General features: G+C 64.8%; 123 protein-coding genes, 4 tRNA genes, 1 pseudogene and 2 riboswitches (1 of these 130 cut by a window edge). Of the genes and pseudogenes, 75 read left to right on the top strand and 53 right to left on the bottom strand.

The genetic code is table 11. From position 1 onward, the window contains the following. From CH275_RS19585 to CH275_RS19575, 3 genes are all read left to right on the top strand, one after another. Positions 1-236, top strand: partial view of a rhomboid-like protein gene (locus CH275_RS19585; RefSeq protein ID WP_094679949.1) — the 3' end only. The gene continues 436 nt to the left of window position 1, outside the view; only the last 236 of its 672 coding nucleotides appear in the window; the start codon falls outside the window, past its left edge; it ends in the stop codon at positions 234-236. A gap of 112 nt (positions 237-348) precedes the next feature. Then, positions 349-1,245 carry a septation protein SepH gene (gene sepH, locus CH275_RS19580; RefSeq protein WP_094679948.1) on the top strand — a complete coding sequence of 299 codons (897 nt, stop codon included), beginning with the start codon at positions 349-351 and terminating at the stop codon, positions 1,243-1,245. A 93-nt stretch (positions 1,246-1,338) separates the two neighbouring features. Next, complete coding sequence (locus CH275_RS19575; protein WP_256991154.1) at positions 1,339-2,100, top strand: DUF6928 family protein; 762 nt, start codon at positions 1,339-1,341, stop codon at positions 2,098-2,100. A 5-nt stretch (positions 2,101-2,105) separates the two neighbouring features. Here CH275_RS19575 and CH275_RS19570 read toward each other — a convergent pair whose 3' ends face one another. Together CH275_RS19570 and CH275_RS19565 are read right to left on the bottom strand one after the other, a co-directional pair. Continuing rightward, the gene (locus tag CH275_RS19570; RefSeq protein WP_179276236.1) at positions 2,106-2,375 is read right to left on the bottom strand and encodes a DUF2537 domain-containing protein; all 270 of its coding nucleotides are present in this window, start codon (positions 2,373-2,375) and stop codon (positions 2,106-2,108) included. Next, positions 2,372-3,175: a TrmH family RNA methyltransferase gene (locus tag CH275_RS19565; RefSeq protein ID WP_094679946.1), complete on the bottom strand. Its 804-nt coding sequence runs from the start codon at positions 3,173-3,175 to the stop codon at positions 2,372-2,374. Before CH275_RS19565 ends, CH275_RS19570 begins: the two co-directional genes overlap by 4 nt. Before the next feature lie 75 nt (positions 3,176-3,250). On the opposite strand from CH275_RS19565, the gene CH275_RS19560 reads away from it, so the two are divergent. Further along, on the top strand, positions 3,251-4,450 hold the full coding sequence (locus tag CH275_RS19560; protein ID WP_094679945.1) for a GNAT family N-acetyltransferase: 1,200 nt from the start codon (positions 3,251-3,253) through the stop codon (positions 4,448-4,450). On the opposite strand, the gene CH275_RS19555 is transcribed toward CH275_RS19560, so the two are convergent. From CH275_RS19555 to CH275_RS30105, 5 genes are read right to left on the bottom strand one after another with little or no spacing between them, the layout of a single operon-like run. Beyond that, positions 4,447-5,760 carry an MFS transporter gene (locus CH275_RS19555; RefSeq protein WP_179276235.1) on the bottom strand — a complete coding sequence of 438 codons (1,314 nt, stop codon included), beginning with the start codon at positions 5,758-5,760 and terminating at the stop codon, positions 4,447-4,449. The two genes, CH275_RS19560 and CH275_RS19555, sit on opposite strands and share 4 nt — an antisense overlap. Before the next feature lie 44 nt (positions 5,761-5,804). Next, positions 5,805-6,452, bottom strand: coding sequence for a response regulator transcription factor (locus CH275_RS19550; protein ID WP_094679943.1), 648 nt, complete (start codon positions 6,450-6,452; stop codon positions 5,805-5,807). 21 nt (positions 6,453-6,473) lie between these two features. Continuing rightward, positions 6,474-7,592 (bottom strand): sensor histidine kinase, encoded by a 1,119-nt coding sequence (locus tag CH275_RS19545; RefSeq protein WP_094679942.1) that lies wholly within the window; start codon positions 7,590-7,592, stop codon positions 6,474-6,476. After that, complete coding sequence (locus CH275_RS30110; protein WP_256991123.1) at positions 7,589-7,828, bottom strand: hypothetical protein; 240 nt, start codon at positions 7,826-7,828, stop codon at positions 7,589-7,591. Before CH275_RS30110 ends, CH275_RS19545 begins: the two co-directional genes overlap by 4 nt. Beyond that, complete coding sequence (locus tag CH275_RS30105) at positions 7,819-8,148, bottom strand: hypothetical protein (protein ID WP_256991122.1); 330 nt, start codon at positions 8,146-8,148, stop codon at positions 7,819-7,821. Before CH275_RS30105 ends, CH275_RS30110 begins: the two co-directional genes overlap by 10 nt. Positions 8,149-8,389: 241 nt before the next feature. On the opposite strand from CH275_RS30105, the gene CH275_RS19535 reads away from it, so the two are divergent. Genes CH275_RS19535 through CH275_RS19515 form a run of 5 tightly spaced genes read left to right on the top strand, consistent with a single transcriptional unit; the run spans position 8,390 to position 12,090 of the window. Continuing rightward, positions 8,390-8,617 (top strand): hypothetical protein, encoded by a 228-nt coding sequence (locus CH275_RS19535; protein WP_179276234.1) that lies wholly within the window; start codon positions 8,390-8,392, stop codon positions 8,615-8,617. Then, complete coding sequence (locus CH275_RS19530; protein WP_094679941.1) at positions 8,614-9,549, top strand: ABC transporter ATP-binding protein; 936 nt, start codon at positions 8,614-8,616, stop codon at positions 9,547-9,549. The genes CH275_RS19535 and CH275_RS19530 overlap by 4 nt, the downstream gene beginning before the upstream one ends. Further along, positions 9,546-10,319 carry an ABC transporter permease gene (locus CH275_RS19525; RefSeq protein ID WP_094679940.1) on the top strand — a complete coding sequence of 258 codons (774 nt, stop codon included), beginning with the start codon at positions 9,546-9,548 and terminating at the stop codon, positions 10,317-10,319. Before CH275_RS19530 ends, CH275_RS19525 begins: the two co-directional genes overlap by 4 nt. Before the next feature lie 38 nt (positions 10,320-10,357). After that, on the top strand, positions 10,358-11,488 hold the full coding sequence (locus tag CH275_RS19520) for a sensor histidine kinase (protein WP_094679939.1): 1,131 nt from the start codon (positions 10,358-10,360) through the stop codon (positions 11,486-11,488). Further along, entirely contained in the window at positions 11,485-12,090 is a 606-nt protein-coding gene (locus CH275_RS19515; protein WP_094679938.1) for a response regulator transcription factor, read from the top strand. The genes CH275_RS19520 and CH275_RS19515 overlap by 4 nt, the downstream gene beginning before the upstream one ends. 4 nt (positions 12,091-12,094) lie before the next feature. On the opposite strand, the gene CH275_RS19510 is transcribed toward CH275_RS19515, so the two are convergent. The 3 genes from CH275_RS19510 to CH275_RS19500 are packed head-to-tail and all read right to left on the bottom strand — an operon-like array spanning position 12,095 to position 15,356. After that, positions 12,095-13,366: an MFS transporter gene (locus tag CH275_RS19510; RefSeq protein ID WP_094679937.1), complete on the bottom strand. Its 1,272-nt coding sequence runs from the start codon at positions 13,364-13,366 to the stop codon at positions 12,095-12,097. 57 nt (positions 13,367-13,423) lie between these two features. Next, positions 13,424-13,852 carry a MarR family winged helix-turn-helix transcriptional regulator gene (locus CH275_RS19505; protein WP_094680280.1) on the bottom strand — a complete coding sequence of 143 codons (429 nt, stop codon included), beginning with the start codon at positions 13,850-13,852 and terminating at the stop codon, positions 13,424-13,426. A 52-nt stretch (positions 13,853-13,904) separates the two neighbouring features. Beyond that, positions 13,905-15,356, bottom strand: coding sequence for an NCS2 family permease (locus CH275_RS19500; protein WP_094679936.1), 1,452 nt, complete (start codon positions 15,354-15,356; stop codon positions 13,905-13,907). Positions 15,357-15,415: 59 nt separating this feature from the next. Between CH275_RS19500 and CH275_RS19495 the strand changes: the two genes are divergently transcribed. Continuing rightward, complete coding sequence (locus CH275_RS19495; protein WP_094679935.1) at positions 15,416-15,655, top strand: DUF2530 domain-containing protein; 240 nt, start codon at positions 15,416-15,418, stop codon at positions 15,653-15,655. Between the two features lie 140 nt (positions 15,656-15,795). Then, positions 15,796-15,939, top strand: coding sequence for a hypothetical protein (locus CH275_RS29600; protein ID WP_155289340.1), 144 nt, complete (start codon positions 15,796-15,798; stop codon positions 15,937-15,939). On the opposite strand, the gene CH275_RS19490 is transcribed toward CH275_RS29600, so the two are convergent. The 3 genes from CH275_RS19490 to CH275_RS19480 are packed head-to-tail and all read right to left on the bottom strand — an operon-like array spanning position 15,908 to position 20,173. After that, positions 15,908-16,459 (bottom strand): phosphatase PAP2 family protein, encoded by a 552-nt coding sequence (locus CH275_RS19490; RefSeq protein ID WP_179276233.1) that lies wholly within the window; start codon positions 16,457-16,459, stop codon positions 15,908-15,910. The two genes, CH275_RS29600 and CH275_RS19490, sit on opposite strands and share 32 nt — an antisense overlap. Beyond that, positions 16,449-19,178 (bottom strand): sacsin N-terminal ATP-binding-like domain-containing protein, encoded by a 2,730-nt coding sequence (locus tag CH275_RS19485; protein WP_094679934.1) that lies wholly within the window; start codon positions 19,176-19,178, stop codon positions 16,449-16,451. The genes CH275_RS19490 and CH275_RS19485 overlap by 11 nt, the downstream gene beginning before the upstream one ends. After that, positions 19,175-20,173 (bottom strand): DUF3027 domain-containing protein, encoded by a 999-nt coding sequence (locus tag CH275_RS19480; RefSeq protein ID WP_094679933.1) that lies wholly within the window; start codon positions 20,171-20,173, stop codon positions 19,175-19,177. The genes CH275_RS19485 and CH275_RS19480 overlap by 4 nt, the downstream gene beginning before the upstream one ends. A gap of 59 nt (positions 20,174-20,232) precedes the next feature. Here CH275_RS19480 and CH275_RS19475 point away from each other — a divergent pair, with 59 nt between their 5' ends. From CH275_RS19475 to CH275_RS19465, 3 genes are read left to right on the top strand one after another with little or no spacing between them, the layout of a single operon-like run. After that, complete coding sequence (locus tag CH275_RS19475) at positions 20,233-21,081, top strand: glutaminyl-peptide cyclotransferase (RefSeq protein ID WP_373453726.1); 849 nt, start codon at positions 20,233-20,235, stop codon at positions 21,079-21,081. 4 nt (positions 21,082-21,085) lie between these two features. Next, on the top strand, positions 21,086-22,894 hold the full coding sequence (locus CH275_RS19470) for an MFS transporter (RefSeq protein ID WP_256991121.1): 1,809 nt from the start codon (positions 21,086-21,088) through the stop codon (positions 22,892-22,894). Next, positions 22,891-23,403, top strand: coding sequence for a DUF2771 family protein (locus CH275_RS19465; RefSeq protein ID WP_094679931.1), 513 nt, complete (start codon positions 22,891-22,893; stop codon positions 23,401-23,403). Before CH275_RS19470 ends, CH275_RS19465 begins: the two co-directional genes overlap by 4 nt. A 12-nt stretch (positions 23,404-23,415) precedes the next feature. Here CH275_RS19465 and CH275_RS19460 read toward each other — a convergent pair whose 3' ends face one another. Then, positions 23,416-23,832, bottom strand: a complete 417-nt coding sequence (locus CH275_RS19460) for a cold-shock protein (protein ID WP_179276274.1) — start codon at positions 23,830-23,832, stop codon at positions 23,416-23,418. A 188-nt stretch (positions 23,833-24,020) separates the two neighbouring features. Between CH275_RS19460 and CH275_RS19455 the strand changes: the two genes are divergently transcribed. The 3 genes from CH275_RS19455 (at position 24,021) to CH275_RS19445 (ending at position 25,715) form a co-directional block, all read left to right on the top strand. Then, positions 24,021-24,239 (top strand): hypothetical protein, encoded by a 219-nt coding sequence (locus tag CH275_RS19455; protein WP_373453725.1) that lies wholly within the window; start codon positions 24,021-24,023, stop codon positions 24,237-24,239. 3 nt (positions 24,240-24,242) lie between these two features. Beyond that, positions 24,243-24,617, top strand: coding sequence for a YccF domain-containing protein (locus CH275_RS19450; RefSeq protein ID WP_094679928.1), 375 nt, complete (start codon positions 24,243-24,245; stop codon positions 24,615-24,617). 277 nt (positions 24,618-24,894) lie between these two features. Further along, positions 24,895-25,095: riboswitch (cyclic di-AMP (ydaO/yuaA leader) on the top strand. An 8-nt stretch (positions 25,096-25,103) separates the two neighbouring features. Beyond that, on the top strand, positions 25,104-25,715 hold the full coding sequence (locus tag CH275_RS19445) for a transglycosylase family protein (RefSeq protein ID WP_094679927.1): 612 nt from the start codon (positions 25,104-25,106) through the stop codon (positions 25,713-25,715). Between the two features lie 79 nt (positions 25,716-25,794). Here CH275_RS19445 and CH275_RS19440 read toward each other — a convergent pair whose 3' ends face one another. Beyond that, positions 25,795-25,983, bottom strand: a complete 189-nt coding sequence (locus CH275_RS19440; protein ID WP_008719333.1) for a hypothetical protein — start codon at positions 25,981-25,983, stop codon at positions 25,795-25,797. A gap of 61 nt (positions 25,984-26,044) precedes the next feature. On the opposite strand from CH275_RS19440, the gene CH275_RS19435 reads away from it, so the two are divergent. The 3 genes from CH275_RS19435 to CH275_RS19425 all read left to right on the top strand — a co-directional run bounded on the left by CH275_RS19435 (position 26,045) and on the right by CH275_RS19425 (position 30,810). Then, on the top strand, positions 26,045-28,336 hold the full coding sequence (locus CH275_RS19435; protein WP_094679926.1) for a helicase-associated domain-containing protein: 2,292 nt from the start codon (positions 26,045-26,047) through the stop codon (positions 28,334-28,336). Positions 28,337-28,425: 89 nt separating this feature from the next. Continuing rightward, complete coding sequence (locus CH275_RS19430) at positions 28,426-30,081, top strand: DNA repair helicase XPB (protein WP_094680277.1); 1,656 nt, start codon at positions 28,426-28,428, stop codon at positions 30,079-30,081. A gap of 39 nt (positions 30,082-30,120) precedes the next feature. Continuing rightward, a complete protein-coding gene (locus CH275_RS19425; RefSeq protein WP_094679925.1) occupies positions 30,121-30,810 on the top strand; it encodes a DUF3239 domain-containing protein in 690 nt (229 codons plus the stop codon). Here CH275_RS19425 and CH275_RS19420 read toward each other — a convergent pair. Further along, on the bottom strand, positions 30,791-31,777 hold the full coding sequence (locus CH275_RS19420; RefSeq protein WP_094679924.1) for an LLM class F420-dependent oxidoreductase: 987 nt from the start codon (positions 31,775-31,777) through the stop codon (positions 30,791-30,793). The two genes, CH275_RS19425 and CH275_RS19420, sit on opposite strands and share 20 nt — an antisense overlap. Positions 31,778-31,839: 62 nt before the next feature. Between CH275_RS19420 and CH275_RS19415 the strand changes: the two genes are divergently transcribed. Both CH275_RS19415 and CH275_RS19410 read left to right on the top strand, forming a co-directional pair. Then, the gene (locus CH275_RS19415) at positions 31,840-33,012 is read left to right on the top strand and encodes a pyridoxal phosphate-dependent aminotransferase (protein ID WP_094680276.1); all 1,173 of its coding nucleotides are present in this window, start codon (positions 31,840-31,842) and stop codon (positions 33,010-33,012) included. Continuing rightward, the gene (locus CH275_RS19410) at positions 33,009-34,034 is read left to right on the top strand and encodes an AraC family transcriptional regulator (RefSeq protein ID WP_094679923.1); all 1,026 of its coding nucleotides are present in this window, start codon (positions 33,009-33,011) and stop codon (positions 34,032-34,034) included. Before CH275_RS19415 ends, CH275_RS19410 begins: the two co-directional genes overlap by 4 nt. Here the strand turns inward: CH275_RS19410 and CH275_RS19405 are convergent. Continuing rightward, positions 34,027-34,452: a VOC family protein gene (locus tag CH275_RS19405; RefSeq protein ID WP_094680275.1), complete on the bottom strand. Its 426-nt coding sequence runs from the start codon at positions 34,450-34,452 to the stop codon at positions 34,027-34,029. The two genes, CH275_RS19410 and CH275_RS19405, sit on opposite strands and share 8 nt — an antisense overlap. A 58-nt stretch (positions 34,453-34,510) precedes the next feature. Here CH275_RS19405 and CH275_RS19400 point away from each other — a divergent pair, with 58 nt between their 5' ends. Continuing rightward, positions 34,511-35,131 (top strand): alpha-ketoglutarate-dependent dioxygenase AlkB, encoded by a 621-nt coding sequence (locus CH275_RS19400; protein WP_094679922.1) that lies wholly within the window; start codon positions 34,511-34,513, stop codon positions 35,129-35,131. Here the strand turns inward: CH275_RS19400 and CH275_RS19395 are convergent. Next, entirely contained in the window at positions 35,128-36,219 is a 1,092-nt protein-coding gene (locus tag CH275_RS19395; protein ID WP_094680274.1) for a 3-deoxy-7-phosphoheptulonate synthase, read from the bottom strand. The two genes, CH275_RS19400 and CH275_RS19395, sit on opposite strands and share 4 nt — an antisense overlap. 249 nt (positions 36,220-36,468) lie before the next feature. Beyond that, a riboswitch (cobalamin riboswitch) is annotated at positions 36,469-36,667 on the top strand. Positions 36,668-36,797: 130 nt separating this feature from the next. On the opposite strand from CH275_RS19395, the gene metE reads away from it, so the two are divergent. From metE to CH275_RS19365, 6 genes are all read left to right on the top strand, one after another. Then, positions 36,798-39,053 carry a 5-methyltetrahydropteroyltriglutamate--homocysteine S-methyltransferase gene (gene metE / locus CH275_RS19390; RefSeq protein WP_094679921.1) on the top strand — a complete coding sequence of 752 codons (2,256 nt, stop codon included), beginning with the start codon at positions 36,798-36,800 and terminating at the stop codon, positions 39,051-39,053. Positions 39,054-39,161: 108 nt separating this feature from the next. Beyond that, positions 39,162-40,208 carry an ABC transporter substrate-binding protein gene (locus tag CH275_RS19385; protein WP_094679920.1) on the top strand — a complete coding sequence of 349 codons (1,047 nt, stop codon included), beginning with the start codon at positions 39,162-39,164 and terminating at the stop codon, positions 40,206-40,208. 99 nt (positions 40,209-40,307) lie between these two features. Further along, positions 40,308-40,766 carry a MarR family winged helix-turn-helix transcriptional regulator gene (locus tag CH275_RS19380; protein WP_094679919.1) on the top strand — a complete coding sequence of 153 codons (459 nt, stop codon included), beginning with the start codon at positions 40,308-40,310 and terminating at the stop codon, positions 40,764-40,766. Further along, on the top strand, positions 40,763-41,188 hold the full coding sequence (locus CH275_RS19375; RefSeq protein WP_094679918.1) for an organic hydroperoxide resistance protein: 426 nt from the start codon (positions 40,763-40,765) through the stop codon (positions 41,186-41,188). The genes CH275_RS19380 and CH275_RS19375 overlap by 4 nt, the downstream gene beginning before the upstream one ends. A gap of 11 nt (positions 41,189-41,199) precedes the next feature. After that, on the top strand, positions 41,200-42,195 hold the full coding sequence (locus tag CH275_RS19370) for an NADP-dependent oxidoreductase (protein ID WP_094679917.1): 996 nt from the start codon (positions 41,200-41,202) through the stop codon (positions 42,193-42,195). 88 nt (positions 42,196-42,283) lie between these two features. Further along, positions 42,284-43,201, top strand: coding sequence for a pseudouridine synthase (locus tag CH275_RS19365; RefSeq protein WP_094679916.1), 918 nt, complete (start codon positions 42,284-42,286; stop codon positions 43,199-43,201). Here CH275_RS19365 and CH275_RS19360 read toward each other — a convergent pair. After that, positions 43,128-44,246 carry a hypothetical protein gene (locus CH275_RS19360; RefSeq protein WP_256991120.1) on the bottom strand — a complete coding sequence of 373 codons (1,119 nt, stop codon included), beginning with the start codon at positions 44,244-44,246 and terminating at the stop codon, positions 43,128-43,130. The two genes, CH275_RS19365 and CH275_RS19360, sit on opposite strands and share 74 nt — an antisense overlap. Before the next feature lie 110 nt (positions 44,247-44,356). On the opposite strand from CH275_RS19360, the gene CH275_RS19355 reads away from it, so the two are divergent. Continuing rightward, a complete protein-coding gene (locus CH275_RS19355; RefSeq protein ID WP_094679915.1) occupies positions 44,357-44,941 on the top strand; it encodes a helix-turn-helix domain-containing protein in 585 nt (194 codons plus the stop codon). A gap of 90 nt (positions 44,942-45,031) precedes the next feature. Further along, positions 45,032-45,331 (top strand): ANTAR domain-containing protein, encoded by a 300-nt coding sequence (locus CH275_RS19350; RefSeq protein ID WP_143546832.1) that lies wholly within the window; start codon positions 45,032-45,034, stop codon positions 45,329-45,331. 15 nt (positions 45,332-45,346) lie between these two features. Here the strand turns inward: CH275_RS19350 and CH275_RS19345 are convergent, their stop codons facing one another. The 6 genes from CH275_RS19345 to CH275_RS19320 all read right to left on the bottom strand — a co-directional run bounded on the left by CH275_RS19345 (position 45,347) and on the right by CH275_RS19320 (position 47,579). Next, positions 45,347-45,649, bottom strand: coding sequence for a hypothetical protein (locus tag CH275_RS19345; protein ID WP_094679913.1), 303 nt, complete (start codon positions 45,647-45,649; stop codon positions 45,347-45,349). A gap of 84 nt (positions 45,650-45,733) precedes the next feature. Then, the gene (locus CH275_RS19340; protein WP_256991119.1) at positions 45,734-46,345 is read right to left on the bottom strand and encodes a DUF6584 family protein; all 612 of its coding nucleotides are present in this window, start codon (positions 46,343-46,345) and stop codon (positions 45,734-45,736) included. An 82-nt stretch (positions 46,346-46,427) separates the two neighbouring features. Continuing rightward, positions 46,428-46,504, bottom strand: a tRNA-Phe gene (locus CH275_RS19335). 56 nt (positions 46,505-46,560) lie between these two features. Next, positions 46,561-46,634 (bottom strand) — tRNA-Asp (locus tag CH275_RS19330). Positions 46,635-46,758: 124 nt separating this feature from the next. Then, positions 46,759-46,831 (bottom strand) — tRNA-Glu (locus CH275_RS19325). A 79-nt stretch (positions 46,832-46,910) separates the two neighbouring features. Further along, on the bottom strand, positions 46,911-47,579 hold the full coding sequence (locus tag CH275_RS19320; RefSeq protein ID WP_094679912.1) for a TetR/AcrR family transcriptional regulator: 669 nt from the start codon (positions 47,577-47,579) through the stop codon (positions 46,911-46,913). Between the two features lie 675 nt (positions 47,580-48,254). Between CH275_RS19320 and CH275_RS19315 the strand changes: the two genes are divergently transcribed. Together CH275_RS19315 and CH275_RS19310 are read left to right on the top strand one after the other, a co-directional pair. Next, positions 48,255-49,508 (top strand): lipase family protein, encoded by a 1,254-nt coding sequence (locus tag CH275_RS19315; protein ID WP_094679911.1) that lies wholly within the window; start codon positions 48,255-48,257, stop codon positions 49,506-49,508. Positions 49,509-49,577: 69 nt separating this feature from the next. Beyond that, positions 49,578-49,650 (top strand) — tRNA-Lys (locus tag CH275_RS19310). Positions 49,651-49,687: 37 nt separating this feature from the next. Here CH275_RS19310 and CH275_RS19305 read toward each other — a convergent pair. Further along, positions 49,688-49,849 (bottom strand): annotated as a pseudogene (locus CH275_RS19305) (helix-turn-helix domain-containing protein); the annotation flags it as partial. Positions 49,850-50,026: 177 nt separating this feature from the next. Here CH275_RS19305 and CH275_RS19300 point away from each other — a divergent pair. The 10 genes from CH275_RS19300 to CH275_RS19265 all read left to right on the top strand — a co-directional run bounded on the left by CH275_RS19300 (position 50,027) and on the right by CH275_RS19265 (position 53,240). Further along, entirely contained in the window at positions 50,027-50,224 is a 198-nt protein-coding gene (locus tag CH275_RS19300) for a helix-turn-helix transcriptional regulator (RefSeq protein ID WP_094679910.1), read from the top strand. Next, positions 50,221-50,391, top strand: coding sequence for a hypothetical protein (locus CH275_RS29595; protein ID WP_179276232.1), 171 nt, complete (start codon positions 50,221-50,223; stop codon positions 50,389-50,391). The genes CH275_RS19300 and CH275_RS29595 overlap by 4 nt, the downstream gene beginning before the upstream one ends. Next, positions 50,388-50,570, top strand: coding sequence for a hypothetical protein (locus tag CH275_RS19295; protein ID WP_094679909.1), 183 nt, complete (start codon positions 50,388-50,390; stop codon positions 50,568-50,570). Before CH275_RS29595 ends, CH275_RS19295 begins: the two co-directional genes overlap by 4 nt. Continuing rightward, positions 50,567-50,776 carry a hypothetical protein gene (locus CH275_RS19290; protein WP_094679908.1) on the top strand — a complete coding sequence of 70 codons (210 nt, stop codon included), beginning with the start codon at positions 50,567-50,569 and terminating at the stop codon, positions 50,774-50,776. Before CH275_RS19295 ends, CH275_RS19290 begins: the two co-directional genes overlap by 4 nt. Positions 50,777-51,432: 656 nt before the next feature. Then, on the top strand, positions 51,433-51,669 hold the full coding sequence (locus tag CH275_RS29260; protein ID WP_143546831.1) for a hypothetical protein: 237 nt from the start codon (positions 51,433-51,435) through the stop codon (positions 51,667-51,669). Positions 51,670-51,673: 4 nt separating this feature from the next. Next, positions 51,674-52,024, top strand: coding sequence for a hypothetical protein (locus CH275_RS19280; RefSeq protein WP_143546830.1), 351 nt, complete (start codon positions 51,674-51,676; stop codon positions 52,022-52,024). Continuing rightward, positions 52,021-52,563, top strand: a complete 543-nt coding sequence (locus CH275_RS19275; protein ID WP_143546829.1) for a hypothetical protein — start codon at positions 52,021-52,023, stop codon at positions 52,561-52,563. The genes CH275_RS19280 and CH275_RS19275 overlap by 4 nt, the downstream gene beginning before the upstream one ends. Further along, entirely contained in the window at positions 52,563-52,736 is a 174-nt protein-coding gene (locus tag CH275_RS29590; protein WP_179276231.1) for a hypothetical protein, read from the top strand. The genes CH275_RS19275 and CH275_RS29590 overlap by 1 nt, the downstream gene beginning before the upstream one ends. Continuing rightward, complete coding sequence (locus CH275_RS30430; protein WP_094679904.1) at positions 52,733-52,990, top strand: WhiB family transcriptional regulator; 258 nt, start codon at positions 52,733-52,735, stop codon at positions 52,988-52,990. The genes CH275_RS29590 and CH275_RS30430 overlap by 4 nt, the downstream gene beginning before the upstream one ends. After that, positions 52,977-53,240 carry an HNH endonuclease gene (locus CH275_RS19265; protein WP_094679903.1) on the top strand — a complete coding sequence of 88 codons (264 nt, stop codon included), beginning with the start codon at positions 52,977-52,979 and terminating at the stop codon, positions 53,238-53,240. The genes CH275_RS30430 and CH275_RS19265 overlap by 14 nt, the downstream gene beginning before the upstream one ends. A gap of 1 nt (position 53,241) precedes the next feature. Here CH275_RS19265 and CH275_RS19260 read toward each other — a convergent pair whose 3' ends face one another. Continuing rightward, a complete protein-coding gene (locus CH275_RS19260) occupies positions 53,242-53,481 on the bottom strand; it encodes a hypothetical protein (protein ID WP_094679902.1) in 240 nt (79 codons plus the stop codon). A 231-nt stretch (positions 53,482-53,712) separates the two neighbouring features. Between CH275_RS19260 and CH275_RS19255 the strand changes: the two genes are divergently transcribed. The 18 genes from CH275_RS19255 (at position 53,713) to CH275_RS19180 (ending at position 68,488) form a co-directional block, all read left to right on the top strand. Next, on the top strand, positions 53,713-54,030 hold the full coding sequence (locus CH275_RS19255; RefSeq protein ID WP_143546828.1) for a hypothetical protein: 318 nt from the start codon (positions 53,713-53,715) through the stop codon (positions 54,028-54,030). Then, positions 54,030-55,547 carry a terminase large subunit domain-containing protein gene (locus CH275_RS19250; RefSeq protein WP_094679900.1) on the top strand — a complete coding sequence of 506 codons (1,518 nt, stop codon included), beginning with the start codon at positions 54,030-54,032 and terminating at the stop codon, positions 55,545-55,547. The genes CH275_RS19255 and CH275_RS19250 overlap by 1 nt, the downstream gene beginning before the upstream one ends. Positions 55,548-55,580: 33 nt before the next feature. Then, entirely contained in the window at positions 55,581-56,789 is a 1,209-nt protein-coding gene (locus CH275_RS19245; RefSeq protein WP_094679899.1) for a phage portal protein, read from the top strand. Further along, positions 56,786-57,181 carry a hypothetical protein gene (locus CH275_RS29585; protein ID WP_179276229.1) on the top strand — a complete coding sequence of 132 codons (396 nt, stop codon included), beginning with the start codon at positions 56,786-56,788 and terminating at the stop codon, positions 57,179-57,181. The genes CH275_RS19245 and CH275_RS29585 overlap by 4 nt, the downstream gene beginning before the upstream one ends. After that, a complete protein-coding gene (locus CH275_RS19240) occupies positions 57,178-58,872 on the top strand; it encodes an HK97 family phage prohead protease (protein ID WP_179276228.1) in 1,695 nt (564 codons plus the stop codon). Before CH275_RS29585 ends, CH275_RS19240 begins: the two co-directional genes overlap by 4 nt. Positions 58,873-58,875: 3 nt before the next feature. Then, the gene (locus CH275_RS19235; RefSeq protein WP_143546827.1) at positions 58,876-59,214 is read left to right on the top strand and encodes a hypothetical protein; all 339 of its coding nucleotides are present in this window, start codon (positions 58,876-58,878) and stop codon (positions 59,212-59,214) included. 29 nt (positions 59,215-59,243) lie between these two features. After that, on the top strand, positions 59,244-59,606 hold the full coding sequence (locus tag CH275_RS19230; RefSeq protein ID WP_143546826.1) for a hypothetical protein: 363 nt from the start codon (positions 59,244-59,246) through the stop codon (positions 59,604-59,606). Between the two features lie 5 nt (positions 59,607-59,611). Then, a complete protein-coding gene (locus CH275_RS19225; RefSeq protein WP_094679895.1) occupies positions 59,612-60,025 on the top strand; it encodes a hypothetical protein in 414 nt (137 codons plus the stop codon). Positions 60,026-60,028: 3 nt separating this feature from the next. Next, complete coding sequence (locus tag CH275_RS19220) at positions 60,029-60,430, top strand: hypothetical protein (RefSeq protein ID WP_094679894.1); 402 nt, start codon at positions 60,029-60,031, stop codon at positions 60,428-60,430. Continuing rightward, positions 60,427-60,720 (top strand): hypothetical protein, encoded by a 294-nt coding sequence (locus CH275_RS19215; RefSeq protein ID WP_094679893.1) that lies wholly within the window; start codon positions 60,427-60,429, stop codon positions 60,718-60,720. Before CH275_RS19220 ends, CH275_RS19215 begins: the two co-directional genes overlap by 4 nt. A gap of 136 nt (positions 60,721-60,856) precedes the next feature. Further along, positions 60,857-61,594 (top strand): peptidoglycan-binding protein, encoded by a 738-nt coding sequence (locus CH275_RS19210; protein WP_094679892.1) that lies wholly within the window; start codon positions 60,857-60,859, stop codon positions 61,592-61,594. Then, complete coding sequence (locus tag CH275_RS30100; protein ID WP_256988322.1) at positions 61,591-61,719, top strand: hypothetical protein; 129 nt, start codon at positions 61,591-61,593, stop codon at positions 61,717-61,719. The genes CH275_RS19210 and CH275_RS30100 overlap by 4 nt, the downstream gene beginning before the upstream one ends. Continuing rightward, entirely contained in the window at positions 61,716-62,090 is a 375-nt protein-coding gene (locus tag CH275_RS19205) for a hypothetical protein (protein WP_032377459.1), read from the top strand. The genes CH275_RS30100 and CH275_RS19205 overlap by 4 nt, the downstream gene beginning before the upstream one ends. Continuing rightward, the gene (locus CH275_RS19200) at positions 62,090-62,500 is read left to right on the top strand and encodes a hypothetical protein (RefSeq protein WP_052070319.1); all 411 of its coding nucleotides are present in this window, start codon (positions 62,090-62,092) and stop codon (positions 62,498-62,500) included. Before CH275_RS19205 ends, CH275_RS19200 begins: the two co-directional genes overlap by 1 nt. Continuing rightward, complete coding sequence (locus tag CH275_RS19195; RefSeq protein WP_032377460.1) at positions 62,500-62,769, top strand: hypothetical protein; 270 nt, start codon at positions 62,500-62,502, stop codon at positions 62,767-62,769. Before CH275_RS19200 ends, CH275_RS19195 begins: the two co-directional genes overlap by 1 nt. Next, entirely contained in the window at positions 62,762-65,533 is a 2,772-nt protein-coding gene (locus CH275_RS19190) for a hypothetical protein (RefSeq protein WP_094679891.1), read from the top strand. The genes CH275_RS19195 and CH275_RS19190 overlap by 8 nt, the downstream gene beginning before the upstream one ends. Beyond that, positions 65,526-67,628 (top strand): hypothetical protein, encoded by a 2,103-nt coding sequence (locus CH275_RS19185; protein ID WP_094679890.1) that lies wholly within the window; start codon positions 65,526-65,528, stop codon positions 67,626-67,628. Before CH275_RS19190 ends, CH275_RS19185 begins: the two co-directional genes overlap by 8 nt. After that, complete coding sequence (locus CH275_RS19180; RefSeq protein ID WP_094679889.1) at positions 67,628-68,488, top strand: hypothetical protein; 861 nt, start codon at positions 67,628-67,630, stop codon at positions 68,486-68,488. The genes CH275_RS19185 and CH275_RS19180 overlap by 1 nt, the downstream gene beginning before the upstream one ends. A gap of 1 nt (position 68,489) precedes the next feature. Here the strand turns inward: CH275_RS19180 and CH275_RS19175 are convergent, their stop codons facing one another. From CH275_RS19175 to CH275_RS19170, 3 genes are read right to left on the bottom strand one after another with little or no spacing between them, the layout of a single operon-like run. Beyond that, complete coding sequence (locus CH275_RS19175) at positions 68,490-68,705, bottom strand: hypothetical protein (RefSeq protein WP_143546825.1); 216 nt, start codon at positions 68,703-68,705, stop codon at positions 68,490-68,492. A 27-nt stretch (positions 68,706-68,732) separates the two neighbouring features. Further along, a complete protein-coding gene (locus CH275_RS29580; protein ID WP_179276227.1) occupies positions 68,733-68,885 on the bottom strand; it encodes a hypothetical protein in 153 nt (50 codons plus the stop codon). Positions 68,886-68,906: 21 nt separating this feature from the next. Further along, positions 68,907-69,746 carry a tyrosine-type recombinase/integrase gene (locus CH275_RS19170; RefSeq protein WP_256991118.1) on the bottom strand — a complete coding sequence of 280 codons (840 nt, stop codon included), beginning with the start codon at positions 69,744-69,746 and terminating at the stop codon, positions 68,907-68,909. Positions 69,747-70,238: 492 nt separating this feature from the next. Here CH275_RS19170 and CH275_RS19165 point away from each other — a divergent pair, with 492 nt between their 5' ends. From CH275_RS19165 to phoU, 4 genes are all read left to right on the top strand, one after another. Next, positions 70,239-71,195 carry an acyl-ACP desaturase gene (locus CH275_RS19165; protein WP_094679887.1) on the top strand — a complete coding sequence of 319 codons (957 nt, stop codon included), beginning with the start codon at positions 70,239-70,241 and terminating at the stop codon, positions 71,193-71,195. Between the two features lie 115 nt (positions 71,196-71,310). Further along, entirely contained in the window at positions 71,311-72,450 is a 1,140-nt protein-coding gene (dusB, locus tag CH275_RS19160; RefSeq protein WP_094679886.1) for a tRNA dihydrouridine synthase DusB, read from the top strand. 107 nt (positions 72,451-72,557) lie between these two features. Continuing rightward, positions 72,558-74,495, top strand: a complete 1,938-nt coding sequence (locus tag CH275_RS19155) for an LCP family protein (RefSeq protein ID WP_094679885.1) — start codon at positions 72,558-72,560, stop codon at positions 74,493-74,495. A gap of 66 nt (positions 74,496-74,561) precedes the next feature. Continuing rightward, positions 74,562-75,236 (top strand): phosphate signaling complex protein PhoU, encoded by a 675-nt coding sequence (phoU, locus tag CH275_RS19150; RefSeq protein WP_094679884.1) that lies wholly within the window; start codon positions 74,562-74,564, stop codon positions 75,234-75,236. A gap of 170 nt (positions 75,237-75,406) precedes the next feature. On the opposite strand, the gene pstB is transcribed toward phoU, so the two are convergent. The 6 genes from pstB to CH275_RS19120 all read right to left on the bottom strand — a co-directional run bounded on the left by pstB (position 75,407) and on the right by CH275_RS19120 (position 81,224). After that, positions 75,407-76,183 (bottom strand): phosphate ABC transporter ATP-binding protein PstB, encoded by a 777-nt coding sequence (gene pstB / locus CH275_RS19145; protein ID WP_094679883.1) that lies wholly within the window; start codon positions 76,181-76,183, stop codon positions 75,407-75,409. A gap of 35 nt (positions 76,184-76,218) precedes the next feature. Next, entirely contained in the window at positions 76,219-77,127 is a 909-nt protein-coding gene (pstA, locus tag CH275_RS19140) for a phosphate ABC transporter permease PstA (protein WP_094679882.1), read from the bottom strand. 3 nt (positions 77,128-77,130) lie between these two features. Next, on the bottom strand, positions 77,131-78,168 hold the full coding sequence (pstC, locus tag CH275_RS19135) for a phosphate ABC transporter permease subunit PstC (protein ID WP_094679881.1): 1,038 nt from the start codon (positions 78,166-78,168) through the stop codon (positions 77,131-77,133). A gap of 87 nt (positions 78,169-78,255) precedes the next feature. Then, on the bottom strand, positions 78,256-79,356 hold the full coding sequence (gene pstS / locus CH275_RS19130; protein ID WP_094679880.1) for a phosphate ABC transporter substrate-binding protein PstS: 1,101 nt from the start codon (positions 79,354-79,356) through the stop codon (positions 78,256-78,258). A gap of 200 nt (positions 79,357-79,556) precedes the next feature. Further along, positions 79,557-80,462: a mycothiol synthase gene (gene mshD / locus CH275_RS19125; protein ID WP_094679879.1), complete on the bottom strand. Its 906-nt coding sequence runs from the start codon at positions 80,460-80,462 to the stop codon at positions 79,557-79,559. Next, on the bottom strand, positions 80,463-81,224 hold the full coding sequence (locus CH275_RS19120) for a winged helix-turn-helix transcriptional regulator (RefSeq protein WP_094679878.1): 762 nt from the start codon (positions 81,222-81,224) through the stop codon (positions 80,463-80,465). A 130-nt stretch (positions 81,225-81,354) separates the two neighbouring features. On the opposite strand from CH275_RS19120, the gene CH275_RS19115 reads away from it, so the two are divergent. The 5 genes from CH275_RS19115 to CH275_RS19095 all read left to right on the top strand — a co-directional run bounded on the left by CH275_RS19115 (position 81,355) and on the right by CH275_RS19095 (position 84,462). Then, positions 81,355-82,134: an LmeA family phospholipid-binding protein gene (locus CH275_RS19115; protein ID WP_094680271.1), complete on the top strand. Its 780-nt coding sequence runs from the start codon at positions 81,355-81,357 to the stop codon at positions 82,132-82,134. Then, positions 82,131-82,550, top strand: coding sequence for a thioredoxin family protein (locus CH275_RS19110; RefSeq protein ID WP_094679877.1), 420 nt, complete (start codon positions 82,131-82,133; stop codon positions 82,548-82,550). The genes CH275_RS19115 and CH275_RS19110 overlap by 4 nt, the downstream gene beginning before the upstream one ends. A gap of 253 nt (positions 82,551-82,803) precedes the next feature. Next, entirely contained in the window at positions 82,804-83,280 is a 477-nt protein-coding gene (locus CH275_RS19105; RefSeq protein ID WP_094679876.1) for a DUF4395 domain-containing protein, read from the top strand. A gap of 38 nt (positions 83,281-83,318) precedes the next feature. Further along, positions 83,319-84,155 carry a sulfurtransferase gene (locus tag CH275_RS19100; protein WP_094679875.1) on the top strand — a complete coding sequence of 279 codons (837 nt, stop codon included), beginning with the start codon at positions 83,319-83,321 and terminating at the stop codon, positions 84,153-84,155. Between the two features lies 1 nt (position 84,156). Then, positions 84,157-84,462, top strand: coding sequence for a DUF1416 domain-containing protein (locus CH275_RS19095; RefSeq protein ID WP_094679874.1), 306 nt, complete (start codon positions 84,157-84,159; stop codon positions 84,460-84,462). An 82-nt stretch (positions 84,463-84,544) separates the two neighbouring features. Here the strand turns inward: CH275_RS19095 and CH275_RS19090 are convergent, their stop codons facing one another. Next, positions 84,545-86,062: a cutinase family protein gene (locus CH275_RS19090; protein WP_094679873.1), complete on the bottom strand. Its 1,518-nt coding sequence runs from the start codon at positions 86,060-86,062 to the stop codon at positions 84,545-84,547. A gap of 398 nt (positions 86,063-86,460) precedes the next feature. On the opposite strand from CH275_RS19090, the gene CH275_RS19085 reads away from it, so the two are divergent. Further along, positions 86,461-87,117 (top strand): FABP family protein, encoded by a 657-nt coding sequence (locus CH275_RS19085; protein ID WP_094680270.1) that lies wholly within the window; start codon positions 86,461-86,463, stop codon positions 87,115-87,117. Between the two features lie 180 nt (positions 87,118-87,297). Here the strand turns inward: CH275_RS19085 and CH275_RS19080 are convergent, their stop codons facing one another. The 6 genes from CH275_RS19080 to CH275_RS19055 form a co-directional block, all read right to left on the bottom strand. Continuing rightward, positions 87,298-88,902: an ATP-binding cassette domain-containing protein gene (locus CH275_RS19080; protein WP_094679872.1), complete on the bottom strand. Its 1,605-nt coding sequence runs from the start codon at positions 88,900-88,902 to the stop codon at positions 87,298-87,300. Continuing rightward, positions 88,895-90,592, bottom strand: coding sequence for a thiol reductant ABC exporter subunit CydD (gene cydD / locus CH275_RS19075; protein ID WP_094679871.1), 1,698 nt, complete (start codon positions 90,590-90,592; stop codon positions 88,895-88,897). The genes CH275_RS19080 and cydD overlap by 8 nt, the downstream gene beginning before the upstream one ends. Continuing rightward, a complete protein-coding gene (gene cydB, locus CH275_RS19070) occupies positions 90,589-91,626 on the bottom strand; it encodes a cytochrome d ubiquinol oxidase subunit II (RefSeq protein WP_094679870.1) in 1,038 nt (345 codons plus the stop codon). Before cydB ends, cydD begins: the two co-directional genes overlap by 4 nt. Before the next feature lie 9 nt (positions 91,627-91,635). Then, positions 91,636-93,120 (bottom strand): cytochrome ubiquinol oxidase subunit I, encoded by a 1,485-nt coding sequence (locus tag CH275_RS19065; RefSeq protein ID WP_094680269.1) that lies wholly within the window; start codon positions 93,118-93,120, stop codon positions 91,636-91,638. A 131-nt stretch (positions 93,121-93,251) separates the two neighbouring features. Next, complete coding sequence (locus CH275_RS19060; protein WP_094679869.1) at positions 93,252-94,118, bottom strand: aminodeoxychorismate lyase; 867 nt, start codon at positions 94,116-94,118, stop codon at positions 93,252-93,254. Between the two features lie 22 nt (positions 94,119-94,140). After that, positions 94,141-95,439, bottom strand: a complete 1,299-nt coding sequence (locus CH275_RS19055; protein WP_094679868.1) for a dicarboxylate/amino acid:cation symporter — start codon at positions 95,437-95,439, stop codon at positions 94,141-94,143. A 93-nt stretch (positions 95,440-95,532) separates the two neighbouring features. Here CH275_RS19055 and ygfZ point away from each other — a divergent pair, with 93 nt between their 5' ends. The 3 genes from ygfZ (at position 95,533) to CH275_RS19040 (ending at position 97,754) form a co-directional block, all read left to right on the top strand. Continuing rightward, on the top strand, positions 95,533-96,654 hold the full coding sequence (gene ygfZ / locus CH275_RS19050; RefSeq protein WP_094680268.1) for a CAF17-like 4Fe-4S cluster assembly/insertion protein YgfZ: 1,122 nt from the start codon (positions 95,533-95,535) through the stop codon (positions 96,652-96,654). Next, positions 96,651-97,286 carry an MOSC domain-containing protein gene (locus CH275_RS19045; protein ID WP_094679867.1) on the top strand — a complete coding sequence of 212 codons (636 nt, stop codon included), beginning with the start codon at positions 96,651-96,653 and terminating at the stop codon, positions 97,284-97,286. Before ygfZ ends, CH275_RS19045 begins: the two co-directional genes overlap by 4 nt. A gap of 273 nt (positions 97,287-97,559) precedes the next feature. After that, the gene (locus CH275_RS19040) at positions 97,560-97,754 is read left to right on the top strand and encodes a DUF3073 domain-containing protein (RefSeq protein ID WP_008719426.1); all 195 of its coding nucleotides are present in this window, start codon (positions 97,560-97,562) and stop codon (positions 97,752-97,754) included. Between the two features lie 88 nt (positions 97,755-97,842). Here CH275_RS19040 and purM read toward each other — a convergent pair whose 3' ends face one another. From purM to purL, 10 genes are all read right to left on the bottom strand, one after another. Then, entirely contained in the window at positions 97,843-98,943 is a 1,101-nt protein-coding gene (purM, locus tag CH275_RS19035) for a phosphoribosylformylglycinamidine cyclo-ligase (RefSeq protein WP_032376541.1), read from the bottom strand. A gap of 86 nt (positions 98,944-99,029) precedes the next feature. Then, the gene (locus CH275_RS30285) at positions 99,030-100,667 is read right to left on the bottom strand and encodes an ABC transporter ATP-binding protein (RefSeq protein ID WP_094679866.1); all 1,638 of its coding nucleotides are present in this window, start codon (positions 100,665-100,667) and stop codon (positions 99,030-99,032) included. After that, on the bottom strand, positions 100,664-101,539 hold the full coding sequence (locus CH275_RS19025; protein WP_256991117.1) for an ABC transporter permease: 876 nt from the start codon (positions 101,537-101,539) through the stop codon (positions 100,664-100,666). The genes CH275_RS30285 and CH275_RS19025 overlap by 4 nt, the downstream gene beginning before the upstream one ends. A 91-nt stretch (positions 101,540-101,630) precedes the next feature. Next, a complete protein-coding gene (locus tag CH275_RS19020) occupies positions 101,631-102,617 on the bottom strand; it encodes an ABC transporter permease (protein ID WP_179276273.1) in 987 nt (328 codons plus the stop codon). Positions 102,618-102,726: 109 nt separating this feature from the next. Next, the gene (locus tag CH275_RS19015) at positions 102,727-104,370 is read right to left on the bottom strand and encodes an ABC transporter substrate-binding protein (protein WP_373453729.1); all 1,644 of its coding nucleotides are present in this window, start codon (positions 104,368-104,370) and stop codon (positions 102,727-102,729) included. A gap of 141 nt (positions 104,371-104,511) precedes the next feature. Continuing rightward, entirely contained in the window at positions 104,512-106,074 is a 1,563-nt protein-coding gene (gene purF, locus CH275_RS19010; RefSeq protein WP_032406013.1) for an amidophosphoribosyltransferase, read from the bottom strand. 127 nt (positions 106,075-106,201) lie between these two features. After that, a complete protein-coding gene (locus CH275_RS19005) occupies positions 106,202-106,588 on the bottom strand; it encodes a sterol carrier family protein (protein WP_094679863.1) in 387 nt (128 codons plus the stop codon). A 2-nt stretch (positions 106,589-106,590) separates the two neighbouring features. After that, complete coding sequence (locus CH275_RS19000) at positions 106,591-107,181, bottom strand: CPBP family intramembrane glutamic endopeptidase (RefSeq protein WP_094679862.1); 591 nt, start codon at positions 107,179-107,181, stop codon at positions 106,591-106,593. A gap of 14 nt (positions 107,182-107,195) precedes the next feature. Further along, on the bottom strand, positions 107,196-108,923 hold the full coding sequence (locus CH275_RS18995; RefSeq protein WP_373453728.1) for an alpha/beta hydrolase: 1,728 nt from the start codon (positions 108,921-108,923) through the stop codon (positions 107,196-107,198). 101 nt (positions 108,924-109,024) lie between these two features. Then, complete coding sequence (gene purL / locus CH275_RS18990) at positions 109,025-111,316, bottom strand: phosphoribosylformylglycinamidine synthase subunit PurL (RefSeq protein ID WP_094679860.1); 2,292 nt, start codon at positions 111,314-111,316, stop codon at positions 109,025-109,027. Positions 111,317-111,429: 113 nt separating this feature from the next. Between purL and CH275_RS18985 the strand changes: the two genes are divergently transcribed. Then, the coding region (locus tag CH275_RS18985) for a nucleoside phosphorylase (RefSeq protein ID WP_256991116.1) at positions 111,430-111,985 on the top strand (556 nt) is incomplete at its 3' end.

Genomic DNA, 111,985 nt, shown 5'->3' with positions numbered 1-111,985 from the left:
GGTACCTGCCGATGCCGTGGCGTGTGGGGTGGGCCGCGCTGTGGATCGGCGTGGTCGCCGTGAGCGGAATCTCGGACCCGTCGTTCTCCGCCGTCGGGCACGCAATCGCCCTGAGTATCGGCTTCGGACTGGGCGCGGTGTATCTACACAGGGACGTACCGACACTGTCTCGCAAGGCAATTGACGCGACTTCGGGCGATCGGGTGCAGCCGAGCCCGCAGCTGTCTACTCTCTGAGACAGAAACGATCGTCGGCGGAAGCGATGCGTGTCGAACACCCACCGAGCACACCCGGTGAACTAGGGTCGAATTCGACGGTATCGCGAGCCGGCGCGATGAGGAGGTCACAGTGCGAGACTTACGTGTGGTGGGTCTCGAGGCCGACGGAAAGTTCGTCGTGTGCGCAGATCCCAAGACCGGCGACAGATTCCGGCTTCCGGCCGACGACAAGCTCCGCGCGGCCTCACGCGGCGACATCGCTCGACTAGGACAGATTGAGATCGAAATGGACAGCTTGCTTCGGCCGAAGGAAATTCAGGCTCGAATTCGCAGCGGAGCGACCATCGAACAGGTCGCCGCCGACTCGGGGATGGCCGTCAGCCGCGTCGAGGTGTTCGCTCACCCCGTTCTGCTCGAGCGCTCCCAGGCGGCGTCGATGGCTCAGGCAGGTCATCCGCTACGCCACGACGGCCCGGCCGTGCAGACCCTGCTCGACATCGTCACCCTTGCCTTCCGCGCACGCGGCCACAACCTCGACGACGCGGCATGGGATGCCTGGCGCGACGAGGACAACAAGTGGGTCGCGCAGCTGAAGTGGCAGGCAGGTCGCACCACCAACAAGGCGCACTGGCAGTTCCTGCCCGACGGGCACGGCGGCACCATCGCTCCGCTCGACGACACCGCCCACGAGCTGATCGATCCCGACTTCGGCCGTCAGCTGCGCGGACTCGCCCCGGTGCGCGCCCTCGCGCCCGCAACGACCGACGACGAGACCTCGCAGCAGAGCTTCGACGAGTACTACGGAACCACCGCCGACAGCGAACGGGACGCCGAGACCATCGAGGTCGAGATGGACGACGCGCCGACCGCCGACATCGAGCAGCCGCACGAGCCGGTCGCCCGGGAGCCGAAGCCCGCACCCAAGGCAGCACCCGGTCACACCAATGGCAAGGACAAGCGCGGAAAGCCTGCCATGCCGTCATGGGAAGACGTCCTGCTCGGCGTCCGGAGCAGCGGCCACAACTGATCTCTTCGATGGCCGATTTGCCGCTCGGTGACAGATTGCAGACGCTCACACCGTAGGCTTTCGACGGAGCTTACGGAGAGAGAGGTGCCGGTAGTGGGGGCCAAAGCATCAACGATCTGGTACGTGGACGCACCCGATCCGATTTCTGTACTCCGAGAGGCAACCACCTCGGATTGGAATGCTGCGACGGCACTCGTAGGCCGGTTGTACCCCCACTTGACAGCGGTGCCTCTCGGCCAAGGCCCGATATCGACCTCGGCCGGTGTGGACGACAACCACGTCTTCGTCGGTTGCTACTCCGGCGTCACCGTGGTCTGCGGATCCAATCTTTCGGTACCCACGCCGTCGACACTTCCCGAATCCTTCACTCGCCCTCTGGCTTCCGAGCACACCTACCTCGTCGCATCGGATCCGCAGCACGCATGGGGCGCGTTCGCCTACTGGGAGCGCGGCGAATTCCGCCGATCGTTCAGCGCGACGCCGGTCTACATCTACGAGGACGCTGGTCTACCGCTGGTGTGGGAGCGGTCGTTCTGGGCCGGTGAGCATCCACTGGTCTATCCCCCCGGGGTGATGCCCGATCCGCAGTCGCTCCCGTTCCATCCGCAGGAATTCGCCGAAGCCGCCAACGCGGAATGGCTCGGATTCCGCTACACCGGTGCCCCGCACCCCGGTGAATTCGATCCGGCCACACTGCCGGTCTGCGGATTCACGATGTACGTTCCGGGTCAGGAGCCACCACCACCGAACCAGCAGGGCCGAGGCTCGAACGGTCGGGGCCCACAGGAACCGATGCCCGGTGCCCCGGACGAGCAGGCACAGCGACCGAAGAAGCGTTGGTTCTCGCGCAGGTAGGCCCGTCAGAACGCCGACGCCGCCAGCGCCACGAAGCTCAGGATGGAACCGACACCGGCCCCGTACACGGCCCAGCGCCACACCGGTATCGCGAGCCACCGCATGACCGTCGGTGCTGCACCTGCCACGACGACCATATTGAGACCGAGTGCGAGCAAGGGATGAACTCTGGCCAGTTCCAGACCGAATGCCGTCAACGCCACCGCCGTCAGTGCCGTCGAGATCAAGGTGATCGGAATTCCGGTCCAGCGAACACCTGGGTCGCGATCGGTCACGTCAGACGCACCCGTTCGTAAAAGCCCATTGCCGCAGCTGTCGCGACGTTGAGTGAATCGGTGCCCGGTGCCATCGGGATGCGCGCGCGAATGTCGGTGGCGCGCATCGCATGTTCGGTCAACCCCGGCCCCTCCGCGCCCAACAACAGTGCGACCTTGTCCCCCGTCATCGCCGAGGCCAGCGATACGGCCTCCGGATTGGGGGTCAGAGAGATCAGCTGAAAACCGTGCGCACGAACACGATCGAGGCCACGGGGCCACTCGGGCACCTTCGCGAAGGGCACGCGGAGCACATGTCCCATCGACACCCGTACCGACCGCCGGTACAGCGGATCCGCGCACGCGGCACCGAACAACACGGCATCGACGCCGAGGCCGGCCGCATTCCGGAACATCGACCCGAGATTCTCGTGGTCGTTGACGCCCTCGAGAATCGCCACCGTTTTCGCGCCGTCCAGCACCTCGTCCAGATCGAGGGCAGGCGGCCTGTTCGCCGCCGCCAACACTCCACGATTGAGATGGAAGCCGACGACCTCGGCCATCACCTCGGCCGACGTCCGATAGAACGGGACATCCGATTCTGCGAGATCGTCGCGCAACGCGTCGAGCCGTCGATCCACGCCGAGCAGGCTGATCATCGGAAAACGTGAGGTCAACAGGCGCTGCGCAACCAGCACCCCCTCGGCGATCACCAATCCCTTGCCCTCGGGCAGATCGGGTCGCCTGTCCGAGGAGTTGAGGTCGCGAAAATCGTCCAGCCGGGGGTCGAGAGGATCGTCGACATCGATTACATGAACCACCCGCTCATCTTGTCACCCGGCCTTTCCGGCGGTCCGTCGGCGAAGGCCTACATCTGTATGGAAAAGTAAAGAGCGATGACTACCGACGAATCGATCACCATCCGCACCGCCTCCGACCACGACTGGGATGCCGTCGCGCTACTCGACGCCCACGCGTTCGGCGAGCACCAGAACGCCGAGGATCTTGCCGAGACGCAGATCCTCACCAAGTCCGAGCACGTGTACCTGGCATGGGACGGGCAGACCCCGGTGGGTGTCGCCATGCACTTCCCGATGTCGGTGACCGTTCCGGGCGGCGCGCAGGTCGAGGCCTCCGGAGTTTCCTGGGTGTCCGTCGCACCGACGCATCGCCGACGCGGCATCCTGCGATCGATGTTCACCCAGCAGCACCGCGCTCTGAACGACGCGGGTGCTCCGCTGTCTTTGCTGACAGCCAGCGAAGCGACGATCTACGGACGCTTCGGGTACGGGCCGGTGACCGAGGAGATCAGCGTCTCGATCGACCGTCGGTTCGCGCAGTTCCGCAAGGACGCTCCCCCGGCGACGGGTGTGCGGCTGATCGAATCGGCCGAGGCCACCGAGCTGCTCCCGGACATCTACCACCGGTGGCAGCAGCAGACCGCCGGTGCCCAGCCCAAGCCGCCGATCCGCTGGGAGCGCTTCTTCGCCGATCGCGAGAACCGACGCGACGGACTGACCGCACTGTTCTTCATCGTCCATGCCGACGGATACGTCGCCTACCGCCGCGGACGCAATCCCAGCCGGGTGGTGGTGCAGGAATTCATCGCCGTGACCGACGACGCGTACGCCGCACTGTGGCAGATCCTGGTCGGGGTCGACCTGGTCGACACCATCGAGGTCCGGCAGGCACGGGACGAAGCACTGCCGTTCCTGCTGACCAACAACCGGCTACCGAAGGTCACGGCTCACCACGACGCTCTGTGGGCCCGCATCATGCACGTCGAGGCAGCGCTCGAGGCGCGCACGTACGCTCTCGACACGTCGCTGATCATCGCCGTCCGAGATCCGTTCCTCGACGCGGGCGGTACCTACTCGTTCACCGTGGCCGATGGCAAAGCGACCTGCACCCGGGTGGAATCCGAACCGGACATCGAACTCGACATCGATGTGCTCGCCAGCATCTACTTCGGCACGCACCGGGCTCGATTGTTCGCCGCGGCCAATCGCCTCACCGCCCGCAACGAGGAATCTCTGCATGCACTGGATCTGACGTTCGGAACAGCGCGCCCGGCCGTCATGGGTTGGGGTTTCTAGACCGGCCCATTCGGCTTGTCGAGCGCAGTCGCCGCGCCGCCCTTCATCCTGAGGGCGGCGTACAGCGTCACCGCGAGCAACACCGTCAGGTAGCCGATGAATTCGACACTGTCGTGACCGCTCGTGGCGTGGTAGATCAACGGTGCCGTGCCCCCGAAGAGCGAGTTCGCCACGGCGTAGCCGAAGCCGACGCCCAGAGCCCGGATGTGCGCCGGGAACACTTCGGCCTTGGCGATGCCGTTCACGGACAGGTAACACGTGAGCACGAAGAATGCGCTCACCAGGATGACGAAGACCGCGGGCGCGGACGTCACCCGGGTGGTCGCCGCCACCAACGCCCCGGTAGCAAGTATCCCCAGCGCCCCGAATACGACGAGCAGAGGCTTTCTGCCGATGCGGTCGCTCAGTGCACCGCCGACCGGCTGCAGCACCATGAGCATCACGAAAGCAGCGAGCACGAGGCCGGTCGCGATGAGCTCTCCCCTGGCCCCGTCCGCGGCGAAGAATGTCTCGCGAACGATCGAGGGGACCGTGACGGTGTAGGTGTAGAACGCGGCACTCCCTCCGGCGGTCAGCAGGAACACCCAGACAAGCGGACGCCAGTGATCGTGAAACAGCGCTCTCATCGTGGCGTCCCGGTCCGCCTGTGACGCCTTCGGTTCTCGCGGGGCACGATCGAGTCCGCGCGCCCACCACAGAGACGCCAGGCCGGCCGCGCCTCCCGCGGCGAACGCGAGGCGAAAGCCCCACTCGGAGATTGCCGCACGGTCGGTGCTCGCGAGGAGCACGAGCAGACATGTCTGCGCGAGCACGAGGCCGCCGACGATCGTCGCGGCCTGGAACGAGGCGAAGAATCCACGATGACCTCGCGTGCCCGACTCGGAGAGCAGTACCGTCGCCGCCGCATATTCGCCACCGGTTGCGATGCCCTGCACGATGCTCACGACCGCGAGGATGACCGCTGCCCAGGCACCGATCGTGTGGACCGTCGGAGTGACCGCCAGGGCAACCGATCCGGCCGACATGAGCGTGACTGCCGCGACGAGCGCGAATTGTCGGCCTCGCACGTCCGCGATCCTGCCGAACAGCCACGAGCCGAGCGGACGTACGACGAAGGTCAATGCGAAAAGTCCGTAGACGTACACCAGTGAATTCGTCGACGACGGATCGAAGAACTCGGTCCGGAAGTACGGCGCGAACGTCGCGTAGAGATACAGGTTGAACCACTGCACGAGATTCGGCACCGAACCCGCCAGTATGACGCGGATCTGCGTACGACGGTCGGAGCTCGCCGACTCGGTGCGATTCACGAGCTGAAAGTACCCGAACACGCCCCTTCACGCAGGTGAGACGCCTATCCCGCCAGACCGTGAGTGAATGCGAAGTGCACGGCCTGCGCCCGGTCACGTAGTTGCGCCTTGGCGAACAGATGATTGATATGAGTCTTGACCGTCGCCTCGCTGACGAACATCTGCCCAGCGATCTCCCGATTCGAAAGGCCCGCGGCGATCGCGCGCAGGACGTCCACCTCGCGTGGCGTCAGCCTGGCCGGGATCTGCTGCGCGCGAGGCACTTCGATTGCTCCCAGCAATCGCGCCTGCACCTCCGGGTTCAGCACCGCTTGCCCGGCTGCGGCCGCTCGCAATGCCGCCGCGATCTCGACCCGTCCGGCGTCCTTGGTGAGATATCCGCGTGCGCCTGCGCCAAGCGCATCGAGTATCGAGCGTTCGTCCGAGAAGGTCGTCAACACCACCACGGGCAAATCGGGAAAGCGCCCCTTCAAGATTCGCGTCGCTTCGATTCCGTCGGTCCCCGGCATCCGCAGATCCATCAGCACCACGTCGAGGTGATCGTCGCTCATCGCCGCGGTCACCTCGGTGACCGCGCTCGCTCCGTCGGCAGCGGTCGCAACCACGGTGATGTCCTCGATCAGGTCCAACATCGTGGCCAGCGCCTCGCGCACCGACGCCTGATCGTCGGCGATCACTATCCGAATGCTCATGCTCTCGATTCCATATCTGGTTCAGCGTGGTTGATGCAGAGGTACTTCGGCACGCACGACCCAGCCTGGCCCGTCGGGACCGACAGTGACCGACCCGCCCACCAGGGCCGCGCGTTCGCGCATACCGACAAGGCCCATTCCGGTGCTCTCGATCGGTTCGGGTGGCGACAGGGCGGGGCCGTTGGCCACGGAGAGTTCGACCGATCCGGCATCGAACCGAAGCACCACCTCGACAGCAGCCCCGGGCGCGTGGTTGCGGGCGTTGGTCATCGCCTCCTGCGCGCACCGGACCAGGAACTGCGACTGCGAGGTATCGAGATTCAGCGCCGTGCCCTCGACTTCGAAGCTCGCGTCCTCGCCCACGAGAGCGGCCAAGGTCGGCACGAGGGGCAGCGCATCCTGGCGCAAAGTCTGCACAGCACGGCGTGTTTCGGTGAGTCCCTCCCGAACGAGGCTCTGCGCCTTGCCCACTGCCGCTCTGGCCTCCTCGGCGCGGCCGGCGTCGAGCAACGCGTCGGCGACTTCGAGTTGCATGTTGACCCCGGACAGCGAGTGCGCGAGAACGTCGTGAATGTCGCGGGCGATGCGGGCTCGCTCGGCCAGGGCATGCTCGCGAAGTTCCGCCTCGGTGGCGCGACGCGCATTACGCAGTGCATCCAGCCGACTGCGCCGTGAATACCCGATCAGCACCGGCCAACCTGCGAACAACCCTGCAGCCCAGGGCCATCCGTCGACACCATTGTGCTCGGCGATCCACAGTGCGGTTGCGCACGCCACGCTGAGCGAGATCGCGAACGGGAACGACACCGACGGCTTGAAGCGCCACCCTGCATGTCCCGCAATCAGAAACGGGAACAGCGTTGCCGCTGTGGTGCCCCCGAGGGGCAGCATCGCTGCAGACGCGAACAGTGCGACACCCGCACCGACCAGAGACGAACGCGGACCGACGAACCGTCGCGGAAGCGCCGAGGCCAGCAGCACGGCGCTGTTGACGACGAGCAGCGCAAGCAGAAGCGGGTTGCTCAGGTCCGAAGTGGCGAAGGCCGCCGCGATCACGACGGCCGCGACATACGGCCGGCTCGACAGCCTGAGGCTGTCGAGCGTGGGCAACCGTACGTCGGGGTTGGGTGCCGATGTCACCGAATCTTCGACCCTCCGCCGCGAACCCGATTGTGCATGTCGGACAGCGTAGGCGAGATCGTGTGATGACCGGACTTGTCGGCGCGCCAGACGATGGTGGCGTCGGTGTGCATGGCGCGGTAGAGAACGGCAACCGATTCGGCGAGGAATCCGATGCCCACGGCCAGCATCGTGGCCTGACCGGCGACGGATGCGGCCGTCGGATCGATAGCGCTCTCCACCGGAATCAGCAGCACGCGGACGGCGATGGCGGCGATCCACAGCCCGATCGACGCGACCGAGTACCGCATCCAGGCCGTCCCGTCCCGTCCCGCTCGGAGATCCTGACGGTGTAGCCGCGGATCACGCCGAAGCCGACACCGACGATGCAGCCGAGGAGAAGGAACCCGATGGCCGTGGCCGACAGGGCCGTCGAGTTCAGTGATGCCAACCCGACGAGGGCCAGAATCGTCGGCAGCACCAGCATGCGCCGGGCTTCCATGAGCTGGCCGGTCATGCGCCGCACCAGCAGATATCCGACCAGAAGGACTACGAGAGCGATCGTTGCAATGTTCATGGCAGTAACGCTACGAATCTCGAGGGGATGGCGAATCGACCCACGGGTGGAGATCGGGTGGAAACGGAGGAGCGGAGCCTGCGGAGTGACTTTCGGGGCAGGAGCGGAGCCTGCGGAGTAACCGTAAGGCACAGAGCGGCATGACCCATGACTTTTGTCATGGCCGGACCGTGACGGTGTCACTTCAGGTGATGATGCGCTGCACTGTTTTCGGCGGTTCGGGCGCAGCAGACTCGTAGTCATGAAGCAACCAGACGAAGGAAACCTGTTCACTGATCTCATGGAGCTCGGACCGGCTCCGACGATGGCGCGTGAGATCGTCGTCATCGTCATCAGTCTCGCGATCATCGCCGTGTTGTTCGCGATCGTCGGCACGTCCCTTCCGGCGTTCGTCGCACTCGGCGTCATCGTCGCCTTCATGGGTGTCCGGTTCGTCATCGGACTGCGGCACTGGCAGAAGCGATCATGAGCATCATCGATGTCGACGGTATGACTCGCCGCTACGGTTCGGGCAAGAACGCGTACGAGGCCGTCAAAACTCTCGACCTGCACGTCGCCGAGGGCGAGTTGTTCGGATTGTTGGGCACCAACGGTGCAGGTAAGACGTCCACTCTCGAAGTGATTCAGGGCCTTTCGCGCCCCAGCGAGGGCACGGTGCGGATCCTGGGAATGGATCCGGTGTCCGATCGCCGCAAGGTCCGGCCGTCTCTGGGAATCATGTTGCAGAAGGGCGGCCTGCCTCAGGATCTGACCACCGCCGAGAGTCTGCAGATGTGGGCAGGCACCTGCAGCAATCCCTTGCCGGTGGCGGAGGTGCTCGGTCGCGTCGATCTGGCCGATCGCTCCGATACCCGGGTCAAATTCCTCTCCGGGGGCGAACAGCGCAGGTTGGACCTCGCGTGCGCGATCATCAGTCGTCCGCGCATCCTGTTCCTGGACGAACCGACCACCGGTCTCGATCCCGAAAGTCGGCGCAACACATGGCGTTTGATTCAGGAGCTGAAGAACTCCGGCGTGACGATCATGCTGACGACCCACTACCTGGACGAGGCCGAGTCTCTCTGCGACCGGTTGGCGATCATGCACCGCGGCAGAGTCGTTCGCAGCGGAACGGTGGACGAGGTGGTCGCCGACCACCCCGCGAAGATCGAACTGAAGGCCCCCGGTACGGCACTGCCGCCATTGCCCGGTACGTCGATCGACGTCTCGGGAGACACCGTCTCCATCCAGACGTCCTCGGTGCAGGAGACCTTGACCGACCTGCTGCTGTGGGCTCGAGACAACGGGGTGACCCTGCACGGCCTGGACGCCAGAGCGGCATCGCTCGAGACCGTATTCCTTTCCATCGCAGATGAATTCGACAATTCCGCCATAGCGAACACCGAGGTGATGAGCGCATGAGCACGATGACCGCCCTGTCGCGAGCAGAATTCACGCTGCTCGGACGCAACCGAGTACTGCTGTTCAACGCGACCGTCATACCTCTCGTGCTGCCGATCGCCCTGCTGATCATCGGCATCCGGAGCGACGACGGATTGACCGACACCGTCGTCGGAGGGGCGCTCGAGATCTTCGCCCTGTTCCTGCTGGTGTTCATGGTCTACTACAACATGCTCTCGGTCTACGCCACGCGTCGAGACGAGTTGGTGCTCAAGCGACTTCGCACCGGAGAGAGCTCGGACGTTCAGATACTGCTCGGCCCGGCGATACCATCGCTGATCCTCACCGTCGCACTCGGTCTGATCGTAGGAGCCGTGGTGGTGGCCTTCGGTGGACCGGTTCCCACCAACGTCCTGCTCGTCGCTGTCGCTCTTCTCGGCGGCGCTGCACTGTTCGCCGCACTGGCACTGATCACGTCTGCCTTCACCCGCAATGCGGAAGCAGCTCAGATCACCAGTCTTCCGGTCATCCTGATCGCCATGATCGGCTCGTCGCTGCTTCGCGGTGTACTCCCGGATTCTTTCAGCAGGGTCGTCGAACCGACCCCGATGGCCGCGGTCTCGGACCTACTGAATCTGGGCTGGTTCGGCACCACCACTCCAGGAGACGCGTCGATAGGGTTCGCCTCCACCTTCGCCGAAGCCGGAATGCCGCTGGTGGTGATGCTCGCCTGGATCGTCGGCAGCCTGCTGATCGCCCGCACGCACTTCCGCTGGGAACCCCGGTCCTAGATCGCACCTTTCGTCGACCGTCTGCAAGGCTGGAGATCATGAAGCTGCACGAATACCTCAATCCACTGCACGGCTGGAACGACAGCAGTGCAGTGGACAAGGTACGCGTCTACACCCGTCAGTCGTTTCTGCTGATCGTCGTCGGTGTTGCCGTCGCAGCGATGCTGACGTCGCTGCAGTTCGACGACTATCTGTCGATTGCAGCGATGGCTGTCTGTGCCGCAGCCACCTTCGTGGTCGTGCAGCGCACCCCCGCGCTCGGCGGCGAGTCGACGGCCGACCCACGAATCCCGTTGGCGATCATGGCCGTCGGCGCTGTGGTGCTGGTTGCCGGAGGAACCACGAGCAACGCACTGTGGGCCGCAGTGCTCATCACCACGGCGGTCTCGACCTTGATTCCGTTGCGGTGGTGCCTCGCGACGGCCGTGGCCGCCGCTGGGCTCGCGGCGGCTCTGGGAAGCCCGGCGGTGGAAACTCTGGTGCTCGGTCTCTTCATCGCATTCATGTCCTTCACCGTGCAACTGTCGGCGTGGCTGCTGCGCATCGTCACCGAACTCGACGCCACCCGCGACGCCGCCGCCGCGCTCTCGGTTGCCGAGGAGCGTCTGCGGTTCTCGCGAGATCTGCACGACGTCGTCGGCCGCGCGCTGTCCGCCATCGCAGTCAAGAGCGAACTCGCGGCGACACTGGCGCGTAGAGGTGACGATCGAGCTGCCACCCAGATGGACGAGGTTCGCGTTCTGGCCCAGGAATCCATGGCCGACGCGAGAAAACTGGTACGCGGCTATCGATCGGTCGATGTGGCCTCGGAACTCGACGGAGCTCGATCACTACTGTCCGCCGCGGGCATCTCCACCGAACTGGTCGGCGAAACCTCGGTCCTGTCCGAGCGCGCGGCCGAGGCCGCTGCCTGGGTGGTTCGTGAGGGAGTGACGAACATACTGCGTCACTCTGCAGCCACCTACTGTCGAATCGAACTGACCGATACCGGCATTCGACTGACCAACGACCGCCCCGGCGCGTCCACGGGCCGCAACGACGGCACGGGCCTGAGCGGACTGCGAGAACGGTTGGTCGCCGTCGGAGGCACCCTGGACACCGAGCGGACCACCGACGAATTCACCCTGACCGCCGCGCTACCGACCGAGAAGCTTAGGACTACACCATGATCCGGGTTCTACTGGCCGACGACGAGAACCTGATTCGGTCGGCGCTGGCGACCATGCTCGATCTCGAAGAGGACATCGAGATCGTCGGCCAAGCCGAATCCGGCGAGCAGGCGTTGACCGTGGCGGCCGAATTATCGCCCGATGTGGCGGTGTTGGACTTGCAGATGGGCGGTATCGACGGCATCGAGACGGCCCAGAAGATCGCCGAGACTCTGCCGACGTGCGCGTCGATCATCGTCACCAGCCACGGTCGACCGGGTTACCTGAAGAAGGCACTGGAGGCCGGAGTGCGCGGGTTCCTGCCGAAGACCACCTCGGCCGCCACCCTGGCCGAGGTGGTGCGCACCGTGCACGGCGGCGGGCGCTACGTCGACCCGACGCTCGCCGCGGAAGCCATCGGGGCCGGGGATTCGCCGCTGACACCGCGTGAGGCAGACGTGCTCGAGTTCGCCGCGGACGGCGCGTCGATCGCGGAGATCGCACAGCGCGCCCATCTGTCGCCGGGCACCACTCGCAACTACCTGTCTGCCGCCGCTGCGAAGCTCGGCGCGGCGAATCGGCACGAGGCCTGCGCGCTGGCCCGACGCCACGGGTGGATCTGAACGCTCACACCTTGGCGGTCGCGGCCACCGTGTCGAGGGTGGGCAGGCGATGACCGTCGGCGGGCGGCACCACGGTGATCCGCAAGTTGTTGTGCCGCAGCAGATACACGGCCGCGAACAGCCCCGTGGCCAGTGAGATGACGCCGCCGAACACGAGCGGTGCGCGTGGATCGAGGACGTCGGCGAGCCAACCGAGCACCGGACTGCCCAGCGGAGTTCCGCCCAGGAAGCACAACATGTAGATGCCCATCACGCGTCCGCGCATGTCGGACGGTACCGACATCTGCAGAATGTTCATCGCCGACGTCGTGAACGTCAGCGTCAGTGCGCCGGCGGGCACCAAAAGGACTGCCACCAGAACGTAATTGGGCATCAACCCCACGAGTAGCTCGAACACCCCGAACGCGATGACTGCACCGATGAAGAGCCGCAATCGCGGGGCCGTGGCGCGACGGGCCGCCAGGGTCGCTCCCGCCAACGTGCCGACCGCGAGGGTGGTCGAGAGCAATCCGTATGCGTCGGCACCGCTGCCGAACGTGTTGCGCGCCAACACCGACAGGCTCAGGGGGAAGTTGAGACCGAACGTCGAGACCATGAATACCGTCGCCAGCAGCACGCGCAGGTCTCCCCGCCCCCAGACGTACCGAAAGCCCTCCCGCACCTGCCCTTTGGCCCTCGGTGCCGGTTCGACACGGAAGAGCTGACCGACGTTCATCGCCACCAGGGCACCGAACACCGCCGCGAACGACACCGCGTTGATCAGGAACACCCAGCCGGTACCGACGAGAGTGATGAGCACTCCGGACACGGCAGGCCCGACGATCCGCGCCATATTGAACGTCATCGAGTTCAACGCGATCGCGTTGGAGAGAGTCTCCTTGCCGACCATCTCGATGGTGAAGGATTGACGCACCGGCGCATCGATGGCGGACGAGCAGCCGAGGATGAAGGCGATGACGTAGACGTGCCACAGCTCGACCATGTTGCCGACGTCGAGCACGCCGAGAACCAGACCGCAGACTGCGGCGAACACCTGGGTGATCATGAGGAGCTTGCGCTTGTCGTACCGGTCTGCCAGTACTCCACCCCAGACCGAGAGAAACAGCGTCGGCCCGAATTGCAGGGCCATGACGATGCCGACGGCGAGGCCGTTGCCGCCGGACAGCGTCAGCACGAGCCAGTCCTGGGCAACCCGCTGCATCCACGTTCCGACCAGCGAGACGATCTGCCCCGACGCCCACAATCGATAGTTGCGAGTCTTCAGAGCAGCGAACATCGACGAACCGGACGTAGAGGAAGCAGGGGCCACCATTCAGATAATAAACCTAGGTAACTACTCGGAGTCGCTCACCAGGGCACCGATGATGTTCACCGCGTCACGCAGAATGTCGAGCTGCTCGGCCGTGAGCCCCGCGAGCTGCGCGGTCATCCACGCCTCACGCGCACTCGCCTCGTCGGCGATCAGCTCCTGACCGGCAGGTGAGAGCGACACGATCACCTGGCGGCCATCGGTGGGGTGCGGCGTGCGCACCACGAGGCCGAGTTCGGCCAACGACGCGATCACCCGCGTCATCGACGGCGGCTGCACCCTCTCCCGCGCAGCCAACGCACCGGGCGTCATATCACCCTCCCGACTCAGGGTGGCCAGAGCCGACAGTTGCGTCAGTGATACTTGCGAGTCCACTCGCCTACCCCGAAGGTGACGAGTCAACCTCACCACCGCAAGCGACAGATCGCTTGCCAATTCCCGATTGTCTTTCACTATGTTTCCCGACGTCACAGCGCAGAGAATACGCCTTGGTACCGACCGCGCGTCATGTAACCGCCTCTGTGATGGGTCCGACCGCGAAATATGCAACAAACAGCAGTGCAACTATCCACAACAGCGGATGTACCGTCTTTGCCCGCCCGGATCCGACCGCGAGCACGACCCAGGTGATGAAACCGACGCCGATCCCGTTCGCGATGGAGTACGTGAACGGCATCACCACGATGGTCAAGAAGGCGGGCAGCGCGTAGTCGAAGCGCTTGAAGTCGATGTCGAGTACCTGCCCGATCATCAGCGCACCCACCACGACCAGCGCCGGAGCAGCCGCTTCGATCGGGACGACGGCCGTGAGCGGCGTGAAGAACATGGCCAGCAGGAACAGCAGTCCGGTGACCACGTTGGCCAGTCCGGTGCGGGCACCCTCGGCGATTCCGGACGCCGATTCCACGAACACCGTGTTCGACGACGCCGACGCACCGCCACCGACGATCGCTCCGGCACCCTCGACCACCAGAGCCTTACCGATGTTCGGAAGCTTCCCGTCCTTGTCCAGATTCGCTTCCTTGCCCAAGCCGGTCATCGTGCCCATCGCGTCGAAGAAATTCGCGAGCACGAGCGTGAACACCAGCAGACTCGCAGCCAACACACCGATGCGAGTGAACGCTCCCAGGAGATCGACATTGCCGACCAGCGACAGATCGGGAGACTGCACCAGCTGGCTCGGCAACTGCGGCACCGACAGATTCCAGCCCTTGGGGTCGACGCCGTTGGAGGGCCCCACGTCGGTCACGGCCTCGACGATCGCCGCGAAGATCGTCGTGACGACGATGCCGATCAACAGTCCGCCGCGGACCTTGCGCACCACCAACACACCCATCAGCAGCAGCCCGAACACGAAGATCACCGTCGGCCACGACGCGATCGACCCGTCGATACCGAGCCCGACGGGAACCGTCGTACCTGCGGCGTCGGGGACACGGCGCACGAAACCGGAATCGACCAGCCCGATGAACGCGATGAACGCGCCGATACCGGCGGCGATCGCTGCTTTCAGCTCCGCCGGGATCGCGTTGAAGACCGCCGTGCGGAACCCGGTGACGGCCAGCAGCACGATGATGATGCCATCGATGACCACCAGCCCCATCGCCTCGGGCCACGTCACCTGCGGCGCGATGGTCACGGCGAGCAACGTGTTGATGCCGAGGCCCGCCGCGATACCGAAGGGGTAGTTCGCGATGATGCCGAATGCGATGCTCATGAACCCGGCCACCAGCGCTGTCACGGCGGCAACCTGGGCCACCGGCAGGATGTTGCCGAGCACGTCGGTCTTGGCCGCTGCGTCGTCGGCGGAGAAGCTGCCGAGAATCAGGGGATTCAGCACGACGATGTAGGCCATGGCCACGAAGGTGACCACGCCACCTCGAACCTCGGATCCGACCGTCGAGCCGCGTTCGGTGATCTTGAAGTAGTTGTCGAGTAGCCGCGACGACAATTGCATGAGCGAACGATAAAGCACACCGCGAGACTTGGAGAAATATGGTGGCGTAGCGTGATTTCGTGGCCGACCTCCCCCAGATTCCACGCAGCCTCACCGATCCGGTGCCGGTGTTGGCGATAGGCATACTCGGCTGGATCGTCGCGCTGGTGGTGTTCACGGCCACCGGAGACCGCACCGACGACGCACTGGCGACGTGTTGGTCCGGTATCGCCGTGGGTGCCGTAGGGTTCGGAATCTTCCTGTTGCAGAGAGCGGCGTCACGTCGCGGGAGCAAAACAGCCCAACGCGGCCTCGATTGAGATCAGGATCACGTTAGCTCGATCACCGCAACGCCCTGACGTGGGCAAACTAACCCCTCAGCCGGTTGAGTAACACAAAGTTAACGTGGACCATGGGTTATGTCAGTTCAGATAACCTCCAGATCCACGAAAGCCAGGCCATGAAGCTCGTCTCTCAGTACCGCAACCGTCGCAACCACGTCCGCTCGCTCCGCGCTCTCTACGCACGCGCCAACGCTGTCTCCAGCCCGGCCATGCGCGACGAGCTGCTCGTCATCGCCCAGCGCTCGGATTTCTCGCGCTGATCAGCGCGACGGCATAGATCCACCCCAGCCCCCACAGGGCACCGAACAACCAGCCGGCCAGCACGTCCGTGGTCCAATGCGCACCCAGGTAGATCCGAGAGAATCCGATCAGCAGGGACGCGACCACAGGTAGAACGAGCAGAGCCGGCCGATGCAGCCACGGAGCCGGCGATCGCATCATCACCGCGATCGCCACCGTGGCAAGCAGCATCGACATCATCGCGTGGCCCGACGGAAACGAATGGCTCGCAATATCCACCAGCCGCTCAGGAATCGGTGGACGCTCCCGTGCAAACGCGAATTTGAGCGCATTCATCAGACCCCAGCCGGTGAGCATCGAACCCGCGACGACAACGGCATCCGATCTGCGTCCGACGCGAAGCACCGCAACGACGACCACCGCGGACAACAGAAACATCGACACCGTGTTGCCCAGTGTGGTGATGATCCAGAACACCGTTGTCAGCCAGTCGATCCGGTGCTCGACCATCCAGTCGAGCACTGTGGCATCAAAGCCCACGAGGTCGCTCCCAACTCTCCGTGCAGTGGACGATTCCGTCGGTGGTCACCCACCACGGGACTGTTCGCTCGCCGCTCATGTCACCGGACAGCCGCACCACCAGCTCGCGATGGACCACCACTCCGCCCTGCGGAAGTGGCAATCCCATTACCGCACAAGCCAATACGGCTCCGGGTTCACGATCCCAGGAGCTGACACGTCCGATTCCGAGCACTTCTCCGCCGATCGCCTCCGACGCCTGCCCGATGTCGAGAACATCCGCCAGAGCCGCTGCGGTAGCCATGTCCGACAGAACTGCAACCTCCGGCGATACGACGCTCGCCAGCCACGGAGCGTCGATCACCAGCGCTTCCGACGCGCCCACGACCGCACCGCCGAGGGTGCGTACGCGATCCGGTGGGTCGATGTCGCCGACGTCGATGCGCCCGCAGGCGACCGCCGTGGCGATCAGGGTGTGGGTACGTGCAATCACTGCGGGACTCGGATGTCTCCGCGGATCGGACAGAGCCTGCAGCAGCACGCGAGCCGTCTCGACGCTCTCGCACTCCGACGCAGCGAGCAACGCAGCCAGCTCGTCGGCGCGTGGGTGATCCAGCGGATCGAGCAACCCGGCGAACGTCTCGTCGGACGGCGCGCGGAACGCACTGAGGGGCACCCTGTGTATTCGCGCATGACGCCTGAGCCACCATGCGGTGTAGCCGCTGCGATCGGTCAGTGCCGCACGAGTACTCGGATCGTCGAGCAGCACGGTGAGGGCATCGGGCCAGGCATCCGATCGAACGAGGTCCAGATCTCGCACAGCGAGCAGAGTCTCCGGTTCCGCCGACAGGCTCGACCACCACTGCGCCTCGTCGTCGAGGTCGTGATCCGGCCCGGTCGGCAGCTCGTCGCGTACCACCGAGAAGCCCCACCCGACGCCCACCGCACGCAGCGCCCGCTCACCGAACCTCGTCACCATCGCAGGCGCGAGTAGGCCGAACGGTGAATCCTGCACCAGCAGATCCGCCAACGGCGCTCCAGGAAGCAACAATTCGTCGGCACTGCGCAGCTCGCTGTGCTCGTCTTCGAGTGGGAGCCCGCCGATCCAGCCCGGTAGTTCACCCGCCTCCGTGGCCAGCGCGAGAACGGCACTCACCAGGGTCTCGACGTCGTCACGGTCGTCCCAGTCGAGATCGTCGAGCGCCGCCTCCAGGGCCGGGTCCGTCAGCAATTCGGACGCGGTTGCCTCACGGGCACCGAGCCGCGTCAGCAATGGACTCACCGCGTCCGGATGCACCAGACGCACCCATGTCACCGCCGCCGATGCATCGGAGCCGATCACCGTCGTCCGTGGACCGGTGACCGTGCGGCCGTCCGCGAGCGGAACAGGCAGGGCAGCAAGCTCTTCCGCAGCGACACCGTCGACGACGAGGGGCATCAACGCGTCGAACAGTCGACGCCACCAACTCGGCTCGCGATCGAGCCCACCGAGCATCTCCGCCAACCTCGCCAATCCGATCCGGTGCACGCCCACCGCAGAGAGCGCCGACGCATGACGAGCACCGGACAGCGCCGGATCGACCAGATCGGGCACCACATCGATCAGCACCGAGACCAGTTCCTCGGAGGCGTCCGCGACGACGTTCGCTCGTTCGGGCACGAGATCGCGTCCAACAGCACCGGGAAGCCATGGTGCACTGGACAATCGACGGAAGATGAGCTCTCGCAATTGCCCATCGACCTCGCTGCGCGCGAATCCGACCTCGGGCACGAACGCTGCCCGCGACCCTGCAGGTAACGAGGCAACGAAGTCCGCATAGCCGTGCGCCACTGCGTCGAACGAGGCCCCCGGCAGCACGCGTCGCCGATCGGGCTGCATCGGAACATCGGCAATCACCCACGCGGGCAACGACAACAGCTCGTCCGATCGAGTGGGAGCCCGCAGCACATCGGGCGACGCGGGAACAGGCACACCGTCGACGACCGGGGCGAGCCATCGCGCAGCAGGAGTGGTGAGCTGCCGCCACGTTCGCGATCCGATTGCGATCTCGGCGCTGGAATCGTCGAGTTCCGTTCTGATGCACTCGATCACGGTGCCATCGATATCGATCGAGTTCAGCGCGTCGAGTTCGAGTAGCAGGTCGGCGGCCTCGTCGACGAGAGCTGACACGAAGGACTTCGCGTCGACATCGGGTCGTGGCGTCAACACGATCTCGGTATCGAAGCCCTCAGCGGGCGGTACGCTCACCGGCCACGCCAACCTCAGCACCGGCACACCCGTGTCCGGCACCACCAGGCCCCGTTCGCGTAGTGCCTCGCGCGTGCGCTGCGCGCTGAACTCGACGCCACCGTCGACCGACCGCACCTCGATCTCGTCGGATACCGATCGCACCGCGGTGAACCCGACTCCGAACTGCCCGACGCCTCCGTCTACAGCAGTCTTGGCCGACGCCCTCAGCGCCGTCAGTGCATGTACACCCGAAACATCAAGCGCAGCACCGGTATTGGCGATGTGAATGGAGCCGACATCATCGGTCCACACCGCCAACCGACCCGAAACACCTGCCCGCGACGCCGCGTCTGCAGCGTTCTGCGCAAGCTCGGTCAACAGCCGGTCGCGGTAGCCCCCGCGAACCAGATCGGACTCGGACGCCGAATCCTCGCGAAGCCGCGTGGGCGACGAGCCCCACGCTGCGAGAATCGACTCCCGCAGCGACCCGGTATCGAACGGATCGATCAGCTCGGAGATACCGAATCTTCTTCCTGCGCAGCAAGATCGGTAGCGGTCGACGCATCGTCGGCGGCAGGTTCGGCCTCGGCGTCAGGTTCGGCCTCGCCGGCCGCAACGACCTCCGCAGTCGTCGACGCGGCCGGGGCAGCCTCGGCCTCTCCCGTTGCCTCGACGCTGTCGGTTGTCTCGGTAGCGGCAGCTGCCTCGCCGCTGTCGGCTGTCTCTGCAGCAACAGCCGGCTCGATCGGGTCCACCGGCGTTTGGGTGACGTCGAGCGCCGCGTCGTCGTACGGCTCGAACTGCGGCGATCCTGCTCCGGTGGGGAGTTCGGTGTCGGAATGCGCTCCGCATCCGTACTCTGCGTGCACCACATGCCCATCGGCAGCGAACTCGTTGCCGCACACTCCGAATGCCGCGGACAGCGATCCGGCGATCGGGAGGTAGAAGCCACAGAGCCCGCAGGTCGACGGCGCGGCCTTCGCCATCTCGGTATCGGGGCCGAAATCGCCGTCGTGCCAACGTTGGGCGGCGTCGAGACGTCCTTCGAGGCTGGTGACCTGCGTTCGACCCAGACCGATCTCACCTGCAACCTCGTCGATCGCAGGATCACCGGAGCTGACGTAGCCCGGGACGAGCCGCGGGTCGTCCTGACGCGGAGACAGCAAATCGCCCGGTCCCAGATCGCCGGGACGGATGCGTTCGTCCCACGGCACCCAGGACGGTGCCACCAGAGCGTCGGGGCCGGGCAGCAGCACGAGCTCACTGACAGTGGCGTGGTCCGCGTCATCCGGGGCCGCGACCACGACGGCCCACTGCCAACCTCGGTAGCCCTCGAGATCACTGGCGAACCGGTGGGTGGCTGCACTGGCGTCCTCGACGGTGACACCGAGGTACTCGCCGACACCTCCCTCTCCCAGGTCGAGCAGAGCCTGCCGCGCGAGGTCCACGGCATCGGCCAAGACGGGGCGGATGGAATCGAGCTCTGGAGAAGATACGAAACTCACACATCCAGTTTGCCGCATCGACTCGATGACGCCCAGTTCGGGCTGCCATCATGGATCCAATGACCGCCAGCGTTCGCACCATCGCCGCTGTCCTCGCCTCGGTACTGGCAGTGACCGCCTGCTCATCGACGTCAGGACCGACCGCCTCGACTCCGGTGGCCTCCGACTCGGTTCCGACCCTGACGACCGAGGTCGTACGCGAGTACGACCGCAGCGACGACGCCTTCACCCAAGGATTCGAGATCGACGGTGACGTGCTCTACGAAGGCACCGGGCTGGAAGGCTCGTCGTTCGTCCGGCGCGCATCGCTCGCGAACATGACAGAACTGGAGCGGGTCGATCTGCCGTCCGACCTGTTCGGCGAAGGGATCACCGTCGACGGGGACACCCTGTGGCAGATCACCTGGCAGGACGGCGTCGCCATCGCCCGCGACCGGGACACCCTGGCCGAACAGCGCCGAGTGGACTACGACGGCGAAGGCTGGGGACTCTGCGCACAGGGCCGAGGAACACCGGACGACCGCCTCGTCATGAGCGACGGCTCGTCCACCCTCACCTTCCGCGACCCCACCACGTTCGATGCCGAGAGCACCGTCGACGTCACACTCGACGGCAGTCCGGTGGAGCGACTCAACGAACTCGAGTGTGCGGACGACGGATCGGTCTACGCCAACGTGTGGCAGACATTCGACATCATGCGCATCGACCCCGACACCGGGGCAGTGACGGCAGTCATCGACGGCACACCACTGTGGAATTCGATGTCGGCCTCCGACCGCAGCGGAGCCGACGTCTTCAACGGCATCGCACAGATCCCTGGCACCGACCGATTCCTCGTGACCGGCAAATACTGGCCCAAGATCTTCGAGGTGCGATTCACCGATACCGCGCCCGTAGGACAGAATTGACACCGTGACCGATCCCCGTCTCCCCCACACCCCACCGGGTGCGGACGACCCCGAACAGAACGGCGTGTCCGGTCACTCCGCAGGCTCCGCTCCTGACCCCGATGGTCACTCCGCAGGCTCCGCTCCTGACCCCGATGGTCACTCCGCAGGCTCCGCTCCTGACCCCGATGGTCACTCCGCAGGCTCCGCTCCTGACCCCCTCGAGCACCCGGGGTTGGCGAACTACCCGCCCGCCGGCACCGCCGCATCCGCCCGTGTCCCGAGCCGTCGCGAACCGTTGCCCCCTCTGCATCCGCCGCGCACCGAGCAGCTCACTGCGGGCCGCACCAGAGCGGGAGCGCGCAAACCGCCGCCGATGCCGAAGAAGCTGACCGTCACCCGCGTCGCCGCGATGCGCGGCCGCGAGCTCACCGGCAAGGGCATCGCATCGTTTCAGCGAGCCGCGAAGGCCGACGGTGCCGACAAGTCCGGTCTGACGGCGCTGACCTACGCGACGATGGCGAACTTCGCATCGGATGCGGCTCTGGCGATCGCTCTGGCCAACACGCTCTTCTTCTCCGCGGCCACCGGCGAGGACAAGACCAAGGTTGCGCTCTATCTCGTCATCACCATTGCGCCGTTCGCCCTGATCGCCCCGCTCATCGGACCACTGCTCGACCGTCTCCAGCACGGTCGACGCATCGCGCTGGCCACCTCGTTCGGGTTGCGCACCGTGCTGGCGGTGGTGCTGGTGTTCAACTTCGACAGTTGGGTGTTGTACCCCGCCGCCCTCGGCATGCTGGTCCTGAGCAAGTCGTTCGCGGTGCTCAAGAGCGCGGTGACACCGCGAGTGCTGCCGCCGGAGATAGACCTGGTCCGCGTCAATTCACGCCTCACCGTGTTCGGCCTGCTCGGCGGCACCATCGCGGCGGGTGCGATAGCGGGCGGTATCGCGTTCGTCGCCGACTCCCCCGGCGCTCTGTGGTTCGTCGCCGCGATCACCGTGCTCGGCGCTTATCTCAGCATGAGGATTCCGTCCTGGGTGGAGATCACCGAGGGTGAAGTGCCTGCGACGCTGAGCTACCACGCCGATCAGCACGGCGGACGCGATTTCGCCGGAAGCGGTGCCCCGACCGAGAACCTCCGCCGCACGGCCCCGCCCACATCGAGCAGCACCAAGAATCGCAGACAACCTCTGGGGCGGGCCGTCATCGTGGGGCTGTGGGGCAACGGCACCATCCGCATCCTCACCGGCTTCCTCACGCTCTACATCGCCTTCGTCGCCAAATCCCGCACCGAACACGAACCGCTTCAGCAGGCCGCGATGCTCGGACTCGTCGGAGCCGCAGCCGGTCTCGGCAACTTCTCCGGCAACGCGCTCGGTGCCAGAATCAAACTCGGCCGACCGTCCTTGGTGGTCCTGCGGTGCACCATCGCCGTGACAGTGGTGGCCGTCGTCGCCGCGATCACCGACAGCCTGCTCACCGCAGCCCTGGCCGCCCTCGTGGCGTCGAGCGCAAGCGCGCTCGCCAAGGTCTCCCTCGACGCGTCCCTGCAGGCCGATCTACCGCCGGAATCGATCGCCTCCGGATTCGGCCGCTCGGAAACCGTCATGCAGCTGTGTTGGGTCCTCGGCGGCACGCTCGGCGTCCTCTTGCCCACCGAATACTGGCTCGGTTTCACGGTGGTGTCGGTGTTGCTTACGATCGGCCTCGTGCAGACATTCCTCACCTACCGTGGCAGATCGCTTCTGCCCGGCTTCGGCGGCAACCGCCCCGACCACGTCGAACAAGAAATGTCCGACGGCTCCTTCGGCGAAAACGTGATCAAGTGAATCTCGCTCCCCGCACCACGAAGATCGCCGCGCTGATCGCCGCCGGTCTCCTCGTCATCGCCGTCGCGTTCGTCGCGGTGCTCGCCCTGCTGGTCGGGAACGCGCCGGACAAGGAACCGACCGTCACCGCCTACACCAACGGCCGAGCCGTCGTGGTGGAGCCGTACCTGTACTGCGCCGTCAGTGACCCGCTGTGCACCAACGTCGGTGAGACCACCGAAGTTCAGGTCGGCATGGCGCGGACGGTGCAGCTCTCGCTACCGGAGGCCGTGTACTCGGCACCGTGGGTACTGGCCTCGGTCTACGGCGACGACAGTGGCGACGTGGTGGAGAACACGGAATTCAACGAGCCAGGCTCGAAGCTCAGCGTCACCGTGCCCACCACGGACGACAGCAACCGAACCCTGCTGGGAATCGAAGTGCGTCTGCCCACCGGCATCATCGACACCGACACCAATCAGGAGGGCTTCGTCAGCCACGCCATCTGGTCGATCGGCACCCGCCCGTAGCGCTCGCGGAGATCAGCTGTCGAGCTCACGAGCGACGGCGCGGACGACCTCGGAGATGCGCTGAGCGATCTTGCGATCGGGGTACTTGCCCTTGCGGAGTTCGGGCTGCACCGTCGCCTCGAGCAGCGTGATCATGTCCTCGACCATCCCGTGCAGCTCGTCGGGTGTGTGCTTGCGCTCGACGGGCTCGCGGCGGGTACTGCCGGTGTTCTGCCGCACCGACAGTGCCGGCTCGAGCACCTTCAAACTCAGTGCCTGTGGTCCCCGACGGCCCGCAGCCATGCCGAACTCGACACGCTGACCGGCTTTGAGGCCCTCGACGCCCTCGGGCAGCGCCGAGGAACGCACGTAGACGTCCTCGCCTTCCTCCTGCGAGAGGAATCCGAATCCCTTGTCGACGTCGTACCACTTCACCTTGCCGGTCGGCACTGAGCTCACCCGTTCATCTGTTGCTGTCGGTCGTTTCGTTCGCACGCCCGATGTTCGGACCCGCGGTCTGCACAAGTTTCGCGCCCCACAAGACCGTGGGACGCGAATACGCCAGTCTAGCGCGGTGCGCCCGGATAGGGCATTCGAGTTCTTCGCCGTACCGCCCGATTCGCACTACCGTGGTGCAGGTGGATACATCGACCCGTAAGAGCAGCACCGTATTGCTGCGCATCGCGCTGGCACTGTTCGCGATCGGCCTCGTCGCCATCGTCGCGATCCTGCTGTTTCCGATCTTCTCCGACGCCAAGCCCCCGCTGAGCCTGTATCTGACGGCGATGTTCTCGGCACCGGCCGGGTTCGTGCTGGCTTTGGTGTACGCACTGGCGTCCGGACGGCGGGCCCGGTAGATCATGCGATTGATCCTGAACATCATCTGGTTGGTCTTCGGTGGGCTGTGGCTGGCCATCGGCTACTTCTTCGCCGGGATACTGCTGTGCATCCTGATCGTGACCATCCCGTTCGGCATCGCGTCGTTCCGCATCGGCGTGTACGCACTGTGGCCGTTCGGGTCGACGATCGTGGACAAGCCAGGTGCCGGGTCCGGCGCGCTGGTCGGCAACGTGCTCTGGTTGATCCTCGCCGGCTGGTGGTTGGCGCTGACTCATGTGGTCACGGCAATCGCCATGGCGATCACCATCATCGGCATCCCGTTGGCGATCGCGAACCTGAAATTGATTCCCGTATCACTGATGCCCCTCGGCAAGGACATCGTTGCGGTTCGGTGACCTTTCGGACGGGCCGTGGGCCCATGTGACTTCCATCACATAACGCGGAGATAACGGCCAGGCAACGGACTGGGGTTCGTAGCTCGACACGTCCACTAGCTGGGCAGACTCGAGAGACCGGAATGACGCGCAAAACGCACTCCGTGCGACGCCGAAAAATCGACAGTTACCAAATAGTGACGTAAGCCGGGAATTTCAGTACGGTCAGCAGCGGCCGGAAAGTTCGGCCGAACTCCGGCCCGCAGCGCCAAACCTCGTCCCGCGGGAACCGGAACACCCTCGACGATCACCCAGGGGACGAGGACGGGGGACCCACGTCCTCCAGGGACAACCGGGAAGTTGTCGCAACTCACGAAGTTGCACCGACTTCCCTTGGGGTGAAGCCCAATTGCTCACCGAAGACCGTGAGCGAGAAGGCCGGGCTACCTCTCAGCCCGAACCCGACAGCTGACCTCGCAGGCGCGTGTGGAGAGGATTTCAACTCGTATGAGCGGACGTCATCGCAAGCCGAGCACCACTGGCAAGACCGTCGCCAAGGTCGCCGTCACCGGAGCCATCATGAGCACCGCGGGCCTCGCCTTCTCCGGCACGGCAAACGCGGCACCGGATTCCGACTGGGACCGCCTCGCACAGTGTGAAGCCGGCGGCAACTGGGGCATCAACACCGGCAACGGCTTCCAGGGCGGGTTGCAGTTCTCCCCCAGCACCTGGAACTCGCACGGCGGTCAGCAGTACGCGGCCACGGCCAACCAGGCCAGCCGCGAAGAGCAGATCGCAGTCGCGGAGAAGGTCCTCGACTCGCAGGGCTGGGGCGCATGGCCGTCCTGCTCCTCGAGCCTCGGCCTGAGCAGCGCGCCCACCGAGCGCAGCGTTCCGGCCACCCCGAAGGCACCGGAAGTTCCCGCACTTCCCGACCTGTCGTCCATCCCGTCAGTCGACAGCTCTGCCGAGGTCGTCAACGGCATCGTCACCGCTGTGCAGAACATCACCAACGACCCGGCGATTGCCTCGTTCGTGCAGAACGCAGCGCAGGGCATCCAGCTCGATCCGCAGGTCGTGAACTTCTACCAGGCCAACAAGGCATTCCTGCCTCAGTAAGCGCCCGCGACGGTTCGCATCTCGTACGAAAAAAGCCCCCGACGACGTCGGGGGCTTTTTCGTTGCTGCGTGGGCTTCGTCAGCGGTTGACCACGGTCACCGGATGCGCATAGGGCAGGTCTTCGACGGGCAGCGGGAACTCGGTGTCCTCGCCGAAGGGCGACAAGCCACCCGATCGAGCGGACGAGAGTTCGGTCACCGCGTGGTCACCGCGAGCGGTTTCCGGCCAGCCTGGATCGACATAGGGCTTCTTCGACTTGTTCACCATGCGCCTATTTTGACACCTGCCCTGCGGCGAGCACCAGCCCAGGTCTCTAATCTGATAGACGATGACCGACACGACTGCGCACCGACACACCGACACGCCCCCTGATCTACCTCAGTGGATCGCAGCTCGCTCCGACGCCGAGCTGATCAAGGCCATGTCGTTGCGTCCGGATCTGACCGCGCCGCCGCCCGCATCGCTGGCGGTACTCGCCGGACGGGCCGAGCAGCGCCGGTCGATTCTGCACACTGCGGACACCCTGGACACACTCGCTCTGACCGTCCTCGAGATTCTCGCCGTCGAGGAGGCCTACGATCGGCCGGTCACGCGCGCCGCGCTGCTGGCCGTCGTCGCCAAGCGTGCACCGGCCAAGAGCATCGACAAGGCACTGGCCCAACTCCGCGAACGGTTGCTGGTGTGGGGCGACGCAGCCGGTTTCCGGATCAGCGCGGGCGCAGTGGACGCCGTGCCGTGGCGCATCGGCCGCGCGCTCGATCCGGTCGACAATCTCACCGAGTCGCACATCACCGCATCCCTGGCCGCACTGGGCGACGGCGAACGCAATCTGCTCGACACCCTGGCCAGATCATCCCCGACCGGCCGCACCCGAGACGCGGCACCGGGCACTCCTGCGGACCGCCCGGTCCAGAAGTTGCTCGCCGCAGGCCTGTTGATCTGGTTGGACGAGCAAACCGTCGAGCTGCCCGTCCAGGTGGGGCAGATCCTGCGCGGCGAGCCGATGTCCGACCCACGATCGCTCGCCGAGCCGAAGCTTGCCACCAGCACACAGTCGCTCGCCGACGTCGATGCCGCTGCCGCAGGAGAGGCACTCGAACTCGGCAGGCACTGCGTCCTCGTCATCGAGGCCCTGTCCAACTCACCGGCTCCAGCGCTCAAGGCAGGCGGGCTGGGTGTGCGCGAGCTTCGCAAGATCACCAAGGCCACCGGCCTCGACGAGGACCGCGTCAGCATCCTCGTCGAGCTGCTGGCCTCGGCCCATCTCATCTCGAGCGGAACACCGGACCCCGTTCCCGCGTCCGACACCGGAGACGACTACTGGGCACCGACACCCGCGGTCGAGGCATGGCTCACCGCTGCCCCGGCAGCCCGATGGCACACGCTCGCCTCCGCCTGGCTCGAGGTGCCGCGCGCACCGTGGGTCATCGGGATGCGAGATCCCAACGACAAGCCCATCGCCGCACTGTCCGACGAAGTCCGTTCACCGGCCGCACCGCGGGATCGACGCATGATCCTGGAACTGCTGGCCGAACTCGGCAGCGGCCACTCGGCACAGCCGGCAGACCTCTCCCGAACATTGGCGTGGCGTCGGCCCCGGTGGTCGGGACGTTTCGGCGTCACACCCGTCCGTCACGTCATCGCCGAAGCGACTGCGCTCGGCATCGTCGCCCGTGGGGCGATGTCGACCCCGGGTCGTTCGTTGCTGCACGACGGTAATGCCGAGGCCGACATGCGTGCAGCGCTCCCCGAGCCGATCGACTACGTCCTGGTGCAAGCCGATCTCACGCTGGTGGCACCGGGCCCGCTCGAGCCGGACCTGCACGATCGGATCGAACTCGTGGCCGACGTCGAATCGGCGGGGGCAGCGACGATGTACCGGATCAGCGACACGAGCCTGCGTCGCGCCCTCGATGTGGGATTGAGCGCCTCGGAGCTGCATGCGTTGTTCGCGACCCATTCGAGAACTCCGGTGCCACAGGCGTTGACATACCTGATCGACGACGTGGCGCGTCGACACGGTCGCCTGCGGGCAGGCGTCGCCGCGTCCTTCGTGCGCTGCGAGGATCCGGCCTTGCTGGCCGAGGTGATGGCGTCCCCGGCGGCCGAATCGTTGGCCCTTCGAGCCCTCGCCCCGACCGTCGCGATCTCGCAGGCCCCGCTCGCCGAGGTTCTCACCGTGCTGGCCGGAGCCGGGTTCGCCCCTGCGGGCGAGGACTCGTCCGGCACCATCGTCGATCTGCGCGCCCGCGGTTCGCGGGTGTCGGCGAGGCGGCCACGTCAGACGTTCCGCACGCCTGCCGTCCCCACCGAGGAACAACTGGGATCGCTGGTTCGCGGGATGCGTGCTTCCGACCGGGCAGCAGGCAACGGCGGCGCGGTGGTGCGCGCCGACGGGTCTCGCGCCAGCAGTACCGCGACGATGACGTTGTTGCAGACCGCAGCCAAGGTCAAACGCAGCGTCAGCATCGGCTACGTCGACGCACAGGGGGTCGCGACCCACCGAATTGTCGATCCGATCAGCATCGGCGGCGGCCAACTCGACGCGTTCGACCCCGCCACCGGAGGGGTTCGGCGCTTCACCCTGCATCGCATCACCTCGGTCGCTCTGGTCGAGTAGTTCGACGCTCACGTGCACGCGCGCCCCTACCTGTGGACAATGGAGAAGTTGCGCTCTTTCGGGTGCAGCGGAAGTCTCTAGGAGGAACCGTGACCGACGGCCCGCTGATCGTTCAGTCCGACAAAACGCTGTTGCTCGAGATCGATCACGAACTTGCGGGTGCAGCGCGGGCGGCCATCGCACCGTTCGCGGAACTCGAACGTGCCCCCGAGCACGTCCACACGTACCGCATCACCCCGTTGGCTCTGTGGAACGCGCGTGCGGCCGGCCACGATGCCGAGCAGGTGGTCGATGCACTGGTGAACTTCTCGCGTTACGCGGTGCCGCAGCCGCTGCTGGTCGACATCGTCGACACCATGGCCCGGTACGGCCGACTGCAGTTGGTCAAGAGCCCGATCCACGGCCTGGTCCTGATCAGCCTGGACCGCGCGGTGCTCACAGAGGTGATGCGCCACAAGAAGATTGCGCCCATGCTCGGCGCGATGGTCGACGAGGACACGGTGATCGTGCATCCGTCCGAACGCGGCCATGTGAAGCAGATGTTGCTCAAGATCGGCTGGCCTGCCGAGGACCTCGCCGGCTACGTCGACGGCGAAGCCCACCCCATCGAGCTCGACACCGAGGGCGGCAAGTGGACACTGCGCGACTACCAGGAGATGGCGGCCGATTCGTTCTGGGCCGGCGGCTCGGGCGTCGTCGTCCTGCCCTGTGGCGCGGGCAAGACGATGGTCGGCGCAGCCGCGATGGCCAGAGCCAAGGCGACGACGCTGATTCTGGTCACCAACACCGTCGCCGGTCGGCAGTGGAAGCACGAACTCATCGCGCGCACCTCGCTCACCGAGGAGGAGATCGGCGAGTACTCGGGCGAGCGCAAGGAGATCCGCCCTGTGACAATCGCCACGTACCAGGTGATCACGCGTCGTACCAAGGGTGAATACAAGCACCTCGAACTGTTCGACTCCCGCGACTGGGGTCTGGTGATCTACGACGAGGTCCACCTTCTCCCCGCCCCGGTGTTTCGCATGACGGCCGATCTGCAGTCACGTCGACGCCTCGGCCTGACGGCAACGCTCGTCCGGGAAGACGGTCGCGAGGGCGACGTGTTCTCGCTGATCGGCCCCAAGCGCTACGACGCCCCGTGGAAGGACATCGAGGCGCAGGGCTGGATCGCGCCGGCCGAGTGCATCGAGGTTCGCGTCACCCTCACCGACGCCGAGCGGATGTCGTACGCCGTCGCCGAGCCCGAAGAGCGCTACAAACTGTGCTCGACGGCCCACACGAAGATCGCCGTCGTGAAGTCGATCCTGGCCAAACACCAGGACGCTCCGACGTTGGTGATCGGCGCGTACCTCGATCAGTTGAACGAGCTGGGCGAGGCGCTGAACGCTCCGGTCATTCAGGGCTCGACCAAGAACAAGGAACGTGAAGTGCTCTTCGACGCCTTCCGCAAGGGCGAGATCCAGACGCTGGTGGTGAGCAAGGTGGCGAACTTCTCAATCGACCTTCCGGAAGCGTCCGTGGCAGTGCAGGTCTCGGGAACGTTCGGGTCGAGGCAGGAAGAGGCCCAGCGCCTGGGCCGACTACTGCGGCCGAAACACGACGGCGGTCAGGCGCACTTCTACTCGGTGGTCTCCCGCGACACCCTCGACGCCGAATACGCCGCCCACCGTCAGCGTTTTCTCGCCGAACAGGGGTACGCGTACCGCATCACCGACGCGGACGACTTGCTCGGTCCGGCGATCTGAGGCTTCGGATCGCCGCAGTGCCGTGCTAGGAATGGTCGTGTGCGCCGATTCCAGTTTCACGTAGACGTAGCCCACGCGAAGTCGGTCAACGAGACGTTCACCGAACTTCGCCGGTTGCGGGCCTCCGCGGCGCTCACCGCGGTGATTCTGATCGCGTTGGGGGTGTGGTTCATCTGGATCGCAACGCTGTGGTCGTACATCCTCGGCGCGGTGTTCCTGGTCGGTGCAGCGACCTCCCTGTGGGTGATGCTGTGGGCACCGCGGAAAATGGGTTCCATCGAATCGCAGTATGCAGCAGGCGATCTGGTGCCCGCGGTGGTGGCCGAGAAACTACCGGTCGGAGCGCTACTGCTGGCCCTGGTCGACATCGCCAAGCCTGGTGTCGAAGAACCGCACTACGTGTTGATCACCCGCGTCGTGCGAGCACTGCCCGGACATGCGATGGAGCGGGGTGCGAAGGTGCCCTCGGTGTCGGTTCTCGCCGACCGCGGCGCGAACACGGGCGGGCGAACCTGGCAGTTGGTCTCGGCGATGCCCATTGCCTGGGGCACCCCCGATCCGACGGTTCTCGCACGTGCCACCGATGAGATCACCGAGGGTGAGTGGGCACTGCTGCACGCCAACATCGGGTTGTCGGAGAAGGTCCGCAAGGCCAAGAACCAGCAGTTGCTCGTGGACCCCGCCGACCTTCCCGAGGATCCGAGACGACCTACGCAAGAGCCGGAATGACCTCGCGCTCGAAGAGTTCGATGCCCGAGCGGTCGTATGCCGCTTCGGGGAAGTAGAAGATTCCGTACGTCATTCCCTGCTCCTGCAGGGACGTCAGATTCTCCACGATCTGCTCCGGGGTTCCGACTCCGGGCATGCCGCGATACGCCGCCAGTGCGCCGTCGGCCTTCTCGGCACCGACGTACTCGGCGAGCCGACTCTCGAGGGCGCGCAGCTTGTCTTCCACCTCGGCCTCGGTCGCGCCGATGACGACGTTGTAATTCGCCGATCGGACGATGGCTTCGAAGTCGGTGCCCACGGTGGCGCAATGCTCGCGCAGCAGAGCCGATTTGGCGGCGAATCCGCTGGGGGTTCCGTCGAAGTTGGTGTAATCGGCGTACTTCGCGGCAATCTTCAGGGTGACCTTCTCGCCGCCGCCCGCGATCCACAGCGGGATACCGCCCTCCTGCAACGGCAGGGGCCGCACCACGGCACCGTCGATCTGGTAGTACTTGCCGTCCAGAAACACTTCCCCGGTTGTCCACGCCTGCTTGAAGATCTGAACGCCCTCGTCGAGCCGCCCCAATCGCTCTCCGGCAGAGGGAAACCCGTATCCGTAGGCCCGAAACTCGTGCTCGTGCCAACCGCCGCCGATACCCATCTCGACGCGACCACCGGAAATGATGTCGACGGTGGCGGCAACCTTGGCGAGGTAGGCCGGGTTGCGGTACGCCATCGCCGTGCACATCTGCCCGAGCCGGATCCGGGAGGTGGTCGCGGCCAATGCGGACATCAGCGACCAGGCCTCGTGCGTCGCCTCGTCGGTCGCGGTGGGAACGGTGTGAAAGTGGTCGTAGACCCACAGGGACTCCCACGGGCCCGCCTCGGCGGCGAGCGCATGATCACGCAGTACATTCCAGTGCTGGGCAGGGTCGATACCGACCAGATCCAGGCGCCAACCCTGTGGAACGAACAATCCGAATCGCATGACAAGCACAGTACAGACGCAGGGCGAAAGACCGGTTCGGCCCAGTGAACTACGCTGCAGGAATGTCCGAGTTGCTGCCCTCGCGCACCGTGGCACGCCTGCGCCCGTTCGCATCGACCATCTTCGCCGAGATGACCGCACTCGCCGCCAGGAAGAATGCCGTCAACCTCGGGCAGGGTTTTCCGGATACCGACGGGCCGCCTGCCATGCTCGAAGCGGCACGCAAGGCCATCGCCAGCGGACTCAACCAATACTCCCCCGGCCCTGGCATGCCGGTGCTGCGCGCTGCCATCGCCGACGACAGGGCGGCCAGGTTCGGGCTGCGCTACGACCCCGATTCGCAGATACTCGTCACCGTCGGTGCCACCGAGGCCATCTCGGCCTCGCTGCTCGGATTGATCGAGGCGGGCGACGACGTACTGCTCATCGAGCCGTTCTACGACTCCTACGCGGCCGCCGTCGCTCTCGCCGGTGCGACGCGAACGGCCGTGCCGTTGGTTCCCGACGGCACCGGGTGGACCGTCGACACCGACGCCGTCGAACGCGCCGTCGGACCCCGAACGCGCATGTTGATCGTCAACTCCCCGCACAACCCCACCGGTACGGTCTTCGACCGCGCCACCATGATTCGCCTCGCCGAGATCGCAGTCGCACACGATCTGCTCGTCCTCACCGACGAGGTGTACGAGCACCTGACCTTCGATGGGGGCGTGCACACCCCGATCGCGACACTGCCGGGGATGTTCGAGCGCACCGTCACCGTGTCGAGTGCCGCGAAGACCTTCAATGCCACCGGCTGGAAGACGGGGTGGGCGCTGGGCCCGGCCGAACTGATCGACGCCGTCCGCGCCGCCAAGCAGTTCATGAGCTTCGTCGGAGGCACTCCCTTCCAACCGGCCGTTGCCTACGCGCTCGAGCACGAGCAGGCCTGGATCGCCACCATGCGCGACGGCCTGCAACGCAAGCGGGACACCCTCTCGGCTGCACTGGACTCGGCCGGGGCGGATGTGAAGCACAGCGCGGGAACGTATTTCGTGTGCGCCGACGTCGCGCCGATCGGACGAGGTGACGCCTACGAGTTCTGCCGCGCCCTCCCGGATCTGGTGGGTGTGGCGGCAATTCCGGTCACCGCGTTCGTGGACGAGCCTGCTCCATGGAAATCGTTGGTACGCTTCGCTTTCTGCAAGCAGGACGAGGTACTCGCCGATGCGGCCGAGAGGCTACGGAAGTTGTGAATCCGCAACCGACGATCCCGGCGTACTTCGTGAGGCAGGCCGTGGACCTCGCGACGAAGAGCGGGGTGGATCTGACCTACCCGTTGTCCATGGCCGGGATCGGACATTCCATCCTCGACAATCCGACGGAGCGACTGACCACCCGACAGGTCACTGCATTCACCCAGGCGGTCTGGGCGATGACCGGCGACGAACTGTTCGGCCTCGCCGCAGTACCCGTGCGCCGCGGCAGCTTTCGCGTGATTTGCCAGACGCTGATCCACACCGCGAACCTCGGGGCCGCCCTGATTCGGATGTCCGAGACCATGCGGGTGCTGATTCCGGTGCGCCCCATGACGATGGACACAACCGAGGAATCCACGGTGTTGACGGTGCACGTCACTCCCACGACTCATCTGAGCCCGGAAGGCAACGAACTCGCCGAGCGATTGCTCACCGATTTTCTGTTGATCCTGCTGCACCGATTTGCGGCGTGGCTCATCGGCAATCGGGTCAAGCTTCTGTCGGTGCAACTGCCGTACTCCCTGCCCGGACCCGAGGCCGGCAAGATGTACGACACCATCTTCGGAACCCATGTCGAGTTCGGAACCGACCGCGCGACATTGGAATTCGACAGCGCTGTGATGCGAGCGCCGATAGTCCAGACCGAAGCGAGCTTGGCGGAGTACCTCGCCGAGTCACCCAATCTGCTGTTCTCGTCCCGAGACTACGACAGCACCGCGTCCAGCCAGGTCCGCCGGGCGCTCGAAACCGGATTCACGGGCGGCGCACCGGGAACCGAGGACATCGCGGCGATGCTCAACATCAGCCCGCCACACCTTCGACGTGTCCTGCGGCAGGAGGGCACCTCGATCAACCAACTGCGCGAAGAAGTGCTGCGCGATGCCGCGATCTCAGGGCTGAGCCGCGGAGACAGCGTCGACGACATCTCGGCTCGCCTGGGCTTCTCCGAGCCCAGCGCGTTCCGCCGCGCCTTCAAGCGCTGGACCGGTCAGACTCCCGGTTCGTACCGTCTCAGCTGACGCAGAACTCGTTGCCCTCGGGGTCGGTCATGGTGATCCAGACGCTGCGGCCCTGATGTCCACGATGAAGTACCGACGCACCCCGCGCTTCGAGTTCCGTCACCACCGACTCACGCTCGTCTCCGACGCGGATGTCGAGGTGCAACCGATTCTTCACCGATTTCGACTCGGCCACCGACTGGAACAGCACCCGCGGGGAACCGGGGGACTCGGGATCGACGATGCCCGCACCCGCCCGCCACACCAGCACGCCCTCGAAGGTGGTCGTGTCCTCCTCGCGGGCGTGCCCTGCGGCGACCATCTCGCGAATGAAGTCCTCGTCGCTGGGTTCGGACTGCCAACCCAACGTCTGTGCCCACCATTTCGCCAGCGCATGGGGGTTGTCGCTGTCCACCACTACCTGAAATCCGTATCCCATGCGGGCACGATACCGCCACGCACTGGCAATGGGAACACCTGTTCGATACAGTCGACCCATGTCGCTCGCGATGCAAGGCTCGCTGTTCGGTGACGACGACGGAGGCGTCGGGTCGCTGCAGTCCGTCACGCGACGAGAGCTGACGCTCGGTGCCTGGGTCGACGTTCGCCCCGGGTGGTTGTCCGATGTCCATCTCTTCGATTCGCTGATCGACGACGTCGACTGGCGCGCCGAGCGCAGGCAGATGTACGACCGCGTGGTCGATGTGCCGCGCCTGGTTCGGTTCTACGCCGAGCACGAACGTTGGCCACACGCTGCACTGTACGAGGCCCGCGACGCGCTGGACGATCATTATCGCGCCGAGCTCGGTGAATCCTTCGCTACCGCAGGACTGTGCTACTACCGCAACGGATCCGACAGCGTCGCCTGGCACGGCGACAACATCGGCCGCAGCGCGACCGAGGACACCATGGTTGCGATCGTGTCCCTCGGGGCGTCGAGACAGCTCATGCTCAGACCTCGCGGCGGCGGCACGTCGCTGAAGTTCACACTGGCACACGGGGACCTGGTGGTGATGGGCGGCTCGTGCCAACGCACCTGGGAGCACGCGATTCCCAAGTCGACCCGCGCGATCGGCCCACGCATCAGCGTGCAATTCCGACCGCGCGGGGTTCGTTAGCGAGGATTTCGGCGGTTCCGACGCTGCTCGACCGCTGCGGCCAACGTGTCCAATTGTGTTGCCGTGGTGTCCCAATCGAGGCAGGCGTCGGTGATCGACTGCCCGTACACCAGCTCTTCGCGGTGGCCGAGTTCGAGATCCTGACGCCCCGCCACCAGGAAGCTCTCGAGCATCAGTCCGACGATGCCGTGTTCGCCTGCTGCGACTCGGCCGGCCACATCGGTGACCACGTCGACCTGCTTGTTGTGGTCCTTACGACTGTTGCCGTGACTTGCGTCGATGACGACGCGCTCCGGCAGACCCGACTTACGCAGTCGCGCAACGGTGTCGGCGACCGATTCGACGTCGTAGTTCGGCCCGTCGACGCCGCCACGAAGAATGACGTGGCAGTCCGGGTTTCCGACGGTACGGATCAGGGCGGCCTGGCCGTCGAGATCGGTACCGGGGAAGACATGGCTCGCCGCCGCCGCGCGGGTGCCGTCGACCGCCACCTGGATGTCGCCCTCGGTGGAGTTCTTGATCCCCACCGGCATCGACAGCGCACTGCACAACTGGCGGTGCACCTGGCTCGCCGCCGTCCGTGCACCGATCGCGCCGTAGCTGACCAGGTCTGCGATGTACTGCGGGGTGATCGGGTCGAGGAATTCGCATCCGACCGGCAGACCCAACGCCGAAATATCGAGCAGCAGTTGGCGTCCCACCCGAAGGCCGGCGTTGATGTCGAAGCTGCCGTCGAGGTGTGGATCGTTGATCAAGCCCTTCCAGCCGAGCGTCGTCCGTGGCTTCTCGAAGTAGACCCGCATGACGATGTGCAGTCGATCGCCCAGTTCGGACGCCTTGTCGGCGAGCTTTCGAGCGTAGTCGAGGGCAGCATCGGTGTCGTGCACCGAACACGGGCCGACGACGACGATCAGCCGATCGTCGCGGCCGTCCAGCACGTCGACCACGCCGGCGCGGCCGGCACGAACGGTGGCCGAGATCGCGTCGTCCACGGCATGTTCGCGGCGCACTACCGACGGTGCTACCAACGGACTGATACTGATCGTTCGCTGATCGTCGAGAGGTGGGGTGTCGAGGGAGAGAGTCATGAGAGGGCGTTCCTGTTCCCAGGCCGGCTCAGCATGCTCCACGCGCACTTCGAGCCGGTCTGTATCCGGCTCGTGGGGTGGAGGTCAGCGCATGGCGTCGCTGGCTGACCCACCCGGGGCCGGCCTGCTAAACCAGAAATACGTGCGCTGCATGATGAGCACCGTAACAGATGTGTCGCCGATGCATCTATGCTCGTCCCTGCAGTCGGTTCGCCAGGTGGTCATGAGGAGCCCCGAAGTTCACCACGGCGTCGAAGCGATGCGTGCAGTGTCGACGCGTCGTGAGAGGGAACCCGGTGAGAATCCGGGACTGTCCCGCAGCGGTATGCAGGAACGACCGCCGTCACCAGCACTGAAGAGGCCTCTTCGGGAAGCGACGGCCAGTAGGAGTGGGCTCTTCGTCCACGTGCCCGCGAGTCCGAATACCTGCCGTATGTGCTGCGCACGCCGTGCGCAGCGGTTCACCGCCTCGTGGAATGGGCGCGTAACCCTGGTACGGCTGCTCGTGGGGCTCTCCGGGATGCGCGCGCCCGAGAAGGCGGTGCACCATCGATGCAGCAGTCACCTGGAGAACAACCGTGAGTATCGAATTCACTGCCACCGTGCTCGGCTCGGCCCGCATCGGGCCCCACCGAGAACTGAAGAAAGCCGTCGAATCCTACTGGGCCGGAACGCTCGACGCCGTCGCACTCGAATCCGTTGCGCGTTCGTTGCGCAGGGACGCCTGGCGAGAGCTCTTCGCCGCCGGACTGGATTCCGTTCCGGTGAACACCTTTTCGTACTACGACCACATGCTCGACACTGCGATCCTTCTCGGTGCACTGCCGGAGCGGGTCGAGGGCATCGGGAACGAGCTGGACCGGTACTTCGCCGCCGCGCGCGGCACCGACACCGTCGCACCGCTCGAGATGACCAAGTGGTTCGACACCAACTACCACTACCTCGTGCCCGAGATCTCGCCCTCGACGACCTTCTCCCTGCACCCCGAGAAAGTGCTCGCCGAGCTCGAAGAAGCTCTCGCGCTCGATGTTCCGGCTCGGCCGGTCGTCGTGGGACCGGTGACGTTCCTGTTGCTGTCGAAGGCAGTCGGCGGCAGCGCCCCTCCGCTGGACCGCCTCGACGAGATTCTGCCGCTGTATGCGCAGCTGCTGACCACGCTCGCCGATGCCGGAGCGGAGTGGGTCCAGATCGACGAACCTGCCCTGGTGGGCGACCGTACGCAAAGCGAGATCGACTGTGCGAAAAAGGCTTACGACTATCTGAGCGTAGTGTCGACCAGGCCTGCCATCCTGCTGGCGTCGTACTTCGGTGACCTCGGTGCAGCGCTACCGGTGCTCGCGTCGACCGGCATCGAGGGATTGTCGATCGACCTGACGGTGCCGGGCACCGTCGAGCACGTTGCCGTGGTACCTGCGCTCGCGAACAAGCACATCGTTGCGGGCATCGTCGACGGGCGCAACGTCTGGCGAACCGATCTCGACAGTGCGCTCGCAACGTTGGCAAGCCTGTTGGGCAGCGCAGGCGCGCTGGCGGTGTCGAGTTCGTGCTCGCTGCTGCATGTTCCGTACACCCTCGACGGTGAGACCGACATCGTCGATCCCCTTCGATCGTGGTTGGCGTTCGGTACCGAGAAGGTTGCCGAGGTGTCCGTTCTCGCCCGGGCACTACGACATGGGACCGAATCGGTGTCGTCCGAGCTCGAGCAGGCCAGGACCGCGCTCGAGACTCGTCGCACCGACCCCCGACTGCACGACGCGGCCGTTCGGGCACGTCTCGACGCGGGAATCTCCGTCGACCGCACCCCGGCCGAAGACCGTCGCCGGGCTCAGGCTGTGCGACTGGACCTGCCGTCGCTGCCGACGACCACCATCGGTTCGTATCCGCAGACCACGCAGATTCGACTCGCTCGGGCAGCCCTGCGCACCGGTGAGATCGACGACGCCGAATACGTGTCCCGGATGCACTCCGAGATCGCCGATGTCGTTGCACTGCAAGAGAACATCGGCCTCGACGTGCTGGTCCACGGCGAACCCGAGAGAAACGACATGGTGCAGTACTTCGCCGAGCAGCTCAGTGGCTTCGCGGCCACGTCGAACGGCTGGGTCCAGTCGTACGGATCTCGATGCGTCCGACCGCCGATTCTGGTCGGCGACGTCTCGCGTCCGAAACCGATGACCGTGCATTGGTCCGAGTATGCGCAGTCCCTCACCGACAAGCCGGTCAAAGGCATGCTGACCGGCCCGGTGACGATTCTCGCGTGGTCGTTCGTCCGAGACGACCGACCGTTGGCCGAGTCCGCAGCCCAGATCGCGCTGGCCATCCGGGACGAGACCATCGATCTGGAGGCAGCGGGCATTCGTATCGTTCAGGTGGACGAGCCTGCCTTGCGTGAGCTGCTCCCGTTGCGCGCGAAAGATACAGCGGCATACCTGGAGTGGGCCGTCCGATCGTTCAAGATGTCGACATCCGGCGTGTCCGACGAAACACAGATTCACACCCACCTGTGCTACTCGGAGTTCGGTGAGATCATCGACGCGATCGTCGACCTCGACGCCGATGTGACGTCCATCGAGGCGGCCCGCTCGCACATGGAGGTACTCGAAGACCTGAACTCGGTCGGATTCGACCTGGGCGTCGGCCCCGGCGTGTACGACATCCACTCACCGCGGGTACCGAGCGTCGACGAGATCGCCGACTCACTGCGTGCGGCATTGAAAGCCGTTCCTGCCGAACGACTCTGGGTCAACCCGGACTGCGGACTCAAGACTCGCGGAACGGCCGAGGTGGAACGGTCACTGAGGAATATGGTGCAGGCGGCGGCCGCGCTCCGCTGACCCCAGGTGGGCGGAACTTCGGCATCTGCTCCGAAGTTCCGCCCACCCGGTTCGTCAGGTACAGGCTAGGCTTACCTGCTTACGCCCCGACCTGCGAAAGAGAACGAAGTGAAACGTCTACTCCTGGCCACCACGATCGCCGCGGTCACCGCACTGACCACCGTTGCCTGTGGCGGCACCGCCGAGCAGACGGCCGCTCCCTCCACCAGCACGGCGTCGGCCACCCCCGACGCTGCCACGGACGCACCCGGCCCCACCGGCATTCCCGACGGCATGGGCTCGGGAGCCGCCGACGGCGTGTTCCCTCGCACCGTCGGCCACTTCGGCGGCTCCACCGAGATCCCCGCCGAACCGAAGAAGATCGTCGTCATCGCCACCGGTCAGCTCGACGCGGCCCTCACTCTGGGTGTCGTGCCGACCGGAGTCGCCTACGGCGACGGAGCCGAACTGGTGCCCGATTACATCAGCTTCTCGTTCCCCCAGTACGCGGACCAGATGACGCAATTCGTGAATGTGGGTAACCGACAGGACGTCGACATCGAGGCCATCGCAGCCATCGAGCCCGACCTCATCCTGGCCAACAAGACTGGCTCGGAAGACATCTATTCGACGCTCTCGACCATCGCACCGACCGTGCTCACCGAAGGCACCGGAGTGAACTGGAAGCAGGACTTCCTGCTGCTCGCCGACGCGCTGGGCCGAACCGAGCAAGCGCAGACCTTCGTCGACACCTTCACCTCCGACGCTGCGGCACTGGGTGACTCGGTCGGCGGCAGCAGCGGCGCACCCACGGTCTCCTTCGTCCGCTTCACCGCAGACCGGGCGCGAGTGTTCGGCATCCCCTCGTTCGCCGGCTACATCGCCTGGGACGCCGGGCTGGCACGGCCGGACAGTCAGCAGTTCGACAAGACCTCGCAGGACTTCAGCGAGGAAGAAATTCAACTTGCGAACGCGGACTGGGTGTTCGTGTCCAGCCAGGATGCCGGAGCCGATTCGAGCGCCGCGTCGTACACCACCAACCCGTTGTGGACCGGCATGAGCGCGGCCACCGAGAACCACATCGTGCGCGTCGACGACGACCCGTGGTACCTCAACGCAGGTCCGACGGCGGCCACCATCGTGCTCGACGGCCTGAAGAGCGCCCTGCAGAGCTGATCCCTCGTCGTGCGCGTTTTGCGCGTTCAGGAGTACGCAAAACGCGCACGAGCGGGTAATAGGTTGCGCACAACTTAAACGTGCACTACTGTTCTTCACGTGACCAACGAACTCGCACTCGATCGTCAGGTGTGCTTCGCGCTGTATTCCGCATCGCGGGCTACCACTGCGGTGTATCGCCCGATGCTCGAAAAGTTGGGCGTCACGTACCCGCAGTACCTGGTTCTGCTGGTGCTGTGGGAGAAGGACGGGCGCGGAGTCAAGGACATCTGCGCCGAACTCGATCTCGACACCGGCACGCTCTCGCCGATGCTCAAGCGACTCGAAGGGCTCGGATTCATCGAGCGTCGACGCCTGAGCAGCGACGAGCGCCGCGTCGAGATCCATCTCACCGAGACCGGAAGCGCCTTACGCGCTGAGGCACTCGACATCCCGCGCAAGTTGGCCGAGAAGACCGGCATGGACGTCGGCGATCTCGTCAAACTCAAGGACTCGCTCGACGCGTTGACGAGCGCCTTGCATCACACCGATTCGAGCACGACAGAAGGAGAATCATGAAGACCATCTACACCGCAGAGGCTCTCGCCACCGGCGAAGGCCGTAACGGCCACGCCCGCACCTCCGACGGACGTCTCGACCTCGATCTCGCCATCCCGGAGGCCATGGGCGGCAGCGGAAACGGCACCAACCCCGAGCAGCTGTTCGCAGCCGGCTACGCCGCGTGCTTCCACTCCGCACTGCAGATGGTGGCGCGTCAGGACAAGGCCGACGTCACCGATTCGGCCGTCGGCGCTCGCGTCGACATCGGCCCCAACGACGACGGCGGCTTCCAGCTCGCCGTCACCCTCGAGGTGACACTTCCGAACCTGAGCCGCGACGACGCCCAGGCCCTCGCCGACAAGGCCCATCAGGTGTGCCCGTACTCCAACGCCACCCGCGGCAACATCGACGTCACCGTCACCGTCACCGAAGACGAGTAAGAGGAAACACCATGAAGGCACACGAAATTCACCTCGCGTCCCGCCCAGAAGGCTGGCCGACCGAAGACAACTTTCGCGCGGAAGTCGTCGACCTTCCCGAGCTCGCAGACGGGCAGATCCTCGTCCGCAACATCGTGATGTCGGTCGATCCGTACATGCGTGGTCGGATGAACGACGTCAAGTCGTACGTCCCGCCGTTCCAGATCGATGCGCCGCTCGACGGCGGTGCCGTCGGCGAGATCGTCGAGTCCAAGGCCGAGGGCTTCGCGGTCGGCGACGCGGTTCTGCACGGTAAAGGCTGGCGCGATCTCGCCATCGTCCCGGCGAAGGGCGCAAGCAAGGTCGACCTCTCGGCCGCGAAAGCGTCTGCCTACCTGAGCGCACTGGGGATGACCGGAACGACGGCGTACGCCGGGCTGACCGAAGTTGCCTCCTTCGAGGAGGGTGACGTCGTCTTCGTCTCCGGCGCTGCCGGCGCAGTCGGGTCGCTCGTCGGCCAGATCGCCAAGGCGCTCGGCGCATCTCGCGTCATCGGCAGTGCGGGATCTCCCGCCAAGGTCGCCCGGTTGCTCGAACTCGGATTCGACGCAGCATTCGATTACCACGACGGTCCGGTTGCCGAGCAGCTTCGCAAAGCGGCACCGGACGGCATCGACGTGTACTTCGACAACGTCGGCGGTGAGCACCTCGAGGCCGCCATCGGCTCGATGAACAAGCACGGGCGAATTGCCATGTGCGGAGCCATCGCTCAGTACAACTCCACCGAGCCGACCCCAGCTCCACGCAACCTCGCGTTGGCCATCGGCAAGGAGCTGACGCTCAAGGGCTTCATCGTCGGCTCGTACGCGCACGTCACCGAGGAATTCCGCGCGAAGATGACCGAGTGGCTGGGCAGCGGTGCCATCGAATTCGACGAGACGGTCGTCGACGGTCTCGACAACGCTCCCTCCGCGTTCATCGGTCTGATGAAGGGCGAGAACACCGGCAAGATGGTCGTCACCATCTAGGTCGGACCGAACGGTTTCACCGCAGACCACACCCCGGCCGGAATTTCCGGCCGGGGTGTTTCCATGCCGACCGATTACAGTCGTGACCATGCCCGCCGCTCCCCTACCGTTGCGCGACGGCCTGGACCCCACTCGGGTCCGGATGCCCGATGTCGCAACGGGGGCCACCGTGCTCGAGACCCTGTGCGCACGGTTTCCGCAGGACGCATCGAGGTTGACCGAGAAGGTGGCAGGCGGTGAGATCGTGGACGCCGCAGGCATACCCATCGATTCGACGACGGTCGCGAGACCACGTGCCGACATCTACCTCTACCGCGATCCGCCGGTGGAGCCGACGGTTCCGTTCTCGCTCGACGTCCTCCATCGCGACGAGAACCTGCTGGTGGTCGACAAGCCACATTTTCTGGCCACCACCCCACGAGGCGCATACATCACACGATCCGCACTCGTTCTGCTCCGACGACGATTCGACCTACCCGAGCTGAGCCCGGCGCACCGTCTGGACCGACTCACCGCCGGAGTTCTGGTGTTCACCGTGCGACAGCAGGCTCGCCGGCCGTACCAGGAGCTGTTCGCTCAACGCACCATCACCAAGCAATACGAGGCAATTGCCCCACTGTCTCGGGATCTCGACTTTCCGGCGACCGTGCGCAGTCGAATCATCAAGGAGCGCGGTGTTCTTCAGGCCCGAGAGGTCCCGGGCGAACCCAACGCCGAGACACTCGTGGATCTGGTCGACACCATCGGATCCTACGGCCTGTATCGATTGCACCCCCGTACCGGAAAGACGCATCAACTTCGGGTTCATTTGTGCTCGTTGGGCATTCCGATCGTCGGCGACAATTTCTATCCGACGTTCCGCGAGGTCGCCGACGACGATTACTCCGATCCGCTCCGGCTGCTGGCACGATCCATCGAATTCGTGGATCCGCTCACTGGCCTGATCCGACGGTTCGAGAGCAATCGTCGTCTCGATCCTCCTGCAACACAACAGATTCTGCCGTGATCTCCGCGGTACGGACCGTGATGCGATGCGAGATGACCGCGAGCGCGAACAGTCCCACCGCCACGTTTCCCAGCGCGGCGAACCCCTCCTGAGCAAAATCGACCAACGCGTTGAGCAGAGTGAACACCAACGCAGACACACGGAGGGTGCGCAGCGGCCAGAGCGGACCGTCCCTCCGCAATCGCAGCATCGCCGGGAGCGCCGAGGCGAACGTGATGCAGGCACTGAGGAACAGGATCCCGCTGGCGATGCCCATTCTGTCGACGTCGATCGTCAGGTCACGGCGGTCGATGTGCAGGTCTCCGATGGCGAGTTCGACAATGCCGAACACCACGCCCGCGCCGGAGAGCACGACCAATCCCCAGCCGACGACGGGAACCCACCGGGCACTGGTGAAGAACGCGGGGATCAGTCGGGGAACGAACTGGCGCAGTGAGTGGGTACGCGAGGTCGACCGACGACAGGTGCCGAGCAACAATCTGATTCCTGCCACGGTGTCCGAGTCGGCTCCTTCCGCCTCGGCCCGCGCAACCATCCGCAACGCCCAGTCACGGCGATGCTCGGGTAGTCCGTGCGCAACACCGTCGGCGGCGATCGCAGCAGCGTTGGCCAACGACTCGTCCACCGACGGGCGGCGGAACTCGCGAACGATCCTGCTGAACACCAATAGCAGGACCACCAGGACGTACATGATCTCCGACGAGGGTCCGTAGAAGTAGTCGTTGTCCTTGGTGACGAACTTTCCGACCTCGTCGAGAAACAGCCCGAATCCGATCCCGCCGAGGAGCACGGTGAACACCCGAACCCCGAAACCGACGAACATCCATCCGATCAGCAACGCGAACATCATCGCCGCTCCGCCGTACAGAGCATGGGCAATGTGCAGCGACTTTCCCCCGACCTGGGGGTAGTTGGTCACCTCCAGGTACGCCCTGGTGATCAGAATGGTCGCGATGGCCACCACCATGAAGGCCTCGGACGCGGGACTGCCGTAGGCATCACGGATCATGCCAGTACGTTGCGTGCGCCCCGGACGAGCGGTCATGCACCGAGTATGTGCCGCCCGCTGCGGTCTCCGGGCTGTTTTGGGCCGCGCATCGACGGTCCATCCATCGATGGCTTGACAAATTCGTTTGCCGAAACTGCAATGAAGGAATGAAAGAACCCCTTGCCAGTCTGGACGAGGTCATCGCGGGCCTCGGTCCCCGTCTCAAGCGCATCAGGATGGAGAAGAACACCACCCTCGCGTCGTTGTCCGAGACCACGGGAATCTCGATCAGCACGCTCTCTCGTCTCGAATCCGGTGACCGCAAACCCAGCCTGGAACTGCTGTGGCCGATCGCGCGGGCCCATCAGATGGCGCTGGACGATCTGGTGACTGCACCACCGGTCGCCGACCCTCGGGTACGGACGACGGCCACCGTTCGCGAACACGTGACGATCCTTCCCCTGACTCTGCGGCCGGGCGGTCTACAGGCCTACAAGATGCTCGTCCGCCCCGAGGACTCGGAGCCTCGCCCCCGAGTGCACGAAGGGTACGAGTGGCTCTACGTACTCGACGGCACCCTGCGGCTCATCCTCGGCGAGCACGATCTGACGATGAAGCCCGGCGAGGCAGCCGAATTCGACACGCGAGTGCCGCACTGGTTCGGTGCCGTAGGTAACCGGCCGGTGGAGCTCCTGAGCCTGTTCGGACCTCAGGGCGAGCGGATGCACGTGCGGGCGAAACCGACGGTATGAAATGTCATGCCCGTGTGAGACAGTGAAGCCCGCCCGACGCCGGAAGCCGCTTCGGTCATCCGTGCCGACTACACCATCTCGAGGAAAATGATGACCGACAGACTGCCCGATTCACCTGCGTCGCGCACCGACGTGGACATCGCCACCGGAGTGCTCATCGGCATCCACGGTGGATCCGTCACCGATGCCATCGACGAGCTGTTCACGACCGCCAGGAATCACCGGGTCAGTTTGTTCGAGCTCTCTCGCACTCTCATCACCGTCGCGGAGGGCCGCGATATCGAGCGATCCTCGACCAGCGATGCGGTGTACGCGGTCTGGGGCTCGGCACTCGGGCGTCGTGGCGCGGAGGCGACGTTCGGTTCGGTCACCGATTCCTCGGTGGTCTGACCGACCTCGATCCTGTCAGCCGCGTACGGCCGGGTCTGTGCGCAGTTCCGGAAACCGGGCCGTCATCGCATCGATGTGGCGGTACATCTCGTAGAGCTCGGTCCGGAGCGTCGATGCCTCGGACTCGAACGCGCGGGCACGAGATTCGGCACGGTCCGCGCGAGCTCGAAATGCCTTGGACTGCGCAATCTCGATGGACGCAGAGCACGTCTCGATATGCTCTGCCAGACCTCTGGCGAACACCCTGGCCTGTTCGAGGTTGACGGCATAGTTGTCGTCCCTCGGTGCCGGTGAGGGTGTGCCGCTCGCTGTGCCCATGGAAACAAGTCACCCTCGGTCGTCGGCCGGATTTTCTTTCGCGACTCTACGCTCAGCGCCGAACGTCTCGTCCCCGAACCGGTGTCACCCGAACACGAGGGCCAGGACTACCGATGCCGAGGTGGCAGCGATGGCGATGACGATGGTCGCTGCGATTGCGCGCTGCCGTACGGAGCGGTAGCTCGACCCGCTGCCGGCCCCGTCGAATCCGTCATCCTCCGAATCCCCATCCGAGAGGTAGAAATCGTCGGAGTTCAGTCCGTCCTCATCGAAGTAGACGACGTCGCGCGGCGGCATCCAGTGCTGACCGTTGGCTGCGATGGCTGCTTCGAGTCGCTCGAGCCGGTTCCGAGCCCGAGCGGGATACCAGTCGGAGGGCGCGTGGATGGGCAGAGCTCGCGCCAGCGTCAACGGCGATCGATGCTGTTTCTGCAACGCAGCGAACGCAGCGGATGCGGTCGGATCGTCGTCGGACTTGTCGGTGAGGAACCACACCGCGCCTGCCGCCGCTCGATCGCCCAGCACCAGGTATGTGTACGCGAGCAATTCGAGTATGCCGGGCGAGGCCGGGTTCCGAACCAGTGCGGACACCAGACGATCGCGAGCAGCGATGCTGTCTCCACGCGCCAGATCCTCTTGCGCCCGATCGATCACGTCCACGCGTCGACCATAGCGCTCGACGACCACCGTCGTCACAGCGGCGAACGGTGGTGACCACGAAAAAAGGCCCCTCCGAGTACCGGGAGGGGCCTTCGTCGTGCATGTCGATCCAAAACCGTGGTGGCCAGAGTCGGGATCGAACCGACGACCTTCCGCTTTTCAGGCGGACGCTCGTACCAACTGAGCTACCTGGCCGGGCGGCACCGGTGAAACAATGCCATCGCAATCTCGGTGATTGTGCACCGATGTTGCGACCCTGACGGGACTCGAACCCGCGACCTCCGCCGTGACAGGGCGGCGCGCTAACCAACTGCGCCACAGGGCCTTGCTGTTGTTGCCGCGCTATTTCTAGCGCAGAAACTCTCCGAACTGCAAATCCGCACCTCGCGGACAGCGAGACGGAGAATGCTGTACTACCGACCGGGTTGTCAAACCGATCTTTTCCTACGTACCCCCTACGGGATTCGAACCCGCGCTACCGCCTTGAAAGGGCGGCGTCCTAGGCCGCTAGACGAAGGGGGCCCGCCGAACTGCTTCGACGTTACCCTCAACGGCGTTCCGTTGGGAGCTGGGATAGCTTAGGACACTTTCTTAGCAAATCTCAAACCGACAGGTCAGAGGCGGTTTTTGCGTAGTTCTCACCGAACTGGTCCCACCCGTGCAGTTGGAGTTCGGCGAGCCAACGGTCGGACGCCATGGCCAGCAACACGACCTCCACGGACTCCTCGAACCGCTCGCGCAGATCCGCATTGTCGGCGACCAGATCGGACATGTAGCGCTGCCCCGCCATCGACGCAGCGAGCACCCGGACGAACTTCGCGGCATCGAACTCCGGCTTGAGGTCACCCATCGCCAGTGCGCGCTCGGCCTGCTTGTGACCTTGAGCTCCCCACACTCGGCCGCCACCCGACTGAACGTCCGCATAGAACTCGGGCTCGACTATGAGCCGGAACTCGGCACGCACGATCACGTCGTCCTGGAAGTTCTTCGCTATGTCGTCCACGATCCCCCGGATGACGTAGAAGGGGTGTGCGGTGGTGTCCGCCCACTTCTCCGTGATCGCGACGTATCGATCCAACCCGGCCGCGAGCACTGCTCGGGCCAGGTCTTCCTTCGATTGGAAATGGAAATACATCGCACCCTTGGTGGCGTTCGAGCCCTCCAAGATGGTGTTGACGGATGCCGCCGCGTATCCACGCTTGGCGAACTCCTTCGCCGCCGCCTCTACGATGGCCGCCCGGGTCCGCCGTGCGCGCTCCTGTTGTGCCATTACTCCGTGCCTCCGAGCCCCAAGCGCCCTGTGTATCCACAGGTCATACAGATTAGAGAGTACTTCACCCGAACGACACGCGAGTCGACTCACCTGCGGTTCGCTTCGACGAACACTGCCGACGGAAAATTCGCTTAGGCAATGGAAACAAGCTGAGTGGTATGATCTGCGCGGCTCGAGTGCGCTGCAGGGGGTGCGCACTCGAGCCGCTTTTTCGTCCGAGCGACGCAAGCCCACAACCCACTCGGCCGCATTGCACTCCTACCGCATCGCACCCGTGCCGCGACCGCCCGCGCCGTCGCAGGGTACGAAGCCGAAAGCGCGCTCATCGCCCGATCGACACCCGGGGAACGGAACAATCGACTCGTTGCCCGAACAGTCCCGGCCATACATCTCGGTTTGAGTTGAACACTGAATTACATTTCGCCATAACGCATCTCGAGGTCGATTGATTCGCCACGCTTGTTAGCAGGTAGAAACTGTTGCGCACCAGCCCCTTACGGGGACGACGTCGGCTACGGCAGCCAAATACCATGTCGGATAATGGATGTCGCACGAGATATGTAGATAACGTTTTCGACACTTTCGACGTATCGCACGGTCCTGGCAATCGAACCGGCTTACTGTGAACCACATCACACAACCGGCTCGGCCGATCGGAAACGAGTGCACGCCATGAAGGTATCGGTCCGCATACTTCGTTCCATCACAACACTTTTCGCGGTATCTCTGCTGATGTTCTCGGCAACCAACGCGGCGATCGCAGACCCCCTCGGCAACCTCGTGGCCCCTGTTCCCGATCCAGCTCTGTACCTGCCCACCCCGCTCGGCGAGCCCTGGTTCGATCCGCCCGCCGGCTACGAGCAGCAACCTCCCGGGTCGGTCCTGGCAACTCGACAGGTCACCGTCGGGCCGCTGTTCACCCCCGTCAGATCGACGCAAGTCCTGTTCCGCACCAACGATTCCAAGGACCGTCCCGTCGCGGCAACAACCACCGTCATCGTGCCGGTCGCTCCATGGACGGGTGCCGGAAGCCGGCCCGTCGTGGCGTACAACATGGCCATCAACTCGCTCGGCAACACCTGCGCGCCATCGTGGCTCCTGCCTCGTGGTCTGGCCCGAGAGATCCCGGCGGTACAGGCCTTCCTGGCCAAGAACTACGCCGTGGTCGTCACCGATCACGAGGGTCCGAGGCAGGCCTACGCGGCAGGACGCATGGCTGCGCACGCAGTGCTCGACGCCTTGCGCGCAATGGTTCTACTACCCGAGCTCGGCCTGCCCGCGTCGTCTCCGATCGCGATGACGGGCTACTCGGGCGGGGCGATCGCCACCGGCTGGGCCGCGCAACTGGCACCCACGTACGCTCCCGACGTCAATCTGGTCGGCGCGGCGTTCGGTGGCCCACCGACCGACTACCGGATTCTGTTGACGTCGATGAACGGAACCGTGGCGTCGACGCTGTTCCTGTCCGCAGCGCTCGGCGTGGCCCGCGAGTACCCCGAAATGTTCTCACTGATGAACGCCGACGGTCTGCGCCTGGCCACCGTCGCGAAGGACATGTGCGTGCCTCTGCTTGCACCGGGCGGACTGGTGGCCCCGGTCCCGGCACAGGCACTGTCGGACGTTCCGAACGTCGACAACACCGAGATCGCCCAGAGCGTGATCGCCGCCACCCGGCTCGGCGGCGACCTCGCTCCCACCATCCCCACGATGATCTACCAGGGGCAACAGGAGTTCTGGATTCCCCGGCAAGGGGCCGAGACCCTGTACGACGAGTGGTGCGCCAACGGCGCGAGCGTCCGATTGGAGGAGTACGTGGGTGAACACTTGATCGTTGCCATCAGCGGCATCCCGGGCGCCTATGCCTGGATCGACGACCGTCTGGCAGGTATTCCCGCGCCCAGCGGATGCAGCAGCTTCGGACGTTGACCTGTCGCACGCAACTGCCGGGGGTACATGCCCGTCGGCACTGCCCTGCCCATTACACTTTCGAGCCGCGCCCCTATAGCTCAGTTGGTAGAGCTACGGACTTTTAATCCGCAGGTCGTAGGTTCGAGTCCTACTGGGGGCACCGGAGGGGTTGGAGCTGGCACTTCGCCACGCTCCAACCACTCGAACGGCACGCCGGTGCGCAGCGCCCACAGTCTCGTGGTCTGCAACGACGGCTCGATGCGCCCGTTGATCCAGTTTCCGACCGACCCTCGCGTCACGCCGAGGTAGTCGGCCATCTCCTGCACGGTCACACCCGTCACGCTGAGCGACTTCTTCATGCGGTCAGGCTTGTTGAAAGCCAGCTTGGCCATGATGCCGCTGTCCACTTCCCCTGCGTTCGTCATGTACTAACTATTACACCTAGGTACGACAAGGTGCAATACCGAAACAATCTCGCGGTCTGTTCGTAACTGTCCAATGGACAATCGAACTACAAACGTGTAATTGTTCTTCCCATGGCAAATGCAGACGACTTGATCGGTACGCCCGAAGCGGCGTCGATCATCGGCGTATCCCGAGCCACCATGACTCGGTGGGTCCAGTCGGGTGAGTTAGAGCCGGCAACCAAGCTCCCCGGACTTACCGGCGCGGCACTGTTCAACCGAGCCGACATCGAAGCCAAAGCCGCAGAGCGCAAAGGCGTGAACGCATGAGCGCCCGGTACGTGACGCCGACTGCCCGCCCGCAGTGGCCGGCCGGCGCGCAGTTGCGTGAGCTGATCCGCAAGGCGTTCCTGTGGTGGCTGCTGCCGTCGTGTGGCGTGGCGGGCGTCCTGCTCGTTCTGCTGTACGCCTACGCCCTCGCTGGCGGTCAGGGATGACCCCGGATCGGTGGGGCTACAAGCTGCTCGGCTTCCCCGAGTTCGGCACTGACTTTCATCTGGTCGGCTCACTGCTGGACGCCACGAAGGCTGTGGTGGACCACAACAGCGCGCCGATTGTTGAGGCAGCCGAGAACATCACGATCGCTGTCGTCGTTCACGAGGACGATTTCCTGTGAGCGATACGAACTACCCGCTCGGCTACGTGCTTGGGGAAGAGCATGTAGCCGGGCGGGTTTCTGTTGACTGGATCGGCGTCGTCTACGAGACCCGTGAGGCTGCTGAGGATGCGCAGTCGCACGCATGGGCGCTCGGCGAGAGCGAGATCAACGTCTACGAGATCCACAAGCTGACGCCCCGCGAGTTCGGTAAGCCGAGTTCGTGATGGGCGATGTTGTACGTGGCCCGTGGAAACCGGTACCGGGCCGTGTCGATGCCTCGCAGGTGCGGTGGCGGCGCGGCCGGCCGATCGACCCTCACGCGAACCGTCAGCACTGCGCTGAGTGTGCACGCCCGTTCCATCCGAATGCATGGGTGCCGGTCGACAAGATCTGCGCCGAGTGTCAGGAGGAACGGGCACGCGCTGAGCGTGACGCTGTGCCACCCACTCTGTTCGATCCTGACGGCGGTGATGACATGCCGTAACTAGATCCTCTGCTCGTTTGTCCCTGCGCCCGTGGATCTTTCACGTACGGGTGATGCGCTTAGCCAGCGCAGTCGTCGCCCGTTAGAGGGGCCACTGCACCCATCCCGATTCGAGTGTCTGACCTGGTTAAGGCGGACTCGGGCAGGAACACCGTTGCTGGTGTATCAGGCACTCGAAGTATCCCAGTCCCGGCAAGCCGAGTAATTCCCGCGCTTGCGTTCACACCAACCGACCGACGACCGACGCGACCGACGCGAAGGAACCGAGATCGGATGATCCCGTGCCTTTGCGGTACGGGGTACGCCCTGCCCTCCCAACTCCCTCTGCTCTCTCTACGAAGCGTCACAACGGCCCTCAGCGCAACGCTGAGAGACGAACAACAACAAGGAGATTGAATGAAACCCACGATCGGACGAGTAGTCCACTACCACCCGCACCCCACGCAAGCTCGGTACTCCGGCCTGCCGCCACACCTCAGTGAGTTCGAGGAGCACGCAGCACTGGTTACGTTCGTCCACCCGCAGAGTGGATGGGTGGAGCTGGCGGTATTCCCTCCGCGTGGCGGGCAGTACACCGTCTCGGCTGTCGAGGGCACAGCGGCCGGCGAGTGGTCCTGGCCTCCGAGGGCGTGAGCTGATGTCGTCTCCGGCCCGCTTGCCAGTGAAGTTGTTCAGTCGATCGCCGTCGATTCATCGTGCGGTGGAGAAGTTCTGCGAGGCATACGACTTCGAGCTGACGATCGACCTTGGCGAGCGACCGGTGACGGCGGCGTACGTGGTGACGACGGCCGCTCACCACCGAGACGTGGTGCTGCTGGCCGGCATGTACTGCACTCCGCTCAGCACGTGCGAGGTCATCCACCTTCCCCAAGCTGAGCTGTATCTGGCCGCTGCGGTGCGTTACGCCCGTGGCCTCACATTGTGCGGGTCCGACCACGTTCGGCGGTCGTACCCAGAACCGAATCAACCTGAAGGAGTGCTGTTTTGATGGACAAGGAGCTAGCGACGTTGCTCGACGCGACATCGTTCCAAGTAGCGGATCTCGTGGGGCCGGCCATCGTGATCGAGGGCGCAGCGAACCATCTGCTGTCCCGGCTACCCGAGACCGACGATCACAGGTGGAATGTGACGCAGGCGCTCGGCTCGATCGTGGCGGCGCGCAAGTCGCTGGAGTCGGCCGCTGAAGCGTTGCTACACATCGTCGCCCAGGACGGTGCCGACATGCTCGCAGTGGAAGTGAACGGCGGCGAGATCGTGAACCGGCCGCAGTGCCCGTCGCGCTACGTCGAACCGGGCGACACCGAGTGGGACCAGCCACGGCGTTGCCGGCTCGACGCCGGCCACGCCGATTCAGGTGACCACAAGGGCTGGCATCACGACCACGAATGCCAGTGGAACGACGATGAGGCCCTGAACCCCGTAGTTGGCGTGGTCACTGGTCCGGCCGGCGTTGATCTGACAGGTGTGAAGCGACGCATGGCCGAGTACGAGTCCCGCTGCCCCTACCCGCTCAATGGACAGTCCTGATGGCCGGCCAGTTGGTGCCGCTCGATGGCCTGCCGGGTCGGTTCGCTACCACGTCGTACGACGCTGAGCGCGGCATGATCGTGGTCCAGGTCGATGACGCCGAGGGCAACGTGACGGGCTCGATGTCGTGGGTCTACACCGAGGCCGAGGTAATCGAAGAGCCGGCCGAATGAGCCTGTGCCGAGGGCGTGCTGATGAGTACGAGTACGCGAATGTGACTGGTGGGCAGTGGCGTACGAAGCGTAAGGCTGCTGAGCAGCTGTGTGCTGGCTGCCCTGTCCTGTCTCGTTGCGCTCAGCGTGCGTTGCAGCATCACGCTCTCGGCATGGTGTGGGCCGGTGTGCCCATCCCCCCTGATCACGACAACAAGAACACTCACGAGGCGCGCCGCCTCCTGATCGAGGTGGCTCTGTATGGCAAGTGCTGATCGTCGTCCCCCGATACCGGATGACATGGCCAAGGCGGTGCGTGCGCGCGACGGCTACGTGTGCCGCAAGTGCGGTAGCGATGACCGCTGCGAGATCGACCACGTCGTGCCGTGGCACATCGTGAAGGTGCACGAGCTGGACAACCTCCAGCTGCTCTGTCTGCCGTGCAACCGCAGCAAGGGCGGCAAGGTGGAGGCAGACGGCCGGCGCACGTGGTTCGATCCTGAGTTCTTCGGTACTGCGGTATGAGCTATCCCCAGCGCTGTTGTGCCGCTTGGCGTGTGCCGCCTGTGCGCTTGGCTATGTCGGCCCAGCTGTACCCATCGCCACGTACTGCTGTCACTGCTTCGGTGATCTGCCCATCCAGCTCTGAGCGCAGTGCTATCAGGTGTGGCAGTGACTCTATGTCGGTGCCTGCTCTGCGCCCTGCTGCCCTCACGATGCGGCGCACGAAGGCGATGTACTCGGCTGTGTCCACTGGCCTCTTCACGTGTCAAGGATGCATTGACGAACTCGACAAGTCAATGCATGACGCTGCATACTCATGCATGCATAATCATCCATTGTCATGCATGATCCATGGTGGCAACCGGCCCCTGGTTTTTGCAAAGGGGACGGTTGACACCGAGGGGCTTCCCGGACTTACACCCCCCAGTGCCGCCAGAGGTCTAGTTCCACGGAATGGGACGAAAACCGTGCATGAATATGCAAGGCGGTGTGGATGGTGGATGAATGCTCGACGGATTTTATGCATGGCCGGATGGAGGTCGTTGTGGGTTTCGTGACGAACGAGTCATACGAGGGTTCGGTCGAGTCGTTCTTGTCCGTGAACGAGTGGGTGAGCGATTCGGAGGCCCCGTATCTGGCGTCGCTGTTCCACATTGCGCGGCTCCTGGACCTGAAAGTGAAGGCAGGTCAGGCACTTCCGGCCGGCCTCACGATGGAATTTCGGATGCTTTTCTCCGAGTTGCGCAAGTGTAAACCAGCGGAGACGTTCTCGGACGACGATGGTTTCGATGATGAGATCGCCAATATCTGATGGACGCGGCGCTCCCGACGACTGACGAAGACCCTCCCTGGCTGCCTCGCGTCTACACGCAACCGATCGAGAACCCGGACTACTCCGAGGCCGACAAGCTGATTCGGCTCTCGGAGAAAGTCTTTCGGTTCGCAGCGGGCGACGAGCTGCGCCTGGACATGTGGCAGAAGTGGCTCATTCGCGAGATCCTGCAGAAGTATCCCGAGGACTATCCGGTCGAGAAGTTGCGCGGCCAGCTCGTGTACAAGCAGGTCGTCGTCTCGATGGGCCGGCAGAACGGCAAGACCGTGCTCGGTGCCGTCATGGCGCTGTACGGTCTCATCCTCATGGTGCCGCGTGCGCCCGAGGTGATCTCGATCGCGGCCGTCGTGGACCAGGCGAAGAACCTGTACGCGAAGGTCCGGTACTGCGTCGACAACGTGCCGCTGCTCAAACGCCGATTCAAGACCACCGACCGCAGCGGTATCAAGTCACGGAACCTCAGGAAGCCGGCGACCTACGTCGTCAAAGCGGCCGGCGATGGCGACGGATTGCAGGGCTTCTCCGGCTGTCTGATGCTGCTCGATGAGCTGCACCTGCTCAAACCCGAGGCGTGGGACGCGCTCACTCTCGGCGCATCGGCTCAGCCGAAAGCCCTCGTAGCCGGCTTCACCACGGCCGGTGACGACAACTCGAAGCTGCTCAAGCTGCTGTACCGCATCGGCCGCGCCGCTGCGGAGAAGGAAGAGGGCCACGATCCGAGGTTCGGATTCTTCCTGTGGGAGGCAGATCCCAACCTCGAACTCTACGATCCGCAGGCCCTCGTGCAGGCGAACCCTGCGATCGCGTCCGGTCGCCTCGACCTCGAAGACGAAGTGCGACAGGGCAAGAACCGTCTGGAGTCGTCGTACCGACGCTACCGGCGCAACGAGTTCGTCTCCGTCGAGAGCATCTGGATGCCGGTGCCGGCATGGCTGGCTGCCGAGTACGGACCCATGCCTGCGCCGGCGCGCAAGCAGCCGCTCATCATCTCGTTCGCCCGGTCTCGGCGCACGTGGAACTATGTCTCGATCGTCGCGTCGACCAAGTACGACGGCGTCGTGTACACCCAGCTCATCGCGACGATCACGTTCGGCAACGACGAGCTGCTGCTGAAAAAGCTTGTGCAGCTCAGTCGTACGGTGCGCGTGGAGAAGTTCGTGACCGACGCCGAGACGATGAAGCCGACGATCCTGGCGCTCGACAAGACCCACCATCTGCCGGCCGAGTACATGACCCGAGGGAACATCGCGAACGCCACATCTGCGGTGCACTCGATGATCAAGGATGGCCGCGCGAAGCACGCCGGCCAGAAGGAGCTCGTGACTCAGCTAACGAAGACCGTGACCGTGAACGTGGGCCAAGGTGTGCTGATCGACATGAACAAATCTCTCGGCGACATCGACGCGATGTATGCCACGGTCATGGGCGTTTTCATGGCCGAGCAGCAGCAGCCGTTCGTGTCGCAGCTGAGAATCTTTTCGAAAACCACCGCATGAGAATCACACGGATGGGATTAGCGTTCCCCAGCAATGAACGCAATCGGCAGGTTCTTCGGATTCGGCACCGACGTGGAGACACGCAGCGGGTCGGTCGGCTCGGCAGGCGGCGACTCACCGCTACCGGCCGTAATGCCCCCTCCGCGAATGGATCTCGGCGTAACCTGGCAGGAAGCACTCAAGGTCTCGGCGTTCTCCCGCTCGATGGACCAGACCAACACGATGATGTCCTCGATGCAGGCCACCGTCCTCGACGCGCGCAAGCAGCTGATCCCGTTCGACGATCGCGCATTCCCGTCGATCGTCAACAAGCCGAACCTCGATATGGACTACGAAGAGTTCGTCCAGGCGACGGTCAACGATCTGTTCCTGCACGGCGAATACATCTGGAAACGCGTCGGAGATCCGCAGACGGTCAACCTGATCCCGATCTCGCCTCGCGAGATGACGATCGTCCGCGAGCGCCTGACCGATGGCACGTGGGGCCGAGTTCGCTACGGCCATTTGGGTCGAGAGATCCCCAATAGCCGCATTGTTCACAAGAAGCACACTGCCATCAACGGAGAGCCGCGCGGAATCGGGCCGCGCCAGCTCGCACAGACCCAGCTACGCGCCGCGCTCACACTGGACGAGTTCCAGCGCGAGTGGTTCGACTCGGCCGTTATTCCGTCCGGCATCCTCACCACCGACATGCACCTGTCGAACGTCGAGCAGGACGAACTCCAGGTCCGGTGGAACGACTTCCTACGATCGCACCGCGGGCAGGCAGTCGTCATGGCGGCCGGCCTGAGCTACGAGTCGATTCAGCTCAAGCCTGTCGACGCACAGATGCTCGAAGTGCAGGATGCCATCGACCGGAAAATCGTACGAATATGCGGCACACCAGCTTTCGACCTGCTCGTTCCTGGCGGCACCGAATCTCGGACGTATCAGAACCTCGAACAGTCCACCCTGCAGTACCTCACCACCACCTTGGCGAAGTACATGAACGCCTTCGAACGTGGCCTCACCGAAGTGATCCCGCGCGGCAACAAGGTCGAGCTGGACGAGACCGGCCTGCTACGCATGGACAGCAAGACACGCGCCGAGGTCGACACCGCCAACATCACCAACGGCACCCGCACCATCAACGAACTGCGCAGGCGCGACGGCCATCCCGACCTGCCCTGGGGCGACGACAAGCCGGCCCCGAAGCAGATCCCGTCCGAGCGCGTCGACCAGCCGAAGGAGATCGAGGCATGATCAACGTCATCGTCGGACCACCCTGCGCCGGCAAGTCGACCTACATCACCGAGAACGCCGAACCCGGTGACACCATCGTGGACTTCGACAAGCTCGCAACAGCATTCGGCTCGACCGGCCACCACGACACACCACTGTCCATGCGCCGCGTAGTCCAGGCCGCACGCCACGCTGCCATCCACCAGATCCTCATGGGCCGCGTCGAAAACGCATGGGTCATCGACACCGACCCCACACGACTGATGCAGTCCCAGTACCGCCGCGCCGGCGCGAACATCGTCCTGCTCGACCCCGGCATGGACGCCTGCCTCGAACGCGCCGCCGAGGACAACCGACCCGACTGGACCGCAGAACAAATCCGACGATGGTACCGACTGAGGATCACCGCATGAAATTCACGCAGCTCGAAACCCGCACCGCAGCAGTCGATACCGAGGTCGAGATCCGCAGCGCGCCGGTCAACATCGTGGACGAGCAGACTCGCATCATCTCCGGTATTGCAGTCCCCTACGGACAGACGACCGAGATCCGCACCAAGAACGGCAGCTACCTCGAATCGTTCGCCCTGGGCGTGTTCGAGGACGACGTGCCGGCATCGGTGCACGCCAACCACAGCTGGAAGACGCGCGGCGATCTCCCGATCGGCACCGTCGTATCCGGCAAGAACCGCCCCGAGGGCTACTACGTCGAGTGCCGCATCGCCAACACGGCACGCGGTGACGAAGTGCTCGAACTCGCCCGTGACGGCGTTCTCAAATACTTCTCGGTGGGCTTCCTCCCCGGCACCCACGAGACGCGCGACGGCGTGCTCGTCCGCACCGCAGCGACACTCGGCGAAGTGTCCATCACAGAAATCCCCGCCTACAAAGGCGCGGTCATCGATAGCGTGAGAAACGCTGACACAGAACAGGAATCACGTATGGACCCCGAAGAGCTCGCACGCCTCATCGCCGCCGGCATCAAGGACGACCCCGAGGTCGTCCAGCTCCGCACCGACAACGCCGAGATGGTTCGTCGGATCGGAGTACTCGAAGATCCCGCTACCACCCAGACGCGCGGTCGGCGTGAGTTCAAGGTTCGCACCGGTGGCGAATTGCTCAAGGCCATGCTCGCCGGCGACATGGACGCCGTCACCGAGATCCGCACCGTCAACGACGAGCTGGAGTCGCTGCGCATCGAGACCCGCGCCTACGAGGGCCAGGTCATGGCTGACGGCGTCGAGCGACCAGCATGGCTGGAGAAGCAGCTGCGACTCACCAACCGCAGCCGGCCGATCTCCACGATGTTCTCCCGTGAATCGCTGCCACCGGACGGCACCAGTTTCGAGTACGCCAAGGTGATCTCCGAGAGCGGCGCGATCGGCGTCCAGGCCGTCGAGGGTGACGATCTCGGCTACCTCGAGATCAAGCTCGGCACCGGAAGCGGCGTCGTCCGTACGGTCGGCGGCTACACCAGCTTCAGCCGGCAGGCGATCGAGCGAGCCAAGGTGCCGATCCTCGACACCGGCCTGCGGTGGATGGGCATCCAGTACGCCGAGGCGTACGAGAACTACGTGCAAGCGTTCATGCTCGCACTGCCCAAGGGCGGCGCTGAGGGCATCAACAACATCGTCGTGCAGGCGAAGCCGGCCACCGCCGCCGAGTGGATCGCCGTCGTCCTGGACGCCAAACACTCGATCATCCAGAACGCGAAGGGACTGCGCGCCGACCTCATCGTGTGCAGCTTCGACGTGTACAAGGACATCGCACTGCTCGAAGACGCGACCGGCCGACCGATCTTCAACGTCAACGGCGACGGTCAGAACACCTGGGGCAGCGCCAACGTCAGTCAGACCGACGACGTCGAGATCGGCTTCACGATGGCCGGCCTCCCCGGTGTCGTCGGAGATCGTCTGCCGGCCGGCACATTCCGCGTCACCTCGCGTGAAGCCATCACGTCCATGGAAAGCGCCGGCGCGCCGTTCTCGCTCCAGGACGAGAACATCATTAACCTGACCAAGGACTTCTCGGTGTATGGCTACCAGGGCATCTACTCCGAGCAGCCGAAGGGCATGACCGCCATCACCTTCCCGGTGGAGCCGTAGTCCATGACCGCGCCCGAGCAGGACTCTTCGACGGTGGTGTACCCCACCGTCGAAGAGTTCCGCAACTTCGTCAAAGCCGAGGCGTCCGACGATGCGAAGCTGAAAGACGATCTCGACATCGCCATCGAGCGGATCGACGACTTCTGCGCGAAGCCCGTCAAGCCCATCCCGCCGGCCACCCGCAAGCGTTGGTATCTGCTCGTGGCCGCCGAGATGTTCGACGCCTCGAACGGTCCGAGCACCAGCATCGACCAGTTCGGAAACTCGCGACAGACTCGATCCTCACGTGACCCGATGCACGTGATCATCCGTCAGGTCCGCAGATACGTGCCGGCGTTCTGATGGACCTCACTCAGACGACGGACACGATCATGGACACCCTCAAAGAGGCCGGCCTCCCGAACGTCGTCGGGTGGGAGGTCAAAGACCCGGCACCTCCCGTAGTCGTGGTTTGCCCCGCCCTGCCGGCCGTCGAGACGGGAGTCAACGGTGTCACCCACGGCAAGCCGTTCATGACGCACTGGCTGGTCCAGATCGTCGCCGGCCGAGGCAGCGCATCGGCAACCCGAAATGCCCTCAACGACATGGTTGCTCGTACGGTGATCGCCCTCCGGCCCTTCATGATTGGTATCGAGGTCGAGACCCCGAAGGTGACCGATCCCGAAGAGGGCAAGCCGCAATATCTCGGCGCTGAAATCGCAGCGTCGATCGCTATCGACATGAAAGAAGAGTGACCACAATGGCTCCGTTCAAAGGCACCAAGGGTAAGGATCTCTCGATCCTGATCGAGGGCACCGAATACAACACCGACCTCAAGGGCTTCCGCGTCGAGCCCGACGACGGCGAGGACATCGCGTACAAGACGTTCGCCCGAATGAAGGACGGCGACACCAAGGCATGGTTCCTGCGCGGCGTCGGATTCCAGGACTTCCAGACCAGCTCGTTCTGGACGTTCGTGTGGGAACACGCCGGCGAAGAGGTCGAGTTCGTCGCTCGACCGTACGGCAACGAAGTGCCCACAGCCGAGAAGCCACACTTCGCCGGTATCGCGACCATCGCCTCCAAGCCCGGATTCGGTGGCGACGCCGACGAAGAGTTCGAGTTCGAGGTCGAGTGGGAGTGCACCGGCGTACCCGAGCGCGTCACCGCATAGCCGATGGCCACGATGAAGATCGAGCTGTCGATCGAGGGTAAGAAACCTCTGCTCGACAAGCTGACGGTCTTCTACAAGACGGTTCGACAGCTCAAGCCGGCGTTCGACCAGATCGCGGCGAGAACGTTCCTGATTGCGAACACCATCGCCCCGGTCTACTCCGGTCGCACTAAGAAGTCGATCCGCGCCAAGGGCTCGAACATGCGGGCCTACGCGAAAGCCGGTGGCGCTAGCCGGAAGTCGCACGGTGGCGGCATCTACGTCGCCATGAACCATGCCGGCACGCGCTGGGATCCGCAAGCGCCCTACCCCTTCATGTTCATCACCCTCGAACGAGTCACCCCCTTCGCAGTACTCCGAGTCAAACGCGAAGTCATCCAACGAAAGAGAGACGCAGGACTATGAGCGCCACACCCACCACCCCGTTTCAGAACAAGCTCCAGTCGCTCAGCGGCCGTGCCCTCAAGCGCGTGCAGTCGCTCACCGGCGCGGAAATCGCTGCGAGCGAGAACATTCAGCTGATCTTCGCCGTCGCCTATGTCTCCGGTCTGCATCCCGAGGCGATCAAGGGTTGGGGCAAGAACGAAGTCGACGGGTGGAACGACTACCTCGACAACACCAGCTACCACCACGCACGTATCGCGGCCGGCGTCGAGGACGAGGACACCGACCCAAAAGACGAGCTCACGAACTAGCCAAGTTCGAGGCCCGCCGGTTGGCCGAGTTCTGCATGCTGACCGGCCAATCCGACAAGGTCTATTACCGCCTGACGTTGCTCGAACGCAACGCTTTCATCGAGATCGCCAACAAGCGAGCGAAGAAGAAGAGGAAATGATGGTCACCACCGAGAACGGATGGGAGTCGATCCCCCCGAGCAAGGTCGTACGACGTGGCATCACCGGAACGAATATCGTTCTGCCCCTGCACCCGCACGACTGCGGATTCGTGCTCATCAGCTTCGCGGCGATGTACAACCGCGACATCGAGCCGCTGACCGGTGGCGCATCCGATGAAGGCGGCTACACCGAGACCAACTCGGTGTACACCTCGAATCACAAGTCCGGCACCGGAATTGATCTGAACTGGAACAAGTACCCGTTCCGAAAGAAGACGATGCCGGCCGAGCGCGTGGGCAGGGTGAAGCAGCTCCAGGTCGGGTTCCGCGGATTGATCGACTGGGGTCGAGACTGCTGGGGCGGCAACCCGGTGGACGAGATGCACTATCAGGTTGCCAAGGGCAGGCCGATGCAGGCGTACGTCGACTTCGCGAACGAGCTGCGCGCCGGCCTGTTCGGGCTGTATGGCGCGACCGCACCGACGCTCGATCCGGTCGTGGTCCCGCCGGCACTCAACCCGTTCGGTGGACTGCTAATGCGTGGCACCTCTGGCGATGCCGTGCGCCGGCTACAGGAACGGCTTAACCGGGACTACCCCCGGTACTCCCGCCTCGCAGCCGACGGCGACTTCGGGCCGGCGACAGAGCACGTCGTGCGTGAGTTCCAGCGACGCGCCGGTCTACTCGTGGACGGCATCGCGGGGCCGGCCACTCTCAAGGCTCTCGGACTGTGAGGGCGCTTCACACCTTCGCCACTGCGGTGGTGATCGGTGTCGTAGCCGGCACCACCGCAGCGGCGACCTACCTGCTCCGCACCGAACTGCCCACCGAGGCACAGCTCATGGAAGAGAAATCATGACCGCACCACAAGGCCCCCTCGATCAGGTACGCCGAGAGATCATGCGCGTGATGGGTCCAGAGATCGACGCCCGGTTCGAGCAACTGACACCGATCATCGCGCGGGCCCTCAATCACAACGTGCCGCTCGATGAGGTGCGTATCCCTCCACCTACCGCCACGGTGCCCGCGAAGACCGCAGCGGCACGCACAGCCATCCAGGCGGGTATTGCGCTACCACTCTCGGCAGTGCTCGCGTACGCAGCCGAGACCATCGGCGGCGACGAGTTCGAGCTGTTCGACCTCACCGACTGGAAAGGACTCGGCAGCGGCGCAGTCGTCGCCGGCATCATGGCGGTGCTCGCGTTCGGTGCACGAAAGATCGGCCGCTGATGAACGAACGCGCCGTGCTCGCAGCAGCTCGACTGTTGTCGACGCTGCTCGGCTTCGGCGCGATCGCAGTCGGATTCCTCTACGCCGGCCCTGAGAACCTCGTGCGCCGGCCACTGCCCGCCGGCCAGGAAACCCTCGTGGTCCTCATCGAATCGGTGTTCCCCGTCTGGCCGTTCCTGTTCTGCCTCAGCGGCACCGTACTCGTGGTGTGCGCGTGGCGGCAACGACAGATCCTCGTGGCCCACGGACTCGTGGTGTTCGCGTGGTCGTTCTGGGGACTCTGCCTCATCATCGCACCACTGCGCAGCGTCCCACCCACACCGATCATCGTCGGCGTCATCGCCTTCGCCTGTTGCTTCGCAGCCAACGTCGGAACTATGCGCCTCTGGGCGGCTCTCGGAGTGAAGTAATGGACGTCGTCTCCATCGTCGTAGCCGCGATCGGCGCTCTCGCTACGGCAGTCGCCACCGTCGTCTCGGTAACCAGTCGAATCCAGACCGAAAACGTTGTGGCACTGGTGAAGTCGAACAAGAGTCTGAACAGTCAGGTCGCACGACTCGACGAATGGAAGATCGCGGGCCGCTACTACATCGCCCGGCTGCGAGGCCAATTGGCAGACAACGGGATCGAGGCCTTGCCGCTTCCCGCCGAACTACGGGAGGACTTGAGCGGTGAGTAATTCCGTCGATATCTACATCAACGGTCACGAGCGGGATCTGCTTCAGGCGATCGAACGTACGAAGTCCGCGATTGCCTCGCTGCGTGACTCGAAAGCCACTGTCACGGTAGACGTGGACGACGGCGCACTCAACGTCCTGAAGGCGAAGCTCGCAGCCCTACGCGACGGTGACGTGACAGTGGACGTGGCGGTCAACGACGCGAAACTCGCAGCGTTGCGGGCGAAGATGGACGCCCTCCGCAACACTCGTGTGAAGGTGACGGTCGATGTCGACCGGACCGAGCTGAACATTCTCAAGGCCGAGCTGGCCGGCCTCCGTGACCGATCCGTCAATGTGGGCATCGACTCCGATCTCGCAGGGTTCCGCGCTGCCCTTGCCGCATCGACGCTCGGCAACGCCAACGCGCGGATCAATCTCGATCTCGACACCGCCGGTGCCGCCGGCGAACTCGCAGCATTCATCGCGGCCGTCCCTCGATCGATGACGATCAACCTCGACGTCGACACCGCCGGTGCCGCAGCCGAACTCGCAGCATTCCGTGTGGCGATGCTCGCCCTCAACGACGACTCGATCCGACTCGGCACCAGCACCGGCGGTAACGCCGCATCGGGCATCGCACGAATGGGTGCATCGGCCGGCTCCTCGCTGCCACTGCTCGGAGCCCTCGCGCTTGCCGTCGCACCGCTCGCGTCCGGCGCGGCCGGTGCCGGCATCCTCGGCACCGCCGCCGCGCTCGGTGCAGTGACCGCCGCCGCCGGCGGCATGTCCGTCGCGTTCGGTCTCGGTGCCGCAGCCCTCCCTATTGCCGCAGCCGCAGCATCGGAGAAGGTACAGGAGCACTTTTCGTTCATGGCCGACGACGTTGTGTCCACCATGAAGGAGATCGCACAGCCGGTCGAGCAGCCACTGATCGACCTCGCCACGTCGGTCGGTGCCGCGTTCCACTCGATCCGGCCAAGCCTCGATGTGGTGACCGCCGGCGCGGCCCGACTGGTCGGTGAGCTGTCCGGCTCCATGCCGGCGATCGCGAACGAGGTCGGCCCCGCCCTCGAGAAGATGTTCGCCGGCGCTGAGCCCCACATCAAGAACCTGATCGGCAACATACCCGAGTACGTGCGAGCGTTCGGTGACTTCGCCGGCAAGCTCGGAGATCCCGCGATAGTCGAAGGCGCACAACGAGTATTCGGCGCACTGCCCGGCATCATCGACGGTGCCGGCGATGCACTGGTCGGTGCCGGCGAAGCCTTCAACGGCATCATGGGCTGGCTCGATGAAGGCAACCTCGACGGGTTCACGGACGGCATCGGCCAGCTGTTCGAGAACCTGGGCAACACCGACTGGTCCGGTGTCACAGCAGGACTGGCAGATGCCGGCAACGCGTTCGGTGACTTCATGGCGAACATCGACACTCAGAATCTCGCCACGAACATCGAGGGTATGACCCAGTTCGTCGCGGACCTGACGGGTGTTGCTGACAAGGTGGTCTCGGAGTACCAGCGCATGGACGAGGCGTTCCGTCAGTCCAACCAGGAGGACGCCGGCGGCGGCCCCATCGAGTGGGGCGCGAAAGCTGCTGACTGGATGAAGAGCTCGATGCTCGACAGCCTCTCGAACTTCAGCACCAGTGGACTGTTCGACGCCATGTTCCCGGACACCGACCCGCCTGTGATCCCGGCTCCCGAGGTCACTCCACCGGACACATCAGCAATCAACGATCCATTCGCGATGCTGCCGCCGGCAGTCTTGCCGGCCCCGGTGGTGACCCCACCCGATGCGGGAGCGGTGAACGACCCGTTCGCTGCTATGCCGCCCGCTGTGCTGCCGGCCCCTGTGGTGACCCCTCCCGACACATCGGCCATCGGTGGCGCGCTGGAGAACATCACGCCCCCAGTCATCCCTGCGCCGGTCGTGCCGGCCCCCGAGGTCGCTCCGTCCGAGCCGATCCCCGCTCCCGAGGTCACTCCACCTCCCCCGGTGCAGGTCGACGTCGAGGTGGTCGAAGGCGAAGCGATCACCGTGCCCCCGCCGGCCCCCGTGCCGATCACGTTCGACGTCACACAACCCGAGCTGGTGCTGACACCACCACCACCGGTACCGATCACGTTCAACGTGACGCTGCCCGTGATCAACATTCCCCCGCCGGCACCGGTGCCGGTGAGCGTGCAGATCGACACCGCCGGCGCGAAGGTGAACCTGTCCGGCCAGGGTGCCGCAGCCGGCCAGTCGTTTGCGTCCGGTCTCGCCGGCTCCGCTGGCGCAGTCGCCGCTGCTGCCGCGTCGATGGCAGCCGCCGCCGAGGGTGTCTCGGTGAACCTGTCCGGCCAGGGTGCCGCTGCGGGCGCCAGCTTCGCGGCCGGCCTCGCATCGCAGACCGGTGCCGTCGCTGCCGCCGCCGCCGCGCTGGGTGCAACCGCTGCCGCCAACAAGGGTGTCTACAAAGGCCGCAAGGGAATTGCCGCCGACCGGATCATGCTCATCCCGCACGGTCAGGCGATGGTGAAGGGCTTCATCGAGGGGCTGGGTAGCAATCGGAGTGAGCTGATCACCGAGGCGTCGGCTCTGGCGAAGGCCGTGACGAAGACGTTCGACGAGGAGCTGGTGCCGAACATCGGACTGTCCGGTGGCATCGGCGTGCAGCAGGTCGTGCACGTGACGGTCGAGGCCGGCCTCATGGCCGACCCTGTGATCATCGGCCGCGAGATCGTGGACGCGGTCGGGGCGTACGTGTCCGCTGCCGGTGGATCGACAACGATCAATGTCTAAGTTCACCGACGCCACGATGGTGGCCGTGCAGGTCGAGACGGCACGCGAGCAGGTGTGGGTGCAGGACGGCATCACACCGAACGTCTACCCTGCTGGCGGCATCGCTCTGCTTGACCTGCTCGCCAAGCGTGAGGACGCCGAGATCCGCAACGTCACAACACCATTCGCCGGCAAGGGCATGTTCGCGACCGACCGGCGCGACAAGCCGCTCACCGGCGCTTCGGTGGCAACGTCGCTGAATCTGAACGTCGAGTATTCCGGAACCGGCTCGAGCCGCGTCGTGAAGGACATCAGCGGAACCACGTCGAGCGTCGTCAGCGCCGAATCGGAGACAAGCCTGGGTCCGGTGATCGTTCAGACCCGCATGCCCACACCGGTCGTGCCCGGTGATCGAGTGAACTTCGCCGGCCGGTTCGGCATCCGTCGCAGCGGTACATCGTGGGCGCTGGACGAGAACGACAACCAGACGGGCGTCTCGGTGGTGTGCACCCTGTTCGGCATCAGCCGCACCGAGGACGAGTACGGCACCACAGACCCCGTCGCGATACCCCTGCTGGAGTACGTCGGCAACTTTCAGCCATCGGTCGGGTATCAGCAGACCACCCACACGTTGCCCACGGTGTCGCCGGCTGTCGTCCCTGCCGGCGTCAGTGAGGTGCACCTGGTGATCTGGCTGCGAGCGAACACCACCGGCAAGCCCATCGCCGTGCAGTACGCAGCGAAAAAGGCCGGCGTTCTCTACATCGGCATGACGTGGAACTACTTCACCTTCAGCAATGCGAACCCGCTCACCCTCACGGTCCTACCCCCGGTAGTCAATCCTGGTGCGCCGGCGGCGACGTGGCACACGCGTACGCAGGAGCAGAACCGGATCTATCGCTACACCTACGAGACGATCACCGACGATGTGGTGGAGGTGAAAACGGAGAAGATCGAGGCCGATCTCGGAGTGCAGACGATCAAGTTCGCGTCGGCTACCGTCGACCCGAAAGTTACTGCCGGCAAACGTGTTCGGATCATCGCCCTACACCCCGATGGCGTCGGTCTGACAGTCATCGCGTCCGGCCGCGTCCGGTCAAGGCGCATCGTCCCCGGCATCGGCCGAGTGCCACAGGTGGAGATCGGCGTGCACGACAGTCACGGCCGACTAGGCGAGCCTTGCCCTGCCGCGTTCGACACGTTCGCGAAGTACGCGCCGGCACTGAACCGGCTCGGTGTCCCGGTGTCGATCGACGGCGTCGACGTGTCCGGCCCGCCCCGACCGCTGCCCTCGTGGGGTGGTGCCTACCCGTCGTACGCCGACGAGAAGCTGACCTACCTAACGTCGCTCGTGATGGCCCGCAACGCCCGCAAAGGTTACGTGCGGATCACCCGAGAGGACCGCCTCGAGGTTCTGTCCGCATTGCCGGCGACGGTCGCGCTGGATGTGTCGGACGAACCTGGCGAGGCCGACATGTCGTACTCGATCGATGCCGAGTTCGGTTCCGACACAAAGGATCTCGTGAACGCCGTGCGGGTGACCGAGAACCTGCTCGACTCGGAGGACTTCACCGACCGGTATGTCGGCTCGGACGACCCGCCGGCCAAACTGGACTTCATCGCCGGCCGCACTCAGACCGCCGAGTACCGGCGTGACGCCTCGATCGAGGCGCTGGGGCTGTCGTCCCGCACTTTCCCCGTCGTGCGTGGGTCGGGTGCGTGGGTGGACATCGCAGCAGGCAACTACGGCACGAACTTCGCAGCGTGGGCGACGGCGATCCTCGACCAGTACAGCGGCGAACAGACCGGCCCTCGTGCGATCACCCTGCCGATCGTCACCGCCGAGCAGCGTGCCCTCGTGTCGAAACTGAACGTGCTCGACGCGATCGTGGTGCGCCGGCTCGGTGTCGCGTACGTGCGACGGATACGCCGGATCTCACACAACATCAAACCGGGCTCGTGGACTGTCAAGCTGCGGTTCGATGTGACCGGTTCGCAGGTGTACTGGCTGCCCAATACGCCTGTGCCGCAGATTCTTTCTGCCGCGTCGCATTCGGTCGACGGCGGTTTCCCCTATCCCGCGTCGAGCGGTTCACTCAACGGAGGTACACCCTGATGCGTGCGATACAGGTACGACGAGGCACGACAACCGCGTGGACGGCATCGAACCCGATCCTCGCGCTCGGTGAGCCTGGCTACGACATCGACACGGAAGTACTCAAGATCGGCGACGGTGTCCAGCGTTGGCTCGACCTGTCCGAGATCGGGTCGGGCGGTGGAGGTGGTGATGGGATCACCGATGAGGATCGAGCGCGGTTCACGTTCGCCGGTGTGCCCGAGATATTCCACGACTTCGTAGGTCTGTCGTCGCCTGGTTCTGCCGCGCCTGCCGTGGCGACGAGCGGTCAGTCGGTGCACTGGGCTGCCGGGTACGGTGCCGCCCCGTACTTCGCCAACGGTTCGTTTCTCGCTCTCGCTCCCGGTGGAGCTGTCTACTGGTGCACCGAGGACATGGGCGCGAACGTCACCCACGTCGCCGGCCGGTTCGTGTTCGCCCCGAACGGCGGCACCGCCGGCGGCACGGCGTGCGTGGCGATCACGGATAAGAAGATGACTCCGGCGAACGTGCCGAACATGAACATGTCGGTGCACTTCTACACGACGTGGCAGTCGTGGGCGATCACCGTGTGGGTGGCCGGCACCGGGCAGGTGGTAATCGACAACGGCAACTACGCAACGCCGTTGCTGCGGGATGCGAAAACGATGTACGACCTCGAAGCGTGGATCTCCGGTGACCGAGGCACGTTCCTACTGCCGAACGGTGAGCGGCGGTATCACAACGATGCTCGATTCGCTTCGCTGACAGGCCGGTTCGCATTCGTGGAGTCACTGATGAACGCCGGCACCGATGACTTTGTGTGCGTCGTCAACGCGCTCGCAGCGACGGGCAACACCAGAGCGCCCGCCCGGGTCTGACCTACCCTGTGACCTGCGAGAGGAACATGATCACCACGACGAACACGACCACGCCGGCGCAGATGCACAGCAGGACTGTGGTCGCTCGGTGCGCGTTCGGATTCGGCGCTGTCGGCTTGCGGGACCGCCTCCGACGCAGCAGCACGTCGATCGCGAAGCCCCACAAAGTGAGCAGTATCAGCAACTGAATCCACGCCATTTCCTGGAACACCGTCATGCCGTGATTCATAGCACATCGGACATATCAGGCGGGAGGTTGCTTTCTCGATTCGCCCACGGCACGTACTCCCGACGCCCAAGCCTCGCCGAACCGTCGAGCGCTATCACCGAAGGCTTGCATGGCAGCGGCAATGTCGCGGTGAATCTCGTCCGGTGTCTTCGTGCGCTTCTCGCTCACAGGATCTCCTTCGTTCGGCGGTCAGGCTACGGCACGGTACAGGTCGAGCTTGTTGATTGCGGCCCGCTTGTTCTCCTCCGATGCCAGCAGGTACTTCTGTGTGTTCGCGAGTGAGCTTTGGCGCATCAACTCTTGCACCGTTCGAACATCGGCACCGTCAGCCAGCAGCGTCGTCGCATACCAGGCTCGCAACGGGTGTGCGGACCCTGGCACGTTCGCGCGTCGGAATGCGTCTCCGACGATCTGAGACACGCTCTTGGCTCGCACGTGTTGCCCCGGCCGTGTCGAGTTGCTGACGAACCAGTAGCCACGTGCCGGCATCGTCTCGGCTGTCGTCGCGAGCACCGGGTGAATCGGTACCCACTCTTCATCGCCGCCCTTGCCGAGGACGAGTATCCGGCCACGAGGTAGGTCGATGTGGTCACCGCGGAACTTGGCGATCTCGATGCACCGCATACCGGACAGAGCTGCCAGCAGGATCATCACGCGCGTCCGGTGCATCATGTTGACGTTGAGCAAGGTGATCAGGTGTTCGTCGGCAACGGGTCGGGGCTTGCGCTTCGGTTGCTTGACGGTGCCGACCTTGAGCATGGGGTCATCGAGCCGAATGTCTTGTAGCTGTAGCCATTTGAACCACGTCTTGAGGTACGAGTGGTAGGTGTACAGGGTGGACGGTCCCCAGATGTCCCGGTGCGATCGGTACCAGCGAACGATGTCGATCGGTAGGGCGTGAGTGGGGTCGACGCCGGTGTCGGTCTCGAACTGCTGGAGTACCCGAATGCGCTCGGACACCGTCACGTCCGACTTACGCGTCCCGACTTGAAAGATCTCCCACTGTTCGATTGTCGCGTTATTGCTCATGCGTCACAACTACCCCAAAACGGGCAGGGTGGTCGGGCTTGTTCACGGACTCGATACACGTTCGGTGCCGAACCGGAACCGGCGGCGCGCTTCCGGATACCTCGCAGGCGAACTCGCCACAGGCGGCGCAAAACAGTTTCGTCATGCGACGGCCCGCAGCGTGGTCACGGTGCTAAACCATGGATCTTTTAATCCGCAGGTCGTAGGTTCGAGTCCTACTGGGGGCACCACACTCCACTCGAGTAACGGTGATCACACCTGCTCGGTACGTACACTCGGACGTAACGATCGGCCGAGACCGAGCGACGTGCAGGGGGAACTGCACCAGTCGCGACAGGCCGACCGGCGGTCTACGCGTGGGGGAAATTCGCGTCGATCGACAACGGACATCACAACTGCCGGAACAGCAAGTGAACAGGTACGACACGGTTCACACCGAACCTACGGTGCCGTAAGCTGGACCGGTCGTACGCAATCTATGGAGGCGATCTAATGGCACGGGATCTGACACAGCTCGAGCTTCTGCAGGAGCTGGTACCCACTGCCGAGGACAACGTGAACCGTCACATCACGATGGCACGCGAATGGCATCCCCACGACTACGTGCCGTGGGACGAGGGCCGCAACTTCGCCGCCCTCGGCGGCACGGACTACGACCCCGAGCAGTCCAAGCTCTCCGACGTCGCCCAAGCCGCGATGATCACCAACCTGCTCACCGAGGACAACCTGCCCTCCTACCACCGCGAGATCGCCGAGAACTTCTCCCGCGACGGTGCCTGGGGAACCTGGGTCGGCCGCTGGACCGCCGAAGAGAACCGCCACGGCATCGTCATGCGCGACTACCTCGTCGTCACCCGCGGCGTCGACCCCGTCGCCCTCGAAGAAGCCCGCATGATCCACATGACCAACGGCTACGCCTCCCCCGCCGGATCGCAGGTCGGACTGCTGCACTCGGTCGCGTACGTCACCTTCCAGGAACTCGCCACCCGCGTCTCGCACCGCAACACCGGCAAGGTCTGCGACGACCCGATCGCCGACCGCATGCTCCAGCGCATCGCCGCCGACGAGAACCTGCACATGATCTTCTACCGCAACATCACCGGCGCAGCGATGGACATCTCGCCGGATCAGACGTTGCAGGCCGTCTCGGACATCGTGACGAACTTCGTCATGCCCGGTGCCGGCATGCCGAACTTCCGCCGCAACGGTGTGCTGATGGCCAAGCACGGCATCTACGACCTGCGCCAACACCTCGAAGACGTCGTCTGGCCCGTGCTGCGCAAGTGGCAAGTGTTCGAGCGCAACGACTTCACCGCCCGCGGTGAGAACAAGCGCGAGGAACTCGCCGCGTTCCTCGAAGACCTCGAACGTCAGGCCACCAAGTTCGAGGAGATGCGAGACCGCTCGCTGGCCCGCGAACGCGCCAAGGCCGAAGCACGCGCGTCCTAGTCCTTCGCTCGGTAGGAGTGCCCGGTGCCGACTTCGGTGCCGGGCACTACTGTTTTCACCCTGATTGCACATCTCACCGATCGATACCTGCCCCTCCGTTCCAAAGGCTTTCTTCATGACACTGCAGATCGGCTCACTCGAGCTGCGCAGCCCGGTCGTCCTCGCGCCCATGGCCGGCGTCACCAACGTGGCGTTCCGCACTCTGTGCCGGGAACAGGAGTTGGAGCGGGCCGGCAGTACGTCGGGTCTGTACGTCTGCGAGATGGTCACAGCACGCGCGCTGGTCGAACGGCAGCCTGCCACGATGCACATGACGACCTTCGGGCCCACCGAAACTCCGCGGTCTCTTCAGCTCTACACCGTGGACCCGGACACCACGTACGCCGCGGCGAAGATGATCGTCGACGACAACTTGGCCGATCACATCGACATGAACTTCGGCTGCCCGGTTCCGAAGGTCACCCGCAAGGGCGGTGGTGCGGCTCTGCCCTACAAACGAAACCTGTTCGGTCGCATCGTGGCCGCTGCCGTCAAGGCGACCGAGGGCACCGACATTCCCGTCACCGTCAAATTCCGCGTCGGTATCGACGAGAACCATCACACTCATCTCGATGCTGGCCGAATCGCCGCCGACGAAGGTGCCGCAGCGGTGGCGTTGCATGCCCGAACTGCCTCGCAGCGGTACTCGGGCACCGCGGACTGGAACGAGATCGCTCGACTCAAGGAACACGTCACCGGAATCCCGGTACTGGGCAACGGCGACATCTTCTCCGCGACCGACGCTGTGCGCATGATGGCCGAGACCGGCTGCGACGGGGTCGTCGTCGGGCGGGGTTGTCTCGGCCGGCCGTGGCTGTTCGCCGAACTCAGCGCTCGACTGAACGGTCGTCCCGAACCCACGCCACCCACCCTCGGCGAGGTGGCCACGATCATCGCTCGGCATGCCGAGTTGCTCGCCCAGCACCACGGTGAGAAGAAGGGCCTGCGTGAGCTACGCAAGCACGTCTCGTGGTACCTGCGGGGGTTCCCCGCGGGGTCGGATCTTCGGGTCTCGATGGCGTTGGTGTCGACGCTTGCCGAGCTGGACGATCTTCTGGCGCAACTCGATCCGACCGTTCCGTTTCCCAAGGACGCCGAGGGCCCCCGGGGACGACAGGGCTCGCCGGGCGCCGTTTCGTTGCCCGACGGTTGGCTCGACGACCCGGAGGACGTGTGCGTTCCCGCCGGTGCCGACCTGATGCATTCCGGCGGCTGACCTCCCCTCGTCTCGCACGAAGTGGACCATGCGGCTCGAGTCAGTACTATGGCTGGGATTGCCGAGTAGGCAATGCGTGCGTGTGATGGAAGGCCAGGTTCGAATTCGTGGGAGACGATCGAGAGTCGGGCCCGTCTGTGCCCGAGGGTCGCGCCCCATGGGAGCGCCCGCTGTCCTCAATCAGACAACCCGGCGCAATCGGACGAACCGGACAGCGTCGACCTCGCTCCGAACGCCCCGCCACACCGGACCAGGATTCACCACCGCAGCCCGGCGACAGCGGCAGGCTCGGAAAACGATCACCGCGTAATGCCGACACCGTCTCGGTGGCCGAGTTGGTGGACAAGATGTCGCGGTCGGGATCGAGTCGTCGGGTACCTACCGAACGCCCCGAGTCCGATGAACCCACCGAGATCATCTCCCCGATCACCGATTCCACGCCCCCGCCCGCCCGGGCAGTGCCACCGACACCACCGCACGCCGTACCGGAACCGGTGGGCGCGCCTGCCACGGACCGTCCGGCGCTGACGAGGTTGGCGATGAGCCGGGTCAGACGACGCCGTCGAGTTCGGATGATCGGCCGGAGCCTGGTGTCCGTGATCGCGATCCTGTCGGTCGCCCTGACCGGAGTCGTATGGGGATACCTCCGCAACACCGACCAAGGATTTCTTCAGGTCGCCGCACTCGATCCGGACTCGACGGACGTCGTCGACGCCGCGGGCCAGTACGGCGACGAGACCTACCTGATCGTGGGCACCGACACCCGTGCCGGCGCCAGCGGAGAGGTGGGCGCGGGCACCGTCGCCGATGCGGAGGGATCCCGCTCGGACACCGTCATGCTGGTCAACATTCCGGCCGACCGCAGTCGCGTCGTCGCCGTCTCGTTCCCTCGCGATCTCGACGTGACCCGACCCGAATGCGAGCAGTTCGACAACACCACCAATACCTACACCGGAGAGATGTTCCCCGAGGCATACGGCGACAAGCTCAATGCCACCTATGCCCTCGGTGGTCCCAAGTGCCTGGTGAAGACCATCCAGAAGATCTCCGGACTGCGCATCGGGCACTTCGTCGGGATGGACTTCGCCGGTTTCGAGTCCATGGTGGACGAGGTCGGCGGGGTCGAGGTGTGCACCGCGCAACCGCTGTTCGACTACGAACTCGGTGACGTTCTTCCCAACCCCGGTACGCAGCGCATCGACGGCCGGACCGCACTGAACTACGTGCGTGCACGCAACATCGAGTCCGAGGGCAACGGTGACTACGGCCGCATCAAGCGGCAGCAACGATTCCTGTCGTCCCTACTGAGATCTGCGCTGTCCAACCAGGTGTTGCTCGACCCGGGCAAGTTGAACGGCTTCGTCAACGCATTCACCTCGGACACGTTCGTGGAGAACGTCAAGACTCAGGATCTGGTGACGCTGGGCCGATCGCTGCAGAACGTCGATGCCGGAGCAGTGACCTTCCTGACCATCCCCACCACCGGCACCAACGACTACGGCAACGAGATACCCAACGACGAGGCGATCGGGGCCATCTTCCAGGCCATCATCGACGACGATCCACTTCCCGGTGAGGAACGAGCCGAGCCGGTGACGCCCGAATCCTCGGCACCCGCCGACGCTCCCGACGCGCCGCTGCTGGCCGTCGAACCGGGAACCGTGTCGTTGCAGGTGTCCAACGCGTCCGACATCGCCGGGATGGCTCAAACTGCGTCCGACGAGCTGGCGACCTACGGATTCCAGATCCTGACGGTGGGCAACTTCTCCGGCAGCGCCGCCCAGACGGTGGTGCGCTACTCGCAGGATCAGGAAGCGGCTGCGGCGACCGTTGCATCGGCGATCCCCGGTGCCGCCATCGAGCTGGCACCGAGCCTGAACAACGTCGTCGAGGTGGTGCTCGGCTCCAACTACCCCGGGTACACCCAGTACCCGACGGCGTTCGGCAGCGAGATCGATCCCACCCAGGTGGAGGGCACAACCGAGAGCGCACCTCTACCGGAGGATCTCTCGTTCACCAATGCCGCCGACGACACGTGCGCCTGACTTCATTCATGCTCCGTTAACCCTCGGGACAGAGAACTGGTCGGTGTGACCTACTAAACTTCGCCTATGCGCGTCGCCTACAACGAACAGATGAACGAGCTGGCCGATCTCCTCGGAGAAATGGCGAGCCTGGCTGGTTCGGCCATGGAAAAGGCCACTCAGTCACTCCTCCAAGCAGACCTGGTGCTCGCCGAGCAGGTCATTTCCGAACACGACAGGATCACCGAGCTCAGCGCTGTGTGCGAGGAGAAGGCGTTCACGCTTCTCGCCCTGCAGGCTCCGGTCGCGGGCGATCTCCGTTCGGTGGTGGCCGGCATTCAGATCGTTGCCGACATCGACCGCATGGGCGCACTTGCGTTGCACGTCGCCAAGATCACCCGCCGCAGGCACCCGAACCATGCCCTCCCCGAGGTGGTCAACGGGTACTTCGCCGAGATGGGTCGCCTCGCCGTTCAGATCGGCGCTTCGGCTCGCGAGGTCCTCGAGACCCGCGATCCCGAGCGCGCGGCAAAGCTGCAGGAGGAGGACGAGGCAATGGACGATCTGCACCGTCACCTCTTCACGGTGCTGATGGACCGCGAGTGGAGCCATGGCGTCGCGGCTGCAGTCGACGTGACCCTGCTGGGTCGCTTCTACGAGCGGTTCGCCGACCATGCTGTCGAGGTGGGTCGCCGAGTGATCTTCCTGGTGACAGGTGAGCTGCCCGTCGACCTGAGCCACAACAACATCCCCACCTCGTAGAACCCAGTACTCGTCGAGGCCGAGTAGCGCTGCGCTGCAGCACTACTCGGCTTTCGTAGTGAAGTCACCAGCGCAGTGGAGTCACCAGCCGTATCGGGGCAGAGAGCGCAGATACGAAACAAGCCCCCGCCGAGCTTTCGCTCGGCGGGGGCTTCTTCGTTCGTGTGTGGTTATCCGAAACGGCCGGAGATGTAGTCCTCGGTGGCCTTCTGCGTCGGGTTCGAGAAGATCTTCTCGGTGTCGTCGATCTCGATGAGCTTGCCGGGCTTACCGGTGGCCTCGAGGTTGAAGAAGCCGGTCTGATCGCTCACACGGGCGGCCTGCTGCATGTTGTGCGTGACGATCACGATCGTGAAGTCCTGCTTGAGTTCCTGGATCAGGTCCTCGATGGCGAGGGTGGAGATGGGGTCGAGAGCCGAGCAGGGCTCGTCCATCAGCAGCACGTCGGGTGAGACGGCGATGGCGCGAGCGATGCACAGACGCTGCTGCTGACCGCCGGAGAGGCCGCCACCGGGCTTGTCGAGTCGGTCCTTGACCTCGTTCCAGAGGTTGGCACCCTTGAGCGAGCGCTCGGCGATCTCGTCCAGTTCCTTCTTGCCGCGTCCGCCCTGCAACTTCAGGCCGGCGACGACGTTGTCCTTGATCGACATCGTCGGGAACGGGTTGGGGCGCTGGAAGACCATGCCGATGGTGCGACGTACGCCCACGGGGTCGACGCCACTGCCGTAGATGTCCTCGCCGTCGAGCAGCACCGAGCCCTCGACGCGGGCACCGGGAGTGACCTCGTGCATGCGGTTGAGCGAACGCAGGACGGTGGACTTACCGCAGCCCGACGGTCCGATGAACGCGGTGACGCTTCGCGGCGGGACGGCCAGCGTGACGTCGGAAACGGCATGGAACTTGCCGTAGTAGATGTTGACGTCTTTGAGATCGAGACGCTTTGCCATGTTCTGGTTCCTTAGATTCGCTGGAGTCGGGTGGGTCAGAAGTTCTTGGGCGAGAAGAACTTCGAGACCAACTTCGCGCCGATGTTGAGTATTGCGACGATCAGGATCAGCGTCAGGGCTGCTCCCCACATGCGCTCAGCGGTGAGCACGCCGGTTCCTGCTTTCTGCAGGTCGACCATCATGAGCGGCAGAGACGTCTGCGGCCCTTCGAAGATGTTGAAGTTGATGGCGGTGGCAGATCCCACCAGGATCAGCACCGGTGCCGTCTCGCCCATCACGCGAGCGAGGGCGAGCATGATGCCGGTCACGATGCCCGACAGCGCCGTGGGGATGACGATCTTGGCGATGGTCTTCCACTTGGGCACGCCGAGCGCGTAGGACGCCTCGCGCAGGTCCTGCGGGACGATGCGCAACATCTCTTCGGCCGAACGGACGATCACCGGGATCATCAGGAGCACGAGGGCGAATGCGACGGCCACGCCGGAGCGCTGGAAGCCGAAGGTGGCGATCCACAGCGCGTAGATGAACAGGGCCGCGACGATGGACGGCACACCGGTGAGGATGTCGACCATGAACGTCGTCACTCGCGCCAGCCGGGTACCCACGCCGTATTCGACGAGGTAGATGGCGACGAAGATGCCGATCGGGATGGAGATGACGGCGCAGAACAGTCCTTGCAGGAGGGTGCCGACGATGGCGTGGTAGGCACCGCCGCCTGCAATGAACTGGGTGACGCCTGCCTGCGAGTTCTGCCACCAGGTGGGTGAGACCACAGCGGACAGACCGCGGGAGATCACCGTGTAGAGCACCCAGATGAGCGGCACGAGTGCGACGAGAACCGAGAGGCTGACGAGGATCGTCGCCGTGAGGTTCGATGCCTTACGCCGAGCGCTGACGCCCTGGAACGTAGGTTCCTTGACGGGCTTGTCCATGGTTGCGGTCATGGGTCAGTCCTTCTTTCCGGCGATGGCGGCGCGGGCACCGGCGTTGACGACGAACGTCAGGATGAAGAGCACCAGACCCGCGGCGATGTAGGCACCGGCTTGGAGCGGGTTGTTGAACTCGCCTGCGGCCAGCGCGATCTTCGTCGCGAAGGTGGAACCGCCGTCGAACAGTGTTCCGCCGAAGGTTGCCTGGGTGCTGCGGATGATGATGTAGAGCGCGATGGTCTCACCGAGCGCGCGGCCCAGGCCTAGCATCGAACCGGAGACGAAGCCGGACTTGCCGAACGGAATGACCGTGGTGCGCACGACCTCCCAGCGAGTGGCTCCGAGTGCGAGGGCAGCTTCGACCTGACCCTTCGGCGTCTGGATGAACACCTCGCGGGTGACCGCGGCGATGATCGGCAGGATCATGACCGCGAGCACGATGCCACCGGTGAAAATGGTGCCGCCGCCTGCGATGGAGACCGAGCCGGTGCTGAAGAGCGGGAACCAGCTCAACGACGAATTCAGCCATTCCGCGAACGGGCTGATGGCGGGCGCGAGGACGTACAGGCCCCAGAGACCGAAGACGATCGACGGGACCGCGGCCAGCAGGTCGATGACGTAGCCGAGCGGTCCTGCGACTCGCTTGGGTGCGTAGTTCGTCAGATAGATGGCGATACCGAGTGCGACGGGCATCGCGAGAATCAGCGCGAACAGAGACACGGTGACGGTGACCAGGAAGAGGTCCAGTACACCGAACACCATGGCGGAGGTGTTGGAGGTGTCCCATGCACCGTTGTAGGTCAGGAAGTTGACCGTGTTGTTCGACAGTGAGGGGATCGCGCGCCAGAGCAGGAAGATACCCACAGCGGCGATCAAGGCGATGATGAAGATGCCCGCGCCCGTGGCCAGGCCGGAGAAGATCCGGTCACCGGGACGTGTGACGGTCCCCGATGTTTTCGTGTCTGACAATTGTGGTTCTTCCGGTTTGTGCGCGGCACCCGTGGAGGGCACGGAAGCCGCAGAGGGGACGCCGGTCATCGAGTGGGTGTCGCTCATACCGCTCACTGTCTCGTGTGGGGGTCGAGGACGGTCCTGCTTCGGCTCGCGACACCGCGAGCCGAAGCAAGATTACGTCTCATTGAATCAGGCGATCGCTTCGATAGCGGTGACCAGGCGTTCCTTGAATGCATCGGGCAGCGGCACGTAGCCGGCTGCCTCGAGGCCCTGCTGGCCCTCGTTGGCTGCACTGAGCAGGAACGACTTGACTGCTGCCGTGGTGTCGGCGTCGTAGCCCTTCGAGCAGACGATCTCGTAGGTCGCCAGAACCAGCGGGTACGTGTCGGCTTCGTTGCTGGCGTACAGGCCGTCGATGTCGATGACGAGGTCGTTGCCCTCACCCTTGAACTTCGCGGCGTCGATGGCCTTGCCCGCGGTCTCGCTGCTCAGCTCGACCGGTCCGTTGCCGAAGTCGACAGCAGCCTTGCCGAGGCTCTCCTGATCGGCGAAGCCCTTCTCGACGTAGGTGATCGAGCCGGGGGTTGCGGCCACGGCCTGGGCGACGCCCGAGGATCCGTTGGCACCTTCACCGACGCCACCGGCCCAGTCGGAGCTGTGGTTCAGCGTCCAGGCCTCGGGAGCGGATGCGGCGAGGAAGCGCTGGAAGTTGTCGCTGGTGCCCGAGGAGTCGGAGCGGTAGACCGGGGTGATCGCGGTCGTCGGGAGCGTTGCGCCCTCGTTGAGTGCGGCGATGGCCGGGTCGTTCCAGGTGGTGATCTTGCCGGTGAAGATCTGTGCGATGACATCCGGGTTCAGCACCAGGTTGTCGACACCGTCGACGTTGTAGGCCACCGCGACCGGTCCGAAGACGAGCGGCAGGTTCCACGCCGGGTTGTTGGCGCAACGAACGGCTGCCTGCGCGGCCTGATCGTCCTTGATGGACGAGTCGGATCCGGCGAAGTCGACGAGACCCGCGACGAACTGCGTGCGGCCGTTGCCCGAGCCGCTGGTGGTGTACTCGACGGCCTTGCCGGCGCAGACGCCGGAGTAGATCGAGGTGAAGTTGGACATGGCGTTCTGCTGAGCGGACGAGCCTTCACCGGTCAGCGGGGACTTGCCTTCGCAGGTAGCCGAGGACTCTGATGCGCCGTCCGTGGTGGCGACGTTCGCGTCGCTACCGCATGCGGCCAGCAACATGGCACTGACTGCCACTGCACTCATGAGAGCACCGTTGCGCTTGAGGTTCACCTGTTTCCTCCGAGGAATCTTGGGCCGTGTTCACGCCTCGGGCCTGATCGGCCGAGCAGTGACTGTGTGGGTGCCGGCTCGAAAGAAACCTCGCACCAGGCGGCGTGGGTTGCCGCCCAGAGAGAAAGGTAAGGGCAGGTGGTAGACGTTTACCCCCGCGTGGGTGAACGGAAGATGAACACCGCGCTGGAAATGTCCGTTTAGACGGTGCGCGCGTACGCGGCGTCCACGTGGTAATTCGTGAACCCGAGCTTGGTGTAGGTGTGTACCGCGGCAGTGTTGTCCGCCTCGACGTACAGCATGATCTGACCCAGTTCGCGGCTACGCAGGTAATGCAGGCCCGCCAGCGTCAGCACTCGACCGAGACCACGCCCCTGGGACTGCGGATCGATACCGACCACGTACACCTCACCGATGGCCGGCTCGGTGCCCTCGGCTGGATGAACTTTCGTCCAGTGAAATCCCAGCAGATGGTCGCTGCCTTCCTCGAACGCCAGGAACAGGCCCGCCGGATCGAACCAGGGCTCGTCTCGCCGCGAGGCAATGTCGCGATCGGTCCAGCCGCCCTGTTCGGGGTGCCAGGAGAATGCCGCGTTGTTCACCCTCAGCAGCTCGGCGTCGTCCTGATGACCACGATAGGTTCGCAGCGAAATACCTTCCGGCACAACGACATCCGGCAGATCCGGACTGTCGGCCGCCCGACGCATCTGCAGTAGCTCCCGAACCACCTGCAGCTCGAGACGGGCCGCGACCGACTGCGCCGCAGGCAGGTTGCCGTGCGCCCATATTCGCAAGTCCGGCCCGAGATCCAGTGCACGAGATACCAATTGGCGACCCACACCCCGGCCGCGGGATTCAGGATCGACCACCGCCTCGGCCATCCCGTCGGCGATCCCGACGTAGCCGACGACGCGATCGCCCTCGGTGGCGACGAACCGAACGACATCGTCGCCCGCATCGACGGCCTTGACGGCCTGCTCGGAGAGCGGCGCGGTACCGTCGACTTCCGTTGCACGGGAAAGAATTCGGTGGATCTCGTAGGAAACGCGCGAAGACGGTGCGTCGCCGTCGATGGGGTGGACGTCGAACGCAGTATCCGAATTCATCTACGAAAGAGTACTCTCTTGCTCGGCCTCGAAATCGGCATCGTCCGAATCCCCTCCGACGGCGTCGGTAGCCGCGGGACCGCCCTTGGAGTTGCGCGCGGGCCGAACTGCCTTGTACCCCACGTTGCGCACCGTCCCGATCAGCGACTCGTACTCGGTACCGAGCTTGGCGCGCAGGCGTCGAACATGCACATCGACGGTTCTCGTGCCACCGAAGAAGTCGTAACCCCACACTTCCTGCAGGAGTTGTGCGCGGGTGAACACCCGGCCCGCATGTTGAGCCAGATACTTGAGCAGCTCGAATTCCTTGTACGTGAGGTCGAGAGGCCGACCTCGCAGTCGCGCCGTGTAGGTGCCCTCGTCGATGACCAGTTCGCCGAGCGTGATCTTGCCCGAGGTCTCCGGGCTCGCAACGCCGCCACTGCGACCGACCAGCAGTCGCAGTCGCGCGTCGAGTTCCGCAGGGCCGGTACCCGGAAGCAGGATGTCGTCCAGCCCCCAATCGGAGTTGACCGCGACGAGCCCACCTTCGGTGAGGACAGCCACCACGGGAATGGCAGATCCGGTGCTACCGAGCAGTCGACACAGGCCTCGTGCCGCAGCCAAATCCGTACGGGCGTCCACCAGCGCGAGGTCGGCCGAACCTGCCTCGAGTAGCGAGGAGACCTCGGTGGGCACCGGGCGAACGTGATGCGCCAGCAGAGCAAGGGACGGTAGAACGCCCTCCGGATTGGGATCGGAGGTCAGTAGTAGGAGCTCCACTGCGTCTCCATTCTTACTGCTGGCCGGTCCAGCCCGAGCTGGATTCGAGTGATCGTCAAGGACACAGACTAGCTTGTCCGTACAACTGGCCGAAGAGGGCAGTGCACGACCCGTCGGTCACAATGGACGTGTGCGCTCACTTCTCATCGGACTCGCCAGCCTGCTGGCCCTCGCGCTCGTCGTCGATTTCGGCGCTGCTGCGTACTCGGAATATCGAGTCTCGCGCGCCATCCGCGCCGGCGGTGAACTCACGTCCGATCCACAGGTGATCGTGCACGGCTTCCCCTTCCTGACGCAGGCGGCGGACGGCCGCTACCAGAACATCGAAATTCGCGCCCAGGACGTGCCCACCGAATACGTCGGCTCGACCACCATCGAGGCCAATCTTCGCGGCGTGCACATCGCACTGTCCGACTTGATCGACAACAACGTCAGGGCCATCCCCGTCGACGAGCTCGACGGCCGCGTCCGCATCGAGGCGACGGACCTCGGACGGTTTCTCGGCATCGTCGACCTGCAGGTTTCTGCACCGCCGGCCGACAAGTCCGACGGCACGGGCGGCTCCGGCGGGTCCGGCAAGACCACCACCGGTGGCGTCGTGCTGACCGGGACGGTTCCGGTCGGTCCCCTCGAAACGACCGTGAGCGTGCAGGCCGACCTGTTGCTCGAAGGAGACAGCGTCGCCATCGTGGCGTCGGACTTCTACTTCGGACCCGAAGGTCGAGCGGACTTCACGATTCCGGATTTCGCCAAGCCGACCGTGCTCGGACTGTTCACCAAGACCATCGAACGCCAGAGCCTGCCCTTCGGACTTCTTCCGACGGATGTGTACGCGGAAGGGTCGCAGATCGTCGTCGAGGGTTCGGGCGACAATGTGACCATCGACCTGAACGAGATCGAAAAGCCGTGACAGGGATCACAGTGCTGGTCGTCGTGGCGATCCTTGCGGTTGCTACCGGGTTCTACCTTCGCAGCCGGTCCGGGACCGTCCGGACAGTACGGAACACGGACTCCGAGACCGACGCTCTACGTCCGCTCCTGCTCGACGCGGGCGTTACGGCCGACACCGCGACCGTGCTGCACTTCTCCGCGGACTGGTGCGGCCCGTGCGCCGCCGTTCGTCGCGTGGTCGAACAAGTACTGAACGAGCGCAGCGAAGCCCGCGAAGTCGAACTCGACATCGACGCCCATCCGGATCTCGCTCGCGAGCTGGGAGTGCTGTCCTTGCCCACCACATTCGTACTCGACATCGAATTGCGTCGGCGCTCGAGAATCGCGGGAGTCCCGACTGCGGCAGCCCTGCGGTCCGCCCTCGACGCCCTGTGACCAGCCCTGCCCGGACCGGCGGTGTGCCACGCCACTGGTAGCGGGTAGGATGCTCTTCGTGTTCTCCCGCCACGAGCTGATGCTCACCAGTCGACGCACGGTTGATCTGTGCCGACTGGGCGGTTGTTGCTGTCGCTGCTGCTGATTTCCTTCTGCCGCCACGCCCGAGCGTGATGTCCGGCCCGATGATCGAAATCCACGTCCGAGCACTGCCGATGCGGCGTGCCCCGGCCTCGCACAGGAGTACATCTCGATGTCGACACCCGACACCAGAACCACCACCCACACCACCACTGTCGACCAGGTCGATGTTCGCGGACCGCGCTTCGCCGCATGGATCACCACCGCCGTCCTGGTCGTCGTTCTCCTCCTGACCACGTTCTCGGTCCCCGCGGCGGCAATCCTGCTCGGGCTACAGGCGATCGTGTTCGGAATCGGAGCCGTCCGCGGACCCAAGCGCAGTCCGTACGGCACGATCTACGCGACGTTCGTCGCACCGAGGCTCTCCCCCACCAGCGAACGCGAGCCGGTAGCACCGTTGAAGTTCGCTCAGCTCGTGGGCTTCGTGTTCGCCGCCGTGGGAGTTCTCGGCTTCGCGCTCGGCGCTCCCGTCGTCGGCACGGTGGCGGCAGGCTTCGCGTTGTTCGCGGCCTTCCTCAACGCCGCATTCGCCGTCTGCCTCGGCTGCATGATCTATCCCCTCGCTGCGCGGCTGCGCACCACTGCTTGACCTCCACCGATCCATAGAGAAACACCGAAAGGAACACCATGGCTCGCTCCGACGTCCTGGTCTCTGCCGACTGGGCCGAGCAGAACCTGAACGCACCGAAGACCGTCTTCGTCGAGGTCGACGAAGACGCAAGCGCCTACGACGGCGGACACATCGAAGGTGCGGTCAAGCTCGACTGGCGCAAGGATCTGCAGGACCCGGTTCGCCGCGATTTCCTCAACCAGGAACAGTTCTCGGACCTGCTGTCGGCCAAGGGCATCAGCAACGACGACACCATCGTCCTGTACGGCGGAAACAACAACTGGTTTGCCGCCTACGCCTACTGGTACTTCAAGCTGTACGGCCACCAGGACGTCAAGCTCATCGACGGCGGACGCAAGAAGTGGGAACTCGACGGCCGCGCCCTGTCGAAGGACGTCGTCAGCCGCGAGACCACGCAGTACCGCGCCGAGGCTCCCGACCTGTCGATCCGCGCCTTCCGCGACGAGGTCATCGACGCCATCGGCAACAAGAACCTGATCGACGTGCGTTCTCCCGACGAGTTCTCGGGCAAGATCCTCGCGCCGGCTCACCTGCCGCAGGAACAGGCTCAGCAGCGTGGCCACGTGCCGTCCGCGATCAACATCCCGTGGAGCACCACCGCCAACGAGGACGGCACGTTCAAGTCCGACGAGGCGCTCGAAGAGCTGTACAAGGCCAAGGGCTACGACGACGACAAGGCCACCATCGCCTACTGCCGCATCGGCGAGCGTTCGAGCCACACCTGGTTCGTCCTCAAGGAGCTCCTCGGCAAGGAAGACGTCAAGAACTACGACGGCAGCTGGGTCGAATACGGCTCTCTCGTCGGAGCACCCATCGAGCTGGAGGTTCACTGATATGTGTGGAGCACCCGTACAAGGCCAGACCATCCCCGCAGGCGTCGACGTCGAGAAGGAAACGGTCATCACCGGCCGCGTCCTCGCCGGCGACGGTGAGCCGGTGGCAGGCGCGTTCGTGCGTCTGCTCGACGGCACCGGCGAATTCACCGCAGAGGTCGTCGCGTCGGGCACCGGAGATTTCCGGTTCTTCGCCGCTCCCGGACAGTGGACGCTGCGTGCACTGTCGGCATCGGGCAACGGCGACACCGTCATCGCCCCCGAGGGCGCAGGCGTGCACTCGGCGAACGTCACCGTCGGAGTCTGATTCCACCGCTCGTATCGAACGAGAAAAGAACCCCGCACCTATGAGCAGGTGCGGGGTTCTTCTCTGTCCAGGCCCGAGTTACTCAGTTGGGCACGGGCGCTGCGGTGGTGCGCTCGGGAACCGTGGAGTACTGCGGCGGGAAGAGCCCCTCCGGGAGCGGGATGCCCTGGGACTCGAGGAACGCGCCGAGATCGCTCACCCGGGTGACCGTGCCCGGCTCGGGAAGCAGTCGAGGCTCCGGAGCAGGCTGAGCAGTCTCGGGCACGGAGGGCGTCGCCGGTTCGACGGCAGGAGGTGCGTCGTTCTTCTCACGTTCGGTGCGCGCAAGATCGGTCACCCAAGCAACCATCTTCTCGCTCTCCCATTCGACTCCGTCGTTGGGATCGTTGTACCAGTACGACAGATGCTGCAGGAATCCGATCAACAGGTACGGCCCGAGAACGATGTCGACGATGCCCTTGTTGTTCTCGACCAGACCTTCGCCTTCGGCGCGAAGCTTGGCCGCGACGGTCTCGGCACCGGGGCCGAGAGCCCAGTTCAGGTCTGCGAGCAACTGCTCGGGCGACAACGCTTGGACGGCCTGCTTGTCGTCCGACCGGTAGTCCTGTTCGGTGACCTTCACCAGCACCTGCAGAAGCGTCTCGTCCGATTCGAGCCACGACTTGTTCATCGCGATGTCCACGATCGCACGCGTGGCAACCGTCGAGATCGTGCGAGCGAAGTCGGCAATTGTCTGTACAGGATCGACGAGTGTGAACCGCATCTGTCCCAGCACACCCAATGCGAGCTGCAGTAGTTCGATCTTGTCCGGCGCATCGCACGCCAGATCGTAGGGCCGACACGACCAGGTGACCTTGTCGTTCAACGAACCGTACTCCCGCGGCGACTGACTCATGAATCCGCCGAGTGACGGACCCGGCTCGTCGTCGAAGTTCGGCACTCCGGCCGGACGGTAGGGTGACCCGACCATCATCACTCCGGCGATGTCGTCGCCGGTGACGAGCGCACTCGCGTCGCGATGACCGATATCGGTGGCAACTCGGTGCAGTACCTCACCGCCGACGCTGTATCCGAGAAGCACGAACTTGGTCTTCGCACCGCACTTCGTCTTGTACTCGTCCAGGAGACGGTTGGTCGACGCCACTCCGTCGTCGATCGTCTGCTGGTAGGTCGCCACGTCGTCGAGCACGTCGAAGCCGTAGGTGGAGGTGTACGGGACGTAGAGCCAGCCGACGGTGCCGGGGCTGCCCGCGTTCGCCTGGCCCACCGGAACCGTGACATTGCCGACCCAGTTCGACGCGATCGTCCGTGCTTCTTCGTTGAGCGGATTGCGATCCGCGTCCGAGTCGGTTGCTCCCGACACTGCCAGTAGCAGCACGTCCGGGCAGTCCTGCGCGTAATTGTTGGGATCGATGTTGGGGCCCTGAGAAGACCCGAAATCGGCGGACCCCGAGTCGGCCGAACCGGACTCCGCCGAACCGGAGTCGGGAGCGGCGAGCACAGCTGCGGGAGCCGCGAGCGCCAACGCCAGAGTCACCACCGCAGACCTGAACAGCACGGATCCGAACGACGATGTCAGAACCCGTTTACGACGCAGCATTGTTGCGGAGACCTCCCCAGCCTTCGTGACAGAACACAGTGAAAAACGTCGGGATTCGCTCACGAGCGCCCGACGCCCCCCGAAGAAGGTACCTGTTGTGCGGGATTTCTCCACCAGTACGAGTGATCCAGCGCACCTACGACCCCGAAGTCGGGTAGATGTCACCAAAGACACAGGACGGATTCGGGCCACTGTTCTCGATGAGGATCGCTGCGGGTTAAACTCGCACTCGTGGTCATCTTCTTCGAGGTTCTGCTAGCGCTTGCGGCAATTGCCATCATCGCGTTCTCGCTGTATGTCGTCTACCGACTGGTCAACGACGAGTCGTGACGGATCCGGTTGCGGGGCAACCCGACGATTCCGACGAGGCCAGGGCTGACGAGGCCGGCGCCGACGAGATGCGCGGCGCCCCGATCACCAGTGGTGACGAAGCGATAGCGGCTGCCGAGCAGAAGTTCGCCGAGGCGTCGACGCGCAATGTTCCGGTGCTGCCCGACATTCCACATCCCGACGACACAGCCAATCTCCGTCTGGGTCCCGATCTGCACCCGTCGATGCTGGCTCTGCTGCCGCTCGTCGGTGTCTGGCGCGGCCAGGGCGAGGGTCATGATCCCGAATCCGGTGACGACTACCCCTTCGGACAACAGATTGTCGTCACCCACGACGGCGGCAGCTACCTGAGTTGGGAGTCGCGCTCGTGGCGACTCGACTCCGACGGCAACTACGCACATCCCGACCTCCGCGAAACCGGGTTCTGGCGCATCAGCGGTGGCCACGGGCTCAAAGGTTCCGAGAACGAAGAGGTCGTCGAGCTGCTGCTGACCCACAGCACCGGCGTCGTCGAACTGTATTACGGGCATGCTCTCACCAAGTCGTCCTGGGAACTCGCCACCGACGTCGTCATCCGCAGCACCTCGGGTGCGCTGGTCGGCGGGGCGAAGCGGCTCTACGGCATCGTCGACGGCGGGGACCTTGCGTACGTCGAGGAGCGCGTCGTGGCCGACGGTCCGCTGGCACCGAGGTTGTCTGCGCGCCTGTCTCGCTACATCGGCTGAGCCACAAGCACTTCGGTACTTCACGCGAACGGCCCCCGAGCCATACCTGGTTTCAGGTCCCGACCGGACAGGTCGGGGGCTCGGGGGCCGGGTAGCTGCCTGGGATTCGCCTGCCGCTCGCGCGGTCTTCGCAGTGAATCCGTCAGCGATTGCGGCTAGCTGACAGCCACCTCACGCGTCCTAGAGTTCATCAACTTCAGACCACCTCCTCTCTCGTGTACTCCCAACGTACGCCCGAGATTCCGAGTCGGCAAAGTGTTTTTTCGCGACGTGTCGGCCGAGGTCCATCACCTGGTCGGCGTCGGTGTTCTCCGGCAATTGATGAGTGACCACCACGACGATTCGATCGGCCCCGAACAGGCCGTCGTCGGTGGTGAGGAGCTCTCGCAGAATCCGCATCCCGGAGATTCGGTCGAGATGTTCGGTCGGCTCGTCCAGCAGCACGATCGGCGCAGTGCTGAGCAGGGCCCGTGCCAACAGCAGTCTGCGTCGCTCTCCCCCCGAGACAGCCTGCGCTCCGCCGACCAGCGTGGTGTGGATGCCGAGGGGCAAAGCGTCGAGCCACGGGCCGAGACCCACTCTCTGCAGTGCCTGCGTCGCCTGCTGTTCGTCGACATCGCCGCGCACGACCCGCAGATTCTCCAGAATCGACGTGTCGAACAGATGCGCGTCCTCGGCGAACAGTGCTGCGGCCGAACCGTACTCCTCGGCGAGAGCACGCAGCATGGTCGTTTTCCCGGACCCGCTCGGCCCGATGAGAGCGCTTCGCGCATGTGCACGAAAGTTCGTAGCAGGGGTCGAGTTTCTGTTCACGTGGGGCGGCGGAGCCGTATCGAGCATGGCCATGATTCGCGATGCCGCGATTCGGCCGCGCATCAGCGCTACTGCCGCTCCGGGGAGTGCTGCGGTCGCTTCGAAGGCGGCCAGCGGAACCAGCACGATGATCGCCAGTGCCATCGGTGTCATACCGCCGGCGGTGCCTCCGTCCGGTCCGTACAGCCCGATTCCGACGAGCAAGGACCCGATCACCGATGCGCCGATCGACAGGGGCCCAGCTGCATCGGCCAGCGCCGACGGGCGCGCGGCGCGGTCGCGGGCAACCACCGAATCCTGTGCTGCACTGCGGGCTTCGGCGAGTGTCGCGTCGAGGCACCCGGCAACCCGCAGTTCCGCGGCGTGATCGAGGGCGCGGACGGCCGTCTCGGCGAACCGCGCATCGGCGTCGGCTCCGGCCTCCTCGGCGATTCTCGCCGAACGCGCCGCCAGGATCGGTGCGCCCACGCCTGCGATCAGCAACGCCACCGCCAGAATCGACGCAGCAGCCGGCGCGATACCGGCGAGCAGTCCCACGGCCGCGACCATCATCACCACGCTCACACAGATCGGTACGACGGCCCGTACGACGACGTCGCCGAGTACGTCGACATCGGCTCCGGTGCGAGCCAGAACGTCACCGCGCCGCAGAGCGATCGCACCACTGCCGTTCGCCAACCGCTCGTAGATACTCGTGCGGGCGGCCGTCGTTCCGCGCAGCGCTACATCGTGTGTGGTCAATCGTTCGAGATAGCGAAACACTCCGCGCGAAATGCCCAGCGCCCGAACGGCTACCACCGCAACCGACAGGTCGAGAACCGGCGGCATCTGCCAGGCTCGGGTGATCAACCACGCAGACAGCGCGGCAAGTGCGAGGGCACTCCCCAGTGTCGCCACTCCGGCCGCCACGGCAGCCGCCATCCGCCGTGGCGAGAGCTCCAACAAGGCCAGAGCTCGCCGCAGATCAGACATGATCGAACTGCTGCTTCGGGGTCGAGGCACTGTGCACCTCGACTACGCGGTCGGCAGCATGCACCACCGAACGCCTGTGACCGGTCATCACCACGGTGACACCTCGGTCGGCAGCATCTCGAATGGCCGCCAGCACAGTTGCTTCACTCGCCGAGTCCAGGTGTGCGGTCGGTTCGTCCAACACCATCACCGGAGCACCGGAGACGAAGGTTCGCGTCAGGGCGAGACGTTGCAGCTCACCGAGAGACAGTCCCACTCCGCCCTGGCCGACGCGACTGTCCCAGCCGCCCCGATCTCGCAGAACGTCGTCGAACCCGGCCGCGCGGCAGGCGAGGTCCAACTCCTCCGAGTCGGGAACCCCGTGCAGAGTCACGTTGTCGTAGAGCGTGCCGGGCAGCAACACCGGTCGCTGCGGAAGCCAGGCGACCTGCCCCCACCACTGCTCGAGGTCGAGGTCGGCCACCGGCACTCCCCCGATGCGAACGACGCCGGCCGACGGCGATGTCAGCCCCAGAAGGGCATGCAGCGCAGTCGATTTACCCGCGCCGTTCGGACCCGTCAGGACAGTGATGGTGCCCGCCCGGCACCGCGCACTCAGTTCCGACGGTGCCTCACCGTCCCTACTCGAGACGGTGAGGCCGACGAGTTCGATGTCTGCGGTCGTAGCGTCGACGGTCCGACCGCCGGTCGGCCGAACCGTGCGCCGATCCAGCACCCGAAAGGCACGGTCCGCTGCCTCGACCCCATCCTCTGCTGCGTGGAATTGGGTGCCGACGGCGCGCAGCGGAAAGTACACCTCGGGCGCGAGGATCAACGCGATGATTCCTGCCTCGAGCGTCATCTCCCCGAACACCAGCCGAAGCCCGATGCCGACGGCCACCAGCGCGACACACAGGGTTGCCAACAACTCGAGAACCATCGACGACAGAAATGCAACCTTCAACGCGCGCATGGTCGTTCGCCGATGGGCGTCGCCCAGTGCGCGAATGCGGGCGGCGGGTCCGCGTTCGCGCCCCAGCGCACGCAGGGTCGGTAGACCGGCCAGCAGGTCGAGCAACTGCGCCGACAATGTGGTCATCGTGGTGAGCGTCGCGGCCGCCCGCCCCTTGGTCAGCAAGCCGATCAGAATCATGAAGACGGGAATGAGCGGCAGGGTCACTGCGATGACGACGGCCGACGTCACGTCCTGGGTGAGGATGACGATCAGCACCAACGGAGTGACGAGGACGGCCAGTACCAGCGCCGGCAGGTATCCGGTCAGGTATGCCCTCAGTCCGCCGATGGCGCGGGTCACGACGACGGCCAATTCTTCTCGTTCTGCGTCGAGTTCGCGGGGTTCGAATCGCGTTGCTGCCGAGAGGACTTCGAGCTCGAGCTCTGCGACCACACGCGACGCGGACCGATGGGCGTAACGAGACTGAGCTCCGGTCGCGAGCACACGAACCACGGTCGCGCCGGCCAGCACGGCCAGTTCCGTCGTCCAGGTGGACAACGTCCTGGCCGTCGGGTCGGTGATGACGCCTGCCAGGACGCGTCCGATCGCCAGTGCCCCGACGATGATGCACAGGGTGATCACGGTCGACAGCGCGACCGTCACGCCCACGTAGCCGCGGGCGGAGCGAGAGTACTTCCACAGTCGCGGGTCGACCGGACCCTTCGCCCGCGTCCGCGCGGGAGCGGGTGCGGTCACGACTTCACCGTCAGACCGATCGAGTCGGGTATCTGCGCGCTCGAAATGCGTTGCCGGAAAACCCAGTACGTCCAGGCCTGGTATCCGATGACGACGGGTGCCGCGAACGCTGCAGCCCACGTCATCACCTTCAACGTGTACGGGCTGGACGATGCGTTCGCGATGGTGAGATCGAAGGCGGCGTCCGTGCTGGACGGCATCACGTTGGGGAACAGAGACGCGAACAGCAGTACGACGACGGCGACGATGGCAATGCTGGTGAAGACGAAGGCCCAACCCTCGCGTACTTTCGCCGTCAGTGCGACGACCAGAAGCAATGCCACTGCGGCCACGGCGACGAGCACCCACGTCCACGGCTTACCGTGCGCAAGTTGGGTCCACAGTGCAAAAGCGCCGCCGACGAGCACCGCCGGAACCGACAGTCGCGCCGCAATTCTCACCGAGTCCTCGTGTACGTCCCCGGAGGTCTTGAGTGCGATGAACACCGCGCCGTGCAATGCGAACACCAGCGCCATGGTGGCTCCACCGAGCAGCGCGTAGGGGTTCAGTAGGTCGAAGAATCCAGCGGTGACCTTCTTGTTCTCGTCGATCGCGACTCCGCGCACGATGTTGGCGAACGCAACGCCCCACAGCACGGCCGGAACCCAGGAGCCGATGCCGATGCCGATGTCGCAGCGTCGACGCCACACCGGGTCGTCGATCTTGCCGCGCCATTCGATGGCGCAGATACGCAGGATCAGCGCCACCAGGATCAACAACAGCGGCAGGTAGAAGCCCGAGAACAGCGTGGCGTACCACTCGGGGAACGCTGCGAACAGGGCGCCGCCCGCGGTGATGAGCCACACTTCGTTTCCGTCCCAGACGGGTCCGATCGTGTTCAGAACCGCACGCCTGCGCTTCTCACCCGTCGCGGAGTCTGGGTGCCTACCCAGAATGGGCATGAGCATGCCGACGCCGAAGTCGAAGCCTTCGAGCACGAAGTAGCCGACGAAGAAGAAGGCGATGACGAGGAACCAGAATTCGGGCAGTGACATTGCTATCCCCTAGTACGCGAACGAGAGTTGTTTGGGCTCTTCGTCTTCCGATTCCGGTGGGTCGACGTGCGGATGCGCGTCGTGGTCGAGAGGTCCTTCGACGACGTAACGCCTGAGCAGGTAGAACCAGACGCCCCCGAGAGCGGCGTAGAGCAGTGTGAACGTCACCAGTGAGGCGACGACGAGGCCGACGGGATGGTCGGACACGCCCTGATCGACGGTGAGCCGGATCTGGTCGACTCCCGAGAGGTTGGGTGCCACAACCCATGGCTGACGGCCCATTTCGGTGAAGATCCAACCGGCGCTGTTGGCCAGGAACGGCGTCGGAATGGCCGACAACGACAACCACGAGAACCACTTCTGGTCGGGAATTCGCCCACCTCTGGTGACCCACAGTCCCGCGATGGCGAGCAGTGCCGACCCTGCGGCCAGTCCGATCATCATCCGGAAGGCCCAGTACGTGACGAACAGGTTGGGCTTGTAGTTGCCCGGACCGAACTGCTGCTCGTACTGCTCCTGCAACTGGTTGACGCCCTGCACGGTGGCACCGAAGTCGTTCTCCGCCAGGAACGAGGTGAGGCCGGGAACCGAGATGAGGTGCACCACGGATTCGCAGTTGTTGTGCGTCCCCACGGTCAGGAGCGAGAAGCTGGCTCCGGTCTCCGTGTCGCACAACGACTCTGCGGATGCCATCTTCATGGGCTGCTGCTCGAACATGAGCTTGCCCTGGATGTCCCCGGTGATGGCGAGCGCGCCTCCTGCGACGATCATGACGATGAAGGACATGCGCGCGGCCGATCGGAACATCGAGCGCGAGTCGGTGGCCGGGAGCGTGCCGAGCTCGCCCTTCGCCTTCTTCTTTCGAGCCTCGCGCACCATCCACCACCCGGAGATTCCGGCGACGAACGTCGCGGCAGTGAGGAATGCGCCGGCGACGGCGTGCGGAAATGCCGCCAGCGCAGTGTTGTTGGTGAGCAGCGCCCAGATGTCGGTCAGCTCGGCTCGGCCGGTTTCCTCGTTGTAGATCGCGCCGACGGGATGCTGCATCCAGGAGTTGGCTGCGATGATGAAGAAGGCCGAGGCGTTGACGCCGATGGCGACGAGCCAAATGGTCGCCAGGTGAACGAGTTTGGGGAGCCGGGTCCACCCGAAGATCCACAGGCCGAGGAACGTGGACTCGAGGAAGAAGGCCACCAGCCCCTCGAGCGCGAGAGGCGCACCGAACACGTCACCGACGAAGCGCGAGTATTCGCTCCAGTTCATCCCGAACTGGAACTCCTGCACGATTCCGGTCGCGACGCCGAGGGCGAAGTTGATGAGGAACAGCTTGCCGAAGAACTTGGTCAGCCGATACCAGGAGTCCTTGCCGGTGATCACCCACATGGTCTGCATAGCGGCCACCATCGGCGCGAGGCCGATCGTGAGGGGTACGAGAATGAAGTGGTAAACGGTGGTGATACCGAATTGCCACCGCGAGACATCCAACGCGTCCATCGATACTCCGAACTCTTCCACCCGAGCTGTGACGGGCAACACCGCAGGTCAGGGCATTGGCCCGCGACTGATTCGAATGTACTACTACGAGTAGTAGTAGGGAAGAGTCTTTCGGCAGGGTCGTTCGGCTCCTATCCCGTCGGGACGGTCTCCACAGCGAGATCGACCATCGCTCGCAGCTCGTCACCGCAACTCGGCCACCCGAGGACGACGCCGTTCATCTCCGTAACCCGCGCCGCGAGCGTGACACTCGAGATCAGCCAAACACCATCTGCAGCAATGAGATCCGCCGGATACAGATGTCCACGCTCGCACGTCCAGCCGGCACCCTCGGCAACCTGGAACAGTCCGGCGACCGTGGTTCCGGCCAGGATGCCCTGCTCGATGGACGGTGTGACGAGTGTCTTACCGCGCGCGATCACCACCGTCGACCGCGGACCCTCGAGTACCCGGCCCTCACTGCTCAGATAGATGACATCGTCCGCACCCTGCGCCGCCGCGTGCCGCAGCGCGGCCATGTTCGTCGCGTACGACAGCGTCTTCGCGCCGGCGAGCTGCCACGGTGCACGAGACGAGAACTCGACCGAATAACCTCGATCGAGCGTGATCACCGACACCCCGTGGTCACGCACTGTCCGCACCCGCTCGGGGAGCGGCCCCACCGTCACATAGGCCGTCGGATCTCCGCCGCCCTCGCGCCCCCTGCTGAGTACCAGGCGGAGCACTCCCTCGTCCTGTGAACCTTGCGTCCACAGACCGGTGGCCTGCTCGATCACCGCGCGCCACTGGTCGACGTCGGGAACCGGCAGGGCGAGCGCCGTCGCCGATTCCACGAGACGAGCAAGATGCAGGTCCACCGCGCACGCGACGCCGCCGCGAACGAGCAGCGTCTCGAACACTCCGTCGCCGCGAACGGCAGCCAGGTCATCGGCGAACAGCAAAGGCTGTCCCGCGTCGTGTACTCGGCCGTCCAACGTCACCACTACCGAATCGACCATGGCCGTCACTGTAGAGCAGCGGTCAGTCGGCCCGATCCGCTTGAGCCATCACGTCGCGGTATTCGTCGAGGTCGATGTCCTCGGCGACGACGGTCTTGGTGCCGTTGTAGACGTCACGGTCGATCTCGTCGTCGGCGTTGGCCACCAACATCGCGACGAAGGTGTCGCCGTTGACGTTGAGGAAGGTGCGGAAGATTCCGGCGAACCAATCGACGGCGATCAGTAGGCCCACTGCCTCGAACGGCAGGTCCAGCGACGTGGCCAGGAACATCGCGATCACCGGGAATCCACCAGGCACCGTGATCGTGCCCATGTTCAGCAGGATCGCCAGACCCATCCCGAGGGCGATCTGGCCGACGCTCAGATCGACGTCGCCTGCCTGCGCCAGAAACATCACGACGATCATGTAGTTGAGGACCGCGCCGTACGATCCCATGGTCAGTCCGATCGACAGCGTGAAGTTCGCGACCTTCTGACTGACGCCCACCTTCTCCACGGTGTTCTTGAGAACGGTCGGGAAGGTCACGGCAGAACTCGTGGTCGTGACGGCAATGGCCGTTTGCTCGGTGAGCTTGCTCGGCAGGCTCCTCGGATCGAGCCGCGTCCGCACGGTGACGACCACCACGAACAGGGCGAACAGGATGAGGACGCCGAGCAGGGTGGTACCCAGGTAGCTCAGAGCGGTCGAGACGACGGAGAAGCCGACGTCCCCCGCGAGAGCGGCGAGGAGACAGAACACACCGACCGGTGCGATGTGCATCACCAGGCGAATCATGGTCAGAACGATCTGCTGAATCTGATCCATCAGAGTCAGCACGCCGGTGTCGCCCGTCTTGGTGATGTGGCTGCGCAGCGCAATTCCGAAGAGCAACGAGAACACGATGATCGGCACCATGGTCGCCGTCGACATCGCATTGAAGACATTGGTCGAGACGAAGTTGAGCAGTGTGTCCTGCCAGCCCAACGCCTCGCTCGCGGATTCCTCGAGGCTCGGGTCGAGTTCCTGGGTGAACTCCATACCTGCCCCGGGCTGGATGAGAATGCTGAGCAACCACGCCAGCACCGCTGCCACGAACGAGAAGCCGATCATCCACTTGAAGGTCCGCACCGCGATCTTGCCGGTTCCCGTGCCCGACATCGATCCGGTTGCGACGATCACCGACGCCATGACCAGTGGCACGATCGACATCTGAATCAGGCGAATGAACAGATCGCCGATGAACTTCAGGTTCGCAGCCCAGTCTCCGACGATCAGACCGAATACGATTCCGCCGATGGCCGCCAGGCCGATCTGCGCTGCTGGGTGTCTCAGAGCTTTCACGGCTCGAAATTAGACAGGGGAAATCGCCCCTCGATATCGGACGCGTTGCGCCTGAGTAAAACGTGCGGCTCCCCAGGCTCCTACTATGGGGTGGTGTCCGATTCCGTGACGATCACCCCGAGTCCTCTTCTCACTCTCCCCAACGCAGTCCCGTCCCCGGACGACAGCGTCGACGCCGGGGTGGCCTGGCACTACGGCAATCCGTTCGGCGAGCAACGCGATGCTGTCAGCGCAGCCGCTGTCATCGATCGGTCCCACCGCTTCGTGCTCGCCATCAGCGGCGACGAACGTCTGAGCTGGTTGAACACGATCTCGAGCCAATTCGTGACGAACCTGCCCGACGGCAGCTCGGCGGAGAACCTCAGTCTGGACGTCAACGGACGCATCGAGCATCACTTCGTACAGACCGACCTGGCCGGCGTCACGTACATCGATACCGAGCGCGCGGCCGGACCGGATCTGCTGTCGTTCCTGAGGAAGATGGTGTTCTGGGCCAAGGCCGAGCCCCGCGAAGCCGACGAACTCGCCGTCCTCACCGTTCTCGGATCCGACGCGGCGTCGGTGCTCGAGAAGGTCGGCGTGTCGGCTCCCAGCGAGATCTACGGAGCGTCGGCGATCGACGGCGGCGGATTCGTTCGGCGCATGCCGTGGCCCGGCAGGAACTCGTACGACGTGGTGATCCCCCGCGCGAGCATGGACGAGTGGTTCCTGCGGTTGCGCGACGCCGGGGCCGCCCCGGCCGGAACCTGGGCGTTCGACGCGCTGCGGGTGGAATCGTTGCGTCCGCGCGTCGGTGTCGACACCGACGAGAAGACCATTCCGCACGAGGTTCGCTGGATCGGCAGCGTCGCCGAGTTCGGCGCGGTGCATCTGGAGAAGGGCTGCTACCGCGGTCAGGAGACGGTCTCACGCGTCCACAACCTCGGGCGCCCGCCGCGGCACCTGGTGTTGCTGCATCTCGACGGCTCCGCGGACGGTCGGCCCAGCACGGGTGACCCGGTCACCGCAGGCGGACGGTCCGTGGGGCGTCTGGGTACCGTCATCGATCATTTCGAGCTCGGCCCGATCGCTCTCGCTCTGCTCAAGAGGACGATCCCGGTGGACACCGCCCTCGAAGCGGGTCCGTGCGCTGCGTCGATCGATCCCGATTCCATCCCGTCGTACGACGACGTTCAAGCCGGTCGCGCTGCCGTCGACCGCCTGCGCGGCCGGTGACCGGGACCGTTCTCGCGGTCTGCGTCGTGCACGCCGATGTTCCGTTGGGACGCCGTGCGGTGGTCGACAGCGGCATCGACAAGCGGCCCGTCGAGGGGCCGGTGGACGTCCACGAGCTCGGCATCGGCGGCGATCACTGTCGGGACACGAAGTTCCACGGCGGACTCGATCAGGCCGTCTACGCATACGACGAGGACGAGGCGAGGTACTGGGCCGATCAGCTGGGGACGCCAGTTCCTCCAGGACGATTCGGCGAGAACCTGCGGACCACCGGGGTGTCCGTGACCGATGCGGTGATCGGTTCACGGTGGCGAGTCGGAACTGTGACGCTGGAAGCGACCATCGCTCGCAAGCCGTGCGGCACGTTCGCGCGGTGGATGGGCGAGCCCGGCTGGATCCGTCGATTCACGGCACGTGGCGATGTGGGTGCGTACTTCCGAGTTCTCGAACCGGGTGTCTTCGCCGCCGGCGACAGGGTGACCGTGGAGTCGATCCCCGAACACGGGGTGACGGTGCGGATGCTCTTCGAGGGGAGGGACACAGCTGCAATGCAGACTCTGCTGGACGCGCCGGGTTTGGCACCGAAGGTCTACCGCGATGCGGCAGCTGCGCTGAAATCGGTGCGGAACTGACTCCTGCGGGCTCCGCTCCCCATGATGCCCGGCACGTCGCTCGTCGTGTCGTTTCGCGAAGATAGTTTGCCTGTGCATGGATATCTGCAGGTAAAGGCAGCGCGGGCCCCTGTCCCGGGCGTGTCGCGTGGACGTGCCCGCCACCGACACGTGGTGCCGTCTGCGCATCGCGGCGATTCGCGCGCTAGAGTGTGTGCCAGGAAGAAATACCAACTCTAACGGGGCCGCCAAATTTCCCCAGGCCGCCCCGCAAGTCCGCGAGGGGGCACCGCCATGGGCCGAGGCAGGGCTAAGGCAAAGCAGACAAAAGTCGCTCGTGAGCTCAAGTACAGCTCGCCGACAACGGACTTGGAGAGTCTGCAGAAGGAACTCTCCGGTGGTTCGTCCAACTCCCATCGTGGCATCCACTCTGACTCGGACGTGCATTCCCGAGTCGAGGAAGACGAGTACGAGGACTGGCGACGCTAGTTTTGTGCACTGAACGACTGAGGGGGAGCCGCAGTGCGGCTCCCCCTCATTTGTTCGTGCGATAACGCCCCGATCAGAACCTTGCCGGTCAGAACCTCGGGTGGTTCCCCAGCAACAATGCGCGCTCGTCGGCCACGTCCTTGCCGGTCGCCTTCTTCACCGTGCCCAGTGTCCAGCAATCGATGTGCCGTGCGGTGAGCACGGCGAGGGCGCGGTCGACGTCCTCGGGTGCCACGATGGCGACCATGCCGACGCCCATGTTGAACGTCTGCTCCATCTCGGCCCGCTCCACGCGTCCGCGCTGAGCGATCAGCGAGAAGATCGGAGCCGGGCTCCACGTGGTGCGGTCCAGTTCGGCCACCAGGCCCTCGGGCATCACCCGGGAGAGGTTGTTGGCCAGTCCGCCGCCGGTGACGTGGCAGAACGTGCGCACATCGGTCTCCGCGGCGAGCGCGAGGCAATCCTTGGCGTAGATCTTGGTGGGTTCGAGCAGCTCCTCGCCGAGGGTGCGGCCGAATTCCTCGACGTGTCCGCCGAGGTCCATGTGGTTGATCTCCAGCAGCACCTTGCGAGCCAACGAGTAGCCGTTGGAGTGCAGGCCGGACGATCCCATGCCGATGACGACGTCGCCGGGACGAACCCGCTCGGGTCCCAGGATCGAATCCGCCTCGACGACACCGATGCCGGTGGCCGAGAGGTCGTAATCGCCGTCGGCCATCAGTCCCGGATGTTCCGCGGTCTCGCCGCCGAGCAACGCGCAGCCGGCGATGATGCAGCCCTCGGCGATGCCCTTGACCAGTTCGGCGACCTGCTCGGGAACGACACGGCCCACGGCGATGTAGTCCTGCAGGAACAACGGCTCGGCTCCGCAGACGACGAGATCGTCGACGACCATCGCCACCAGGTCCAGGCCCAGGGTGTCGTGCTTGCCGAGGGCCTGTGCCACGGCCACCTTGGTGCCGACGCCATCGGTCGAGGCCGCCAGAACCGGCTCGCGGTAGTCGCCCTTGAGCGCGAAGAGGCCGGCGAAGCCGCCGAGACCGCCCATGACCTCCGGCCTGCTGGCCTTCTTGGCGAGCGGCGCGAACAGCTGCACTGCTCGGTCTCCTGCGGCGATGTCGACCCCGGCCGCCGCGTAGGAGGCACCGCCCGAGTGAGTTGCGCTCGTGGGTTGGGATTCCTCGGTCATTCGGCTCCAGCCTGTGTACTAGTTCATGTCAGCGCCCGGTGCGGCGCGGCCCCAACGGTACCGGAGTGCCCGGTCAGGAGAAGAACTCACGTGTGCAGGCGCTTGCCGGGAATCGCGGCCAACAGCTTCTTGGTGTAGTCCGCCTCCGGGGATCGCAGAATCTTCCACGGCGTTCCCTCTTCGACGATTCCCCCGTTGCGCAGCACGACCACACGATGCGCGACGCGGTCCACCACGGCGAGGTCGTGGCTGATGAACAGGCACGCGAAACCGAATTCCTGCTGTAGTGCCTCGAACAGGTCCAGCACTGCTGCCTGCACCGATACGTCGAGGGCGCTGGTCGGCTCGTCCGCGACCACCAGATCCGGACCCAGCACCAAGGCCCGTGCCAAGCTGACGCGTTGCCGTTGTCCACCGGAGAGCTCGTGCGGGTACCGCTTGTCGGTGCCCGACGGCAGTTGCACGGCGTCGAGCAGTTCGGTCGTCCTCGCGGCGATCGCATCCTTGGAGCCGTACTTGTGCACGATCATCGGCTCGGCGATACATTGTCCGACGGTCAGTCGCGGATTCAGTGACGCCGACGGGTCCTGGAAGACGAAGCCGAAGCGCTTGCGTAGAGGCTTGAGCTTGCGTTCACTGACACCGGCGATGTTCTGTCCCATCACCGTCACGCTGCCGCTGGTCGGCTTCTGTAGTGCCGCGACACATCTGCCGATGGTCGATTTACCCGAGCCGGATTCACCGACCAGACCGAGGGTCTCGCCGCGGTGAATGGTGAGCGAGACGTCGTCGACCGCCCGGAATGCCGGTGAGCCGACACCACCGGAGAACTGCACCACAAGCCGTGAGACGTCGAGTACCGGATCGCCCGAGGTGTCGACGGTCTTGTCGGACTCCACCGCAGCGAGGGTCGGCACCGCGGCCAGCAATTTCTTGGTGTAGTCGTCTGCGGGCGCGTCGAACAGCTGCGCCACCGGTGCTTCCTCGACGACGCGGCCGTTCTGCATGACGACGACGCGGTCCGCCAGATCGGACACGACGCCCATGCTGTGGGTGATGAGCACGATGGCGCAACCCAACCGATCCTTGAGATCGCGGAGCAGCTCCAGGATCTCGGCCTGCACCGTGACGTCGAGGGCGGTGGTCGGCTCGTCGGCGATGATGACCTTCGCCTCACACGAGATGGCGATCGCGATCATGACGCGTTGCTTCTGGCCGCCCGAGAGCTCGTGCGGGTAGTACGAGAAGCGTTGCTCGGGGTTGGGCAGACCCACCATCGTCAACAATTCGACGGCCCGCGCCTTGGCATCTTTCGCCGACATCCGCTTACCGTCCGCGCGTGTGTGCGCACGCAGTGCTTCGACGATCTGGTACCCGATGGTGAAGAGCGGATCGAGAGCACTGCCCGGTTCCTGGAACACCATCGAGATCTTGTTGCCGCGCAACTGCGCCCACGCCTTGTTGCTCAGCCTCGTCACGTCCTGGCCACCGAGCACCACGTGTCCCTCGACGCGTGCGGTGTCGGGCAACAGGCCGATGGCGGATCGGACGCTGACGGACTTACCCGATCCGGACTCCCCCACCACGGCCAAGACCTCACCGGGGAACACCTCGAACGAGACCTCGGTGACGGCATCGACCTCGCCGGCATCGGTGAGGAACGTGACGGACAACGACTGCACCGACAGTGCGGTCTCGCGTGGAGTTGCAACACTCGAGGTCATACCTTCACCGCCTTCTTGAATTTCTTGCGGGTGCGCAGCAGCGGATTGAGTGTCTCGCTTGCACTTTCACCCACCATGGTCAAACCGAGTACCACCAGCACGATGCCGAGGCCCGGGAACACCGACGTCCACCAGATGCCGTTGGAGATATCCGGCAGGGCCTTGTTGATGTCGTAGCCCCATTCCGAGGCGGAGGTGGGCTCGATGCCGAACCCGAGGAACCCGAGCCCGGCCAGGGTCAGGATGGCCTCGGCCCCATTGAGGGTGATGATGACCGGCAGCGTCTGCACCACGTTGGCGAGGATGTGGCGGAACAGGATTCGCGGCGTGCCGACGCCGGTCACCCGAGCGGCATCGACGTACGGTTCGGTCTTGACCGCCACCGTGGCATTGCGGACCACACGGAAATACTGTGGGACGAAGATCGCCGTGATGGCGATGGCCGCGGATGCGATACCGCCGAAACTCGACGACTGGCCGCCTGCCACGACGATCGAGATGACCACCGCGAGAAGCAGAGACGGAAACGCGTACATCGCGTCCATGAACAGCACCAGCACGCGGTCGAACCAGCGCCCGATGTAGCCCGAGGCGAGCCCGAGAGGAACTCCGATGATCAGCGAGAGAATCAACGACGACGCGATCACCATCAATGCCGTTCTGGCACCGTAGATCACCCGCGAGAACACATCCTCACCGCGAACCGAGGTGCCGAACCAGTGCTCGGCGGACGGAGCTGCCTGCCTGGCGAAATCCTGCCCGGCGTCGCTGGTCTGCGAGAACCCGTACGGCGCGAGCAGCGGCGCGAACACCGCAGCGATGACGAACCCCACCATCAGGGCCAAGCCGACGATCAACGTGACGCGTTGCAATCCCGAGGTGGACTTGACGAACGCGACGCCGGGAAATCCTCGACGGTGTGGGCGGGTGGGAGGACGTCGGACAGCACGACTTCGGTGCTCATCAGAACCTCACTCTCGGGTCGATGAGTGCGACGATCGCGTCGGTGACGAAGCTGACGACGGCGACCACCACGGCCAGGAACGTCACGATGCCCTGCACGGCAACGAAATCGCGTTGCTGCAGATAGCGGGCGAGCTCGTAGCCCAGGCCCTGCCACTCGAAGGTCGTCTCGGTGAGTACCGCACCGCCCAGGAGCACGGCGATCTGCAGACCGATGACGGTGACGATGGGAATCATGGCGTTGCGGAATGCATGTCGCCTCGTCACGGTGCCCTCGCTCAGTCCGCGGGCGCGGGCAGCATCGACGAACGGGGCCTGCAACGTCTGAATCAGGTTGACGCGCACCAGTCGCAGGAATACACCGGCCGTCAACAGTCCCAGTGCGAGAGCAGGCAGCACAGCGTGCTCGAGCACGTCGACGGTGTAGCTCGTCTCGCCGTAGAGGAACGAATCGACGATCAGGATGTTGGTCTTGGGCGAGACGTTCTGCAGGGCCAGTTCCACATTGGTGCTGGCCCGACCGGCGACGGGCAGCCAGCCGAGCTTGACTGCGAACAGCAGTTTGAGCAGCATGCCGACGAAGAACACCGGGGCCGCATACGCCAGGATCGCGAAGATTCGCAGCGAGGCGTCGCCGAACCGGTCACGATGGGTGGCAGCGAAGAACCCGAGCGGGATACCGACGGCGAAGGCCACCAGCAACGCCCAGAACGCCAGTTCCAGAGTTGCTGCGCCGTTGACGAGCAGGACGTCGCTGATCGCGCGGTTGTCGGTCGCGGAACGGCCGAAATCGCCACGCAGCAAGCCGGTCAGGTACTCCCAGTACTGCGTCAGGATCGGCCGGTCGTAGCCGGCCTCGGCCTTGCGCTGGGCGATCTGCTCGGCAGGTAGGCGGCCACCGAGGGCCGCCGTGATCGGATCACCGATCACCCGCATCAGGAAGAAGACGACGGTGACGAGAATCCAGGCAGTCGGAATGATCAGCAAAAATCTGACCCCGAGATAACGGGCGAGCGCGCCGTACCGTGACGGCGCGCTCGCCTGCTGTGCTTGCTTCTCGCCCTCTACCGTCGTGCTGTCGGTAGTGGGCACGCCGTCAGCTCTTGGCGAGAGTGACGAACCGGAACTTGAACGAGGCGTCGAGAGTCTCGTCCACGCCGCTGATCGCATCGGTGGCGACGGCGATCTGCTTGCCCTCCAACAACGGAAGCGTCGGCAGGTAGTTCGTCGCGAGCTCGGTCTGGATCTGGCCGATGATCTGCATCCGAGCATTCTCGTCGGCCGTCGTGCGCTCGAGATCGAGCAGCGAGGTGATCGCCGGGCTCTCGAAGTGCGACTGCAGGAAGTTGTCCGGTGCGAAGAACGGCGTCAGGTAGTTGTCGGCATCGGGGTAGTCCGGGAACCAACCCAGCTGGTACACCGGGTACGCGTCGGCGACGCGTTCCTTGGTGTACGTGCTCCACTCGGTGGACTGCAGGTTCACGTTGAACAGGCCCGTCGCGTCGAGCTGACTCTTGATCGCGGCGTATTCCTCGCTCGAGGACGAACCGTAGTGGTCCGGGTTGTACTGCAGGTTGAGCTGCACCGGGGTGGCAACGCCTGCGGCAGAGAGGAACCCGGCTGCCTCGTCGCGGTTGGGCGTGGTGCCGTAGACGTCGCCGTACGCGGTGTTCGAGCCGGCCAGGCCGGTGGGAACGACGGAATACAGCGGGGTGTAGGTGCCCTTGTAGACGCCGTCGGACAACGCCTGACGATCGACCGAGGACGCAATTGCCTTGCGTACGGCCAACTTCTGATCGGGTGTGTCACCGGGCATCGTGTTCATGTTGAAGACCATGTAGCGCGATTCGCCGCCCGGCCCCTCGTGCACCGTCAAACCGTCGACTGCTCCGAGCGATTCGACGTCGGTGGGGGTGAGCGAGCGCCACGCGACGTCGATGGCCTTGTTCTGTACGTCGAGCTTCAGGTTGTCCGAGCTGGTGTAGTACTTCGCGTTGATCGACGATGTCTTCGGCGCTCCGAGAATGCCCTTGTAGTCACCGTTCGCAGTGAAGCTCACGAGGGAGTTCTTGGCGTAGCTCGAGATCGAGTACGGACCGGCGAACGGCGTACCCGCCACGATGGCGTCGTCGTCGAGGATCTTGTCTGCGGGGAACACGGTCTGATCGACGATCGGGCCAGCCGGAGTCGCCAGAATCTGCGGGAAGGTCTGATCGTTCGCGGACTTCAGCGTGAACTCGACGGTCTTCTCGTCCGGGGTCGCGATGCTGTCGAGGTTGGTCAACAGCGACGCAGGCCCGTTGGGGTCGTTGATGGCGACGATGCGGTCGAACGAGTACTTCACGCTCTCGCTCGTCAGTGGGTTGCCGTTCGCGAACGTCAGGTCGTCCTTGAGCGTGCACTTGTAGACGGTCGGCTCGGCGAAGTCACAGCTCTCGGCGACATCGGGCTCGAGCTCGGAGCTACCCGGGGCGAAGTTCATCAGGAAGGGGTAGGTCTGGTTCATCAACATGAACGAGCCGTTGTCGTACGAGCCGGCCGGGTCGAGCGATGTCACCTGGTCGGTGGTGCCGACCGTGATGGTCTCGCCGCCGCCGTCGCCGCCGGACCCGCCGGCGTCGGTGCGTCCCGAGCCGCAGGCTGCGGCCGTCAATGCGAGTACCGACAGTGCTGCCACTGCTGCGGTCTTCTTACCGTGCTTGCGCACAGCTGTCCTGGATGCGGCACTGTAGCGCTGCATGCGTCCGTCGTCGGGCGACAGGGTCATCTGATGCCTCTATCCAAATCGGTGTGTCCTATGTAACTCGGGACAGTACCGATGGACTGTTTCCAATATGTGGCATTGAGAAAACCCTGTTGTTCCCTGGAGGAAAAGACCAGGTCAAGGGCGACTGAGAGCGCTCACATTTGCGTCGTTGGCCACCGGCTGCCCGGCCGCCGACGCCAGTAGACCCTCGAGAACGTGCTTGCCGAGCGCATTGTCGGCGGGCAGATCGATCGGGTACTTACCGGTGAAACATGCTGCGCACAAACGTGATTCGGGCTGCTCGGACGCCGCGATCATGCCGTCGATGGAGATGTACCCCAGCGAATCGGCACCGATGGCCTGGCGGACGCCTTCGAGAATCCCGTCCTCCGAGTCGACGCCGTTGGCGATCAGCTCTGCGGGAGAAGCGAAGTCGATGCCGTAGAAGCATGGCCACCGCACCGGCGGGGACGCGATGCGGACGTGGATTTCGAGCGCGCCTGCTTCTCGAAGCATCCTGATCAGCGCACGCTGCGTATTGCCGCGAACGATCGAATCGTCCACCACCACCAGCCTTTTGCCCCGAATGACCTCTTTGAGTGGATTGAGCTTGAGCCTGATGCCGAGCTGACGAATGGTCTGCGACGGCTGAATGAACGTGCGGCCCACGTACGCGTTCTTCATCAGCCCCTGGCCGTAGGGAATGCCGGAGCCCTGAGCGAAACCGACCGCGGCGGGAGTTCCGCTCTCGGGCACCGGAATCACCAGATCGCCCTCGGCCGGATGCTCCTTCGCGAGCCGACGTCCGATCTCGACGCGCGTCGAGTGCACCGAACGGCCACCGATGACGCTGTCGGGACGAGCGAGGTACACGTACTCGAACACGCATCCCTTGGGCTCGGGGGCGGCGAATCGAGAGGACCGAACACCGTCTGCGTCGATCGCGAGCAACTCACCGGGCTCGATGTCTCGGACGAACGCAGCACCGACGATGTCGAGAGCGGCCGTCTCGCTGGCGACCACCCAGCCGCGATCGAGGCGGCCGAGGCACAGCGGGCGAACACCGTGCGGGTCGCGAGCAGCGTAGAGCGTGTGCTCGTCCATGAATGTCAAGCAGAACGCGCCTTTGAGCTGCGGCAACAGCTCCATCGCCGCCTGTTCGACGGTGCAGTCGGCAGCCTTGTGTGCCATCAGCGCCGTCACCACGTCGGAATCCGAGGTGCCGTTGCCCTGCAACCGGTCGCTGATCAGGCCCGCGTCGCGAGCCTTGGTGGCGAGCTCGGCGAAATTCACGAGGTTTCCGTTGTGACCGAGCGCAATCCCGGTACCAGCCGTGGTGGTGCGGAAGATCGGCTGCGCGTTCTCCCATGTGACCGACCCGCTGGTGGAGTAGCGGCAGTGGCCGATGGCGACATGCCCTGGCATCGCGCCCAGGGTCTGCTCGTCGAACACCTGGCTGACGAGGCCGAGATCCTTGAACACCAGCACCTGGGAACCGTCGGACACCGCGATGCCGGCAGCCTCCTGACCACGGTGCTGCAGCGCATAGAGGCCGTAATACGAGAGCTTGGCCACATCCTCGCCCGGTGCCCATACTCCGAACACTCCGCACTCTTCGCGCGGCTCGTTCTCCGGTTCGTCGAGGGGTTTGCCTAGCAGAAGATTCGGACTGTCGACCGACAAATCGGCGTTGGTCACGGGCATTGCTCCCTTGGGGGTACGGGGCGGGGGGCCGTGCCCAAGTCTACGGGCACACGGCCGGAGTCAACGCATCGTGTGGACGGGAGATTCCCGGCAGGCGAACGAGTGCGGAGATTCGTACCGATCATGTGATGGACAGCAGCGGCAACCAGCGGCCCACCTCGGCCGCGCGGCTTCCGGACGCATCGATGGAGCCGTCGGCGAGAGCCTCGGCGAAATCGCGGGTTCCGGTGACCACCTGCAGCCACGTCAGGGCGTCGGTTTCGACGACATTCGGCGGAGTTCCACGAGTATGCCGAGGTCCGACGATGCACTGGACTGCGACGAACGGCGGCACGCGCACCTCGACCGAGGATCCAGGCGCATTCTGGCCCAGAGTCCTCGCGGTGGTGCGTACCGCCGCGGCGATCTGTGCACGAGCCGGTTTGTCCGCCTCGCCCTTGATCCACTCCGCAACGGCCAGGACCGCGTCACGAACCTCTGCGGGGCCGACTTCCTTGTGTGGCGGCACAGCTACCGACTCCTGTCGTTCGCAGCGAGATGCGCCAGCACGGCACCGCTCGCATTGAGGAAGTAGTGCAGCAGGGCCGGGGCGAGCACGCTCCCGCTGCGAGCCCGCAACCACGAGAACACCACACCTGCGGCCGTAGTCGCGATCACGGTTCCCGGCACGGTGTCCCCGGCGGCGCGAGCCGGGTGAATGTGCCAGAGCCCGAAGAAGATCGGCGACAGCACCGGCGATGCGGCATCGAGCACCCCGCGAAAGAGCAACTCCTCGGTCAACACCGTTCCCACCGGGATCCGAAACAGCACCCACTCGGCCAGCTCGTCCTCGGACGGCCGGACACGGCGTCGCAACGCCGGAATCGCGGCGACGACGGCGGATCCGAGAACCGGAATCGCCGACGCCGCAGCACCCCATTTCAGTCCGACAGCGGTGTTGCGCAATCCCAGTTGCGCAGCGCTGTGGCCCGACACCGCCGCGACGGCCACGGCGAACGAGGCGTTGGCCACCGCCCGTCCACGGGCATCGAGACCTGTCGACGGCAGCACGACCGTGCTCCACGCCGTCGTCGCGGAGCCGATCAGTAGCGCGGTCTTCACCTCTCGGGACCGTCTCACTTCTCGGGACCGTCTCGGCCGGCGAATTGCTCCATGACTCCGCGCACTCGCTCGGTGTCGCGGTCGGTCCAACCCTCGGGTGCGGCGACGGCCACCCAGCCGTCGAGCACCAGGGTTCCGTAGTTGTGGCCGTGCCCGTCGGGGACACCCGCAGCATTGGTCAGGTCGGCGGCCACCTGCCAGAACGTGACGACCGGGAACCAGCGCATGCTCGGCAAGCGGTCCGGACCGGGTGGCTCGGACAGCCAGTCGGGACGCTCGAACAGCAGGTCGGGTGACCACCAGACCACCGGATCCGACGCATGCTGCACGTAGAGGATTCGCGGTTCGTACCAGGGCTGATCCTCCGGCGGGATGCCCGACGAGTTGTCGGCGAATCGGACCGTCAGGCCCTCGGAGTAGACCGGCCGGACCTCGGGACTTCCCGGGTCGCGTCGGCTGACGAACTGACTCCAGATGCGGTTGTTGTTCGGCGGTCCTACCCACAGCACGCCGTCGGTGGTGGCCCGGATATCGGCCAAACCGTCGAACGCACCCTCACCGGCCTGGGTACCGAGGCTCTCGCCGTAGACGTAGAACTTGGGGCGAGTGGCTTCGGGCTCCTGCAGCCATCGGTCGTGCACCTTGTCGATGAGCGCCTTGCCTGCCTGCGCGGCCTTGTCGCCCTCGGCGATGAACGAGATCCAGCTGGGCAGATACGAATACTGGGACGCAACGGTGGCGACGTCGCCGTCGAACATGAGCTCTTCGGCTTCGATGGCGGTCGGGTTGACCCACCCGGTGCCCGTGGTCGGGACGACGACCAGTGCCGCGCGCTGAAATGCGCCGGTGCGTTCGAGTTCGGCGACCACGATGTCCAGTCGCTCGTCCTGGGTCTCCGCAGTTTCCAGCCCGGCGTAGGCCCTGATCGGCTCTAGGCTCGGACGGCCCGTGGCCCGTTCCATCTCGTCGGCGCGCAGCCCGCTGGAGACGAAGTTGCGACCCTCGAATCCGAGAGTGTCCCACGGTGCCAACGAGTTCGGGCTGCCGGAGCGTTCGTCGGCCACGGGTTGTTCTGCGCCCTCACGGGTTTCGTCGTTCTGCAGACTGAAGGCCGAGTTGGTGACCTCGGAGACCGCGCGCAGCAGCACGCCCTGCACCAGGGCGACGGACAGCACGACGAGTACGACGACCCCCAGGGCGTTGGCCACTTCCCGTGGCATCTTCACGACGCGGTTGATCTGACGGGCCAGCAGTCGTACGAGGTCGCGCAACACCCGCCACACCGAAATCAACAGCGCCGCAATGGCGATACTGAGAGCCCCGGTGCGGAAGTAACCTGTGGTGGTGGTGCCCTCCGCGTCCATCAGTGCGGCAAGCTCACGCTGCCATTCCGCGGAGATCGACAGCATGATCATCGACGCCGCGACAGCCAGAACCGGTACCGCGACCTTGGCGGTGAGTTCGACCTTGCGGGGCAACGGCCACCACGACCGTGAGGAGAGCCACCATCGGGTGACGGCCCATCCCACTGCCACGCCGAACGCATAGCCGATGGCCGCGTTGATTCCACCGATGATGCCCTGGAACAGCCATCCGCGAGGGAGCAGAGACGGCGTCAGAGACCAGCAGAAGAACAGTGCACTGAACGCGATTCCGGCGAAGTCCAGACGCAGCAGACCCCAGGCCCACATGACGAACGGGTGCTTGTCCGGTGAGGGGACCGAGAACTCGAGCGTCGGCAGGTGGTATCTGTGATGCTGGTCCTGTTCGAGTGCGGCGTCGGGTTCGACGCCGTCCCGCTCCGATGTCTGTTCCCCGACGGATGCCTGTCCCCCCACCTCTGTCAGCCGAAGAGTCTGGGGAGAGTGCTCTCGAACGTCTCGCGCAGTTCCGTCATCGGGACGGAGAACTGCCCTTGCACCTCGATCGAGTCCGAGCCTTCGTCGACGACGCCGATGCGCGCCCACGGCAGACCGCGGGCGGTGCACATGCCGGTGAAGCGGGTCTCTTCCGTGCGCGGTACGGCGACCAGTACGCGTCCCGAGGACTCGGAGAACAGCGTCACGAACGGATCGGCACCCTCGGGAAGGAGGATGCGGCAACCGGTTTCGCCGGCCAGAGCGGCTTCGACGACGGCCTGCGCGAGGCCGCCCTCGGACAGATCGTGTGCCGCCGAGACCAGGCCGTCACGCGAGGACGACAGCAGAATGTCGGCGAGCAATTGCTCGCGGGCAAGATCGACCTTGGGCGGCACGCCGCCGAGGTGATTGTGCTCGACCTGCGCCCAGATCGACCCATCGAACTCGTCGTAGGTGTCGCCGAGCAGGATCAGCGTCTCACCGGGCTCGAGTCCGAGGCCGGTGGGGATGCGGCGATGCACGTCGTCGATCACGCCGAGCACACCGACGACGGGTGTCGGCAGGATCGGCTCGGCACCGGTCTGGTTGTAGAAGCTCACGTTGCCGCCGGTCACCGGAATGCCGAGGGTGACGCAACCGTCGGCCAGGCCGCGCACGGCCTGCTGGAACTGCCACATGACACCCGGATCCTCGGGCGAGCCGAAGTTCAGGCAGTTGGTGACGGCCTTGGGCGTCGAGCCGGTGACGGCGACGTTGCGGAACGCTTCGGCCAATGCGAGCTGCGCACCCCGGTAGGGATCGAGTGCGGTGTAGCGGCCCGACGCGTCGGTGGCCAAAGCGATTCCGCGACCGGTCTTCTCGTCGATCCGGATGACGCCGGCGTCGGCGTTCTCGGCGAGGACGGTATTGCCGCGCACGTAGCGGTCGTACTGCTCGGTGATGAATCGACGGCTGCACAACTGCGGCGAGCCGATCATCTTCAGCAGTGTCGCCCTCAGCTCGTCCCCGGTTTCCGGACGCTGCAGCGACGCAGTGGTGTTCGCGACCAGATCGTCCTGCGTGTCCGGTCGCTGCACGGGACGGTTGTACACCGGTCCCTCGTGCGCAACGGTCTTCGGCGGAACGTCGACCACGGTCTCGCCGTGCCACGTGATCTGCAGATGCTCACCGTCGGTGACCTCACCGATGACGGTGGCCAGGACGTCCCACTTGCGGCAGACGGCCATGAACGCGTCGACGTTCTCGGGCGTCACCACGGCGCACATACGCTCCTGGGATTCGCTCGAGAGCACCTCGGCGGGCGTCATGCCGGTGGCACGCATCGGCACCTTCTCCAGCTCGATGTGCATGCCACCACTGCCCGCGGAGGCCAATTCCGAAGTGGCGCAGGACAATCCGGCACCGCCGAGGTCCTGGATGCCGACGACCAACTTGTTGGAGTACAGCTCGAGGCAGGCCTCGATGAGCACCTTCTCGGTGAACGGATCGCCGACCTGGACGGCAGGGAGCTTCTTCCGGCCCCCGCCGGTCTCGTCACCGTCGAAGGTCTCCGACGCCAGGACGGACACGCCTCCGATGCCGTCGAGACCGGTTCGGGCTCCGAACAGAATGATCTTGTTACCCAGCCCCGATGCGAACGCCAGGTGCATGTCCTCGACGCGCATGACACCGGCACACAGGGCGTTGAGCAGAGGGTTACCGGCGTAGGAGGCGTCGAACACCGTCTCGCCGCCGATGTTCGGCAGGCCGAGGGAGTTACCGTAACCGCCGACGCCTGCGACGATGCCGCTCAGGACGCGGCGCGTGTCGGGTGCATCCGCAGCACCGAATCGCAGCTGGTCCATGACGGCGATCGGGCGAGCGCCCATGGCCATGATGTCGCGGACGATGCCGCCGACGCCGGTCGCGGCACCTTGGTAGGGCTCGACGTACGACGGGTGATTATGGCTCTCGACCTTGAACGTGACGGCCCAGCCGTCGCCGACGTCGACGACGCCCGCGTTCTCACCGATGCCGGCGAGCATCGGCTTGCGCATCTCGTCCGTGGTGGTCTCGCCGAAGTACTTCAGGTGCACCTTGGAGGACTTGTACGAGCAGTGCTCGCTCCACATGACGGAGTACATCGCCAATTCGGCGTCGGTAGGGCGACGGCCGAGGATTTCCTTGATGCGGACGTATTCGTCGTCCTTGAGTCCGAGTTCCTTGTACGGCTGCGCAACGTCGGGGGTGGCGACGGCGTTGGAGACAGTGTCTGTGGGTACAGAGCTAGCGGACACGAGGAATAGGTCCCTTCGATGGAGCGAAATGCCAGGGAGAGTCTATCGGGACCGTCGGACATGTACGGCATCGGTCGTGCGGGGTCGAACTTCTGTCGTGCGAACATCACCTGATGGACATCGCGCTGACCGAGAACGATCTGGACGAAACGGGCGTCATCGACCCGTCGATGGTGGCCAAGGGAGTCGACGTACCGCCCAAGGCCGTCGTCTGCTTCTTCTCCGAAGTGATCGACAGTATCTGCGCGAAAGGCGACGCCCGAGTCGTGTCGATCATGCGCTCCGAGCACGGCGAACACCCCGTCTACGAGATCGAACGGAACGGGGAGAAGCTTGCCGTCTTCCATCCCGGCGTCGGCGCTCCGCTGGCCGCGCTGTTCCTGGAAGAAGCGATCGCGATGGGATGCACCCAATTCGTGGCGGTCGGCGGCGCGGGGGCACTGTCCGACGACCTGGGCATGGGACACGTCATGGTCGTCGACAGCGCCGTCCGCGACGAGGGCACCTCGTTCCACTACCTACCGCCCGGCCGAGTGGTCGACGCCGATCCGGCGGGAGTCGCCGTGCTGCAGTCGGTGCTGACCGACGCCGGAGTCGACTTCGTCACCGGCCGATCCTGGACGACCGATGCGCTCTACCGCGAGACCCGCGCCCGCGTTTCCCGCCGCG

The sequence above is a fragment of the Rhodococcus sp. 06-235-1A genome (assembly GCF_002258785.1).
Lineage (GTDB): Bacteria > Actinomycetota > Actinomycetes > Mycobacteriales > Mycobacteriaceae > Rhodococcoides.
The sequence above is the reverse complement of the archived record's forward strand: the minus strand, read 5'-3'. Positions and strand labels throughout refer to the sequence as shown.

Bases quoted from the DNA above. Each gene is read 5' to 3' on its own strand.
- CH275_RS19560 (WP_094679945.1), top strand. From the start codon at position 3,251: ATGACTACCGACGAATCGATCACCATCCGCACCGCCTCCGACCACGAC.
- CH275_RS19550 (WP_094679943.1), bottom strand. From the start codon at position 6,452: ATGAGCATTCGGATAGTGATCGCCGACGATCAGGCGTCGGTGCGCGAG.
- CH275_RS30105 (WP_256991122.1), bottom strand. From the start codon at position 8,148: ATGAACATTGCAACGATCGCTCTCGTAGTCCTTCTGGTCGGATATCTG.
- CH275_RS19535 (WP_179276234.1), top strand. From the start codon at position 8,390: ATGAAGCAACCAGACGAAGGAAACCTGTTCACTGATCTCATGGAGCTC.
- CH275_RS19530 (WP_094679941.1), top strand. From the start codon at position 8,614: ATGAGCATCATCGATGTCGACGGTATGACTCGCCGCTACGGTTCGGGC.
- CH275_RS19525 (WP_094679940.1), top strand. From the start codon at position 9,546: ATGAGCACGATGACCGCCCTGTCGCGAGCAGAATTCACGCTGCTCGGA.
- CH275_RS19520 (WP_094679939.1), top strand. From the start codon at position 10,358: ATGAAGCTGCACGAATACCTCAATCCACTGCACGGCTGGAACGACAGC.
- CH275_RS19515 (WP_094679938.1), top strand. From the start codon at position 11,485: ATGATCCGGGTTCTACTGGCCGACGACGAGAACCTGATTCGGTCGGCG.
- CH275_RS19510 (WP_094679937.1), bottom strand. From the start codon at position 13,366: ATGTTCGCTGCTCTGAAGACTCGCAACTATCGATTGTGGGCGTCGGGG.
- CH275_RS19500 (WP_094679936.1), bottom strand. From the start codon at position 15,356: ATGCAATTGTCGTCGCGGCTACTCGACAACTACTTCAAGATCACCGAA.
- CH275_RS29600 (WP_155289340.1), top strand. From the start codon at position 15,796: ATGAAGCTCGTCTCTCAGTACCGCAACCGTCGCAACCACGTCCGCTCG.
- CH275_RS19475 (WP_373453726.1), top strand. From the start codon at position 20,233: ATGACCGCCAGCGTTCGCACCATCGCCGCTGTCCTCGCCTCGGTACTG.
- CH275_RS19450 (WP_094679928.1), top strand. From the start codon at position 24,243: ATGCGATTGATCCTGAACATCATCTGGTTGGTCTTCGGTGGGCTGTGG.
- CH275_RS19445 (WP_094679927.1), top strand. From the start codon at position 25,104: ATGAGCGGACGTCATCGCAAGCCGAGCACCACTGGCAAGACCGTCGCC.
- CH275_RS19440 (WP_008719333.1), bottom strand. From the start codon at position 25,983: ATGGTGAACAAGTCGAAGAAGCCCTATGTCGATCCAGGCTGGCCGGAA.
- CH275_RS19435 (WP_094679926.1), top strand. From the start codon at position 26,045: ATGACCGACACGACTGCGCACCGACACACCGACACGCCCCCTGATCTA.
- CH275_RS19420 (WP_094679924.1), bottom strand. From the start codon at position 31,777: ATGCGATTCGGATTGTTCGTTCCACAGGGTTGGCGCCTGGATCTGGTC.
- CH275_RS19415 (WP_094680276.1), top strand. From the start codon at position 31,840: ATGTCCGAGTTGCTGCCCTCGCGCACCGTGGCACGCCTGCGCCCGTTC.
- CH275_RS19405 (WP_094680275.1), bottom strand. From the start codon at position 34,452: ATGGGATACGGATTTCAGGTAGTGGTGGACAGCGACAACCCCCATGCG.
- CH275_RS19400 (WP_094679922.1), top strand. From the start codon at position 34,511: ATGTCGCTCGCGATGCAAGGCTCGCTGTTCGGTGACGACGACGGAGGC.
- CH275_RS19395 (WP_094680274.1), bottom strand. From the start codon at position 36,219: ATGACTCTCTCCCTCGACACCCCACCTCTCGACGATCAGCGAACGATC.
- CH275_RS19375 (WP_094679918.1), top strand. From the start codon at position 40,763: ATGAAGACCATCTACACCGCAGAGGCTCTCGCCACCGGCGAAGGCCGT.
- CH275_RS19370 (WP_094679917.1), top strand. From the start codon at position 41,200: ATGAAGGCACACGAAATTCACCTCGCGTCCCGCCCAGAAGGCTGGCCG.
- CH275_RS19365 (WP_094679916.1), top strand. From the start codon at position 42,284: ATGCCCGCCGCTCCCCTACCGTTGCGCGACGGCCTGGACCCCACTCGG.
- CH275_RS19360 (WP_256991120.1), bottom strand. From the start codon at position 44,246: ATGACCGCTCGTCCGGGGCGCACGCAACGTACTGGCATGATCCGTGAT.
- CH275_RS19355 (WP_094679915.1), top strand. From the start codon at position 44,357: ATGAAAGAACCCCTTGCCAGTCTGGACGAGGTCATCGCGGGCCTCGGT.
- CH275_RS19350 (WP_143546832.1), top strand. From the start codon at position 45,032: ATGACCGACAGACTGCCCGATTCACCTGCGTCGCGCACCGACGTGGAC.
- CH275_RS19345 (WP_094679913.1), bottom strand. From the start codon at position 45,649: ATGGGCACAGCGAGCGGCACACCCTCACCGGCACCGAGGGACGACAAC.
- CH275_RS19320 (WP_094679912.1), bottom strand. From the start codon at position 47,579: ATGGCACAACAGGAGCGCGCACGGCGGACCCGGGCGGCCATCGTAGAG.
- CH275_RS19315 (WP_094679911.1), top strand. From the start codon at position 48,255: ATGAAGGTATCGGTCCGCATACTTCGTTCCATCACAACACTTTTCGCG.
- CH275_RS19300 (WP_094679910.1), top strand. From the start codon at position 50,027: ATGGCAAATGCAGACGACTTGATCGGTACGCCCGAAGCGGCGTCGATC.
- CH275_RS29595 (WP_179276232.1), top strand. From the start codon at position 50,221: ATGAGCGCCCGGTACGTGACGCCGACTGCCCGCCCGCAGTGGCCGGCC.
- CH275_RS19295 (WP_094679909.1), top strand. From the start codon at position 50,388: ATGACCCCGGATCGGTGGGGCTACAAGCTGCTCGGCTTCCCCGAGTTC.
- CH275_RS29260 (WP_143546831.1), top strand. From the start codon at position 51,433: ATGAAACCCACGATCGGACGAGTAGTCCACTACCACCCGCACCCCACG.
- CH275_RS19280 (WP_143546830.1), top strand. From the start codon at position 51,674: ATGTCGTCTCCGGCCCGCTTGCCAGTGAAGTTGTTCAGTCGATCGCCG.
- CH275_RS29590 (WP_179276231.1), top strand. From the start codon at position 52,563: ATGGCCGGCCAGTTGGTGCCGCTCGATGGCCTGCCGGGTCGGTTCGCT.
- CH275_RS30430 (WP_094679904.1), top strand. From the start codon at position 52,733: ATGAGCCTGTGCCGAGGGCGTGCTGATGAGTACGAGTACGCGAATGTG.
- CH275_RS19265 (WP_094679903.1), top strand. From the start codon at position 52,977: ATGGCAAGTGCTGATCGTCGTCCCCCGATACCGGATGACATGGCCAAG.
- CH275_RS19255 (WP_143546828.1), top strand. From the start codon at position 53,713: ATGGTGGATGAATGCTCGACGGATTTTATGCATGGCCGGATGGAGGTC.
- CH275_RS19250 (WP_094679900.1), top strand. From the start codon at position 54,030: ATGGACGCGGCGCTCCCGACGACTGACGAAGACCCTCCCTGGCTGCCT.
- CH275_RS19245 (WP_094679899.1), top strand. From the start codon at position 55,581: ATGAACGCAATCGGCAGGTTCTTCGGATTCGGCACCGACGTGGAGACA.
- CH275_RS29585 (WP_179276229.1), top strand. From the start codon at position 56,786: ATGATCAACGTCATCGTCGGACCACCCTGCGCCGGCAAGTCGACCTAC.
- CH275_RS19240 (WP_179276228.1), top strand. From the start codon at position 57,178: ATGAAATTCACGCAGCTCGAAACCCGCACCGCAGCAGTCGATACCGAG.
- CH275_RS19235 (WP_143546827.1), top strand. From the start codon at position 58,876: ATGACCGCGCCCGAGCAGGACTCTTCGACGGTGGTGTACCCCACCGTC.
- CH275_RS19230 (WP_143546826.1), top strand. From the start codon at position 59,244: ATGGACACCCTCAAAGAGGCCGGCCTCCCGAACGTCGTCGGGTGGGAG.
- CH275_RS19225 (WP_094679895.1), top strand. From the start codon at position 59,612: ATGGCTCCGTTCAAAGGCACCAAGGGTAAGGATCTCTCGATCCTGATC.
- CH275_RS19220 (WP_094679894.1), top strand. From the start codon at position 60,029: ATGGCCACGATGAAGATCGAGCTGTCGATCGAGGGTAAGAAACCTCTG.
- CH275_RS19215 (WP_094679893.1), top strand. From the start codon at position 60,427: ATGAGCGCCACACCCACCACCCCGTTTCAGAACAAGCTCCAGTCGCTC.
- CH275_RS19210 (WP_094679892.1), top strand. From the start codon at position 60,857: ATGATGGTCACCACCGAGAACGGATGGGAGTCGATCCCCCCGAGCAAG.
- CH275_RS19205 (WP_032377459.1), top strand. From the start codon at position 61,716: ATGACCGCACCACAAGGCCCCCTCGATCAGGTACGCCGAGAGATCATG.
- CH275_RS19200 (WP_052070319.1), top strand. From the start codon at position 62,090: ATGAACGAACGCGCCGTGCTCGCAGCAGCTCGACTGTTGTCGACGCTG.
- CH275_RS19195 (WP_032377460.1), top strand. From the start codon at position 62,500: ATGGACGTCGTCTCCATCGTCGTAGCCGCGATCGGCGCTCTCGCTACG.
- CH275_RS19185 (WP_094679890.1), top strand. From the start codon at position 65,526: ATGTCTAAGTTCACCGACGCCACGATGGTGGCCGTGCAGGTCGAGACG.
- CH275_RS19180 (WP_094679889.1), top strand. From the start codon at position 67,628: ATGCGTGCGATACAGGTACGACGAGGCACGACAACCGCGTGGACGGCA.
- CH275_RS19175 (WP_143546825.1), bottom strand. From the start codon at position 68,705: ATGACGGTGTTCCAGGAAATGGCGTGGATTCAGTTGCTGATACTGCTC.
- CH275_RS19170 (WP_256991118.1), bottom strand. From the start codon at position 69,746: ATGAGCAATAACGCGACAATCGAACAGTGGGAGATCTTTCAAGTCGGG.
- CH275_RS19165 (WP_094679887.1), top strand. From the start codon at position 70,239: ATGGCACGGGATCTGACACAGCTCGAGCTTCTGCAGGAGCTGGTACCC.
- dusB (WP_094679886.1), top strand. From the start codon at position 71,311: ATGACACTGCAGATCGGCTCACTCGAGCTGCGCAGCCCGGTCGTCCTC.
- phoU (WP_094679884.1), top strand. From the start codon at position 74,562: ATGCGCGTCGCCTACAACGAACAGATGAACGAGCTGGCCGATCTCCTC.
- pstB (WP_094679883.1), bottom strand. From the start codon at position 76,183: ATGGCAAAGCGTCTCGATCTCAAAGACGTCAACATCTACTACGGCAAG.
- pstA (WP_094679882.1), bottom strand. From the start codon at position 77,127: ATGACCGCAACCATGGACAAGCCCGTCAAGGAACCTACGTTCCAGGGC.
- pstC (WP_094679881.1), bottom strand. From the start codon at position 78,168: ATGAGCGACACCCACTCGATGACCGGCGTCCCCTCTGCGGCTTCCGTG.
- mshD (WP_094679879.1), bottom strand. From the start codon at position 80,462: ATGAATTCGGATACTGCGTTCGACGTCCACCCCATCGACGGCGACGCA.
- CH275_RS19105 (WP_094679876.1), top strand. From the start codon at position 82,804: ATGTCGACACCCGACACCAGAACCACCACCCACACCACCACTGTCGAC.
- CH275_RS19100 (WP_094679875.1), top strand. From the start codon at position 83,319: ATGGCTCGCTCCGACGTCCTGGTCTCTGCCGACTGGGCCGAGCAGAAC.
- CH275_RS19095 (WP_094679874.1), top strand. From the start codon at position 84,157: ATGTGTGGAGCACCCGTACAAGGCCAGACCATCCCCGCAGGCGTCGAC.
- CH275_RS19090 (WP_094679873.1), bottom strand. From the start codon at position 86,062: ATGCTGCGTCGTAAACGGGTTCTGACATCGTCGTTCGGATCCGTGCTG.
- CH275_RS19085 (WP_094680270.1), top strand. From the start codon at position 86,461: ATGCGCGGCGCCCCGATCACCAGTGGTGACGAAGCGATAGCGGCTGCC.
- CH275_RS19080 (WP_094679872.1), bottom strand. From the start codon at position 88,902: ATGTCTGATCTGCGGCGAGCTCTGGCCTTGTTGGAGCTCTCGCCACGG.
- cydB (WP_094679870.1), bottom strand. From the start codon at position 91,626: ATGTCACTGCCCGAATTCTGGTTCCTCGTCATCGCCTTCTTCTTCGTC.
- CH275_RS19065 (WP_094680269.1), bottom strand. From the start codon at position 93,120: ATGGACGCGTTGGATGTCTCGCGGTGGCAATTCGGTATCACCACCGTT.
- CH275_RS19060 (WP_094679869.1), bottom strand. From the start codon at position 94,118: ATGGTCGATTCGGTAGTGGTGACGTTGGACGGCCGAGTACACGACGCG.
- CH275_RS19040 (WP_008719426.1), top strand. From the start codon at position 97,560: ATGGGCCGAGGCAGGGCTAAGGCAAAGCAGACAAAAGTCGCTCGTGAG.
- purM (WP_032376541.1), bottom strand. From the start codon at position 98,943: ATGACCGAGGAATCCCAACCCACGAGCGCAACTCACTCGGGCGGTGCC.
- CH275_RS30285 (WP_094679866.1), bottom strand. From the start codon at position 100,667: ATGACCTCGAGTGTTGCAACTCCACGCGAGACCGCACTGTCGGTGCAG.
- CH275_RS19015 (WP_373453729.1), bottom strand. From the start codon at position 104,370: ATGCAGCGCTACAGTGCCGCATCCAGGACAGCTGTGCGCAAGCACGGT.